The sequence below is a fragment of the Epibacterium sp. ABZ3_068 genome (genome assembly GCF_056159265.1).
This window is the reverse complement of record NZ_JBSWUV010000001.1, coordinates 2,051,015-2,166,094: the sequence shown is the minus strand read 5'-3', so window position 1 is coordinate 2,166,094 and position 115,080 is coordinate 2,051,015. Positions and strand designations below refer to the sequence as shown.

Below are 115,080 nucleotides of genomic sequence, written 5' to 3'. Positions count from 1 at the left end.
AAAACAGGGCAAGTGCTGAGTTCCCTGCGCCACCCTGACCAAGATGTGATGGATGATGCCTATTTCTTTGGTGTGATCGGTCGTCTTTGGGCCTGCGGCGTAGAGGCCGATTGGGCGCAGATCTGGGGCGACGCCAAGCGTCACCGGCTCCCGCTGCCGACTTATGCGTTCCAACGCAGTCGCTATTTCATTGAGCCGGGGCAAACCACACAAGTGGACGAGCTGCCCCATCCAAACCGCCAGGACGATATACGCGACTGGGGATACCGCCCCGTCTGGCGTCCCAAACTGGCGGATTGCGTGTGGGATGTTGAGCTGGATCTGGCGGACGCCAGACAAAATTGGCTGATCTTTGAAGACGACGCAGGCTTTGCGGCACCGGCGATTGCAGCGTTGCGCGCTGCGGGCCACTTTGTTGCAACGGTTAAGCCTGGCGATACCTACGCCCGTATGGCCAAAGACCACTTCATCCTCGCCCCGGAAGAAGGGCGTTTTGGCTATGAAGCCCTTCTGGCGGAGCTCGTTGAGGAAGGCCTTATGCCGCAAAAAGTGGCTCATTTCTGGCTTGTAACCAAAGCCGAGACCTACCGCCCGGGCTCTTCCTTTTTTGACCGAAACCTCGAAATGGGGTTCCACTCTCTCACCGCGCTGGCCCAGGCTCTTGGGAATGCAGAGCCGGAAGGCCCTGTGCATGTCATATCTTTCACAACCGGCGCAGCCCAGCATCGAGACGAGCCTCTGCCCTACCCTGAAAAAGCGATGATTGCAGGTCCAATGGGGGTCATGCCGCGCGAATTGCCCGGCGTGACATGTACAACGGTAGATATCGAACTGCCCAAGGTTCCCGGAACGTTTGAACAACTCTTGGGTAAAGAAAGCCCAGATCTGACACACCGCCTGTTGGAAGAACTCATTGCAGAGCCCACAGCGGATGTCGCGCTCTGGCGGGGCGACAAGCGGTTCGCACTGAACTGGCGCGCTTTGCCGCTGGATGCGGCAGACACCCCACCGATCCGCAAGGGCGGCACATATGTGATTACCGGTGGCTTTGGCGGGATCGGCCTTACCATTGCGGCCCACCTGATGCAGCACTATGACGCCAATATTGCGTTGGTCGCACGCAAGGGCCTTCCACCGCGCGAAAACTGGGAGAGCTACCTCGCCAGCCACAGCCCGGCCAATACCGTGGTCCGCCGCATTCGGGCGGTTCAGGCTTTGGAGGACCTCGGCCATGGCAGCATCCTTCCACTGGGCGGCGATGTGTCGAACAGTGGCGATATGCGCCGCATCAAAGAACACGTTGAACATGAGTTCGGCCCGGTCACGGGGCTATTCCACGGCGCAGGCCACATAAATGACGGGCCTATTCTTGCCAAAAGTGAAGACCAGATCGCCAAAGTATTTGACCCAAAGGTTGCTGGCCTTCGGGTGTTGGAACACGTCTACGCAGATGCGGCACTTGATCTTATTGTGCTGTTTTCCTCCTCATCGACAGCGACCCGCCCTGCCGGGCAGGTCGATTACATCGCTGCCAATGAATATTTGAATGCATGGGCCAAACAACAGAACGCCAAAAGCAAAGGACCGCAGGTTCTTGCCCTGAATTGGGGTGTCTGGAGCGATGTCGGCATGGCGTCTGATGCAATGGCGGCACGCCTTGGTGGCACTGGTCCAAGCGAGCGCGAGCCCAGTCCCTTGGCTTTGTTTGACAGCCAAGGCTTCGATGGGTTTGGGCAGCGTTATTTTGCTGCACAGATATCATCGGATCATTGGCTGGTTGATGAACATCGCACCAAGGCTGGTACTGCGCTTGTGCCTGGAACCGGCTATATCGAGTTTATGGCCGAGGCTCTGCGTGGCGCGGGTTATGATGGCGCATTTACCCTGGAAGACCTTTATTTTCTGCGCCCCTTTGTTGTTGCCGATGGTACGAGCCGCGAATTGGTCTTGCGCCTCATTGCTGACGACAGCGGATATGAGGTTCAGATTCTGGGCGCTGCCGAGGCCGGATTTGCACTGGTCGCAGAAGGGCGTATTCGCCTGGGAACACAACCAGCACCCGATCTGAACCTGTCCGCAATCAAGTCTCGGGTCTCGGAAAAACTGGAACCGGTGGCGGGCCGTTTACGCTCACCGCAAGAAGCACATCTTACATTCGGCCCGCGATGGCATGTGCTGTCTGAAGCCGCAACCGGAGAACAGGAAGGATTAGCGGCACTGACTTGCGCCGCATCCGCCGCCAATGATGGTTGCATCCTGCACCCTGGGCTGATGGATCTGGCAACGGGATGGGCAATGTCCCTTGCTCCAAGCTACAGGGACGATGCGCTGTGGGTTCCCGTCAGTTATGACAGTATCCGTGTGTATTCCGACCTGCCCCCGGACGTTATCAGCCATGTGCAGCTGAACCGTGCCGATGATGACGGGTTTGCCACTTTTGACATTACACTGACTGACCCCAAAGGGCGGGTCCTTGTGGATGTAAAAGGCTTCCAGATGAAACGTCTCGCGAGCGGATTTGACACAACGGCGCGTGCCACCTCCGACTTTACGGCTGAGGAATTGGGACTGGCAAAGCCCCAAACGGCAACGCCGCTGTCTGGGGAAGAGCGGCGCCTGCAGCATAATATTGCAAATGGTATCCGTGCGAAGGACGGCGGAGAAGCTCTGGAACGAGCAATTGCCGCCGGAACGGCCCAGGTTGTTGTTTCTTCGCTCCCGCTCCCGGATCTGATTGCCCAGGCCGCCCACCGAAGTGATATGCAAGGCGAGCAGCAGGTTTTTGAACGCCCGCAACTGGACACCGACTATGTCGCGCCACGCAATTCCGTGGAACAGACACTGGCGGACATGTTCGCTTCGCTCCTTGGTGTCTCGCAGGTTGGCATAGAGGACAGTTTCTTTGACCTCGGCGGACATTCCTTGATTGCCGTGCGTCTTTTTGCCCAGGTCAAGCGCACCTTTGGCGTGGAGTTTCCAATTTCAATTCTGTTTGAAGCGCCAAGCGTCCTGACGCTTGCAGAGCAGATCATCGCACGCTCTGGTGGAAATGTGACCCATGCTGACGGGGGGGAGAACACTGCTAGAGAACCCGCTGTCTCGCACAAGCATCTGGTGCAGCTCCATTCCGGCGACGGAACAGGTCGGCGGCCATTCTTCTTGGTTGCAGGTATGTTTGGAAATGTTCTGAACCTTCGCCACCTGGCGCTGATGGTTGGGCAGGACCGTCCGGTTTATGGCCTGCAAGCCAAAGGTCTGATTGGCTCGGATGAGCCGCACAGGCGTCTGGAAGATGCCGCCCGCGCCTACATCGAAGAAATCCGCACGATCCAGCCTGATGGCCCCTATTTGCTGGGTGGTTTCTCGGGCGGTGGTTTGACCGCCTATCAGATGGCGCAGCAATTGAAATCTGAAGGGGTCGACACGGCCGCTTTGGTCCTTCTTGATACGCCGCTACCCATGCGCCCGGAATTGTCTCGTCAGGATAAGGCCCTGATCAAAATTCAGGAGTTGAAATCAAAAGGCTTTGGCTACCTGCTGGAATGGGCCAAGTCCCGCATCGCCTGGGAATTTGAGAAACGTAGGGCGAACCCAGCCGAAAGCGGGCATGCTCCGGAATTCAACAACCGCAAGATCGAACTGGCCTTTCGCGAGGCAATCAGCGTCTATGAACTTCAACCCTGGAAGGGAAACATGACCCTATTCCGGCCACCGCTTGATCGCCATTGGCAGGTCAGCAACGGGAAATGGGTCTCTGCCGCGCGTGAGTATGTATTTGCAGACAACGATTGGACGCGCTGGGCTGCGAATGTGGATGTGATCGAGGTCCCTGGCGATCATGACAGTATGGTTCTGGTTCCCAATGTTTCGGTTCTTGCAGGCAATGTAAAAACGGTATTGGACAAGGCAGATCTGAAAGCGCGCGCCTCAGCCACCAAACACAAGGAGGCGGCCGAGTGAACCAGCCTCAAGCCAAGGACAAGCAATCGGTTCTGGTCATCTTACTCAACTATAAAACGCCTGAGATGACGATCAAATCTCTCCGCGCTGCGATGGCAGCAATGGAGGATCTGTCAGGCGAAATTGTGGTGATTGACAATGACTCTGGTGACGGCTCGCTTGATAAAATCCACGCGGCCGCAGAGCACGCGGGCTGGCTGGCCACCGGGCGGCTTCGGTTAATCCAGTCGCCGGTCAATCACGGATTTGGGGCAGGTATGAACATAGGCATAAACGCAGGCCTGTCCGACGGCAGCCGCCCAGCGTTTTATTATCTTCTGAACTCGGACGCCTTTTGCAATTCGGATACAATCGAAGCCCTGCGCGCCTTTATGTCGGACACACCAAAAGCCGGGATCGCGGGGTCCTATGTGCATGGCCTCGAAGGAGACCCACATTGCACCGCCTTCCGGTTTCCAACAGTTGCAAGCGAATTTGAAGGTGCCGCGCATACCGGGTTAATCACTCGGCTCCTGCCCAATGTAAGCGTGCCGATGGAGTTGCCAACCACGTCCACACGGGTGGACTGGACAGCCGGGGCCAGCTTCATGATCCGCTCTGACGTGATCCAGGACGTGGGTGGGTTTGATGAAACCTTCTTCCTCTATTTCGAGGAAACGGAATTGTGCCATCGGGCAGCACGCGCCGGATGGGAGACCTATTACGTGCCAGACAGCCGGATTGCGCATGTGGGATCGGTGTCGACAGGAATGAAGTCGTGGACCCGAACGCCCAGCTATTGGTTTAATTCGCGTTGGCATTACTTTGTGAAGCTCCATGGGCGGGGATACGCTTTTACTGCAACACTTGCCCTTCTGGCTGGAAATGCGATTTACGGGTTGCGTCGTATTTTCCAGACCAAACCACAGATGAACCCCGATAGATTTTGCCGCGACCTCTTGGCCCATATGTGCCAGCAGCTCCGTCCAAAACATGAATTTGAAACGCGCCCCCTATCGTCTGAGCCGAAGGAGCCGAAATGACACATTTTTCCGCCGTTTTGATTGGTAATGAATCGCTTTTGATTGGCTGTGCGGACCAGGTTCTGGCGCGTGGTCACAAAATCCGCGCGGTGGTGTCGGAGCAAGCGGACATTGCCGTTTGGGCAGCTGGCAAGGACATACCTGTGCTCGCCCACCCGGCTGAGATTACCGAAGGGTTTGATTGGCTTTTGTCCATCGCAAACCTGCGGATGATCCCCGAAACAGTACTGAGCCGCGCAGCCTGCGGAGCGGTCAACTTCCACGATGGCCCCTTGCCCGCCTATGCCGGTTTGAACACGCCCAATTGGGCCTTGATCAACGGTGAGCCCCAGCATGGTATTACCTGGCATGTCATCGAAGGCGGAGTTGACGAAGGGGATATTCTGGCTCAGCGTATGTTTGAAGTCGCCTCAGATGAAACGGCATTCAGCCTGAACTCCAAATGCTATGCCGCTGCGATGGATAGCTTTCCGGACGTGCTTGCGCAATTGGAAGCCGGTGAACTGAAACGGCAACCACAAGACCTGAGTCTACGCCGGTATTTTGCCAAGGCGGATCGGCCTTTTGCAGGGGGAACACTTGATTTTAACAAGCCTGCTGCAGATCTGGCGCGCCTTGTACGCGCCTTGGACTTTGGAGAATATTGGAACCCTCTCTGTGCGCCCAAGCTAATCTTTGACGGCCAAGTTCTTATTGTCGGCGAAGCGAAAACGGCAGAGGCCACAGGCGCGCCGGGCACCGTTGTTCAACTAGAAAGAAGCTCACTCACAATCGCCTGTAAAGACGGAGCGATCCGCCTGTCTTCCGTAACCCGACCGGACGGCAGCAGTTTGGACCTGAGCAAGCTCGTCACAGAAGGCGCAACGCTGGCTGTGCCTGACGGTCCTGCGCTTTCTGAAATAGATGCAGCGCTCAAGGCCGCCCAGAACGGTGAACATTATTGGCGCAAAGCCCTTGCCAAGATGCAGCCACTTCCAGTCCCTTTGGCAAAAGAAACCGGTTCAGAGGGGTGGATTACCGAAGCGATCACTGTCCCGACCGGGCTAACACCGGCGGAAATTGCAACTGCAACCTCCGCTTGGGCGCTACTGAGTGCGGGCGAGGAATTTGGTGACATCGCTTTGCGGGTGTCGAGAATGACCGATGTTCCTGGATGCGTCACAGATTGGGGACCACTGCAAACACGGCGCGACGAAGCATTCTCAGACGCGGTTTCCCGCATCGAAAACGAGATCGAAAAAGCGCAGCGGTTCGGCGGCTTCCCTTGTGATCTGATCGCCCGTGCACCTGACGTTTCCCCGCAGGGTGTACCGCCCGTTGCGGTTTCACTGGGCGTAGAAGGTCCTGTTTCAGGCGCGCTTTTAACCCTAACCGTCATGGAGGGATCCGCCACCTTACATTGCGACGCTCACACATTGGACCCCAGCTCAATCGCCCTGCTAAAATCACGGCTTGAGCTCGTTTTGAATAATGTGGCAGCGCATGGAGCCAAGGCAATCAAGACCTTGCCCATCCTGCCAGAAGCAGAGCGCAAACTGGTTTTGGAAGACTGGAACCAAACTGCCTGCGATTATGCGCCGGATCTGACCATTCATGCCGCGTTTGAGGCGCAAGTCTCAAAAACACCAGATGCAATTGCCTTGGTTTTTGAAGGGCAGAGGCTGACATATGGCCAACTGAACGCACGTGCCAATGCCGTGGCCCAGCGCCTTCAGGATATGGGCGTCAAGCCGGGCGCTCATGTGGGGCTATTTATCCGCCGCTCGATGGATCTGGTGGTCGCAGCCTACGGTGTGCTTAAAGCAGGTGGAGCCTATGTGCCTTTGGACCCGGCCTACCCCGCCGACCGCATTGCCCATTACGTCAAGGACAGTGCGGCCAGCGTCATTATCACCCAGACGGCTTTGGCCGACAGCCTGCCGCAATCCGGCGCGTCTGTTTTGGACATCGCCTCGCTCTCAGACGCGGAGCTGGACACCAACATTAATGGCGGCGCGACTGGCGAAAATCTCGCCTATCTGATCTACACCTCTGGTTCTACCGGCCTGCCCAAAGGGGTGATGGTCAAACACGTAAATGTCTCTAACTTTTTTACCGGAATGGATCAGCGCATCCCATTCCAGGAAGGCGACAGCTGGCTGGCGGTCACTTCTCTCTCTTTTGACATTTCGGTGCTGGAACTTTTCTGGACCTTGTCGCGCGGTCTCAAACTGGTTCTGTCCAGCGATGAAAGCCGTCTGGAACTGTCCAACGGTCCTATCGCGATGAGCGACCGCAAAATGGAGTTCAACCTGTTCTATTGGGGAAATGATGACGGTGCGGGCCCCAAGAAATATGAACTTTTGCTGGAAGGTGCAAAGTTTGCCGACAAGCACGGCTTTAATGCGGTCTGGACGCCAGAGCGCCACTTCCATGCCTTTGGCGGCCCCTACCCCAATCCATCTGTGACCGGCGCAGCCGTTGCGGCCGTGACCCAAAACATTGGCGTGCGGGCGGGCTCCTGCGTCGCACCGCTGCATCACCCCGCGCGTATCGCCGAGGAATGGGCCGTTATCGACAATCTGACCAACGGGCGCGCGGGCATTGGGTTTGCTTCAGGCTGGCAACCAGATGATTTCATTCTGCGGCCGGAGAATACCCCCCCGGAAAACAAAGCTGCCATGTTTGAAAGCATCGAAACCGTTCGCAAGCTCTGGCGCGGTGAGGAGGTCGCATTTCCACGTAAAGACGGCGGTGAACACAGCGTTCTGTCGCAACCTCGACCGGTGTCAAAGGAGTTGCCCGTGTGGGTCACCACCGCAGGCAATCCTGAAACCTGGCGCGAGGCAGGTAAGGTTGGCGCAAACGTTCTCACCCACCTTTTGGGGCAAAGCATTGATGAAGTCGCGGGCAAGATCCGCATCTATCATGAGGCCCTGCGCGAGGCGGGCCATGATCCGGCAAATTTTGCAGTCACTTTGATGTTGCATACCTACCTGGCCGAAACCCGCGAACAAGCCCGCAAGATCGCGCGCGAACCAATGAAGGACTACCTGCGTTCAGCCGCTGGCCTGATCAAGCAGTACGCCTGGGCCTTTCCGGCGTTCAAACGCCCCGAAGGTGTGAAAAATCCGTTTGAAATGGACCTCGGCAGTCTCTCCGGCGAAGAGCTGGAAGCCATTTTGGATTTTGCCTTTGAACGCTACTTCGAAGAGTCTGGTCTCTTTGGAACCATCTCCGATGCGGTTCAACGTGTTGAGGAGCTGAAACGCATTGGCGTGGATGAGGTTGCCTGCCTGATTGATTATGGCATTGCGCCTGACGTGGTGCTTGACGGACTGATCCCCTTGGCCGAAGTCCTTCGTCTGTCCAATGCACCGCAGGAACTGGCCGCAGATGACTTCTCACTCGCTGCGCAGATGATCCGGCACAATGTAAGCCACATGCAATGTACCCCCTCTATGGCACGCATGATCACCATGAATGACGAAGCGCGCATGGCAACGGGCCGTTTGCAACATCTTTTGGTCGGAGGCGAAGCATTGCCAGGCGATCTGGTGGCCTCTTTGCGGGAAAACACACATGCCAGAATCCACAATATGTATGGCCCGACCGAGACCACGATTTGGTCCACGGTCCAGACGCTGGACGATGTTCCATCCGGTGTCGCGGACATAGGGACACCTATCGCAAATACCACTATTCTGGTTGTGGATGACGGCGGACGCCCGCAACCAGTTGGCGCCCCCGGGGAGCTGTTGATTGGCGGCGCAGGTGTCACGCCTGGCTATTGGCAACGCACTGAAATGACAGCTGATCGTTTTGTCGAAGTGCCTGACTTGCCCGGTACTTTCTACCGCACTGGCGATCTGGTGCGCTGGCGTGCAGATGGGCGTATCGACTTTCTTGGTCGCACAGACCATCAAGTCAAGATCCGCGGTCAACGGATCGAACTGGGGGAGATTGAGGCCGCTTTGGCTGCCTTCCCGGGCGTAACGGCCGCCGTTGTCATGCCTCGCAAAATTGGTGAAGGCGAGCGTTTGGTTGGCTATGTCACCGCGTCTCAGCCGATTTCTGAAAGTGCCGCCAAACTGGCTTTGTCCGAGAAACTGGCCGAGGTAATGGTTCCGGCGCATATCGTAACGCTAGATGCATTCCCACTCACCCCGAATAAGAAAATTGACCGCAAAGCCCTGCCGGATCCCAAGCCTGAACGCATGGCACAAGCCTCAGCGATTGCCCCTTCTGAAGGGGCACAGGCACAAATTGCAGCTATCTGGTCCCGTATCCTTGGCGTTTCGGATGTGAGCGCGCAAGATAACTTCTTTGCCCTGGGCGGACATTCATTGTTGGCGGTTCAGGCCCACCGGGAAATCCGCGAAGGTCTCAGCGTGACCAAACTTTCGATCACGGACATCTTCCGTTTTCCAACTTTGTCAGGTCTTGCGGATCATATCGACGGGCTCAACGGCGGGCCGCAACCTGCCGCTCCCCAGATGGATGAGGAAGCGGAAGCAGCACGGGCGGATCGAATGTCCAAACGCCGCGCAATGCGCGCAAACAGAAAGACCCGCGCGTGATTCAAGCAGTGCTCTCGGATCTGACGACTGCGCGGCTGAAGCTCGTTCAGCCACTCTTTGGCGCGGGCGTATGTGCCTGCGTCAGGGACCCGCAAACTCCGCAACCGGAACCGCTGCCGAGCGAAGCGGCGGGCGTATCTGCCCGTGCCGTTGAAAAGCGACAACGGGAGTTTGCGGCTGGACGCGCAGCAGCACGCGCAGCCATGATCGAACTTGGATTTCCAGCACAAGCCATTCCGGTGGGTGCAACCCGCGCTCCGGTTTGGCCCTCCGGATTGGTCGGCACCATCACCCATACCAAAAGCTGCGCCATGGCGGCGGTCGCACGGGCTGATCACTATGCGGGGCTTGGCATAGACGTCGAAGAAGACACCCCACTCAAACCTGATCTTTGGGACGCGATCTGCTCCTCTGATGAACAGGCTTGGATGCGGTCGCAAGGCGATCCAGGCCAGATGGGCAAACTGATCTTCTCTGCCAAAGAAGCCGCATATAAATGCCAATATGCGCTGAGCGGAAAATATTACGGGTTTGAAGGGATGGAGCTGGAAATCGACACCCACACGGAACGCTTTCTGGCGCGTTTTACCGCGGATCAGCACCCGTTTTCAGTTGGCTATGAAATCGCCGGACGTTTTGCGATCGGGGCTGGCATCATTATCACAACCGCTGAACTGCCTCGGCCAAATGCGGACCAATTAACGCAGGAGATGTGATGACCAGACGACGTGCCATTCTCGGTTTTCTTGCATTGATGCCGATGGGGTCATTTCTTCCCCCTGTACATGCAGCACCGTTCCCGGTGCCGCCGCTTCACGCGCCTGACGCGCCTATGTCCGTTTATCACCTGGGGCACTCCCTTGTCGGACCTGTCATGCCACATATGCTCGCGCAGCTCGCACCTGCGGGGCACAGCTGGAACAGCCAATTGGGGTCTGGCACTTCGCTCAAGGAACATTGGGAACCCAAACTTGCCATTCGCGATTTTGAGATCACCAACCACGCACCAATCTATCGCGATGCCCATGAAGCCATAGGTTCAGGCGACTATGATGCAGTGGTTCTGACAGAGATGGTCGAATTGCGGGACGCAATCAAATATTTCGGATCCGCAAAATATATACGTCGTTGGGCAAATCTTGCACGCACTGCCCCCACGCCGCCGCGAACATACCTTTATGAAACCTGGCACAATCTGGACGATCCAGACGGTTGGCTAGACCGCCTGGACGCGGATCTGGACAGTTTGTGGCTTGGGCGTGTCCTTGGTTCTGACAGCCGGAGAAACCCCGACAATCCCGTTTACCTGATCCCAGCTGGACAGGTTATGGCAGCGGTTGCACGCGCAATTGAAAAGGGAGAGATCGACGGTGTTGCCTCGCACGGCGCTCTCTTTTCCGATATGATTCACGTGAACGACTTGGGGGCTTATGTCGTGGCGCTAACCCATTTTGCCGTACTTTATCACAAAAGCCCCGTGGGCCTTCCGCATAAGCTCAGCTTGCCGGATGGAACCTCGGCCAAGGCGTTCTCAGAACCAGCTGCGCGGTCCATCCAAGAGATCGTCTGGGACGTGGTCAAAGCACATCCAAGAACAGGCCTCTCCGTTTCCGAGGTCAGCCAATGATTTTTTCGGATGTTCTGGCGTCACTTGTCTTTGTTGGCCACTCGCTCTTTGGGCATGACAATCCGCAGATGCTGGACCAGCTTCTCGACACGGCCCAACCTGCCCAAGTCGAAGCCCAAATCATCAACGGCGCTCCACTTAGTTATAATTGGCAGCATGCAGCCAATGCCGAGGGGATAAATGCGCGCGACCGGCTGGCACAAGGTGTGGACGCAGTCATTGTGACCGAAGCAATTCCGTTGGCAAACCATTTGAAGTGGAGCAATACCCGCGAAGCTGTCACCCAGTTTTATGAGATTGCCCGTGGCGCCAATCCGGATGTTGAATTCTACCTTCAGGAAACATGGCACAGTCTGGACAGTGGAACGGGCGTTGCGATCTCCTTTGATGACGGAATGAGTATCCCTTGGCGTGAACGCCTTGCACAGGATCTGGCGCACTGGCACGCCGTTGCTGACGATGTGAGCGCCGCAACCGGTGGCACCGTTCATGTGCTGGAAGCAGGACAAGCGATGGCGCGCCTTGATGATGCGATCATTGCCGGAACCGTCCCCGGATTGACAAGCATTCGCGATGTTTTCTCAGATGACATCCACCCGAACGACATTGGTTTCTACTATCTGAGCCTGTTCCAATACGCCGCTCTGACCGGCAAATCACCCAAAGGTTTGCCATACCAGCTGAGCGATCACTGGGGACAAGATTATCAGGCACCTCCCCCTGCGCTCGCCGAGCGCTTGCAGGAAATAGCCGAACGGGCAGCGCGAAATGATGAACTCCGCACGGCCCTGCCACCCGAACCGCAGCCTTTGCCTTTGGACCCGGGACCGATACGCCTCAATCAGGACCGAAATGCGACACAAGCTGCCGCGCAAAGAAAGGTCCAACAACCCATCGCGATAAACCTGACTGCAATTGCTGACTGGTCTCCACAAGCGCCGTTCCTGGATCATTTCAAAACAGCGCGTGCTTGGATCGGCCACCTACCCAGACGCTGGGGGGGCTTCTCTGCCGACGAGCTCCGCGACAAAGGTTACCTGGACCCGGACGGCTGGCCCATCGCCCTCCCAAAGGAGCTGGGCTCGATCGGCACCGTTATCTTGGCGGATCTGCCTGAGACCGCACGCAGTCTCGCCGGGCGATATCGCTTGCGCTTTGAAGGCGACGGTATTGTCGAAGTGTCCGGACGTGCCGAAAATGTGCGCTATGCCCCAGGTGAAGTCTGGTTTGACTACACCCCTGGCCCCGGGATTGTCGAAATTCGAATTCAGCGGACAGACCGACAGGGAACCGGTGACTACGTGCGCAATATCACGGTTGTGAAACAGGAACATCTGGATGAGTTTGACGCAGGGCGCTTGTTCAATCCGCGATGGCTGGATGTGCTGGAAGGTTTTGAAGTCCTGCGCTTTATGGATTGGATGCAGACCAATGACTCGGAGCAAACCGGCTGGGAAGACCGCCCGCTGGTCGACGATTACAGCTGGGCACTGAAAGGCGTCCCTGCCGAAGTTATGATCCGCCTGGCAAATGAGCTTGGCATCGCGCCGTGGTTTTCCATGCCTCACAAAGCAGACGATGTTTACATGCGCAATTTCGCGCGGCTGGCGCATCAACTTCTGGACGAGGATCTGCGGCTTTACGTGGAATACTCCAACGAAGTCTGGAACTGGCAATTTGCCCAAGCCCAATGGGCCGAGGTCGAAGGTCGCAAACGCTGGGGCGGCGAAAATCTTTGGATGCAATATTACGGGACACGGGCTGCGGAAATGGCCCTGTTGTGGGGTGAGGTTTTCTCGGGCGATGCAACGGATCGTCTGGTGCGCGTGATCGCCACCCAAACCGGCTGGCTGGGTCTGGAAGAACAACTGCTGGAAGCACCCTTGTGGCGCAGTGAGGATCCTCGCCACGGAAGACCGGCCGATTATTTCGACGCTTATGCTGTTACTGGATATTTCGGGGGCGTTCTTGGGCGCGATGACTATGTGGATGTGGTGCGGGCATGGATCGCCGACAGTCGTGCACGCGCAGATGAGGCCGGACGCCAAAAGGGGTTAATTGGCGCGGAGCTGCGCGCCTTTGTACGTGAACACCAATATGACATCGCCACGGCCCAGGCGACCGCCGAGTTGCGCGATGGGCTGATATCAGGCCAGGCAGCTGATACGCTTGCGGACCTGCTAAACCGCATCCTGCCCTATCACGCCGAAGTCGCAGAGACCTATGACCTCGACCTGATCATGTATGAAGGTGGCAGCCATATCGTCGGGGTCGGCCCACATGTGGAGGATGAAACGCTGACCGACTTCTTTGTCCACTACAATTACTCCGAGGATATGGGAGCGCTTTATCAGGAGCTTTTGGCAGGTTGGAAAGAACTGGGGGGCACCCTGTTTAACGCCTACGCAGATGTCTACACGCCCGGACCATGGGGCAGCTGGGGCGCATTGCGAACACTGACGGATGAAAACCCGCGTTGGGCGGTGCTGGAGGCCGCAAAATGACCGGCACTTGTGGTCTCAGTGTGCTGATCCCCGCCCACAACGAGGCCTTAGAAATTGCGCAATGCCTTGACGCGGTTTTTGCCTCGGACCCGTTGCCGGATAATGTCAGCGCCGAAGTTCTTTTGCTGGCCAACGGATGCACGGATAACACGGTCGCGCTGGCGAAGGCCCATCCCGTTCAGCGAAACTGGTCCATGAAGATTGTGGAAATTGCCGCCGGCGGTAAATTGAACGCCCTGAACCAGGGCGACAAGATGGTTCAAGGACACGTGCGGATCTACCTTGACGCTGATGTGCGCGTCTCTCCACCGCTGATCGCAAATCTCTACAACTGTCTGACTATGGATGCGCCGGCCTATGCCTCTGGCCAACCAGACGTGATCGCGGGAAAATCACTCGTCAGCCGCGCCTACGGCCACATTTGGAGACAGCTTCCCTTTGTCACCCACGGGGTGCCGGGCTTTGGCCTTTTTGCCATGAACACGGCTGGGCGCGATCGTTGGGAGGACTGGCCGCAGATTATCGCCGATGACACCTTTGCACGGCTGATGTTTGCACCAACCGAGCGCCATACGGTTGCCGGGTCTTACCAATGGCCTCTGGTTCAGGGGTTTCGAAATTTGGTCCGTGTCAGGCGGCGGCAAAACGAAGGCGTGAACGAGATCGCGCACAAGTACCCGTCGCTACTGGATAATGACGATAAATTTGCGCCTGACCTGATTGAGGTGATGCGCCTCTTTGCGACCGCCCCATTCGGGTTTCTGGTGTATGCGGCCGTAACCCTTGCGGTCAAAACGCCGCTTTTTCAGAGTAAAACGCGCTGGACACGCGGGCGCTAGGGAATAACCGCCCGGAAATGATCCGCAAGTTTGGCGGCCTCTAAATCACTGTCATGGCGCAGCAAAACACGCGTGCGTGCTGCTTTGCCCATTTCGGCCCGCTTGTCCGTCGAGGATTTATCCAGCTGTAATATTGCATCTGCCAGTTTGTCCGCATTCCCCGCCGGCACCAACCACCCAGTCTCGCCGGGCACAACCAGTTCGGGTGTTCCCGCAATATATGTTGCAATCACCGGACGTGCCGCAGCCATGGCTTCCATCACAACCATTGGCAAGCCTTCCGCAAAAGACGGCATGACCAAAGCATGTGACTTGGCCAATTGGTCACGCACGCCGCTTTCGTCCAACCATCCGGTCAGCGTCACGTTATTCTGCAACCCCAGCTTTTTGATCTCCGCCTCCAGGTCGGCACGCATCTCCCCGTCCCCAATAAGGAATAACTGCGCATTTGGCTGCCGCTCGACCACCTGTGCCATTGCCTGAACCAGAACCAACTGGCCCTTCTGCTCCACGAAACGGCCTATGGCAGCCAGCCTTAAATCTCCCCCCGGCATCGGAGCAGGTTCTGCAAACTTGGCAGGTTCGATTCCGCAGTGCACAACTTTGATACGCTCCCAGGCATCAAACGCCGCCCACCTGCTCAACTGGCTGCGTCCGAAGCTGCTGATCGCAACCGTAAAAGCCGATGCATTCACTTTGCGCCCCAAGGACAGGGACTGCGGGGCGTCAAACTCTTCCGGTCCATGTACGGTGAAGCTGAAGCTTGCCCCCCCAAGTGAGCGTGCCAGCATCGCAACGGCTGCCGAGTTCGTGCCAAAATGCGCATGCATATGCTGGACACCTTCGGCAAGGCAGCGCTGTTTAACCCACGCCGCTTCGCCAAGATAGATCAGATGCCTAAGCACACCAGCCGGGGAACGACGCCCCATCGTAATCGCATCTTTCAAAGCTGACAGAAAGCGTTTCGGTGTCACCATTTCGCGGAACAAGGCGCTGGCCAGCGCCCGGCCTCCTGCAGCCAGTACATACTGGGTCCGCTCCGCCTCCGCTATATCTGCGCCATCCGCCAACGGTGCCTCGCTAGGGCGCATTGCCAAGCGCAGGATATCAAATCCTTGCCGCTCCAAAGCGTGTAGTTCCCGCCGGATAAAGGAATGGGATGGCTGCGGATAAGTATTCAGAACATATGCAATTTTCAAATCTACAAGCCTCAGGCGGTGTGTTGTTACCGGCAAGCTACCCCGAGACCGCGAAAGGTGCAAAATTTTGCGCCGCGCTCATCGTGGAATTCATGCAAATATTCGCATTTTCGATTGAAATGTTCCAGAAACCAAGTCAGCAAAGAAACGCAGGTTGGAAGGACGCGCACTGGAATTGACCCCCACTGCATCCCTCCCTAGCTTGTGATGACGTAACGAGGGAAATCTTTTGATGGCAGGAGTAATGGCGCGGCTGCAGGGCTCGGGTTTGATGGCTCGCGCGCTGAGGTCAGCTTCGTGGATGATCATCGGTTATGGCGGCAGCCAAGCCATGCGGTTGGCGTCCAACCTGATCCTCACCCGTATCTTGTTTCCAGAAGCCTTTGGCATGATGGCTTTGGTCACGGTCATCGTAACCGGACTGGTCCTGTTCTCGGATGTCGGTATCGGTCCCTCCATCCTGCAAAGCAAGAAAGGCGATGATCCAGAGTTTCTGGACACGGCTTGGACCATTCAGGTGATCCGAGGGTTTTGCCTTTGGGGGGTCACCTTCCTTCTCGCCTGGCCGGTGTCGCAGTTTTATGAGGTGCCGGAGCTGGTCTATATCCTTCCAATCGCTGGCTCCATGCTCGCCGTGGAGGGCTTCAAGCCGACACGCATTGAAACAGCCCACCGCCATTTGATGGTCGGGCGCGTGACCCAACTGGAACTGGCCAGCCAGTTTCTAAGCCTCGCCATTATGGTCTGCGTCGCCCTTGCAACCAAATCTGTACTTGCATTGGTATTGGGCACAATCATGCAATCGGTGACATACTTGTTGTTTACCAGCTTCTATTTACCGGGACACCGCAACCGCATTTACTGGGAAAAGAGCTCGGCTCATGAGCTGGTCAAATTCGGCAAGTGGATATTTTTCTCCACCGCATTCTGGTTTGTCACGTCGCAGGGCGACCGGGCAATCCTCGGCAAGTTCATCCCACTAGAGACTTTGGGCATCTACAATATCGCCTTTTTTCTGGCGAGTTTCCCTATGGCGCTTGGCTATGCAGTCAATCAACGCCTCATGATCCCTGTGTATCGCGACACACCGTTAAACGACAACGGGCAGGCCCTGCGCAAGCAACGTCTCCTGCGATTTGGTCTTTCGCTGGGGATACTTTCCCTGGTCTGGATCATGGCTCTTGTAGGCCCGTGGATCGTCGAATTTCTTTATGATGACCGATATACAATGGCCGGAGCGATAATTGTCCCACTGGCCCTGGCGCTAGCGCCAGCGATCATTGTGATGACATATGATCAAGCGGCATTGGCCGCGGGTGACAGTAAGACCTTCTTTGCCGTTGGAGCAACGCGCGCAATCTCCCAGACAACATTGTTCTTATTCGGTGTCATCTGGTTTGGTCTGCCCGGCGGAATCGTTGCGATGGGAGCAGCGTTATTGATCAGTTACCCTGTCATTGTTGCTTTGGCGGTAAAACACCGGGTCTGGGATCCGCTCCATGACATCACAATGATGTCCCTATCAATGGTGGTGGGCGCGTTTGCGCTCAACCTTCATTGGGAGGTAATCATGTCGATGATCGACACTCTCAAGCCTTAACTGCGCCTTGCGCCAGCAGCACGAGCCGCCAGTTCTCTTTTGCGCATTTTGCTTCGTTTTTTAATGGAGCGCGCATCTGTTTTAAGCTCAGGAACAGACACGACGGGCATCAAACCTGTTTCTCGCTCCATCTGCGAAGCAGTACGCAAAACAGGTCGCAACAATTCCAAGCCAAATGCCGCGACAAGTGCTGCCATCAAGCTCCCCAGGGCGCCCATTGCGGCTATTTTCTTTCGACCGCCACTTACCGGATAATCAGCCAAGGACGCTGCTTCGATGATTGTAAGGCGTTCAGACTGGCTTGAATTCTCAAGCCGAAACCCAACCTCCGCTTCGCTACGGCGCTCTACGATCGTGCCGAGTTGCGTTTGCAGCTGTTGGATCTGACGCTCGAAAGCTCCCAATTGACGCTCGACCTGTGGCGTGGTTTGCAACCCATCCGCAAGCTCTTCTTTGTGAGCGGTCAGCAGCGCCTCTTGTTCATCCAACGTGGCAAGCTCTTCTTCAATCTCTGCGAGCTTTCGGCGGGCGGTTGCCGGGCGCTCATTTTCACTGATCTGAGCAGCTGATCGACGCAGGGTGATTTTATCCCGCGCTATTTCCAAAAGGCTTTCGTTTAACTGCGAAATCTCACCCCGCCTAAGCTCTACGACGCCTGGAAGCGAAACATCGTTCTCGAAGCGAAATTTTGCAACTTCATCTTCTAACCGAACCAGCTCGGCTCTCAGCGCGCTTTCTTTCTCTACAAAAAACTGCAGCGTCTCGCGGGCTTGTTCAATTCTGGTTTGAACGCTCAAATCGATTATGCGCTCGGCAAACTCATTCGCGACCTTTTGTGCCAACTCGGGTGTGTCCATTGTCGCCACAACGGTCAGGACCGAAATCGTCCCGTCATCCGCAAAACCTTCTCGTGCCGCTGCAACCCCGGTAATAGAGATTGCGTCCCTCATCAGCCCGACAACTTCCGAAGGCTTCAACTGGGGCATTTCCGCATAGAGATCGAACTTATCCACGATCTCAAGCAATTGACTTCGCGCCATCAATCGCTGTTCGATCAATTGAATACGGCGCGCAGAGGAGCCATCCACTGTGGATTTGGCAAGATCATCCGCAATCGTTGGCTGTGCAACTTGGATCACTACCGAAGATTCATAGGTGTGCTCTTTTTGAAGCGCCCCCCATATGGATGCAAGGACACCCAAAATTGTCAACGTCACGATCAGGTGCACGCGACGACGAAGCATGTCGAGAAAATCTCGCAGCGAATAGATCGGACCCATAATGTACTCTAAACCGTTTTAATAATACCAACTGCATCACATCTGCAGCGTTTAAGCTCGTTTGCACCATAGCAAGCAGGCAAATCTATGACAAAAAAACCAATTCATCCAAAAAACTACGACCTCGTCCGAGCACGGTTCAACACAACTCCCAACAGCTGCGTGTGACCTGCCAGAATTTTTTCACAAGCAGCCAGGTCCTTGGCAGTTGTCTTCGTACCATCTGCAATCAAAAGAACACCATCCACCTGAGGTAGAAAAGCTGTGAGGTCATCATATTCCAAAACCGGCGGTAGATCAAACAAGGCGACATCCGCGCGGCTCTCTTCCATGATCCCATCGATGGCTTTGCTAGCGGTCGGATTATGAAGCACTTCAGAGCCGGACAGTTGTCCGGTGGCCCCATTTAGACCGACGACCAAACCATCTGCGACACACAACAGATGCTCATGTGCTGGCAGGCGCCCCGAAAGAAAGCCAGCCATGTCGCCTTCTGCCTCCAACGCCAAAGCATCGGCAACTCCGGGCTTGCGAAAATTCATGTCCATGACGATGGTGCGCGAATTCGGGACACGCGCCAAACCCTGCGCCAGATTCACTGTCATCCAGGTTGCTCCGCATCCGTTGGTTGGAGCAGCAATAGCAACGCGCCGCCACCCTTGCGCCCTGAGCGTATGCAACAAACGCGTGCGTAAAAGATCAATTGCCTTGGCGCTCTCCGTATCCCGAAAACGATCCACCAGCGGCAGTGCCCGGCTAACAGCCTGGTCGGTATCGACAGAGATCGCCTTTAATTGATCCCAAAGCGGTATATGCGGTCCAGGAAGCTTGGCCTCGGGCGCGACAACAAACTCAGGCTCCTGTTCCCCCGGGAGCATTGGCGGTCCAATCGAACCGGACGGCTCTGGGGGCTTCGAATCTGCCTCTGTACGCACAGCACGCCGATGAAAACTCTTTATGTCGTTAGACTTAGACACAGTAACCGCCTCCTGACCCTAGCCAGCATCAAGGTATTCTTGTTTAGCTTCAGGAGCTGGATTGCTCAAATCACGTAGATCTTTCATGATGAAAATGACATGCTCTCGGAGCCATAAAAAACAAACACAGGACTGTGTTCTACGCAACAGCAACATCTCGTCAATACCCAGTCCCCCGAAGCACGACGCCAACCGTGCGCTTTATGATGCGCGCGTCTTCAGTGAAGCACATGCCACACGCATATTCGCGATCAAAGACCTGGCGCAAGGTGAAACTGCTCTCGTTGCGTGCACAGACCTGCCACTTCCCGCTTATCCCGGGGCGAACCGCAAAATACGCCTCCGGATCACCGTATAATTCCAACTGATCGGGCATCATCGGGCGCGGTCCAACCAAGCTCATGTCCCCCTTGATAACATTCCAAACCTGGGGCAGTTCATCCAAAGAGGTCACGCGAAGAAACTTTCCGATGGGTGTGATACGTGGGTCATTCTTCAGCTTCTGTGTCGCATTCCATTCGGCTCTTAGCTTTGAATCAGACCGGAGATGAATTTCCAACATAGCATCCGCGTTTCGCACCATTGTGCGCAGTTTGAGGATGGCAAACACCTTGCCGTTTTTTCCCAACCTTTGTTGGGTATAGAAAGGAAGACCGCTCTCAATCCAAAGCGCTAGCGCGCAAAGCAGAACGATGGGCAGAAAGATGGGCGCGCTGAGAATGACAATGCAGACGTCCAAGAAGCGTTTGCCAAAACGCGCATAAATAGAATTCAGCCGCGCCGTCTGATTGCCAGATTCGATCGGCTGGCTGGCCACCGCCTCAGCGACAAAGCCGTCCCCCTTATTGCGCGATAATATTTCATTCATGACACCCCCAATGCCCCCACACCAAAAAAATCTTCAACACCGAACGCCACATAGACAGGGAACAGCTCCCTGTGCGCACCTTAAAACGTGCACTTGACCAAAGTACCTTGCTCCCCTCGTCAAACCCGTTGGTTTTTGATCCGCAAGCGCGAATATTGCTTCGCATAGATGCTTACATTAATTTCTTAGACAGTTTTTCATAAATACGGATTGGGAGTAACATAGTGTAAATCTTAGTTAAGATCACCCCCTACGATGGCAACAATTAACCTTTTGCATGAGGATTATCCGCAAAGGTATATATCTTCCATCAAAATAGGCACTTTACAAATAAACCCACGTCATTTGGAGAATCATAAAGTACGGCTGCTCACCCGGACTTAATCGTTTGTCGATAACGAGCGGGCGTGAAACTTGTCCAGCGTTTGAACGCTTCACTAAAACTTCCCACACTGGCATATCCCAAAGCGGCGGAAATCTCTTCTAGTCCGAGGGTCGTATCACACAAATACCGATGTGCCATATCTTTGCGAACATCATCCAGAATCTCTGAAAATCTCTGATTGCGCGCTCGAAGCTCCCGAGAAAGCGTCCTTGTGCTCATTTCAAGCTCTCGTGCGATGTCGCTCTGCGTCAGCTTTCCCTGTGACAAATTCAAGTGCAATGCTTTTCGCAATCGAAATTCGAGGGATTGCCCTTCGCGGCAGTCCGTTTCGCCCTGAATGCGAGTGAATTCACCCATTAACGCGTGCAAGTGTGGATCAGCGGTGCGCATGTTTCGCTGAAGGTCAGAGCTGGAGAATTGAATTTCATTTCGCCCAGCGTCAACCGTCACCCGGCACCCCCAATATCGGTCACGCGGACCTCCAGATGCGTGCGCAGGTAAATTCATCCGAACCGATTGTGCGCTCAGTGGGAGTGCGCCGGAGCGTGGTTCGACATAAATTCGCGCTGCTTTTAGCAGCATTGTCGCCAAAAATTCCAGATACTGACCGTGCGGAAACGCCGCTGCGCCATGAACGTCCCAAGTCAATTTTCCATCATGGGAAAAACTCAAATCCATTCCATCCGAGTAACAGAAGACCGCGCGACAGAAGGCGGAAAAGAAATCTGCGAGTGTTGGGGCGCTCAATGCAGAATAGGCAACCGCCCCCATCAAACGGAACTCCCGCCGCAAGCCCATAGTAAACCCAAAGTCGGCTTCCCCTGTAAGCCGTGCGAAACGTTCAAAAACCTCTGCGCTCTCCCGAAAGCACAATTGAGGATCACCCGTCTCAAGCAGGGTTTTGGAGGACAGGCGACTGATCGCAGTGCCGGAAATGAAGATGTCTCGCAACGCCATTCGCCGTATAACTTCCTGCACCAAAAGCGCTGGCCGACGCAGAGGTGCATTATTGCTTATTTCGCTATTTACGCCATGTAACATTTACAAAACTCACCAAAATATAACACCGAACCTGCAGCCAGACTTTGCAGCCGCAGTTCCAAAATCCGCTGGATCCTTCGAATTCGATCGCAACATTTGTGATGTTATTTTTTTGGAGAAACGTTATGCCCGCGCGGACGCGTAGAAAGAACGGGCATTGGTACAGCGCTGTACCCAATAGGTTTGCCCAAGCTCCGAAAACCTTTGGACGCGCACCCTCTCATCCACAGCCAAAGGATAGAGGTTTACCCCCAAAGGCATTATCTGTATGTGACGGGCTGGATTAAAAAAGGATGGCCCCCATGCCCCTGCAGGTTAATTCAGACCAGTGGATCGCCGCGAGCCTCGCATCTGAGACCTTGTGCCTTTGGAAAATGCACGATCAGAAAGCGGTTGATCTTCATACAGTGCAATGTGCCCGCGATATTGCCGCCGACGAGATTGGTGAGATCTTATCCCAGACAGGCTGGGATGCTGCTCCGATCTATGCATGTGGACTTCAAACTTCTGTTACAGCCAATGTTCCGACATCCGCAGTGGAGCTGCCCATCAAAACTGCGCCCGGCCGATTTGCGCCAGTACATGGGCTTGCAAATGTCATACAAGCAGACCCTTTTGGGCAACTGGGGCAGCCGGCTTGCATGGTGGCAGGTTTCCTTTCGTTAAATCCAAATTGGAACGGTGTGATCTGTATCGTTCTAGCGGACCGAAGCTATTGGGTTTTGGTAAGCGCAGATGAGATTGTGAGTTTCGCGTCAACACTTACGCCGCAAATGGGTAAATCTCTTGGGTTTGAAAGCTGTAATGATATGGCCTCGCTACAGGACGCTGTCAAAGACAGCCTGTCTCGGCCCGAGGCATTGGCGGTGCGGTTAAGCAGCACGCTTTTTGACGCGGAAATTACACAGCCCCCCCGAAATGACGCTGCGGCCTTGGGCTGGGGATATTTAATTGGTGCCGAACTCGCGGCGACACGCCCGTATTGGTTGGGGCAAAACCTTGCATTGCTCGCTCCGTTTGACAAACGCGCCCTTTATGCAGCGGCCTTCGAAAGCCAATACTTGCCATTTATCGCGGCAGATACAGACGACATGACCCTCGCGGGGTTACGCAAAACAAGACAACGCCACATCAAAATCGGGGCGGAATCAGCCTGACGCACCAATTGCTGCAATAACATTTTCGGCCTGTTCAAAATTGGAAGCAAGCATCCGGGTGAGCTTTGAGCGTTGGGAAAAATACGCGCCCACATGGCACAATTGTTTCGCAAAGGCCGGATCGACTCCGGGCTGCTCTTTGCGCGCGTCACTGTTTGAACAATGCCACCCGTTTTCCTGAGCATCGCGAATGATGAGTTTAAAACGCTGGACACAGTGCAACGCTGTATAGACTGCAAGATACTCCAGATATTCTTCAAATGGGACATCCATCGTATGATCAAACGTGTCCTCAACAACTTTGATCATATCATCCGGCGCAATTGGCCAGCATTCGTCCCCAATCAGCCATGCCAGATCTTCGGCACCGTGACGCGCTCCCGAAAGCTCAAACCCATTCCAACGCAGGAACCCATCGTCGCAGATAATTGCATAGCTCGGGCGGCAATGCCATTTGACGAACTGCCAATTGGACACGGTCATCAAATCCGCAACGGCTTGATAATCGAAACTTTCAGGAATTCCGTGGGAAAACAACTGAAGTGAATCTACGGACCCAACCAGGTTCTCCATCCACTCCTGCGTTGTACCTATTTTGGGAACCATCCCGCCTAGGCCTGTTTGCCTGGCTGCCGACTGGTATCGAAAGATAGAAGCGCACGCTTCTGCGGCGAGATCCAGCTGGTCGTCATGATCGTGTTCCAGCACTTCATCGCTCAGCTGTGTGCCACCCAAATCGGACTGGAACAAAATACCGTCAGTCATACCGAGGTAGGTTGGAATGTCGTCGCAAATCGGCGAAAGCTGTTCCAAGATCAGCCCTTCAAGATGCGTCCGGCGAAAGTTTCGACGCTGCGTAGCGATGACGGTTTCACCTGCGAAATGGATACGCAACGACGAGAAAGCGGAGTCTTTCAATGCTTCCATACTGGTCACATCTCGCCCAAAGTGACTGGCGGCCGTGCCCATAATCACCCTTTCACGATCGTTCAACGCTTCAACCATCGTCACCTCACAAGACCAATCAACCTTGGGAACCGCCCCAGCGCATAAGGACTGTTATAACTCGCAAATCTGAAGGTATTGCTCTAATTTCGAGCGCCACACTCGCTTTGCGATACTAAAATAGGTAAAATTGAATGTGGTGCGGAGCTACGTCAGTGCGGCGGTTCGGAACAAACGCACCTTTAGACCGCCATGCGCAACAGGGGCACCTGTTGGCAAGAAAGGTAACTTGGTTGACTTGGCGAGGCTCGTGTCGCTGGTCACGATCCCGACACGCCAGCCCTTGAACCGCTCCTTTAGAACCTCTCCCATGGTTCCGTGCAACGCATAAAGCAGCTTTTTATTGCCGATACGTGCCCCGTAAGGTGGGTTGATCATAACCAACCCTTTGGGCCCCTCTGGGGGATACAGATCGCTGATCGCCTGCGGCTGAAAAGTACACAGCTCAGCGACGCTTGCACGTTCTGCGTTTTGCAGGGCCATTTCCACAGCGCCCGCATTCCGGTCAGAGCCGTAAAAGCGGAAAGCCGTTGCGACCGCTGGCCCTGTCTGCTTGACCATCTGCCAGGCTTCAGAATCAAAGGTTGCCAATTGTTCGAATGCAAAGCTGCGGCTGCGCCCAGGCGCCAGACCGGCGGCGATTTCCGCAGCTTCAAGCACAAATGTTCCAGATCCGCACATTGGGTCAACAACGGGTTCCTCCCCGTTGAAACCACATTCGCGCAGAAACATCGCAGCCATCGTTTCTCGCATCGGCGCCTTGCCGACGGCCGCTTTGTGCCCGCGTTTGTGCAGCGGCTCACCAGACGTATCCACGCTTAATACACATGTATTATCGTCGATCCGAAGTTTTACCGTGATCAGAGCGTCTTCTGCGATCTCAACGCCCAACTCCTCGGCCAAAGCGCGTTCAATCCGTTCGGTCGCTGCACCTGCGTGATAGATTTTTGATTTTTTGTTTGTTGTCGTTTCGACCTTCACCGGTACATCGGGGCGCAGAACATCGGCCCAAGGAAACTTGCGCGCCCGTTTATCCAGTTGCGCCAAATGGAACGCGCGAAATTCTCCGATACGGGCCAGGACACGAGTTGCCCCGCGTAGCAGATAATTGGCCCGCCACACATCAGGCCACGCCCCTTGGGTCATCACCCCGCCCGGAATGATCTTGGAGACTTTAAACCCAAGCCCGCGCGCCTCGGCGGCAAGCGGGTGTTCAAGCCCTGGGGGCACCATCAGAAAAATTTCGAAGTCAGTTGCTTGATCCATACGCCTTTGATTACCCGCAAACTCTTGTGCCTGCGATGGCAAAATGGAGGCCGCAAAAAAAGAAACGGGCCACAAAGGGCCCGCTTCAGAGTGTTCTGCCTTGAGAAGGGATTAAACCGCCTTGGTCAAGGCATCGACCAGATCTGTCTTTTCCCAGCTGAAGCCGCCATCCGCATCAGGAGTTCGACCAAAGTGACCATAAGCAGCCGTGCGCTGATAGATCGGTTTATTCAGGCCCAGATGGGTGCGAATGCCGCGCGGCGTCAGATCAATGACTTTTGGGATTGCGGCTTCGATGGCAGCGGCCTCGACATTGCCGGTGTCGTGCAGGTCTGCATAGATCGACAACGGAGCGGCCACGCCGATGGCATAAGACAGCTGAATGGTGCAGCGCTCAGCCATGCCGGCAGCAACCACATTTTTCGCCAGATAGCGCGCAACATAGGCTGCCGAACGGTCAACCTTGGTCGGGTCTTTACCAGAGAAGGCCCCGCCACCATGAGGCGCCGCGCCGCCATATGTATCCACGATGATCTTGCGGCCGGTCAGACCTGCGTCGCCGTCTGGTCCGCCAATCACAAATTTGCCTGTTGGGTTAACGTGCCAGATGGTTTCATCCGTCAACCAACCTTCAGGCAGAACCTCGTGGAAATAGGGCTCAACAATAGCACGGATGTCGTTGGAGGTCAGTGTTTCATCCAGGTGCTGAGTGGACAGAACCAGCGAACTGATGCCAACAGGCTTCCCGTCACGGTAGTTCACCGACAGCTGAGATTTTGCATCCGGCCCCAGCGCTGGCTCGGTGCCGTTTTTGCGAACTTCGGCAAGGCGGCGCAGTATCGCGTGGGAATATTGGATCGGAGCGGGCATCAGCGCCTCGGTCTCATTGGTGGCAAAGCCAAACATGATCCCTTGGTCGCCGGCGCCCTCATCCTTGTCAGCGGCGGCATCAACACCCTGCGCAATATGAGCAGACTGCTCGTGCAACAGATTGGTGATTTCCACGGTCTCATGGTGGAATTTGTCCTGCTCGTATCCGATGTCTTTGATACAAGCGCGGGCGATCTCATCGATCTTGCCCATATAATCGTGCAGCTTATCCTGATCGGACAGGCCGACTTCGCCCCCGATGACCACGCGATTGGTGGTGGCAAAGGTCTCTGCCGCAACGCGGGCTTCCGGCTCTTCTGCCAGAAATGCGTCCAACACAGCATCGGAAATCCGGTCACAGACTTTGTCCGGGTGACCCTCGGATACCGATTCCGAAGTAAAGGTGTAGTTCAATCGTGCCATTGGGAGGTGCTCCATTGTGAATTGCCCGTCACGCCAGGAAGCCGTTGTGACGAGAGTGTTCTCACCGCATAGGCGGAGTGTGCTTCAAGGTCAACATCTTACGGATCAGAGCTTAACCACTTCTTTGCGCCAGGTCGGTTCTCGGCGAAAAAGCGCGGAAATCACCGTCAAAAAGAGAGCAAGCAAGGCCCAGGGCAGATCTCCCGTTCGCGCATACAGCGTCGCGGGCAATGGTGCAGGCAAAACCGCATCCACATAACCCGCCTGCCCCAATGGTATCATCGCGCCTGGAATGATCTGGCCAAAGGGGTCGATCATAGCTGACACCCCCGTATTCGCCACACGCACCATGGGCAAACCCTGCTCTGCGGCCCGCATTTGCGCCTGAACAAGATGTTGTTGCGGACCCGAATAGGTTCCAAACCACGCATCATTGGTAATCAAGGCAAGAAAATCCGGGCGATCCGCGACTGTTGGCACCTCATGAGGGAAAACCCCCTCGTAGCAGATCAATGGAAGGAAGCGCCCGACCGGAGAGGTCAAAACAGTCTGTTCTGCACCCGCAGTGTAGCCAGACCCCGCCCGAACAGCGAGCCCCGAGATGCCAAAGCGGGCCACAAGATCCGGGAACGGCATATATTCACCAAATGGCACCAGATGAACCTTATCGTAGGTCGCAGTTGGAATGCCCTCGCGGTTCAGCATGGCAGCTGAATTGAAGTACTGCCCACCCTCTTCGCGTTGGATACCCAACAATATTGGCACACCATTTGCGGATTCGGAGATGGTCTGAAGCGTGTCCTCAGCATAGTTCAGCAACTGCGGCACAGCGGTTTCGGGCCAGACAATCATATCAGGTTTGGGCTCAAGCGCTGAATAGCTGACCTGACGGCGCACAAAATCCCAGCGCTTGTCCGGATCCCATTTTTCATCCTGTGGTGCATTTGGTTGAACCAGTCGCACAATGTGTTCTGTTTGAAGAACGCTGTCTTCAGTAGGCAAAGGCGGGAGCACCGTCGCCCCAGCGGCAACGGCCAAAACTGCGGGGAGCGCGGCCCAATACTGTCGCTGGCCCAACAATGCCAACGGCACAAAAACACTGAGACTGATCATCGCAACCCCATGAGGGCCAACCCAGGGCAACAAACGAAACGTGATATCGCCGACACCAAGCTGGGCAAGTGCCGCCCACGGAAACCCGGTCAACGCATAAGCTCGCACGAATTCGGCCAGGGACCAGAGGCCAATGAGTGCCAGAATGCGCCAGTGCCCCCTGGCCAGCCTCGGTGCGATGGCAAAAGCCGCGCCCCAAAACAGTGCAAGGCCAGCCGCCAATAGAACCAAAGCAAAAGGAGCCATCCACCCGTATGTGGCGGCATCCACCTGAAACGGTTCGACAATCCAGGACAGCCCCGTTGCAAAATAGCCAAGGCCGAAGAACCAGCCAAGCCAGCCCGTTCGCTGGCTCGCGGTTTCACGCAAAAACAGCAGCGCAATTGCGATCAACGCCAAGGGTCCGGCAAACAGCCAATTCTGCGGTGCAAGCCCCTGGGCCATGAATGCACCACAGGCACAAGCAAGGGCAAATGGGCCGAAGCGCCTTAACACGCGGGCTTACTCCGCAGCGGCCTGCGGCAGGCGCACGCGCAGACGTTTGATCCGGCGAGGGTCGGCATCCATGACCTCAAACTCCATGCCTTCGGGGTGGCGGATCACTTCGCCACGCGCAGGGACGCGGCCGGACAGCACAAAGACCAGCCCGCCCAAAGTGTCGATCTCTTCCTCGTCCACATCCTCATGTGCGGTCAGTGATCGCCCCAACTCCGTCTCAAATTCGGGCAACGGTGTGCGGGCCTGTGCCACATAACAACCGGGCTTTTCGAGAAACCATGTCTGCAGCTCATTGGCGTCATGTTCGTCTTCGATTTCTCCGACCACCTGTTCAATCAGATCTTCGATTGTAACCAGCCCATCCACACCGCCATATTCATCAATGACCAAGGCCATGTGGCGACGTTCGGCCTGCATCTTGGTCAGAAGCACCCCGATTGGCATCGAAGGCGGAACAAACAATAACGGGCGCAACATCTGGCTCAGGTCAAAATCACCCGACTCGCCATTAAATCCATGGGTGAGCGCAAAATCCTTGAGGTGAGCCATACCAATTGGCGTATCCAGCGTACCTTCATAGACAGGGATTCGCGTAAAACCACTGTCACGAAAGACCTGAACCAATTCGTCTTTAGAAATTCCAACAGGAACCGACACGATCTCGGCTGTGGGCGTCGCGACATCTTCGACACGCAAACGTCGAAGGTTCATCATGCCGTGGGGTTGGGGCACAACGGGCGCGTAACCGTTTACCTCAGCTGATACGGGCTTGTCACTGGACAGGTTTCCAAAAAATCGGCTTAAAAATCCGGCCTTTGCGCTTTGCTCTGGCCTCATCCCGTCATCGGTTTCGTTCTGCAGCGCGCGTTGCGCTGCGTTAGAACTGCCTTCTATGTCGCCCATCTATCCTATCCGTTCAGGCCCCACCATGGGGTCGTCGTTAACATCATATGGGTTGGGGATACCCAGTTTGCCAAGTATCTCAACCTCAATAGTTTCCATCAAAGTGGCATCTTCGTCACGGATGTGATCATAGCCCAAAAGATGCAAAATTCCGTGAATGACCAGATGTCGCACATGATCAGCCATAGGCTTGCCTGCTTCTGCGGCCTCACGTGCACAAGTTTCAAAGGCAATCGCAATGTCACCAAGAGCAATCTCACCGGTAAAATCCGGTTCTGGCAACGCAGGCACCCCGCCTGGTTCATCAGCTGCCAAGTCTTCGGATGGCCAGCTCAGAACATTTGTGGGTGTCGGCTTGTCGCGAAACTCCTGATTGAGCTCTGCGATGCGATCATCCGCACAAGCTAGGATTACCAACTCGCATTCATCAAAATCCAACGCCATATGCGACAATGTTGCCTTGACCGCCTCAGTTGCAAGCGCCTCCAGCTCAAGCGCATGCCAGCGGTCGTCTTCGAATTCGATATCCAACATAATCAGCCTCTTGACGCGCGCAGTGACGGCGCAGGGTTATCCCTGCGCTTCGTCGGCCTCATAGGCTTCAATGATCGCGGCCACAAGCGGATGGCGCACAACATCTCGCGACGTGAAATAGCTAAAGCTGACTTTGGGTATCGACGTCAGAAGACGTTCCGCGTCCGCAAGCCCGGATTTCACCCCACGGGGCAAGTCGACCTGGCTACGGTCGCCAGTAATGACCATGCGAGAGCCTTCACCTAGGCGGGTCAGGAACATTTTCATCTGCATAGTCGTCGCGTTCTGCGCTTCATCCAAAACCACAAAAGCATTGGACAGCGTCCGCCCTCTCATAAAGGCCAGCGGCGCAATCTCGATCCGTTTTTCCTCGATCAACTTGGCAAGCTGTTTACCAGGAAGGAAATCATTCAGAGCATCATAAAGGGGCTGCATATAGGGATCGACCTTATCCTTCATGTCGCCAGGCAAATAACCGAGCTTTTCGCCTGCTTCGACAGCAGGACGGCTGAGGATAATCCGGTCCACATGGCCGGTGATAAACATCGACACACCTACGGCAACCGCCAGATATGTCTTACCTGTTCCGGCAGGGCCGATACCAAATGCAAGCTCATGCTCAAACAAGGACTGAACATAGGCTTTTTGAGCGTCAGTACGCGGTTCCACCAGCTTTTTGCGGGTCTTTATCTCGACCTTTCCACCGCGGAACATTTCCAGCTGGTCGCCAGTTTCAGGTTCTTCATCCGGCCTGGTGTCCATCCGCAACTCGCGATCCACATCGGCAACTTCGACGCTACGCCCGGTTTCAAGCCGGTCATAAAGCGCGGTCAACACGGCAGCCGCCTGCTCACGCATGGCTGGATCACCCATGACCGAAAGCTGGTTGCCTCGTCGGATGATTTGCACACCTAATTTTTGTTCGATTTCAGCCAGGTGTCGATCGTATTCACCACAAAGGTCGATCAACAAACGATTGTCAGGGAATTCCAGCAGCACTTCATGAATTGCGGTCTGGTCTTCTGCAGGGTTCGGGGCACCAAAGGCCAAGCGGCTCTCCTGTTTCCGGCGTTACAAGTTAAGTTTGCATCCGTCGCCCGCCGCGCGCAAGCACCCATCAGAAGATTTCATGGAATTGAAACAAATAGGCCGCCCTAAAAGGCGGCCAAATAAGCACTTTTTTGCTTGTAGATCAGAGGCTGTCCGCGATTGGAGACCCTTTCTTGAAAGGTCCGGTTGCCACATTGCGCGGCAACTCACTGTTGCAGACGGGCTTTCCGTCAGGCGTGCGGCGCAAATCCGCATACCCTTCGACACCATCGTCGATAATCCAGTGTTCACAGCCATTTGGATCAACCCAGATCCCTGCAGTCAGCTGAGATAGATCCTTGTTATCAGTACCACGGTCGATACCTTTGTTTGGCCCAACAACACCATGCCCCGAGGAACAGGCGGCGGTGACACCTGCAACTGCGACAAGGGCGATTACTTTGGTAACTTTCATACTCTCTCTCCCTTAGCGCAGGCAGTAAATTTCGACGCGACGGTTTTCCGCCATGTTTGCAGCACTTGTGTTCGGCTTGCGCGGGTCACGTTCACCGTAGGCACGAATATCAAACAGGCGTGCACCAACAGAACGGGCGACCTGCGCAACCGCATTTGCACGGCGTTGAGACAGGGCGATGTTATACTCGTCTGACGCACGGCTATCGGTATGCCCAGCCACAACAAAACCACGGAAACCACTCTTTTTGGAATTGAAGAAGTCTTCCAGACGCTTGCGGCCCGCAGCATTGATGTAATGCTTGTCTGTGGCAAAGAACTGATCAGTGGGCATCATGCCACAGAGTTCGCCTCGACGACAGACCGGCTTGCCATCCGGTGTAACATGCGGCGTCATAAACCCTTCGGCACCGTCATCCATCACCCAATGCTCACACCCGTCGGGATCCACCCAGATGGTAGGAATATAACGTTCGCCGATAATCGTCCGTGTCTGCGCCGCCGCAGCTGACACCCCAAGAGCCAGAGCGAGCGTTCCCGCTGCAACCACAGCACCCAATGTTTTTGCTTTTTCAATCCACACGACCCGAAATCCTTCGCTCCGTTACCCTCACCTGAATCACAGTGCTCAAAGCCCCAGACCCACTTACGCGCCACCATAGCTGCTTTCGTTGCGTCAAGCGTGGCACAATTCAAGTATTTTCAATGAAGTTAAATCAGAATTGAGAACACTAAAACATTTTTACCCAAATTGTTGCGACCACCGATGCAATTGGGACTCACTTTGAGGGTAAAATAACAAAAACCGCCGCGATTGCGGCGGTTTCGATACGAGACATCCAAAGCAGGATCAGTCAATCAACTCGCCAGCCAGAGAGTTGGCACCTGATGAGACAATCCTTACACGTGCAAGGTCGCCGATTTCACGATTGCAATCGGCAACGTGTACGGCATGCAGATAGTCTGACTTGCCAACCATTTGCCCCGGCAGGCGTCCCACTTTTTCAAACAGCACACCAACTTCGCGACCAACCATACTGTCCTGTACTTCCCGCTGCTGCCTGTTCAGCAGAGCTTGCAGGCGTTGCAGACGGTCATCTGCCTCCGCCGGATCAACTTGTGGCCGCTCTGCGGCCGGCGTTCCAGGACGTGTCGAGTACTTAAAGGAATAGGCTGTGCCGTATTTCACTTGTTCAATCAGATCGAGGGTCGCCTGGAAATCCTCTTCTGTTTCCTCCGGGAAACCTACGATAAAGTCGCCAGAAATCAGAATGTCAGGCCTTGCGGCACGGATTCGCTCGATCAGCTTGATATAGCTTTCGGCCGTATGACTGCGGTTCATCCGTTTCAAGATCTTGTCCGACCCCGCCTGAACCGGCAGGTGCAAATAGGGCATCAGTTTTTTGCAGGAGCCATGCGCCTCGATCAGATCATCCTGCATGTCGTTCGGGTGGCTGGTGGTAAAACGGATGCGCTCAAGACCGTCAACTTTGTCGAGCTCCCAGATCAGCTGCGCCAGCGTCCAATCGGCGCCGTTAGGACCCTCTCCGTGATAAGCGTTGACGTTCTGGCCCAAAAGGGTGATCTCACGCACCCCACGTTCAACCAGATCGCGCGCTTCGGTCAGAATACGGTCCACCGGGCGTGAGACTTCAGCGCCACGGGTATAAGGCACAACGCAGAAGGCGCAGAATTTATCGCACCCTTCCTGAACGGTCAGAAAGGCCGTTGGGCCGCGCTTTGCCTTGGGCCGGCTTTTCAGTTTTTCGAACTTGTCTTCCTCGGGCATATCGGTGTCGAGCACCTTCTGCCCTTTTCCGGCCTTTGCTTCCATCTCTGGCAAGCGGTGATAGCTTTGGGGTCCAACCACCAGATCCACCAACGGCTGACGCCGCATGATTTCCTCACCCTCGGCTTGGGCGACGCAGCCAGCCACGCCAATTTTCAGATCCGGCTTCTCCGCCTTCAGCCCCTTAAAGCGCCCCAATTCCGAATAGACTTTCTCGGCCGCTTTTTCCCGGATGTGGCACGTATTCAGCAAGATCATATCCGCATCTTCCGGGCTCTTCGTCTCGACATAGCCCTGACCGCCCAGCGCTTCAGCCATGCGTTCACTGTCGTAGACATTCATCTGACAGCCATAGGTCTTGATAAACAGCTTCTTTGGGTCGCTCATCGCGGTCTGCCTTCCAAACGGGGTGAGATCAGCGGCGGCACATAGCGCGAAACCGTGCCGCTTGCAATGGAGGCGCAATTACCTGATTTTGTCCCAAAAGACCAGAATGGCTTTATGGACCGGGCACAATGACAGGCACCATGTATCTCTCGTTTGACGATTTTCTTTCACAGGCACCCCAATTGGGCAAAGGACCGATCGCACTGATCTTTGTCGAGGACAATGTAGAGATCCCAACCACCTTGCGACACCACTTGGATTGCGGCTTCAAACATGTGGTTGCTTTAATCCCCGATGCTTTTGACATCCCGCATGATGTGGCGAGCAAGGTCCACCGCGTGCCGTTTGATTGCAGCCCTGCGGAAGCCGTGAGAAACGCGATCAACGCCGTCATCTCAAAGGTGCCCGCAACGTGTTGGCTCTATTACTGCTACAATGCCGAGTTTCTGTTTTACCCGTTCTGCGAAACCCGAGGTATTGGAGAAATGCTGGCATTTCACGCTGAAGAACGCCGCGATGCCATGCTGACTTACGTCATCGACCTATATGCGGGCGATTTGCTGGCCTCTCCCACTGCGGTTTCTTTGGAGCATGCGCATCTGGACAAGTCTGGCTATTACGCACAGTCCCGCAACGACCCCCAAACGGGACAGCCGCGCGAAAGGCAACTTGATTTCTTTGGAGGTGTCCGTTGGCGCTTCGAAGAGCATATCCCCGAAGCAAGCCGCAAAATTGACCGCATCGCCCTGTTTAAAGCAAAGGCAGGGCTGGAGATAAAAGACGATCACACGTTCAATGACCAAGAATACAATACCTTTGCCTGCCCTTGGCATCACAATCTGACAGCGGCCATCTGTTCGTTCCGCACAGCCAAAGCGTTAAAACGCAACCCGGGTTCAAGTTTTGCGATTGACAGTTTTCGCTGGCATAACTCAACGCCCTTTGAATGGCATTCCCGCCAGCTGTTGGACTTGGGGCTTATGGAACCGGGGCAGTGGTTTTGACAGAGCACCTGACCGAAGCCCTTTTGTTGCTGGTTCTTATTTTGAGCGTTCCGTCGATTTGGTGGGGCGTTCCAATCTGGAAACACATCAAAGCGCGAAGGGCAGGACTGCCAATCCCCTTTTGGCTGCCCATTTTCTATCAAGTATCTGCAGTAGTTACCTTATTTGGATTCTTTGTCGGCGGTTTTTCCGGAATATCAATAGTATTCTTTCCACCCATACTGCCCATCTTTGCTGTCACAACTGTAATAAGCGAACCGAAACTGAGCTACATTCTGGCTCTACTGGGCGCTTTTGGGGCCTGTAGTACGGCGGCTGTATTGATGGCTCTCCACAATACAGCTTTGACCTTCCACCCAAAGGCGGCCTCTTGGATGGCTGCACTAGCAGCCCTTTTGGGCATTCTGCTGGCGTTTACCTTCACGGATTTAAGGCTGTCCCATGGCATGCGCCAAAGTGCAGAACGACAGCACCTTGAGATAACGCATCACAGCTCATTGTTCCATTCCCTGCGCCATGTTGGCCAACCATTCCGTCCAAACCATGCCTCGGCAAAGGACGACTGCTGGGTTTACTACTGGAGCTATGCGGAGCGAAAATTCTATCGATATATTAAGATTTCAAACGCGCCGGAATGTTCCGGACAGCGAATCAAACCTTCCGCAAGCGGATCACAACGTCCACTGATGCAATCTCAAACCCTTCGGGGGCTTTGGGAAGTTGCTTGATCACCAATTCGTCGGAGGGTGCATCAGACAGGGTTGCGACATCTTCCAGATAGAAATGCGGGTGATCGTGGGTATTCGTATCGAAATAGCTTTTGGAACCATCCACCGTGATTTCCTGTAAAACACCTGCCTTACAGAACGCACGCAAAGTGTTATAAACAGTCGCCAAAGAGACGGCCGCACCACGAGTTTTGGCCGATTCAAACAGGCTTTCAGCCGTTACGTGACGATGCTTGCCGTCTCCGACAAGCAGTTCAGCTAAGGCAACACGCTGCCGGGTTGGACGCAAACCTGCTGTCACCAGCCAGTCGGTCGCCTTTTCCACGCTATTGGGCGTCATGTCGGTTCTTGGCTCCTATTGCTGATCGTATATATAAGGGCACCCTCTCCCAAAGTTCAAATGAAATTCACTCGCAACTGCGTCTAATTCACGCTCGGATCGCTGCCTCTGCCCTTGCAGGACTGGTTCTGCCGATGTTACAGGAGGCCAGATATGTGTGATGTACCAGGCAGGAGACGCGCCAGCATGGCCGAATACCCCAACAGCTTCGACAAGGAAGATCTGCTGAAATGTGCCCGTGGCGAACTTTTCGGCCCCGGCAATGCGCAGCTTCCTGCACCGCCGATGTTGATGATGGACCGCATCACTGACATCAGCGGCGACGGCGGGGCCCATGGCAAAGGTCACGTGATCGCGGAATTCGACATCACTCCAGACCTGTGGTTCTTTGACTGCCATTTCCCCGGCAACCCGATCATGCCGGGATGTCTTGGGCTGGACGGTCTGTGGCAGCTGACAGGCTTCAACCTCGGCTGGCGTGGCTGGCAAGGTCGCGGCTATGCGCTGGGTGTCGGCGAAGTCAAACTGACCGGCATGGTCCGCCCGGACCGCAAGATGCTGACCTTTAAAATCGATTTCACCAAAGCCATCCAAACCCGCCGCCTGACCATGGGCGTGGCCGACGGTATCGTCGAAGCTGATGGCGAAGTGATCTATCAAGTCAAAGACATGAAAGTGGCACTCAGCGAGAGCTGAGACCATCTAGCTGACTTAGGATTTAAGGAAATAGCCTCCGGTCGTTCGGGGGCTATTTCTTTTGGCCAGTCTAATACCGGGCACACATACAGGCTAAACACGCCACCTCCAGTCCATCCACTTCAAATTGTACCAACTCTGTCTGAAAACTTGAAAATCAGCAGCAAGAGGCTAACCCTACTCCCAAAGCGCTTTGGAAGCAGGGATTATCATGAAATATAGGAAGTTAGGTAGATCAAACGTTACAGTAAGCCGACTGACATTGGGTACAATGACTTTTGGACCGCGCACGACTGAAGCGGAGGCGCATCGCATCTTAGACCAAGCCGTGGACATGGGGATCAACTTAATTGATACATCCAACGACTACGGCAACCCCGCCTGGGGGCAGACAGAAGAAATAATTGGGCGTTGGATCGCGAAATCACCTGCCAACCGTGACAAAATCGTCCTAGCAACTAAAGTATTTCAAGAAAAGCCGGAACCACGTAACTTAAACGAAGAGGCAGGACTATCTGCCTACAAAATTCGTAAACAAGTTGAAGAGTCGTTACGGCGGTTGCAAACCGACCATATTGACCTCTACCAATTGCACCATGTAGACCGCCGCATCTCAGGTGAAGAACTTTGGGGAACACTGTCCCGACTGAAAGACACCGGAAAAATCACCTATACGGGGACCAGCAATTATTGTGGTTGGGCACTAGCCAAACACCAGATGGAAGGCCTCGCTCAGGGTGATTTGGGTTTTGTATCCGAGCAATCCATGTACAGCCTAATTTGCCGTTATCCGGAACTGGATGTTATCCCCGGAGCCGAAGCTTTTGGCATAGGTATTTTGGCATATATGTCTCTGGCGGGAGGACTTCTGGCAGGAGGAGACCGTCAGATTGTCGGCAGCCGGGCACAGGCGGTGATGGAATGGTACGGACTAGACGAAAGCACCTTTGGGCCCCGATTGCATGCCTTTTCGGATTTGTGCCAACAGCTTGGAGTAAGTGGCAACACCCTAGCCATCGCCTGGACTTTGGCGAACCCCGCCGTAACAAGCGCCATTGTCGGGATACGTACACCTGCACAGTTTGACGGGCTGGACGCCGCTGTGAGTTTACAGTTGTCTCAAGAAACACTTGCGGAATTGGATCAAATATTCCCCATCCATAGCGGTAAACCGTTGCGCAATGCGCCCTCGCCTGAGGCATACGCTTGGTGAGGGAACAACTTTCGCTACCGGAAAGAGGCAATTAGCCATATGAGCAAATGAGCTTTACCATGCAGCTCACCTTGCACCTCCCTGTCGCAATGAATAGTAAGGTTTTAGCAGAAAAGGGAGAGCACGTATGCGTCGTGTCGTCGTCACCGGTTTGGGGATCGTATCCTCGATCGGGAACAATGCAGAGGAAGTTCTGGCCTCTTTGAAGGCCGGTAAATCCGGTATCGAAGCCAGCCCTGAAATGGCCGAACATGGTTTCCGCAGCCAGATTGCCGGCACCATCAACCTTGATGTCAAAGAGCTGGTGGACAAACGGACCCTGCGTTTCATGGGGCCTGGCGCGGCTTATGCATATATCGCGATGTCTCAGGCAATTGCGGATGCTGGTCTCGATGAAGATCAGGTTGTGAATGAACGCACCGGTTTGGTCGCGGGTTCCGGTGGGCCTTCGACCTCCGCCATGTTGACCGCTCATCAGACCGTGCTCAAAAGCGGCGCAACCAAACGTATCGGACCGTTTGCAGTTCCCAAATGCATGTCCTCGACGATCTCTGCGAACCTTGCAACGGCGTTCAAGATCAAGGGCATCAACTACTCGATTACATCTGCCTGCTCGACCTCTCTTCACTGCATCGGCAATGCGGCCGAACAGATCATGATGGGCAAACAGGATGTCATGTTTGCAGGCGGCGGCGAAGAACTGGACTGGACCCTGTCTTGCCTCTTTGACGCGATGGGTGCGATGTCGTCCAAAAAGAATGACGACCCGACCAAAGCCTCCCGTGCGTTTGACCAGGACCGGGATGGTTTTGTGATTTCCGGCGGTGGCGGGATGGTCGTTCTGGAAGATCTGGACCACGCCCTTGCGCGCGGTGCAAAGATCTATGCCGAGGTCACCGGTTTTGCCGCAACTTCGGACGGGCACGATATGGTTGCCCCGTCAGGTGAGGGCGGAGAGCGCGCCATGCGCCTTGCACTGCAGACGCTCCCTGAAGGTCGCAAAGTTGATTACATCAACGCCCACGGCACATCCACTCCGGTGGGCGACGTTGGCGAAGTGGAAGCCGTGCGCCGCGTATTTGGCGAAGGGAATGTTCCACCGATCTCCTCGACCAAGTCGATGACCGGTCACGCGCAGGGGGCTGCAGGCGCTCTGGAGGCCATTTTCTGCCTTCTGATGCTGGAACATGATTTCATAACCCCTTCGATCAATGTCGAAACCCTCGCCGAAGGCATTCTGCCGGGCGAAGTTGCGACAGATCTCGTCGAAAACGCTGGCATTGATTCCGTGATGACCAACAGCTTTGGCTTTGGCGGCACCAATGGATCGATGGTCCTCAGCAAATACAAAGGATAACTTCCATGACCGGAGTACTTGAGGGCAAACGCGGCCTCGTCATGGGCGTGGCCAATGACCGTTCGATTGCCTGGGGCATTGCCAAGGCAATGCACGCCGCCGGGGCTGAACTGGCATTCACCTATCAGGGTGAAGCCTTTGGCAACCGCCTAAAACCGCTAGCCGAAAGCGTCGGCAGCGACTTTATGGTGGATGTGGACGTCACCGACGACGCCTCCCTGGACGCGGCTTTTGAACAACTGTCCACGCGCTGGCCATCCATTGACTTTGTCGTGCATGCCATTGCTTATTCTGACAAGTCAGAACTGACTGGACGCTTCCTGGATACCAGCCGCGCGAATTTCAAAAACTCGATGGATATCTCGGCCTACTCCTTCATCGAAGTTGCCCGCCGCGCTTATCCGTTGATGAAGGACAGCGGTGGCACGCTTTTGACGCTGACATACCTTGGCTCGAACCGCGTTGTACCCAATTACAATGTCATGGGCGTGGCCAAAGCGGCGCTGGAATCTGCCACCCGCTATCTGGCAAACGATCTGGGCCCTGAAGGCATCCGGGTGAATGCAATTTCACCAGGTCCGATGAAGACATTGGCCGGTGCGGCCATCGGTGGCGCGCGTAAAACTTTCAAACACACGGATCAGAACGCACCATTGCGGTCGAACGCCACGCTCGATGCGGTAGGTGGCACGGCTGTTTACCTGGCGTCTGACGCGGGCGCTTGCACAACGGGTGAGATTGTGCGTGTTGACGGTGGCTTCCATGTGCTGGGCATGCCCCAACCGGACCACCTCTAAGCAGAAGTCCAAGACACCAATATCACTTGATAAAAGGCAGCTTTCGAGCTGCCTTTTTTTGGTTCTTCTACCCGACACCTTGGTTGCAGCGTGAACCCGCAGCGCGCCTGCGCGCTGCCACGCCCAACCGATGAGGACGCAGACTTCGGCTACGCCGCAATGGGCGGGAGCCCTCCGGAACCGGAGTGAAACGGCCGCCTCAGGATTTGCCCCTTTGCGAGGCACCGGACACTATGCAATTGTTCGGACAGGAGATTGCCCCATGCCCATCACCACTTGCATCTTTGACGCCTACGGAACACTTTTCGACGTAACATCTGCCGCCCGCAGAGCAGCGCAGGAACCGGAATTCCCCCACCTACAAGACCATTGGAAGCAGCTTGCTTCGCACTGGCGACTAAAGCAGCTTCAATACACTTGGTTGCGTGCAATTACCAATGACCACACGGACTTCTGGCAAGTGACGCGGGACAGCCTTGACTGGGCGATCGAGGCCTGCGGCCTGTCTGGCGACAGCAAACTGCAGGAGCGCCTGATGGACCTCTTTTGGGAGCTTCAAGCCTACCCGGAAGTTCCGGCTGTTCTGGACAGGCTCAAACAGCAAGGTTTCAATGTTGCAATCCTATCAAATGGCTCACCCGATATGCTTGATGGAGCAGTCCAATCCGCGGGTATCGCTGCATCGCTTGACGATGTGCTTTCCGTCGAAAGCGTAGGCGTTTTCAAACCCGCCGCTGCTGTATACGATCTTGTTGGACAACGGTTCAATTGCACCAAAGATGAGGTCTTGTTTGTCTCGTCCAATGGCTGGGACGCAGCTGCGGCAACTGGGTATGGTTTTACAACAGCTTGGGCAAACCGCATGAATGAGCCAACTGACAGGCTCCCCTGGCACCCCGACTATACTCTGGAAGACCTGTACCCAATTCCTGACCTTGCGAGCGCGTAATATGACGGGTTTCAAGACCTCTGATGGGTTAACGCTGCATTTCACGGACACAGCAACACAGGACAAATCGGCCCTCTCCCGCCTCCCGCTTGTCTGCCTCCCCGGATTGACCCGTTGCGGCCGCGATTTTCGCTACTTAGCGCCTCACGCCTCCGCATATCGGTTGATTACCCTCGACTCTCGGGGCCGGGGACAATCCGCTTATGACCCGAACTTTATGAACTACAACGTCTTGCAAGAGGCACAGGATGTAGTCGCCCTTTTGGATCACCTGTCCCTCAAGAAAGCAGCCATCCTGGGCACGTCCCGTGGCGGACTGGTGGCCATGATACTTGCGGCTACGGCCAAGGACCGGTTGGCGGCGGTGGTGCTCAACGACGTTGGTCCGGAAATTCCCTCAAAGGGGATTGCGCGGATCATGGACTATCTCGGCCGCAAACCGGCGGCCAAAACCCTGGACCAGGCGGCAGAACAGCTTGCCTCTGCCATGAAGACGGCTTTTCCGGACGTGCCGCAAATGCGCTGGTACGAGGAGGTTGCTACCTTTTACACACAAGGCCCTTCTGGTCTGGAACTGCGGTATGACATCAAGCTGCGCGACGCCCTTCTGAAACAGGCCGAGGCTGGCCCGCCCCCGGATCTTTGGCCGCTTTTTCAAGCGCTTGATGGCCTGCCCCTTGGTGTCCTGCGCGGTGAAAACTCAGACATTCTGAGCCGTGAAACTTTTGAGAAAGTGGGTGCACGCCTCCCTCAGGCGCAGCTGCAAGAGATCCCGAACCGTGGCCATGTACCCTTCCTCGATGAACCCGCCTCCCTGTCCACCATTCACACTGTCTTGGAGCATGCCATATGGCCACAATAGAAAAAATCGAAGCCGCAGCCCTTCGACTGCACGGACATGCAAGGGTCACGCCGCTTCTGTGGTCTCCTGACCTTGATCAGCTTGCAGGCCGACGAGTTCTGGTGAAAGCGGAATGCCTTCAGCACACCGGATCGTTCAAATTCCGTGGCGGCTGGTCCGCAGTATCCGCGCTGAGCTTTCACGCCCGCAAGCGCGGAGTCATCGCCTATTCCAGTGGCAATCATGCACAGGGTGTGGCCGCTGCAGCACGGGCCCACAAAACGCCCGCCGTCATCGTAATGCCTGCAGATGCCCCAAAGCTCAAGATCGACAATACCCGCGCTTTGGGCGCAGAGGTCGTTCTTTATGACAGGGTGGGTGGCGAAAGCCGTGAAGCAGTAGGTGCCGCCATAGCCGAAGAACGCGGGCTACATCTGATCACCCCGTACGAAGATCCGGATGTGATTGCTGGCCAAGGCAGCGTGGGCCTTGAAATCGCACGACAAGCGGCGGACCTGGGGATCACCGAGGCCGAGGTTGCCGTATGTTGCGGAGGGGGCGGCCTGACGTCTGGGGTTGCGCTCGCGTTGGAAAAATACGCCCCAAACATGCGTGTCCGTCCCGTAGAACCAGAGGGTTTTGACGATGTTGCCCGGTCATTGTCCGCTGGAAAAATCCAGTCAAACGCCTCCCTGACCGGTTCGGTCTGTGACGCCATCCTGACACCTGAGCCAGGCCCGACAACATTCTCGATCCTGTCGCGCCTAGTGGGCGCAGGTATTGCGGTCTCGGACGGGGACGCCTTGCGCGCGATGGCAGAGGCCTTCCTTCGGCTGAAAATCGTTATCGAGCCCGGCGGGGCCGTCGCTCTGGCAGCCGGGCTTCTTCATGGGGACGCCTTTGAAAAAGACACGGTCATTGCTGTTGCCACCGGCGGGAATGTGGACCCGGCCACCTTCCATACGGCGCTGCGCGCGTACCCATGCTGACCGCAGCCCGTTTTCCTTCAGATACGGCAGTCAAAACATGTTTTGTATAAGCTTGCATCATGGGCAGAGGCGCGGCACATGGCAGTGCAATATTGCTGGAGACCCACATGCCAATCGCACAGATCGGAGACATAGAGCTTAACTATTCCCTGGAAGGGCCAGAGGACGGCGCGCCTCTTGTTTTTATTCATGCACTGGGCACCAATCAAAGCCTTTGGGATCCTGTGATCGCCCGGCTTCCAGATGGGCTGCGCATTCTCCGGTTTGATCTGCGCGGGCATGGGCTGTCGTCCGCACCGGATGCACCCTATGGGATGGGAAGCCTCGTCAAGGATACCGAAACGCTCCTGGATGCCTTAAACTTGCGCGATGTTGTGATCGTTGGCCTATCAATCGGTGGCATGGTTGCGCAGGGTCTTGCTGTGAAACGCTTGGACCAGATCCGGGCGCTGGTCCTGTCCAATACAGCGGCAAAGATCGGCACCCCTCAGATGTGGAAGCACCGGATCAACCAGATTGAGGAGAAGGGCCTAAAGACCATTGTTGACCCCACGCTGGAGCGTTGGTTGGCCCGCAGCAATCGCAATGGCGCATTGGCAGATCACCTGAAAGAGATGATCCTTGCCACACCGACACAGGGATACACCGGCTGCTGCGCCGCAATTTCCGGCACCGATTTCTACACCCCTACCAGCGCGTTGCGCCTGCCAACTCTGGGCATCTGCGGAACCGAAGATGGTTCGACCCCTGCTGACCTTGTACGAGAGACCGTGAATCTGATACCGGGCAGCCGTTTCGAACTTATCCGCAGATCCGGCCACATGCCCTGCGTGGAACAGCCTGATGCCTTTGCAAACCATCTGGTGGCCTTTTTGCGCCAGATCGGCCATATCGCTGCGTAAAGACATATAACTGGAGGCCTCCCCGATGGCTGCATCCCTTTTCGAAAGCCAGCTGTACAGCGGTCTGTTTGCAACCGGAGACGTGGGGCGGCTCTTTTCGGACAGCGCGGAAATCCGCGCCATGCTTCTGGTTGAAGGCGCATTGGCCAAGGCACAGGGCACTTTGGGGGTGATCCCGCAAGAAGCCGCCGCCGCGATCCAACGCGCAGTCATGGAAGTTGCGATTGACCCCGGTGCGTTACGCGTTGAAACAAGAATCAACGGAGTTCCTGTTCCCGCTCTTGTGGCCGCGCTGCGCGCAGAGATGAATGCACCGGAGCATGCGCAATACGTACACTGGGGCGCCACCTCCCAAGACATCATGGACACGGCCCTGATGTTGCGTATGCGCCAAGCCCTCACTTTGATTGAAGGCAAGCTCCACGACCTTCTGCGCACCTTGGCAACACTTTCCAAAACACATGCGGCCCAGCCCTTGGCCGGCCGCAGTTTCGGCCTTCACGCATGCCCGACCTCTTTTGGCGCGGTTGTCGCCAGCTGGGGCAACCCGCTTCTGAACCTTTTGGATGAATTGCCCAATTTAAGGGAAACGTCTGTTCTGGTTTCTTTGTCCGGCGCGGCTGGAACCGGGTCGGCACTGGGAGAAAAAGCGATTGAAACCCGCTCGGAACTGGCCGCAGGATTGGCTCTCAATGACCCAAAGCGCAGCTGGCATACCGACCGCAGCCCAATTTTGCGATTGGTCGGGTGGATGCACCATGTGACGCTTGCTCTGAGTAAAATCGGGCAAGACTGCCATGGGATGACGCAAACCGGTATCAACACCCTGACGCTTGCAGATGGCGGCGCATCCTCCACATTGCCGCATAAACAAAATCCGGTAGCCGCGGCCAAGCTGATATCCCTCTCCCATTTCAGCACTGGTCTCCACACCAGCCTGCACGCCAGTGCCACCCACCAATATCAACGGGACGCCTCTGCGTGGTTTTCGGAATGGCTCAGCCTGCCGCAAATTGTTCTGACCTCTGCTACAGCGGCTGAAACCGCCGCTGCGCTGAGCAAGGCAATTTCCCCAAACCTTGACCAAATGAATGCCGAACTGGCGGATAACCTCGGCCTGATCCATGCCGAGGCGCTGACCTTTGCATTGTGCAAGTCGCTTTCGCGCCCTGAAGCTCAGGACACCGTAAAAACCCTATGTAAGGACGCGATCGCCCAGAAATCTCCGTTGCACGTCCTGGCGTCTAAAGCGTTTCCGGACCAAGACTTCAGCCACGTGTTTCATGCTGACCTGCAACTCGGCCATGCACCTGCAGAGGCGATCAGCTTTGCGGAAAGGGTTTCTGAACGCCTCGCGGTTTGAAAGCACAGCGCAAGGCAAAGCCGGGCAAAACCATTCCCAAGATGCGCTCAGTCTCTGCGCGGCCTTTACACTTTTGTGAAATATAACTGTCATTAAGCGATGAGTTTCAGTTTGTGGCAGGTTAAAATGATTCCACCGAAATCGACGTATAAGGCATCGCTATTTCGAACAAAATCTCGTGAAAGCCCGGATGTAGACGGGTCGATCCCCAGCTTAACGTAACGTCAATAGGACGCAACCAAAGCTCTGGCATTAGCTCAACTTTTTATGCAATATGTCGACAATCTTTCATGACGAGCAACGAAACCTTTACGATTATGAATATCTCAACTGAAAACACAAAGCCCGCGCCCGAGGATATGTCGGAGAGCGCAGCAGCTGCTGCAGCGTTCCTGAAAGCCTTGGCGCATCAGGGACGGCTAATGATTTTGTGCCATCTGGTAGACGGCGAGCGCTCTGTCGGCGAATTGGAAGACCTGCTTGGCCTTCGGCAAGCAGCAGTTAGTCAAATGCTGGCTCGTCTTCGTGACGAAGGCATGGTTCACACGCGCCGCGCAGGAAAAACTGTTTATTACAGCCTCAAAGATCAGAACGCAGCCCAAATCCTTGAGCTTCTTTATAAAATGTTCTGCGAGAACCAGACGGAAGATGTAAACGCTGTAGAGAACGCATCCTAGTTTGACACGTATCCAGCAACGACTTGTAACAACTTGAATGCCGTTGAGGCATCGTTTTCGACAACTGCCAGGAACTCTTCCTCGCCGATCCGAAGGCATGTCAAATCGGTCTTTGCCACCATCGTCAACGCACGCGGCTCGCGCCGGATAAGTCCCAGTTCTCCCACAAGGCGACCGGGGCCAAACGTTACGATATAGCGGTCTGTTTTATCCGGGTGCGGCAAGTAAAAGTCGGCCTCCCCTTCCAGAATCATATAGGCTCCGTCCGAAGCATCATCATCCTTGCGAAACACAGTCTGCCCCGCCTCAGCTTCAAACCAACGTGCGCCGAAGGCGAGAAGCCGCAATTGTCGGCGATTCAGCCCGGAAAACAGTTCTGTCTGCTCCAGTGCCCGTAGTTTACGCGATAGATCCGCACTGGCCGCACCATCCTCAACCGCAAGTTCTTGGGTTTCGTCGGTCACAAGCCGCCCTTGGCGGAGCTCATAGTAGACATCGAATACGTCGGGATGCGCGAATTCCGCACCCAAGTAAACGAGTGTTGCCTCAGGCAAAAGCCTGCGCAAATTCTTATGAATGGAAATCCGGGTTTCAAGATCATAGCTAGCCATGGCTCCATCCAGGATCAGCAGATCCGGGCGCTTGACCGTTGCCCTCGAGAAGGCCAGAGGTTCGGCAAAACTTGCAGGCAACCCCTGCCCTCCCACCGCGATAGGAAGATCAAAAATCAGTTCAACCACCAGATCACGCAACCCATTTTTGATCAAGAGGCCAGAGACCAGCTTGCGCAATTCCTCCCCTTTTGACCCTGCACCGTCAGAGATTTTGCCAAATATTGCGTTTTCCAGAACGGTAAGACCGGGTGCATATTCTGTCACGGAAATCGGCACGAAGCCTTCGTGCAGCGTTTCCCGCATCTCATGCCCGTTTGCGCGACGAAACTCCAACACCCTTTCTTTCATCTCATCTGTAAACGCCGGACCGATCTTTTCAGCTGAAATCCGAAACGGAACAATCAGCAATTGTGCCAACTCTTTCAGGTCCAGCGCATCTGCGCCGCTTTTACGGGTCTTTTCCGTTAGCGACAGGGCCGTTTCATAAGTGTCAACGCCAATCCCGAGTTTGCGAAACAGCGGATGATCCACTCCGTCGATACCAAAGGTCTGGCGCAACATATCGACCACATCCTGGGTCAGACCAACCAGATCCTGAACCAACCCCAATTGCGACAAACGCTCCAGAAAATCCCTTTGTTGGAGCAACTGCGCATCTGTAAGCGGCACATATGTTGTTGCAAAAAGCAGGTTTTCAGCGACAGGCATTGCCGCGTTGTAGGAGCCAGGTTCAAAAAAATGCACCATATCCTCTAAGCCTGCCTCACGAATCTCCGCTTGAATCTCGGATCTGAGGTGGACGATCTTTCGGGCCAACACGGGGTGCGCATCTGGCATGAAACGTTGCTCCATCCCGCGACGGAACAAAGCCGTTTGCGAGCCGATCCCCTCGACCAACTGCAACCACCACTGGCGCAACTCACCCTCATTGTTTAACCGCGCCAATCCAGGATCGAGCCAAGCAGCATCAAAGGGGTCACCACTGTTGCCCGCTTTGATGGCATCCAGATTGCGGCGTTCGTCGTGCGCGGCACCCTGGGGTCTGGGTCGCATTGGCATTAAAACATTGTCGCCAAAGGACCCCTGAAACAACACAGGCCGAGACGTCGCATGACCCACACGTGCGGCCAGCACGGATTGATGCAATTGCCGCAAATCATGACCTGCAATGGTCACCTGCCCTGATACAGGCAGGATCTCGCGGGTCAAAAGCTGCGCCAGCGCACGGCGGTCTTCCTCTGATGGCGCCGCAATTCCGATCACCTTCCCCTGAGGCAGGGTGGCATTCAGATCTTCAAGAACAAGATTACCATCAGCGTCCCTTACGTTCACCTTTTCCAAAATCACATCGCCGTTCAAACGGTGAACCTGCTCTGGATCGCCTCGCATAAGCTCTGCATCTATCATGCCAGAAGGGGCAAAACGTTCCAGAATAACATCCCAGCGTACGGACATATCCTGGGTCTGGTTGTAGTAGGCCAAGAGCTCTTTCCAGGGCGAAGCCAGATCTTTGTAGGCTGCAAGGGCGGCGACCAGCGCGCCCAGTGAAACCTTGCCCTGCAAGACAAGATACCCACCAACGGCGTAAAAGAAGAATGGCGTCAGTTGCGTAATGAAGTTATTGAGAAACTTCATAAAAAACTTCTTCCGATAGATGTCGAAACGGATATCATAAAGCCGTCCCAACCGCTCGGTAATTATCGCAAGCCGATACCGCCAGCCGCCGTTGATCCGCAGTGTTGACGCACCTGCCGCACTTTCGCCGATCTCAGAGGCCAGCGCCCTGACCTGGTGAATGCGTTTTTTGTTCAACAGGTTGATGCGGCGCTGAAGCATAGGAATCAGCCATCCCTGCAATGGAATAAGCGCAACGGCCGCCAATCCGAACCAGACATTCTGGGAAAACAGGAAGAACAGGATCGTCAGCATTTGACCGGCCTGCAACACCGGTTGACTGATTGCATCTCCCATCAAGCCACCCATCGGCTCGCTTTCCGAGGTGACCATTGACACAAGCTCCCCCTGGCTCACCCGTTCGAAATAGGGTTGAGGGAACCTCAGAATACGTTCGATCAACTGGAACCTGAACCGGCGAAGCATCCGTTCGGCAAGAATGCCCTTCATCGTGTTGATCCGCATCTTCAGCAGACCGTGACACAAGACCGAAAACAGGAAAGCGCCACACAGCAACCACAGGAAATGAAGCTGTTCCAGTTCATACCCCATCACAGCAATGGTGGACGTCTGAGAACCGATCGCGTCGTTGATGATCCGTTTGGGCAGCTCAAGCGTGAGATAGAGCAGCGGGAACAAACAGGAAGTCACCAGAAGCAATATGAACTGGTCGCGCTTTGAGTACTTCCAAATAAACTTAAAAAGAGAACGTTCGATCACCCTGCTCCCGATAATGGCATCGGCCAAGAATATTTAGCCCCGGAATGACGCCACGCCAAGACTGTCATACCCCTGATCGTTTTGTAAGTTCTGTGCATGATCGCAAACAGGAGTGTTTGCCAATGCGATGAAAAACCGTAAGGTTCAAACGAATTCTAGGTCTGAAGAAGGACAAACCATTGTCAGAACACGTCGCATCCCTGCTTGCGTTGCTATTCTTGTTGCAAGTCAAGCACATGTTTGCAGACTTTTTTCTTCAGACCCCGCGCATGCTTTCTGGCCGCAACCTGTATTTTCATATGGGGCGTGCGCAACATGTGAGCGTGCACTTAATTGGCACAGCCGTTGTCCTGGCCTTGATGGGGGCGCCAGTCAAATTCGCAGTGATTATCTGCATTATTGAATGGATCGTGCATTTCCACATCGACTTTGGCAAAGCCTGTTACAATGAAAAGAAGTCCCTAAAGCCGACGCAACCTCTGTTTTGGTGGGCAATGGGCGCGGATCAGGCTCTTCATCAGGCGACTTACCTTGCAATAGGTTGGGCTTGGTGTGTTTTTGTGCTGTCTTGACGAATTATTACCCCACGCATTGATAACTTTTTTGTCACGACCTTGGACTTACCCGTCAACCTCAGTTGGCGGCGACAGCGTTTGACATCCGCTGAGCAGCATCTCGGAACCAGTCGCGCTTGAACAACTTGGCGATCCACTACCCGCAGCCACACGCGTGAGATGCTTCGACAACCAAACCGGTCTTTGAACGCAGTTGCGCAGACTCTTCCGTTGGTTTTTCCCCTCGATACTCTATCGTTACTGCGTAGATTCAATAATACGACAGTTACACAAAAACCTGCCGAGGAATGCAGCAACGCTACGGCAAAAGATTTGACCTGAAGTGTGGTTACGCGCGATGTTGGAATTTGGAAAGACACTTAGGACGACCATGCACCTGCCAAACCCCTTTCATTTCCCGCAACCTCTGAATTGGTGTACTGGAACCACCGTTTTATGACCTCCCTCTTGTCGGTGAATAATCTGAGCATTTCGTTCTCCGGTAATGCGCCGGTGGTGGAGGACGTGAGCTTTGACGTGGAGGCGGGCCAAACGCTTGCTTTGGTCGGGGAAAGTGGTTCGGGCAAAACGCTAACCTGCCGCTCGGCTTTGGGAATCCTGCCCCGCATGGCCAAGGTTACTTCTGGTCAGATCAACCTCAAACTCGACGATGGCACTGTGAACCTGTTGCACCTCGACCAGCGGTCGTTGCGCGATATCCGTGGCAATCAGGTGTCGATGATTTTTCAAGAACCCATGCGGTCCCTTTCACCGTTGCATCGGATCGGCAATCAAGTGGTCGAAGTGCTGCACCTTCATGGCGGCCCCATGGGGCAGGCGGCGCGGCAAAAAGTCCTGGATGTCTTTGCGCAAGTTGGCTTTCCAGATCCTGAACGCACCTATCGGTCGTACCCTTTTGAGCTTTCGGGCGGTATGCTGCAACGCGCGATGATCGCAATGGCGATGGTTGCTCGCCCTAAGCTGATGATCGCGGATGAACCGACAACGGCATTGGACGTTACCACACAGGCTCAGGTGCTGGGGCTGATGAAGGATCTGCAACAGCAAACCGGCATGGCCATGATCCTTGTAACCCATGACCTGGGCGTTGTGGCAAATATGGCTGAAAAAGTTGTGGTCATGCACAAGGGCCGGGTGATGGAAGCGGGGGAGGCAAAACCCATTCTGGCCGCGCCTGCGCACCCCTACACCAAGGCGCTGATCAACGCAGCACCCTGTATTCCCGATGCACCGGTTCCGGTGCAGCCAATCTCGGGTCACGATCTGATTCTGGAAATGAAATCAGTCGCGAAAACGTATAAACTGCGTGCAGGACGCGGCTGGTCTGCGCCCTTGATGGTTCACGCCTGTCGTGGTGTGGATTTGGCTCTACCCCGCGGCAAGACACTTGCAATTGTGGGCGAAAGCGGATCAGGCAAGACCACGGCTGCGCGCATAGCCTTGGGGGCCGAACTGCCTGACCCCGGTGGCCAAGTTCTGTTTCGCGGCGCTCCAGACGCGGACGCTGTGCCGGTCCATGACATGGATGCCAGCACCCGAATGAGGTTTCAGCGCGAAGCACAGATGGTGTTCCAAGACCCCTATTCCTCGCTGAGCCCGCGCATGCGTATCCAAGATGCGCTGACAGAGCCGCTGGAAATCCACAGGATCGGAACCCGTTCAGACCAGCGCGCCCAGGCAGCAGAGCTTTTGCGACTTGTTGGCCTCAGCCCGGACATGCTGTTGCGGTATCCACATGCGTTTTCCGGCGGGCAACGGCAAAGGCTTTCCATCGCGCGGGCGCTGATGCTGGATCCCAAACTGCTGGTCTGTGACGAACCGACCTCTGCTTTGGATGTCTCGGTTCAAGAGCAGATCCTCCTGCTGTTGGAAGAAATCCGAAACCGCAAGAACCTGTCTTACCTTTTTATCAGTCATGATCTTGCCGTGGTCGCCCGTATCGCGGATGAAGTTGCCGTAATGCGGCGTGGATTGGTGGTTGAACAGGCACCTCCGGACACGTTGTTTTATAATCCTCAACATCCTTACACAAAAGCACTGATCGCCGCTCAACCCGAACCCGCGGTGAACCGCCCCATCGACCTGAAACTCGTGGCACAGGGCGCTGGCACGCCGGACTGCTGGCCGGATGCTTTCCGCTTTGAAGGTAACGATGCGCCGCCCCTCAACCAGGTCGAACCGGGGCATAAGGTGAGGTGCCATGTTTAATCTATTGCGTTCACTTGCCCTTGTCGCACTGGGCGTTTCCTGCGCTCCTCAGGTGGCACAGTCTCAAACGGGGCAACTGCCGCTTTTGCAAGAAAGCTCCTTCTGGCAATCCGAAGTGAACATGAAACACCTGCCCCCGATCGAGGAACGCCTGCCGGACATACCGCTGGTTGTTGACTTGGAGGCAAAGGGCCGCAGTTTTGGCATACAAGGCGGCACTCTCAACACAATGGTCAGCCGATCAAAAGACATCCGACAGATGGTTGTCTATGGCTATGCCCGCCTAGTCGGATATGACCAACACTATAACCTGGCGCCCGATCTGCTTTTGGCCTGTGAAAACGAAGGCAACCGCAAGTACACGCTGCGCCTGCGTCCCGGCCACAAATGGTCCGACGGAACACCTTTTACGGCCGAAGACTTTCGCTATTGGTGGGAAGACGTCGCGAACAATCCGCTCCTCAGCCCGGCAGGTCCGCCCGACTTCCTGCGCGTGGATGGCGAACTGCCAAATGTCAGTTTCCCGGACGAGACCACAGTGATCTATGAGTGGTCCACACCAAATCCAAATTTCATGCAGAGCTTGGCACAGGCGCGCCCTCCCTTTATCTATCGCCCTGCACACTATCTGAAGAAGTTCCACGCAGATTTCACCTCTGCCGAGGAATTGCAGGAAGAGGTCGACTATGCCCGTGTAAAATCCTGGGCGGCCCTGCATAACAAACTCGATAATATGTACAAGTTCGACAACCACGAATTGCCAACCTTGCAGCCGTGGATGAACGCCACGTCGGGTAAAAAGATCCGCCACCAGTTTGTCCGCAATCCCTTTTATCATCGCGTCGACAGCCACGGGGTGCAACTGCCATATATCGACACGGTCGAAATGGAGATTGTGTCAGGTGGGCTGATTGCCGCAAAGTCGAACGCCGGAGAAGCCGACCTTCAGGCCCGGGGTCTCGGATTTCGCGACATTCCCATCCTGCGCAAAGGGGAAAATGAGGGTGGAAACTACCGCGCTGTTCTGTGGCAAAGCGGAGCCGCATCCCAGATCGCCATTTATCCGAATCTGAACGTAAATGATCCGGTCTGGCGCAAGACCCTGCGCGATGTGCGTGTTCGCCGTGCACTTTCTCTGGCCATTAACCGGCGCGCTATAAACAAGGCGCTCTATTTTAAGCTCGGACACCCTGGTGCCATGGCCGTGCTGGAACAAAGCCCGTTTTACGAAGACAAGATGCGCAGCGCCTGGTCTACCTTTGATCCGGATCTTGCCAATCAACTGCTGGACGAGGCTGGGTTCACGGAAAAAGACGCCTATGGCATTCGTTACCTGCCTGACGGGCGCAAGATGGAATTGGTGGTAGAGACCGCAGGCGAACGCCAAGAGGTGGAGAACGCTCTTCAGATCATCACAGACGATTGGAACGACATCGGTATCAAACTGATCCTGCGCCCTCTGGATCGGGACATCCTGCGAAACCGCGTATTTTCCGGCACCACTATGGCCTCGGTCTGGTATGGCTGGGACAACGGGTTACCCGGACCATATACCTCTCCATCTTTCCTTGCGCCAACAGATCAGACTTTCCTGGCCTGGCCCAAATGGGGGCAGTATTATCAGACCAGCGGGCAAGTCGGCGAAGCGCCGGATGATCCCGCAGCCGAAGAACTCATGCATCTGATGCACGCATGGAACAACGCCACAGACAATGAAACCCGGAGCCGGATCTGGCACGACATGCTGATGATTCACGCGGAACAAGTCTATGGCATCGGGTTGGTGGCCGGCGCGCCACAGCCAGTTGTTATCAATCGCAAGCTACGTAATGTCCCGGAAAAAGGCATCTGGGCCTGGGATCCCGGCGCGCATTTTGGCATCCACCGGATGGATGAATTTTATTTTGAAGGTGGCAAGGGCTGATGCAGATCCTGCGCTATGCATTTTACCGATTAGGCACCATGCTGCTGACCCTTTGGGTGGTGTCAGTACTGATTTTTATCATCATCAACCTGCCCCCGGGCGACTATTTGTCCAACCAGATTGCGGAGCTTCAGGCTTCCGGCCAATCAGCAGGCGTGGCCAAGGCCGAATTTCTCCGACAGGAATACGCACTCGACCGGCCACTTTGGCAGCAATATCTGATCTGGATCGGCTTCATCCCGGGGCCACATGGGTTTTCAGGCCTGATCCAGGGCAACTTTGGCTGGTCTTTCGAATTTGACGCCCCCGTCGCCGAGATCGTGGGCGACAGCCTTTGGATGACCGTCATGGTAAACTTGGCTGCGGTGCTGTTTGTTTACCTTGTGGCGCTCCCTTTGGGCGTTCTCGCCGCGGCACGTGCACGCTCGTGGGTGGACTATACATCAGCCTTTGTCGGCTATCTCGGCCTCGCAACTCCCAATTTCCTGCTTGCGCTGATCCTGTTTTACTATGGTCACAAGCATCTGAATCTGCCGATTGGCGGGCTGATGGATCCGGCTTACGAAAACGCACCGATGTCTTGGGACAAGGTAAAATCGATCCTTTTACACCTGATCGTACCAACCTTTGTCATCGGCACATCGGGGGCCTCTGCCATGATGCAGCGCCTGCGCGCAAATATGCTGGATGAGCTGGGCAAACCCTATGTTGAAACAGCAATTGCCAAAGGTATGCCACCGCGCCGGATGTTGATGAAGTATCCACTGCGTGTTGCATTTAACCCCTTTGTGGCGGATATCGGGAACCTGCTGCCCTCAATGGTTTCAGGATCGGTTCTTGTTTCGGTCGTCCTTGGCCTGCAAACAATTGGACCCGATCTTCTGCAGGCGCTCAAATCACAGGACATGTTCCTTTCAGCCTTTGTGTTGATGTTTGTCGCCCTGCTGACCTTGATCGGCACGATGATATCGGACGTGCTCTTGATGCTTCTTGATCCGCGCATTCGATATGAGGGACGCAAATCATGACCCAGTCCCCCGACAATCGTTATGTAAGCGATGCGCCATTTGATCCGAACCCGGCCTTGCAAGAGATTGAGCGTAAGGATCTGGATGCTCCGAACTGGCTTCTGATCTGGCGCAAGTTCCGCACGCATCGTCTGGGACTGGTGTCCGGCGCGTTTCTGCTGTTTTGCTACCTTTTGTTGCCATTTATCGGGTTTGTCGCGCCCTACGGCCCAAACGAGCGCCACGCTGAACATCTTTATTCGCCACCACAAAGCATTCACTTCTTTCACCAGGGCGAGTTTTTAGGCCCCTTCATCTATCCGATGACTTCCGAGGCCAATCTGGAAACTTTCCAATGGGAGTTTATTCCTGATTTGGAAACGCCCCGAAAACTGCGGTTCTTTTGCGAAGGCAAATCCTACAAGATCGCAGGCTTGATCCGGTCGGACACGCATCTGTTCTGCCCGCCTGAGACACTGGATGAAGAGGTTGTACCCTTCTTCCTCTGGGGATCGGACCGACTGGGCCGCGATGTTTTCAGCCGCATCCTTTATGGCGCACAGCTCTCACTGACCGTCGGCCTGATCGGGATCACCGTTTCTTTTGTGCTGGGCATATTTTTTGGCTCTATTGCCGGCTATTTCGGTGGAACAATCGACTGGGTCATCAACCGGATGATCGAAGTCCTGCGCTCCCTACCAGAACTGCCCCTCTGGCTCGCGCTATCGGCGGCGGTACCCTCCAACTGGTCCCCCATCGCCGTGTTTTTTGTGATTTCGATCATTCTCGGCCTTTTGGATTGGCCGGGACTGGCACGATCTGTCCGCGCCAAGTTCCTTTCTTTACGCGAAGAAGAATACGTCCGCGCCGCCGAGATGATGGGCGCAAGCTCTGGCCGGGTGATCCGCAAACACCTGCTGCCAAATTTCCTCAGCCATCTGATCGCTTCTGCCACGTTGTCGATCCCTGCAATGATCCTCGGTGAAACAGCCCTCTCCTATCTGGGTCTCGGTCTGCGTGCTCCGGCCGTAAGCTGGGGGGTGATGCTGAACGATGCCCAGAACCTCGCCAGTATCGAGATCTACCCCTGGACCGCCATCCCCATGTTGCCGATCGTTGTGGTTGTGCTTGCGTTTAACTTCCTTGGCGATGGGCTGCGCGACAGCCTGGACCCCTATCAACAATGACATTACTGGATGCCCTTCCCACACCAGACCGCTTTAGCAGCACTGGCACCGGGACTGCGCCAAGCGCCTTTGCCGTTACCGATCTGGTAACCCGCTCTATCGCGGCGGTCGGCTTGGAACTGGCGCAGTATATGATGGCAACAAACCTCACGGCACATCTGCCAGAGGTCACGGTTGATCAACGCCTTGCCACGCTCTGGAGCAAATACAGTTTTCGTCCAGACGGCCGGGAGATGGCGGATCTTTGGGATGAACTGGCAGGCATTTATCAAACGCGCGACGGCTGGATTCGCCTGCACACAAACTTGCCTCACCATCGCAAGGCCGCCATTGATGCACTTGAATGTGCCGAAGATCGGGACAGTATCTCCCAAAGGCTGCGCTGCATTCGCGGTGCCGAAGTCGAAGACGCGATCCACGCAGAAGGTGGAGTTGCCGCGGCCCTGCGCAGCCAAGCAGAATGGGCCCTACACCCCCAAGGCCGCGCCGTAGCACAAGATCCCTTGGTCGATTGGCAGGCACCACGTCGTATTTCTCATCGCCCCGCTCCGAACGCAACAATCGAGCGGCCTCTCAAAGGGCTGCGTGTGCTGGATCTAACCCGCGTCCTTGCAGGTCCCATTGCCACGCGAACCCTGGCAGGCCTTGGCGCAGAAGTGCTGCGCATCGACCCGCCTGACTGGGATGAACCCGGTGTGATCCCCGACATCTCAATTGGCAAATCAATGGCAACGCTGGATCTCAAAACATCCGAGGGTCACGAGAGGCTCGCCGCCCTGTTGGCCACCGCAGACGTATTTGTCCACGGCTATCGCCCCGGTGCGCTGGCTGCCCTTGGATTTGACCGCGCTTCTATCGATGCGCTTGCGCCAAATTGCGTCGAAGTCACGTTGAATGCCTATGGCTGGACCGGCCCATGGGCCCGCAGACGCGGGTTCGACAGCCTCGTGCAAATGAGCAGCGGCATTGCCCATACAGGCATGGCGTGGGCTGGCACCACCCGCCCCCTACCCTTGCCTTTTCAGGCGCTGGATCACGCGACGGGCTATTTAATGGCCGCCGCCGTCCTTTCCGGCTTGACTTCAGCCGCCGGCGGCGCGGCAGTCGGCACGGCCCATCTCTCCTTGGCGCGCACTGCGGAAGCTTTGAACCAACTGGAGCCATACGCCAGCGGCCCAGACATAAGCGCTTGGGACGAGGCGGATTTTGCACCACCGAAGGAACACAGCAGCTGGGGAGCCGGACACCGCCTCAAATCTCCGCTTCACGTTGGTAAAACAACTCTCCTCTGGGAGAACCCCGCTCAGGCCTGCGGCAGCCACCCTGCCGAATGGAGCGTTTCTCAACTCAACTGATCATACTGTTCCTGACGTGGGCCACCATCCGCCGCTGTGTTCCGTCAGGGACACAGCGGCCCGGCCCAACGGGATGCGACCCGCCTCTGGCGGGTCAAAGAGGGGCGGGAGCAGCCAGATTGTCTTGTCAACGGCTGCGTCTTAATCCCCCTCGCCAGGATTGGAATCCATAAGATCGTGGTCAATTGCCGCTTGCACAGCGCCCACTGCGGCTTTCTTTTTTTGTTCAGGTGTCATCTCTTCAACCTGATCGTCCGCAAGGCGCACGGTCACCTCACGATGCGCAAACCGAATACCTTCCTGTGCAAACAGATCGCGAATTTCCTGGAACACTCGTTTACGGATCGTCCATTGATCCCCCGGTTTGGTCATGAATTTGACCCGGATGATCATCGCAGAATCCTGCATTTCAATCACACCTTGGGATTTCAATGGCTGAATGAAGTTATCGCCAATCACCGGGTCTTCCATCAGTCGCAGGCCCAGTTTCTTGATCAACTTGCGGACCTTCTCCACATCCGTGTCATAGGTCACCCGCAGCGGCAGCTTCATCATAACCCAATCGCGCGAGTAGTTGGACAGAACCTTGATCTCTCCAAAGGGGATTGTGTGCAATGCACCCAAGTGGTGGCGCAACTGGAATGACCGGACCGAGATCTTTTCAACAGTGCCTTTGACATCGCCAATATCGATATATTCGCCTTTTCGAAACGCATCATCCAAAAGAAAAAACGCCCCCGAAAAGATGTCCCGCACCAAGGTCTGTGAACCAAAGCCAACTGCCAGGCCCACAACACCGGCACCCGCAAACAGGGGGCTGACGTTAATGCCAATTTCCATCAACAGGATCAGAATGATTGACACAACCACCACAGCCAGAATAGCGCCGCGGAACAACGGCAACAGCGTGGCCAGACGACTGGCCCCTCCAGCACCACCTTCGTCCCCCAATTCGCCCTCTGGCATATCGCTGGTTTCCTGATCGATCTTGCTGTCGATCCAAATCCGAAACATGTGGTACACAATGTATCCGATGAACAGGATCGCAATAATATCCAACCCTTTTTCAGCCCAAGGCCGGGTCATCCATTCTGCATTGGGTGTCCAAATAAAGATCAGAGCAATCACACCAACCACAAAGGCCAGAACCCCCGCAACACGACGAGCCAGATCTTCGTAGGTGGCAACCGGGTGCCGCCGCAGCGCGATCTCTTCCATATCATCGTCATCCGCTACGTCGCCCTCGGCGTCGCCAGCAACTTCTGCAGCCGAAGACTGCTGCATCCTGCTCTGGAAATAGCGTTCAATCACAAAGTTGATGGCACCATAAACCACCAGGATGGAGGTCAGAACAATGTATGTGCCCGCCATCAGCGGAATAGACACATCCCGTTCCAGAACAAGGTCTGCAGTCAGTTTCAGCCAGCCAAAGACCATATAGGCCATGACCAGAGGTCCCCACGCGAGAGACAGCATACGCACCAGCCAGGAACAGTCTTCCTTGCGTTTGCCTGCGCGAATGGCACAGGAAATCGCGCGTCCATTCACCACAACCATCAACAGGTTGCCAGCAGTTCCCGCCAAAGCAAGGGCACCATAAACAAGGGCATAAACGTTATAATTCAGGCCGAAATCACCAATCCAAGTGGCAAACAGGACCGTGCAGATATCATAAGTCGCAAGCGCTGAGGCCCAATAATATAGCCGCGTCGCATCCCGGTCGTTCAGGATTGGAATGCGATACTGTGGCAAGAACGGCGACAGCACCATGCGCCACAAATCCGAAGCCGTCCGCGACAGGAAGAACGCCGCAAAAATCGCGATAATTGTGAATTGGATTGACGTATCATTTGCCCGACCAAAGAAGATCAGCGCCGTGATCGCGACAAACAACATTGCAAAAATCGTGGCGCCAACACCAGTCAGAAAGCGCATGACCAAAAACGGCATTTTCTCCGCATACCCCTGCGGAGCGTCTTTTATGCGGGCGACAACAAATTTCTTGGCAATCCGTTTGCCGTAGATCTCGACAGAGAGCCAACGGCCGATCAACAGCAGCACCAGCGCCGCGCCGAGCACCTCTATATATCTCATGATCCGCCCGTCGGGGCTTGTCTGACGGAGGATATATTTAAATTCAAAAACCGAATACGGCAGCGCTTCCAGGCGACTGTTTAATGCAACCCTAAAGGCATCCACTCTGGACTGGGCCTGCATCAGGCGCGATGGTCCCTCCATCGGGTGGTCAGTTGCGACATCATCGCCACCAGAGGGCATTGAGGTGACCGGATTTCCACGTGGGTCAATGACAATGACACCCAACCCGCTTTCGACAGCCTGCTCAATCGCTTGGCGCAATGTAGCGTCATTCTCGGGCGCGGCCTCTTGCGCATGCAGCGCCACGGAGAACGCAAGACTGATCACAACACCGAGAACTGCGCGCAAAATGCCTGACATTTCGCCACCTTTTATATAAATCAAACCTAACTCAGAAGAGTATCGACCAATTGGCTGCAAGGCCAAAGGGTAAATTTGTTATGATTGGGTGACGCCTAAGCTTGATTGCAACTTAGCAACTCTCACGGTATAGCTGGCGAGCGGGAATAGCGCTTTTATAGCATTTTCAAGACGACTACTCCCATAAGAAATAAGAGCGCCTGAAATTTGGGCCACACGTCACCTACCCGCCAAAGCTGGTAGAAAAGAACAAGCGCCAGGTGCCACAAAAGGCAACCTCGCCAGAACCGGGGCACAAGATGGCCAAAGACAAGGGTCACGAATTCGGGCGACTGAAACCGGGCGGCATCTGTCGTTTCCTTGGAGATCGTGGGATCGCATCAGTTGCGTTAAGGATGCTACCATGACGACCAGCTCAATCAGGTCAGCAGAGATTTCAGCAAGCCGTGTCCGCGGTCCACGCGTTGTTTTATACAGTCATGACACGTTTGGATTGGGACACTTGCGCCGCTCGCGGGCACTCGCCGAGGCGATCACATCCGCAGATGCTTCAGCATCTGCGCTCATCCTGACGGGATCTCCGGTTGCAGGCCGTTTTGCGTTCCCGACGCGCGTGGACCATGTGCGTCTGCCCGGTGTCATCAAACGATCCGATGGCTCTTATGCGTCGCGCACCCTTGGCATGGGCATCGAAGAAACCACTGAACTTCGTGCCAATCTGATCCTGTCTACCGTAGAGACCTATGCCCCTGACATTCTGATTGTGGACAAGGAACCCAGCGGTTTTCGTGGAGAGCTTCTGCCCACACTTGAACGGCTCAAGCGTGACGGCTCTGCCAAAATGGTCCTTGGTCTGCGCGATGTCCTCGATGAACCTGCCATCCTTGCCGCCGAATGGCAGCGCAAAGACGCTCTGCGCGCGATGGAGACTTACTACGACGAAATCTGGGTCTATGGCTCCCGGTCTGTTTACGATCCAACCCAAGGGTTGACCCTCAAACCGGAAACGCACAACCGCATGCACTGGACAGGGTATCTGCGCCGTGACCTGGGTGAGGTCGGCCCACCACCACGGCAACCCTATGTGCTGATCACCCCCGGCGGCGGCGGCGATGGAGCGACAATGGTGGATCTGGTGCTCTCGGCCTATGAGCAGGATCAGACCCTTGGACCGCGCGCCATTCTGGTTTATGGCCCCTTCCTGTCCGGCGAAACACGGGTGGAATTTGAAACTCGTGTCTCCCGTCTGGATGGTCGGGTGACCGCCGTTGGCTTTGAAAGCCAGATCGAGACGCTCTTTGCCGGCGCGCAGGGCGTGGTTGCCATGGGCGGCTATAATACGTTCTGCGAGCTATTGTCCTTTGACAAACCCGCCGTGATCGTGCCGCGCACCAAACCCCGTTTGGAACAGTGGATCCGGGCCAGCCGCGCAGAAGAGCTGGGGCTGGTAACTATGCTGGACGAAAACCGCGACGGGCTTACACCTGCCTCCATGATCCGCGCCATCCGCGCACTTGAACATCAAAAACCGCCTTCAGCCGCAGTCAAACACGCCGAGCTGCTGGATGGGCTGGACTATGTGACTGCACGTGTCGAACGCCTTCTGGCTGAACGTGCCCCAAAGGCCGCTGAATGAAAAATACACCCCCTCTCGCCGTGCTCGTCAAAGGCTGGCCACGCCTGTCCGAGACATTCATTGCCCAGGAACTTGTTGCACTCGAAGAAGACGGCATAACCTTCGAAATCTGGTCCCTGCGCCACCCCACCGACATCAAACGTCATCCGCTGCATGACCGGTTGAAGGCACAGGTGCATTACCTGCCGGAATACCTATATCAAGAACCGGAACGGGTCTGGGCCGCACGCGAGGCCGCGCAACAAATGCCGGGCTATGCGAAGGCCTATGAAATCTACCGAGCGGATCTGCGCCGCGACATCACACCGAACCGTGTCCGCAGGTTCGGGCAGGCCTGCGTTCTGGCGGCAGAGATGTCAGATGACGTTCTTGCGATGTATGCGCATTTTCTGCACACGCCGTCCTCGGTCGCTCGCTACGCGGCGATCATGCGCGGCATGCCCTGGAGCTTTGCAGCCCACGCCAAGGACATCTGGACCTCCCCCGATTGGGAAATTTCCGAAAAACTCTCGGACAAAACATATGGCGCAGCCTTTGGTGCGACCTGCACCGGTTTTGGCGCAAAACACTTGCAAGAGATGTCGGATGGCACTCCAGTCGATCTGATCTATCACGGTCTCGACCTACGCCGGTTTCCTGAACCACCGGAACGCAGCTGGCGAACGGCGGATGCCCCGCTCAAACTCATGTCTGTTGGACGCCTGGTCGAGAAAAAGGGCTTTGACAACCTGATTGCCGCGCTTGCTTTGCTGCCGGGTGATCTGGACTGGCATTTCACCCATATCGGCGGTGGCAACTTGGGCGCAAAACTTCAGGAACAAGCGGCCGAGGCAGGCATTTCTGACCGCATCACCTGGCGCGGGGCCTGCGACCAGCCTGAAGTCATTGGCGAAATGCGCAGTAGCGATCTGTTTGTCCTTCCAAGCCGGGTGGCCAAAGACGGTGATCGGGATGGTTTGCCCAATGTGCTGATGGAGGCCGCCTCACAGCGCCTTCCGATCCTGTCCACGCCAGTCTCTGCCATCCCCGAGTTCATCGACGACGGCACCCACGGTCGGCTAAGTGACGATCACCCCAAAGATCTGGCTGCTGCAATTGTGGACATCGCTCGCGCACCAGAACGAGCTGCGGAAATGGCAGAAGCCGCGCTGGGTCGCCTGCGCCAGGAATTTGGCATGATGCCCGGAATTCGTCAGCTTAAAGCCCGCCTAGCCGCTCTGTTGCAGGACCAGTAGCCATGCCCCCGGCGCCCCGCATCGCCTTTTATGCGCCTATGAAGTCACCGCATCATCCGGTTCCCTCCGGAGATCGAGAATTGGCGCGTAACCTGATGCGGATGATGGAGACAGCTGGCTGCGAAGTCCAACTGGTCAGCAACTGGCGATGCCGCGACAAAACGGGCGATCACGAAGTCCAGAACCAGCTTTTTCAGGAAGCCGAGCAGGAAATCGCAAGGCTCTCCGCTGACCTGCCCCCCTTTGACCTTTGGGTGACCTATCACAATTATTACAAGGCGCCGGACCTCATTGGACCTGCCCTCGCCCGGATGTGCGGTCGTCCCTATGTGCAAATTGAAAGCACACGCGCCAACAAACGCCTGGGCGGGGCCTGGGACCGGTTTGCCCGTGCCGCCCACGCGGCGGCGGACCAGGCCGATCTCATCCTGTCAATGACCCAACGGGACCAGAAAACCCTGATCCGGGATCGGTTCGGGGATCAATCTCTGTCTGTGTTGCCCCCCTTCTTACCAACAACCCAATTACCCCCGGCCTCGAAACTGACGGGACCAATGCTCGCGGTTGGAATGATGCGAGCGGGCGACAAGCTGTCATCTTATCAACTGATCGCGGACAGTTTGAAAAATCTGCGGGGAGACTGGCAACTGAACATTGCAGGTGACGGGCCCGCGCGAAAGGACGTGGTCGCTCTTATGGCCCCTTTTGAAGACCGCGTGCACTTCCTCGGCCAACTCAGCCGCGACGCTTTGGCCCAAGAATACCAGACCGGATGCCTCTTGTTCTGGCCGGGCGTAAACGAGGCGTTTGGCATGGTTTACCTTGAGGCGCAAAGCTATGGGCTGCCGGTCGTTGCGCAAGACCGCCCTGGCGTGCAGGAGGTTCTATCGCCAGAAAACCGCGCCCGTGCACCGGACCCGATCGGGGGCTCGCAGGCTCTGGCACTGGCATTGTCTGACCTTCTCAGTGATCCGGATTTGCGTGAGCGCCACCAAAAGGACGCACGCGGCTACATACAATCTCATCACCTGCTGAACGCCGCCGCGCACAATTTTATGAAGGCGATAACCCCGCTTCTGGAGAGACGCCCATGATCCGTCTTGCAATGCTTCGGCACGGGCACACACCCTGGAACCGGATGGGACGTATTCAGGGACGCAGCGACATCGCGCTGGACATTGCCGCGCAGGCTGAGCTTGCCGCACAAAGCTTGCCTTCAGACTGGATCGCGGCAGATCTGGTCTCCAGCCCTTTGGAACGTGCCTGGCATACGGCAGAACTGGTCTCAGGCCGCCCGGCAGAACGTGTCCCCAACCTGATCGAGATGAACTGGGGCAAATGGGAAGGTCTGCACGGGCGTGACCTGAAAGCAGATCCGACCAGTGGTTTCAAAGACATCGAACAGTGGGGCTGGGACTACTGCCCGCCAGACGGAGAAAGCCCCAACGAAGTCTGGCAGCGCCTCGCGCCCTGGCTCTTTGCCCTTAGCCGCGACACAATTGCTGTATGCCACATTGGTATCATGCGGGTGATCCTGGCACGCGCTTACGGATGGGACTTCGATGGCCCTGCTCCGTTCGCGGTCAAACGCAACCGGCTTTTTGTGGTTGAAATCGACGGCACAACCCTTACCCCGGTCCCAGACCCTATTCGCCTGATCGCAAAGGACACAGCATGAAGGTTCAGATCATTGTCACCCATCTCCTTGGAGCTGGCCATCTGGCGCGGGCGCTTACCCTTGGTCGCGCCTATACAGATGCAGGAGATGAGGTTCAGGTGGTTTCAGGCGGTTTTCCCGTCCCACAGCTTTCCACTGATGGTGTCGAATTGGTGCAGCTTCCACCGCTGAAATCGGATGGTGTAAATTTCAAGCGCCTGTTGGGTGAAACCGGCAACCTTGCGGATGAGGCTTATTTTGAGCGCCGCAAAGCAACGCTGCGCGATGCCTTCCACGCGTTTCAACCCGATGTTCTGATTACTGAACTCTACCCGTTTGGCCGCCGCACCCTGCGTGTGGAATTCCGCAACCTGATTGAAACCGCAAGTGCAGCCCACAAGAAACCGCTGGTCCTGTCGTCCATCCGCGACATACTCGCCCCCCCGACCAAGCCGGAACGGGTCGAGGAGTGCCACGCCATTCTGGAAGATCTCTATGATGGCGTCCTCGTCCACGCGGATCCGGAAACCACACAACTGGACCTCAGCTGGCCCGTAACAGACGCCCTTGCCGCCAAGCTGCATTACACTGGATATGTGGCCCCAGCGGCTCCTACCCCGCAACCGGATGGGATCGGCAAAGGCGAAATCCTTGTCAGCTCGGGCGGCGGATCAGTCGGGGACGAGATCTTTGAAGCCGCAATGGAGGCTGCGCGTATGACGCCCGACCTCACATGGCGGCTCCTGGTTGGAGGCTCAGATGCGGCAGAGCGGATCGCAGCGTTCCAGGCCAAAAGCTCTCCCGCAATCATCGAAGCGGCACGGCCCGATTTTCGCCAGATGATGTGCCATGCCAGAGCGTCTATCTCCATGTGTGGCTACAACACCGCTCTGGACGTTCTGCAATCCGGCGTAGCTGCCATTTTTGTCCCCTTTGACGCTGGCACCGAGGTGGAACAGGCCATCCGGGCCGAAGCCCTGGGCAAACTCGGCGGGGTCAAGACCCTGCGCCGCGCGACACTGACCGCCCAGCAATTGCTGGACTCGCTGGAAGACCTGCGAAACACCCCCAGCAGATCCATGGATCTCAGGGGATTTGATGGCGCAGCACAGACTGCAGCCCTGACACGCCGCCTGCTTGCAGAAAAACGCGGCAGATCATGACAGGCTCACCGGATTGGACACCGCTGGACACTGAGCTTCGCCACTGGTGCCAGGACAAGCTCACGCTACCGCTGTGGTGGCGAGATGATGACGCAATTGCGCCGAGCAAAGCCCTGGACCGTCTTTCTGCGTTGGCGGGTCATTTTGACATGCCCGTCCATCTTGCCATCATTCCCGCCCAGGCCAGCCACGCGTTAGGCACCGGGCTGCCGGATCATTTTATCCCTGTTGTTCACGGCTGGGCTCATGTGTCTCACGCCCTCGCCGGGCAAAAGAAATCTGAATTCCCGACGTCACGGGACCTTTCCAAACGGTGCAGCGATGCCGCAGAAGGCCTCGCCCGAATGCGCGAACTATTCGGCCAACGCCTGTTGCCAATGTTTGTGCCGCCGTGGAACAGGATCGGAGCAGACCTGGTCCCGAATTTGTCGCAACATGGATATACTTCGATCTCGACCTTCAGACCGCGGTCACGTCCAGATGCCGCGGACGGTCTCGCCCAGATCAACACACATCTGGACCCGATCAACTGGCGTGGAGACCGGTCTGTTCTGGACCCGGACACCCTGATCAAACAGGTCACCGACAATCTGGTGGCACGCCGCACGCACAAATCAGACATGTCCGAGCCCTTTGGCATCCTGACCCACCATCTGGTTCACGACACCGCAATTTGGTCTTTTACCGAGGCACTGATCAGCCGCCTCCTGGAAGGCCCAGCAACACCTTGGCGCTTTTCTGCGTCAGACCTGCCGACAGAGGCAGGTTCACATCACACGTAAAGGGGAAGACATGAGCCGGCTCGACAGTGTAATTCGAAGATTAACGGCCCAACGCGCAGGGCTGAACTGGGCTGCCGAGCAGCTCAAGGACATGCCAGGCGACGCGCTGGAGCTTGGCCTTGGAAACGGGCGCACCTATGACCACCTGCGCAGTCTGATGCCCGACCGTCGGATCTGGGTGATTGACCGCAACCTGCAATGCCATCCGGACTGCGTACCGCCAGAGGCCGACTTTCTGCAAGGCGATGCAGATGCGATGCTGGACAAACTGATCACATCCGGCGCACAGGTTTCGCTTGCCCATTATGACCTTGGCACCGGCGTGGTTGAGCACAATCGCGCCTTGGCACAAATGCTCGCACCACTTTTGGCGAAGGTCATGCGCCCCGGTGGGTTGATCCTTTCAGACCAAGAGCTCCCTGGCTTTGAACAACTGCCTGAACCCTGCGACATTCCCAAAGGGCGCTATATGTTCTACCGCGCCCCAGCTGCTTGACAGCGCAGTTTCTGCAAAGGCATTTCGCGCCTGCGGCACGACCCGCGCCGCGCCTTTAGCGCGGCGCTTGGCCCAACACCCGACCTCGCTCCAGCCCAAAGGCTGGGGCGAGGATCAGGGGGCGGGAGCGGCCTGTTTGATACTCCGCTTGGTGTCATGCGACCCGATACCCACGAGACCAGACACCGCGCAACGCGGGCGTTCCGCCACGCATGCGAAAGCGGATCAGGTCGGCGCGTTTGCCAATTCCAATACGCCCACGATCACTAAGTCGCACCGCATCTGCCGGTGCAGAGGTCACGGTGGACAGACCGCGCGCCAGACTACCCCAGATATCCCCCAACATGACTGCCGACATCAGCAAAGCAGCCGGCACATAGTCGGACGATACGATATCCAACAACTCCAGACCTGCCAGCTCCTTGGCCGCAACATTGCCCGAATGCGAGCCACCGCGAATGAGGTTCGGTGCCCCCATCATCACTTTGATTTCATGGGCATGGCAGGCGCGTGCGGCCTCAACCGTTGTTGGAAACTCTGCAAGGCGAATGCCATATCCAGCCGAGACTCCCACCTGTTCCTCGGTGGTGTCATCATGGCTGGCCAATACCGCGCCAAAGCGTTTTGCGGCCTTCACGGTCTCCGCTTCGTGTTTCTCACCATATAGCTCGCGCATTTCCTTCAGCTCTGCGATATGGCGCTGAAAACCTGCGTCGTCAAAGCCGTGCTTGCCCTTCACATAGGCTTCTAGTTTCGTGACATCCCGAAACTGTCGCTGCCCCGGCGTGTGGTCCATCAGCGACACCAGTCCCACCCGGTCTTCAGCCCCAAATTCATCCAGTTCTTCCACCAATGTTTCCGAACACACCTCGGCACGCAGATGAAGAAAATGGCTGATCTTGAGCGCATCGGCCTCACGCAGCTCCCAGAGTTCACTGGCCAGACCACGGGCATATTTGGCGTAGTTCGCCTCTTCCCGACGCACGGATCCCACCCGCAGTGCATCAAAAACTGTGGTAATCCCGGTCCCCGCCAGTTCCGCGTCATGGCCAATAATCGCCGCCGCATGGGGCCAGTCGACCTTGGGGCGCGGCTGGATGTGACGTTCCAGGTTGTCGGTATGCAGCTCCACCAGACCGGGGCTGACAATATCCCCTTCACAATCGATCGCACCAACAGGCACGCTGGTGCCTTCGGCAATGTCTGTGATGGTCTCACCCACACATTTTACGGACCCATGGATGGTTTCATCAGCCAAAACAACCGTGGCATTGGCAAGGATCAATTCTTCTGTCATCTCGGTTTCACATCTTTCGGGCTATGGGAACGGCCACGTATTAGGAGGCCATTGTGACATTCACGCGATACGCGATTTACTACGCGCCCCCCGCCGATGCGGCGTGGAGCACATTCGGAGCCAGTTGGCTGGGCTGGGACATGGAAAAAGGGGCCGAGGTCGCGCATCCCGATTTCCCTGAACTTGACGTGGCCGCGGTCACCGCCACGCCGCGCAAATACGGCTTGCACGCAACGATGAAGCCGCCGATGCGCCTGGCTGACGGGCAAACGGTTGAGGCGCTGCATGTGGCCTGTCAGGCCCTGGCCGCGCGTCAAAAACCGGTGCTGCTGGACGGTCTGGAAATTGCACGACTTGGCCGGTTTCTGGCGCTGCGCGCAGTTGGCGACCAAACCGCGCTCAATGCATTGGCCGCCGCGTGCGTGACCGAACTTGACCCGTTTCGGGCACCGCTCTCTGACGCCGACCTGGAGAAACGCCGCGCCAATGGGCTGAGCCCGGAGCAAGACGCCCATCTGGAGCAATGGGGTTACCCTTATGTGCTGGACCAGTTCCGCTTTCACATCACCCTGTCCGGCAAGCTCCCCAAGCAGGAGTTGCCAGCGGTCGAAGCAGCCCTGGGCGAGGCGCTGGCCCCACTGTTGCCCCGCCCGTTTGAGATCCGCGACCTTGCCCTGATGGGAGAGGCTGAGGATGGCCGGTTCCACCTGATCCACCGCTACGCCCTTTCCGGCTGATCGGGATAAATCACCGCGAGCGCAGCCTGAACGGCGGCGCTCAGCTCCCCGCTGTTGTCGATCTGGTACACATGGTGCAGCCCCTCTGGCAGCGGTTTGGACGCCTGCGCCAGACGTTTGATCTGTTCTTCTGCGCTCTCACGGCCCCGCCCCGCCAGGCGCGCGGCCAAAACCTCGGGGCTTGCGGTCACGTTCAGAACCACAAAGTTTCCAAAGACATCTTGTGCATCGACCAGCATGGCGCGGGAGAAGTTCACCAAAACCCCCCGCCCTGCGGCGCGCTGTGCAACCACGGCAGCTGCTGGCACACCATACAAAAGCCCATGCGCCGACCAATGGAGCGCAAACTCCCCCGCAGCCTCACGCTGGGCAAACTCGGCCTCAGTCACCGGTGTGTAATCCTCACCACCGGCTTCGGGTGCACGGGTGATGACACGTTTCAACAAAGACAGGCGCGGCTCAGCCGCGACCAGTGCCTCCATAAGGCTGTCTTTGCCCACACCCGAGGGGCCGACAATCGCAATCACCGGCCCCAAAGAGATATCATCCGTCATGCGGCCACCTGTGGCGAGAACCCGGTGACATCGATAAAGCGATCACAGACCTCTTCGCGCGCCGCTTCATCGTGGAAAATACCGACAATGGCCGCCCCACGCGCCTTGGCGGCATTGATCAGCCCCAGAACCGTGGCGCGATTTTTGGCGTCCAGACTTGCGGTCGGCTCGTCCAACAACATCGCCGGATACTCATAGGCGAAGCCGCGCGCGATATTGACGCGCTGCTGCTCGCCACCTGAAAAAGTTGTCGGGCTAAGCGACCAAAGGCGTTCAGGTATATTAAGCTGCGCCAGAAGGCTTGCGGCCTTTTCGCGCGCCGTGTCTTGGTCGACACCTACGGCCCGCAAAGGTTCGGCCACCACATCCAGTGTCGGCACCCGTGGGACGACGCGCAGGAACTGGCTGACATATCCCAAGGTTTCGCGCCTGAGCGCCAAGATCTCGCGCGGTTCGGCCTGAGCCACATCCACATCGCCGATCAGGATCTGACCGCTGGCAGCAAGATAGTTGCCATAGATCAGCCGCATCAGGGTGGATTTCCCGGCCCCAGATGCACCGACAAGCCCCACACATTCTCCCGGTGCCACCTTCAGACTGGCGCCCTCCATCACCGGAATCACCGCGCTGCCTTGGTTATGCAGTGTGAAGCTTTTGCTCACGTTGTTCAGTTCAATCATTGCAGGCACCCTCATACTTGCAGAACGCTGGAGACCAGCAGCTGGGTATAGGCATGTTGCGGATCATCAAGCACCTGATCGGTCAGACCGGTTTCCACCACATGACCGTCCTTCATCACCATCAGACGATCGGCCAACAGGCGCACCACCGCCAGATCATGGGTCACGATAATGGCGCTCAATCCCATTTCACGCACCAATCCGCGCAACAGATCCAACAGACGCGCCTGAACCGAGACATCCAAGCCTCCGGTCGGCTCATCCATGAACACCAGACGTGGGCCAGTGACCAGATTACGCGCAATCTGCAGACGTTGCTGCATGCCGCCAGAAAACGCCGTGGGGCGGTCATCCACCCGGTCTTCCTTGATCTCCACCCGGCCCAGCCAGTCAATCGCACGGTCGCGGATGTTGCCATAGTGGCGATCGCCAACCGCCATCAGACGCTCACCGATATTGCCACCGGCCGAAACCGACATGCGTAGACCATCGCGCGCATGCTGGTGCACAAAGGCCCAGTCGGTGCGGCTCAGCATGCGGCGCTCCGGCTCGGACATCGTCACCGTATCCACCGGCCCATCGGCCAGCGTGTCAAACACCACCTGCCCCTGATCAGGCTCCAGATGCCCCGCCAGACAGTTCAACAGCGTGGACTTGCCCGAGCCGCTTTCGCCCACGATTCCCATCACTTCACCGGGATAAAGGTCAAAGCTCACATCCGTACAGCCGACAAAACTGCCATAGGTTTTGCGGATATCCCGCACCTCTAACAAAGGCGTCATGCGCTTGCCTCCAATTCGTTTTCAGTGCCCAGGCGGCCTACATGCCCTGCGGCGCGGCGAGAGCGGCAGTAATCTGTGTCTGAACACACAAACATCCGGTTGCCCTGATCATCCAGGATCACCTCGTCGAGATAGCTGTCTTCGGCACCGCAGAGATCACAGGCATGTTCTGCTTTGCTGGCCTCAAACGGGTAGTCCTCAAAATCAAGGCTCACGATTTTGGTATAGGGTGGCACCGCATAGATCCGCTGCTCGCGCCCCGCGCCAAACAACTGAATCGCAGGCATTTCCAACTTGGGATTGTCAAACTTCGGGATCGGGCTTGGGTCCATTACATAGCGCCCTTCAACCTTTACCGGATAAGCATAGGCAGTTGAGATCGCACCGTGCTGGCTGATGTCCTCATAAAGCTTCACATGCATGAGGCCGTACTCTTCCAGCGCATGCATCTTGCGTGTCTCCGTCTCACGCGGCTCAAGAAAACGCAGTGGCTCCGGGATCGGCACCTGATAAACTAGGATCTGATCCTCGCGCAGCTTCGCCTCGGGGATGCGGTGCCGGGTCTGGATCACATCCGCCTTTTCCGTTTCCTCGGTGGTGGCCACACCAGCGGTGCGTTCAAAGAACTTGCGGATCGAGACCGCATTGGTCGTGTCATCCGCACCCTGGTCGATCACTTTGAACGTATCGTCCGGCGTCAGCGTCGCGGCTGAGACCTGAACGCCACCGGTGCCCCAGCCATAGGGCATCGGCATCTCGCGGCTGGCAAAAGGCACCTGGTAACCAGGGATCGCCAGCCCCTTCAGGATCGCACGACGGATCATCCGCTTGGTCTGCTCGTCGAGATATGCAAAGTTGTAGTCAGACATTTTTACTCTCCCAACCCCTTTTCACGCGCAAAACCATAAAGCCAACGGTCCAGTTTCTGAGGTGTCCAACCGTTTTCTGCCGTTGCTTGATCTACGATCTGGCAATAAGTCACCCAGTCCAAAGCACTCAATCGGTTGCGTTTTTTACCATCGACCAAACCGAAGTACGCAAGCGCACTCCAAGCTCGTCGATCGATCACTGCCCAGCGGCTGGGCCATACCCAAGACAAAACAGCAGACGCCATCGGGACACGCACACCATGCAGAGAGGTCAAAAGCCCGATACGGACTTGTTCGTCTGAAATTTTTGAGACATCGAATGCCAACCGAGTGATTTCACGCACACAGCAATCCGAATTCTGCGACACTAACCGAGCACGGCGTCGGCTTTTAATCATCGCAATTTTCGATAACTCATCTATGCCGATGCAATCCCGGTTTTGTAGGTGTGGGATCAAAGCAGACGGTGAAGCAGGATCATCAATATACTTATCCACCCAGCTTTCTTGGTTCGGAACCCAGGATAAATCGATGTTGGTCATTCCGCCGCCTCCTGCGCCTGCTCAGACGCGGCCAGATTGGCCTCTGCCTCGGCACGCAGTTTGCGGACCAATTCCAGCTCGGCCTGAAAGTCGACGTAATGGGGAAGTTTGATATGCTCCAGAAAACCCGTAGCCTGAATATTGTCGCTGTGACTCAGCACGAATTCCTCGTCCTGCGCGACGGCACCCAGATTGTCTTCGCCCAGTTCTTCCCAGCGCAGCGCGCGGTCCACCAATGCCATGGAAATAGCCTTGCGCTCTGACTGGCCAAAGATCAGCCCATAGCCACGGGTAAACTGCGGCGGCTCGGTCTTGGAGCCTTTGAACTGGTTCACGGTCTCACATTCGGTCAGCTCAACCTCACCAATTTCAATGGCAAACCCCAGCTCTGGGATCTCCATTTCCACTGCAACCTTACCGATGCGCAATTCGCCAACGAATGCGTGATTGCGCGCATAGCCACGCTGGGTGGAATAGGCGAGACCAAGGGTAAACCCCTCGTCCCCCCGCGCCAGCGATTGCAGACGCAGCGCCCGCCCTGCAGGAAATGAAATCGGCTCTCGTGTCAAATCGCCCGGAACCTCATCCGACTGAGGTTCGTCCTGTATGATGTCCTCCCCCTTCAGGAAGGTTGTGATATGTGGCGTTGGCTCTTCCCGCGGCGCGGCAGTGGGGGCCTCGGGCACCTCACCATCAGCGGCCAGTTTGAAGTCCAGAAGGCGGTGGGTGTAGTCAAAGGTCGGCCCCAGAACCTGCCCGCCCGGCGCGTCCTTGAACGTCGCGGAAATCCGGCGATCACAGGCCATCTCAGCCGTTGCGACCGCCACGGAATAACCAAAGCGCGGCAAGGTAGTGCGGTAGGCGCGCATCAGGAAAATCGCCTCAATCAGGTCACCACGGGATTGCTTGATCGCCAGCGCTGCGAGATCTGGATCATACAAGGACCCTTCAGCCATCACCCGGTTCACCGCCAGCGACAGTTGCTCGCGGATCTGGGAAATGCCCAGTTCTGCAACCGACGTATCCCCCCGGCGTTCTTCGGCCAGCCAGGCATGAGCGTTATCAATGGCGCGTTCGCCGCCTTTTACTGCAACGTACATGGCCTACATCTCCTCGCTGATATGGCTTGAGCGCGGCAGCGCTTTCACTTGGCTGCCTGCGGTAAAAAAGAGATCCAGCCCCAAGGGAAACAGAACCGAATTGCGCTGCAAAAGCGTCACATCCGGCAAGCCGATGGCAATCTGATCCTTGATACCCGGACCGCTCAGGGATGCATTGGGGGGGGCGAACTCCGGCTGATCCACAATCAGCGTGGCTGACCGATCCGGATACTCCGATGTGCCGATTTTATATTGATCAAGCGGTAACAACGCAGCCCAACCCCCAAGCGCGAAGTCCGCGTCCTTGGCCGGAACGATGGGGGCGCCGGTATGAAAGGTAACCCAGGCGCGCAGGGCCTCGCTGTCCACATCAGGCGCCAGGAACACATTTGTTTCCGGGTCGCACAGCGTCAGCACCAGTGTGCCTGCAGCGATTGAGATCCCAGCAGGCGGGGTTGCGCCTGTGATGTCAAAGCTCTGACCGGGACGCGCCATGGCGTTCATCGCCGCCCGAAACGCATGGGCCGCATCTGTGGCGGGTGTCGTAAAGCCCCCCGCAAAATGAGTGTGCTCCGCCTGCATCAATCCTCTCCCCTCACCAAAGTGAAAAATTCGACCTTGGTTGCTGCAGCCTTTGCTGCGCGGCTTTTACGCGCCTCGAATTGCTCCTCACGCAGCGGAGTCAGAACAGCCACCTCGAGAGCGGCGGCATCGGGCCCTTGCATCAAAGCATCTACCTTGGCTGCGATTTCCGCATGGGTCTTGTCGCGCCCCTGCACATAGCCATGGCCAATGGCGCCGGTCTCAAGCGACACCGCACAGCGTGTCACGGTCATCTCGCCAAGGTTAAAAGGTGCACCTGTACCGCCCATTCGGCCGCGCACCATCACGCCGCCTATCTCGGGAGGACGCAGCCAAGTGAAAGCCGGATCCTGGTCAAAGCCGCCCCACAACTCTGCCAGCCGTTCTGGCGCAGCCTTGGCCAAGAGGCTCATCCAGGCTTTGCGGGTTTCTGTCGCCGCATCTTTCATCATCTCATTTTACCCCTTGGCAAGCTTGTCTACTTGTCATATACAACTATACAAATAATAGCCGAGTCGGTTCTCCGGGCCAATCGGCAATTTGTGAAACTTTCAAGACGGTCGGGCAAAACCGGCTGCGGAGTCAGACCCATGGCGGGAACCCCGATCTGGAAATCCATCGCCCTTTCCCTGACAGAAGAGATCGCCCAGGGCCAATATGAAACCGGGCAGAAGCTACCTCCTGAATCACAGCTCTCGGCCCGATTTGGCGTGAACCGACACACGGTGCGGCGCGCCTTGGCCGAAATGGCTGAGAAAGGCCTGGTTCACGCCCGCCGTGGGGCCGGTGTGTTTGTGGCCTCTGCGCCTACGGATTACCCGTTGGGTAAGCGCGTGCGCTTCCGGCAAAGCCTGCGTGCGGCGGGACGCACGCCTGGTGGCAAACTTCTTGCGATCACGACACGAGGCGCAAACTCCAAAGAAGCAGAGGCGCTGGAGCTTTCTCCAGGCGATCCGGTTCATGTGACGGATTCACTTTCACTGTCGGATGGCCAGCCCGTCTCCGTGGCCCAAAGCTGCTTTCCTGCCGCACGCTTTGCCAGTTTCCCAGAGATCCACCGTGAGACGCAATCCGTGACGGAGAGCTTTAAGCAGCTGGGCATAGCCGACTATACCCGCGCCTGGACCCGACTGACCGCGGTGGCCGCCAACCCAACCCAAGCGCTACATCTGATGCTAAAGGAAGGCGACCCTCTTTTGCGATCTGTCAGTGTTAATACAGATCTTGTGGGGTATCCGATTGAGTTCGGAACCACCTATTTTGCAGGTCAGCGGATTACTCTGACCCTGTCCGCAAATGAGTTCTAAGGCACTCCAGCCGCCCAAAAAGAACAGTTGTTCTCCCGCCCAGTTTTGACGTTCTTAAAACAACGTCAAAACCCGTTGTGCCAAGCGCCCCGCTGACGCGGGGCGTGCGCGTGCCGCGAGCGGGCCCAGCAGCCCGGCCAAAGGCCGGGCTGCTGGGCCCAAGGCGATCTGGGCGGCCCGAAAGGGCAGCCAATCGGCGCGGGAGCAACCGCTTTGCAGGACATTGGGTCAGCTGTATTTGGCCAGGAACGCTTCAATCGATAGCGTCCGAAAGTCCGGCAGCGCCTGGCGCAGCACCTCGTGGCTCCAGTCCCACCATGCCAGCGCCTCCAGCGCATCTGCAGTTGCCTTCGGAAACCTGCGACGGATCAGCCTGGCCGTATTGCCGCCCACGATTGTATACGGCTCCACGTCCTTGGTCACGACCGCACCCGAGGCAACAATGGCCCCATTGCCCACCGTTACTTCCGGCTTGATCATCGCGCCGTGACCAATCCAAGTATCGTGCCCAATGATCGCCAAACGCCCGGCCCGTTTTTCAAACCAGCCCGCGTCATCTTGTTCCTCGTCCCAGTAGGTCGCCGACCGATAGAGGAAATGGTGGAGCGAGGCCCTGTCGAGCGGGTGATCCGTTGCCCCAACGCGCACGCAGCTGGCGATGTTTGAGAACTTCCCAACCCGCACATTCGCCAAATCGCACAGCCGATCACAATAACTATAATCGCCCATCTCCACATTGGCCAAGCGTGTCCCAACACCAATTTCAACGTAGCGACCGAAACGGGAATTCACTACGTCACACTCTGCTTTGACAAGCGGCTTATCGGGGGAGAGTTTCGCCATCATGCCCTCCATTCTTTCGGGCCATCCTAAAACCAGACAATAAACACGGAAGTGCCTGATTTCTTTTCAAACGCCCCTCCATGAAGCTTACAGGACAAGAGGCGCAAGGTTACCCCTGCGCCCCTGCCCAAATATCAAAATATCCTGTCTACTTCCCTTGGATCAACCGCTTGCGCAACCAACCAGAGAACCAATCCATCAGGACCACCATCAGGATGATCAGCACGATATAATAGGCCACCTCTTCCCAGTCTTTCTGGGTGATGATCGCCTGCGTCAGCAACAGGCCGATGCCGCCCCCGGTTATCGCGCCAATGATGGTCGCACTGCGGGTGTTGGATTCTAGGAAATACAGAAGCTGGCTCAAGAGCACCGGCGTCACCTGAGGCACCACACCAAAGCGGTATCGCTGAATAGGTTTGGCACCTGTGGACTGGATCCCTTCGATCTGCTTCTGGTCGACATTTTCCAGCGCCTCCGAGAAGATTTTTCCGAAAGTCCCTGTATCCGTTACCAGGATCGCAAGGGCCCCGGTCAGTGGACCCGGGCCAAAGGCGCGGGCCAGAACAACGGTCCAGATCAGGCTATCCACACCACGCACAAAGTCGAACAGACGGCGGGTGGCGAAACGCAGGGATTTGATTGGCATAAAGTTCCGCGTCGCAAGGAATGCCAGCGGCAGCGCTATTATCCCCGCCCCCATGGTGCCCAGGAAGGCCATCAGCAATGTCTCTGCAATCGCCCAAGCCACATCGCCATGCCGCCACATCTTGTTGTTCCAGATGTCACTCAGGATTGCGCCTGCCTCGCCACTGAAAGCCTTGCCCAAGACCTGCCCCACGGACAAACCATGGTAAGGGCTGTCGAGGGTAAAGAAGAACAATTCCCACCCAGCAAAATAGCGGAAGACTTCAGAGCGGTTGCGGGTCACCGTCAACCGGCCCGCTTCGGTTTTGATTGTCATGCGGTTGCGCGAGAGGTTGATGAATTCCGGCACTTCTTCAGATGGCAACTCGGCCTGAATGCCCTTGCTGCGAGATGGCGTGGCCCGCACGGTGCCATAGCCTGGGATGTCATATTCGATCGTCTCTGGGCCGAAACGCACTTCATGACCGTCGTCCAGATCAATCACTGTGGTTTCACCCAGAGTAACCCATTCCGGCGACTGCCCTTCGGCATAGGCACCCTTACGCTCCCCTTCGATGGCCACGCTCACGGCGCCATCGCGATTGTCACGAGTCACATGGGTCTTGTAGCTGTAACTGTCGCTCACCAGTGTCTTCGCGTTTTCCATGTTGGCTTTGGCCCAAAGGCCCGGCACATCAAAGGCAAAGAACACATAGACAAGGTACAAAAGCACCAGAAGCGGCAGACCAAAATTCATCATCCGCTTGCGCAGAAAAAGGCCGCCCATGTCGGTTTTGATCTGGCCAACATCCAGCGTAGTATCAAAGGAGGTCATGCTTTCGCTCCATGGGTCAGGCGGTTGCGCAGATAAGAAGACAGCTGATCGACCACAACAATCGACAGGAACAGGATCAGGAAGATCGCCGCAGCTTCATCATAACGGCCCTTGCCCCATGACATCGCGTTCTTCAGCTCATAACCAATGCCGCCTGCCCCCACAAAACCCAGGATCGCCGAGGCGCGGATATTGATTTCAAACCGCAACAGCGCGTAGGAGACATAGTTCGGCCCAACCTGCGGAAAGACGCCCAGGATCATCCGCTGCGCCCAGCTTGCGCCAACGGAAGACAACCCCTCAACCGGCTTCAGAGAGGCGTTTTCATTCACTTCCGAAAACAGCTTACCCAAGGCGCCAGCCGTGTGGATAGCAATCGCCAGCATAGCAGGCACCGGACCGCCGCCAATCACAAAGATCAGCACCAGCGCAATGACAATTTCGGGGATTGCGCGGGACATGTCCGAAATGCGGCGAAACACTGGCATCAGCTTCGGCCACGGGGCCATCCCACGGGTTGCCATCAATGACAGTAAAATTCCAAAGACCGCGCCAAACAAAGTGGCCGCGGCCGCGATATTCAACGTCTCGATCAGGGCCGGAAAGAACTGCACCACCAGTTTGGGCAGTTCAGCCACTTTCTCACTGGCTTCGCTCAGAACCTCGGCGGGATAGTCAAAAACATGGGTTATTCCGTCCCAGAAAGAGCCGGCATTGCGGTTATCTGCTGTGCGGAAACCCGCAACCATCATTGCCACAAAAAGCGCCAGAAGAATACCGCCGTAAAGTCGCTTGCGCTGTGTGAGCGCCACATAATCCTCGCGGATCTGCGACACGCCTAGGCCCGAAGGAGCCCCCGAATAGACCGGTGTCTCTGCCATGAAATTCGTCCTGATATTGACGCAAAATCGGCCACGGGTTTTGCCGTGTGCCGACAAGAAAATTGCGGGGCCCGGCTGATGCCGGAACCCCGCAGAAGCGCAGTGCTTAAATTACTTGGATTTCAGCTTGCGTGCTTCGATGATCGACAGGTAGGCGTCGTGCGTGATCGGGTCGAAGCCCAGGGATTCACCGGCAGAGATCGCATAGGTGCAGTCCTGATCTTTTTCGTACATGCCATCAACCAGTGCGGTCATGGTGGCTTTTACGTCTGCTGGCAGAGCTTTGCGCAGAACAATCGGGCCTTCCGGGATCGGAGCCGAACGCCAGATTTCAACCAGATCGTTCATGTCGATCAGGCCTGCGTCAACCGCTTTACGCAGCGCGCCAGAGTTAAAGCCGTCTTCCCATTCACCCTGACCGTCGGCCCAGGTTACACCGCCATCGATGTCGCCGTTGTTTACCGCAACGATGGTCTGCTCGTGACCACCGGTGAATTTCACTTCGCCGAAGTACTCACCGGATTCCATGGTGATACCTTCTTTGTAGGTCGGGATCTCAATCGACGGGATCAGGTAGCCGGATGTGGAGTTCGGATCACCAAAACCAAAGACTTTGCCTTCCATCGCGTCGATGCTGTCGATGCCGCTGTCTTTGCGTGCAAAACCGATGGAGTGGTAGCCATAGGAACCGTCAAGGTTGATTTTCACCAGGACAGGCTCGACCGCTTCCGGATCGTCCAGATAGGTTTTTGCGTAGCCGGATGCGCCCAGCCATGCCATGTCGATGGTTCCGCCCAGCAGACCCTGGATCACACCGTTATAATCCGCAGGAGCAAACAGCTTGGTTTCGACACCCAGCGCTTCTTCGGTGTAGGCACGCAGACACTCATAAGAGTTCAAACGGTCCTGTGCGTTTTCGCCGCCCAGAATGCCGATGCGGAACTGGTCAATGCCTTCAGCAAAAACAGGGGTGGTCAGTGCGGTGGTGGCCAGAACGGCCGCGATTACTTTTTTCATCTCGAAAAGCTCTCCAAGTTGGTTATCCCGGAGTGCTTTCACGCCGGGAGGATGAAAACACGGGGGTGTTACTGGGCTGGAACCGCCGCGCTCATTGCGTGTGCGGTCTTTTCCAGCGTCTCAATCTCGGTGGATGTCGCCGCTTCCGAAAACTCCTCGCCAGCGCCATAGATTTCGCGGGCAACGCCGGTTGTCAGCTGTTCAGGAAGGCCGTCAAACACGATGCGCCCATCGCGCATGCCGATCACCCGATCACAATACCGGCGTGCGGTGTCCAGAGTGTGCAGGTTCGCAATCACTGTGCGGCCGTCTTCTTCGTGAATACGACGCAGTGCCTGCATGACGGTCTGCGCGTTCATCGGGTCAAGCGAGGCAATCGGTTCGTCTGCCAGAATAATCTTGGGGTCCTGCATGAGCGCACGTGCAATCGCTACCCGCTGCTGCTGGCCGCCGGACAAGGCCTCCGCGCGCTTGGGTGCGTGTTCCGCAATGCCCAAACGGTCCAGAATGTCGATGGCACGGTGGATGTCTTCCATCGGGTAAAGGTTGAACATAGTCGCCAACGTCGACCGGCGGTTCAATGTTCCGTGCAACACATTGGACACAACATCCATACGCGGCACGAGATTGAACTGCTGAAAGATCATCGCACATTCGGACTGCCATGCGCGTTTGGCCGATCCTTTCAACGTGGTGATTTCACGACCTTCAAAGGTGATGGACCCTTCAGTCGCATCTCCCAAACGGTTGATCATCCGCAGCAGGGTCGATTTACCAGCGCCAGAACGTCCGATAATGCCCAACATACATGGCTTGGCAATATCCAGCGTTGCGCTGTCCACGGCGAGTTTGCCCCCGAACCGTTTGGTAAGTTTTTCAATACGCAGCACCGGTGACCCCCATCTAACTTGCCGGAGGTCTTAATCATCGCGCCCAAAACATTTGTGACAGCTTGGTAAATGTTTTATGATCGTAAAACACACGTGTGCACATGATGCGCGCATGCTCTACCCGCAAGATCCCTCATAGTAGCACCGACAACGAAGTGATCGCTGTCACCTCCTGTTCTGCACCACCACCAAAAGCAAAAGAGCCGCTTCTGAAAAAGCGACCCCTTACAAATTCCCCGGCACGGATTTCTTAGGGATCAGGTCCAAACACCTTCTGCTGCCGCTCGGATGTTCTTGATATTCTCCCCATAGACCTCGGGATTATCAACGGATCCGCCGCGGAAAACGGCCGAGCCCGCGACCAGAACATCCGCTCCTGCTTCCGCAACCAGCGGCGCTGTTTTGGGATCCACGCCACCGTCGATCTCAATATGTATGGGACGGTCCCCGATCATGGAGCGCAGCTTGCGAATCTTGGCGGTCATATCAATGAACTTCTGACCGCCAAAGCCCGGGTTCACAGTCATGACACAAATCAGATCGGTCAGATCCAGCAAATGCTCTACAGCCTCGGCCGGAGTGCCGGGGTTCAACGCCACACCAGCTTTCATCCCAGCGGCCCGGATCGCCTGGAGGGTGCGGTGAATATGCGGCCCTGCCTCCACATGCGCGGTTAGCACATCAGCCCCAGCATCGGCATAGGCGTCGATATAGGGATCAACTGGTGCAATCATCAAATGCACATCCATCACCGTCTTTACATGCGGGCGAAAGGATTTCACCGCCGCGGGGCCAAAAGTCAGGTTCGGCACAAAATGACCGTCCATCACATCCACATGCACCCAATCCGCGCCTTGCGCTTCGATCGCCTGGATCTCTTTGCCAAAATTGGCAAAATCCGCGGAAAGGATGGATGGGGCAATCTTGATTTTTCGGTCAAAAGACATGGGGCACGGTCCTGTCATATGCTGGTTTGGCGCTTCTATAACGACTGCGCCCCTGCTGGCACAAGGCAAAGCCAATGAAACTTACCTATTATATACGCCAATGATCGCCGCTCTCTTTCAGTGTGCCGCTGCGGCTTCTATTGCGCAGATCGCCCGCTTACGTCATGATCGCCTGACACAACAAAAATGGATATCGGATGCGCAAATTCCTTGTTGTTTTGGACGATAGCCGCGAGTGCTTGAACGCTATGCGGTTTGCGGCAATGCGTGCGGCTCATACCGGAGGCGGTGTGACCATCCTGTCGATCATCCCACCAGATGAGTTTAACCACTGGATCGGTGTCGGCGAAGTCATCCGTGAAGAGGCCCGCGAACGGATTGTGGCCCATTATGAGGTCTTCGCCAAATGGATGCGTGACCGCCAGAACGTGGATCCAGAGCTGGTGATACGCGAGGGTGAGGCCGTGCCTGAAATCCTGGCTCAAATTACCGAAGATCCAGAGATTGGCGTCTTGGTACTTGGCGCCGGCAATGAGCGTTCAGGCCCCGGCCCGCTGGTCAATCAGCTTTCGAAATCATCCGGCAGCCTGCCAGTCCCCGTGACCATCGTTCCTGGCGATCTTTCAAAGGAAAAACTGGAAGAGATTACGTGACAGCCGGCCCGGCCCCCAAAGGCCGGGCTAAACCTGTGCGCAGCTCCGCTTAGGACAAGTTGGTGAGAAGGGAGCAACCGCCGAAATACACCCTATTTCCGGGCCCGGTGGGCTTTCACTTTGGCGCGGTTGCCGCAGACCGCCATACTGCACCAGCGACGGCGGTTGTTTCGCGTCGCGTCGTGGAACCAGTAGGTGCAGGTTGGCCCGTCGCATTCGCGCATCCGCTCGGGCATATTCAGGCAAAAGAGTTCCGCAATCTCGACCACCACGCGCACGATCAAATCTTCCGCCGTATCCAGCTGCGGCTGAAACCGCATGCTACGGCTACCATCCTCGGTCGTTGTAATTGCGTAATGTCCACGCCCTCCACGTAACACCTGATTGATCCGCTCCAGAAACGCGGGCGATGCCACGGGTATATTCGCCTGCATCTCCTCACGAAGATCCCGCAGCTCTGCCGCTGCTCGGTCCAGATCCTGCTCCCCGAGATCACGCGCCAGACGGGTGGCCTCCTCCTCAGAGATAAGTGCAACCGCCTCCATCCAGGACAGAAGCTCGGTTCCATTCACGATCCAGTCCAACTCCTCTCCATAGGGCGCACCAACCGTATTTACGATCTCAAGCCCCTTGTGGTCGGCAACAAGATAGGGAGCGGGCAAATCAGACGACATTTTTTCACCTTACGTTCAAGGAGTTCACAACTCCGTGTGCTTCACTGCAACCACCATAACAGAGTTTGACAAGTTACGCGAGTCGCGAGTAACCGTTAAAACGTCATATAGATAGTTACGGAGATACTCCATGACCAAACTGCTGCATATTGTTGCCTCCCCGCGTGGCGCAGAATCGAAATCCAACGCTCTGGCGTCGGCTTTTGTCGAATCTCAAAAAGAAAAGAACCCAGGCTTGGAAGTTGATGTCCTGGACCTGTTCGCCGAAGAGCTGCCCGCATTTGACGGAGACCCAGCTGCGGCCAAGATGACCTTCTTTGGCGTTGGTGAAATGGACCCGGCAAAAGAAAAAGCCTGGGATCAGGTGGCCTCTATCACCCAGCGCTTCATGTCCGCAGACCATATCGTGATCGGCGCTCCTATGTGGAACGGCGGCATCTCCTACCGGCTGAAGCACTACATCGACATCATCACCCAGCCCGGAATGCTGTTTGGTTTTGATCCTGAAAAAGGCTATTTTGGCCTGCTGGAAAACAAAAAGGCGACGCTGGTTGTGTCCTCCGGCGTCTGGGCGCCCGGTGCGGATGCGAAATACGGCACCGATTTCCATTCCAATTACCTGCAATGGTGGCTGGAGACCATCGGTATCAAAGACGTCAACACCGTCCGCTATCAACCCTCTCTGCTGACCGCAGACCCGCAGGCCGGTTACGACGCCGCCCTGGCCGAGCTGAAAGCGCTCTAAGCCCAGCTCTGCCCGCAGCGGAATTTGAAACTGTGAAACGGCCATGCCTGCCCCGCGTGGCCGTTTTTGCTGTTTAGAACGATTCCAAAACTTGACTTATTGCTGCATCAAGCGCATATCCGATAGGGCATTCCAACGGAGGCTCCCGCATGTTCATTCAGACCGAATCCACGCCCAACCCGGCGACGCTGAAATTCCTTCCAGGCCAAACGGTTCTGGACGCGGGAACAGCCGATTTCCCAACCGCAGAGGCCGGCGAGAAATCTCCCCTCGCCGCCCGCATCTTTGCGGTGTCTGGTGTCGAAGCTGTGTTCTTTGGCAATGATTTTGTCACTGTGACCAAAGCCGACAACGTGGAATGGGACCACATTAAACCGGCAATTCTGGGTGCGGTGATGGAACATTACCAATCCGGCCAGCCAGTTATGGGCTCGGACGTTGAACACTCCTCTGGCCACGCAGAACATACGGGTGAAGACGCAGACGTTGTAAACCAGATCAAAGAACTGCTGGACAGCCGCGTACGTCCGGCCGTGGCACAGGACGGTGGCGATATCACATTCCACGGCTTTGACCGCGGTGTGGTCTATTTGCACATGCAAGGGGCCTGCGCGGGCTGCCCGTCTTCGACCCTGACACTGAAGATGGGGATCGAGAACCTCTTGCGCCATTATATTCCCGAAGTGGTTGAGGTACGCCCCGTTGCTGTCTGAGACCGCCGCGGCCGTTCCGAAGGTTCTGGCATTTGACACCTCGGCCGCGCATTGCGCGGCCGCAGTTCTGTGTGGTGACCAGATTGTTGCAGAGCGCCTGGAGCCCATGGCACGCGGCCAGGCGGAAAGACTGATGGTGCTTTTGGAAGAAGTTCTGGAAGAGGCCGGATTGGCCTATCAGGATCTGACGGCAATTGGCGTTGGCGTTGGCCCCGGCAATTTCACCGGAATCCGCATTTCAATCTCTGCCGCACGCGGCCTGGCGCTGGGACTTGATATCCCGGCTGTGGGCATTGATGGGTTTGACGCCCGTCAAAGCGACGGCATTCTGCCAGCCATACCGGCCCCACGCGACCATGTTTATGTGACACCACCGGGGGAAGCGCCGCGTCTAATGCCCCTGCAAGACGCAAAGGACATCGCCCGCGGCGCCGGGCTGACGTTGGAATGTGCCGCAAGCCCAAACGGAATCGCTGGCCGCATTGCCAAGATCGCGTCTGATCGCGCAGAGAGGACAACTCCTCCGCCTGCGCCGCTTTACCTGAAACCGGCAGACGCGGCGCCCTCCAAGGACAAGCCACCGGCGCTGCTGGATGACTGACAGCCTGTCTCCCGCACAGATGGCCGCCACGCATCAGGCGGCATTTGACGAGACCCGCGCATGGTCCAAGGCCGAGTTCGAAGGGCTTTTGAACAGCAACTTTGTCTTTCCCTGCGGCGACCCACGCTGCTTTGCCCTGATACGGGTGGTGGCCGATGAAGCTGAGTTATTGACGATTGCCACCCACCCCGACCATCAACGCCGGGGTCTTGCTCGCCGGTTGATGGACTTCTGGCAGGCAGAAGCTGCAAGACGCGGTGCATCACAAGGGTTTCTGGAGGTGGCCGCTGACAATACGGCAGCCCAAGCGCTGTATCTATCCTGCGGTTATGAAATCATTGCGACCCGCACAGGGTATTACAACCGTTCAGACGGCACCAAAGTGGATGCAAATGTTCTCCAGCGCTTATTTTCCGCGCAAAGTTGACCCAAGGTCCTGAAGAGAAAACTGCCACCCGCCGACCAGTTGGTCAAAAAACCATTGACCCCGCCGCAGAGCTGCGCCCTTATTTCCTATGTCATAAAATCAAAATGCGCTGATCTGGATGCTATAGACCGATCAGAAGCAACAAATCCGGGAGTAACACCATGAGCCTGATGAAATCCTTTCTGGGCGCAGCAGCGACTTTGGCCATCACCGCTGGTCTGGCATCTGCCGAACCTGCCCTGATCTTTGATCTTGGTGGCAAGTTTGACAAATCGTTTAACGAAGCCGCTCATAACGGAGCGCAGCGTTGGGCAGAAGAGACCGGCGGCAAGTACCGTGAGATCGAACTGCAATCCGAAGCACAGCGTGAACAGGCCCTGCGTCGTTTTGCCGAAGCCGGCGCAAACCCCGTCATCACAATGGGCTTTGCGATGGCCGACCCACTGGCAACTGTTGCGCCGGATTACCCGGACACAAAATTTGTTGCCATTGACGTCAGCTGGCTGAGCGCCCCGAACATTCGCCAGATCGCCTTTGCCGAGCAGGAAGGCTCTTTCCTTGTAGGCATGATGGCAGCCAAAGCGTCAAAATCCGGAACTGTTGGCTTTATCGGCGGTATGGATATCCCGCTGATCCGCAAATTCGCCTGTGGCTACGCTCAGGGCGTCAAAGCCGCCAATCCGGACGCTACGGTTATCGCCAATATGACCGGCACAACTCCAGCTGCCTGGAATGACCCGGTGAAAGGCTCCGAACTGACAAAAGCGCAGATTTCCCAAGGCGCTGACGTCGTATTTGCCGCTGCTGGCGGTACCGGTGTTGGCGTTCTGCAAACTGCCGCAGACGAAGGCATCCTGTCGATCGGCGTGGACAGCAACCAGAACCACCTTCATCCGGGGAAGGTTCTGACCTCCATGCTGAAACGCGTTGATGTGGCGGTATATGACGCGATGAAAGCGGGCGAAGATCTGGAAACCGGCGTCTTTACCCTTGGTCTGGCCTCAGGCGGCGTAGGTTATGCGCTGGATGAAAACAACCAAAGCCTCGTGTCTGACGATATGAAAGCGCTGGTGGATGGTGCATCGGCCAAGATCGCATCGGGAGAGATGCCGGTGCATGATTATACCACCGACGAAAGCTGCCCCGCACTCAGCTTCTGATCCTGACCAAGACGGGGGGTCCCCGGTCCCGTTTTCCCGGAGGGCGACATATTCGCCCTCCGGGGTTGTCGTTATTTCACGATATGGCAACGGAACATTCCCCATCCGGCCGTTTGCGCCCCTGCGACCCCGGCTTGCCTCAAGCCCAAGACAAACAATAGGAGCCCCGATGACTGCACCGGCAATCGAGCTCAAAGGCATCTCTAAATCCTTTGGCCCCGTTCAGGCCAACAAGGACATCTCAATCCAGGTCCAGCCCGGCACAATCCACGGCATAATCGGCGAAAACGGCGCGGGAAAATCCACGCTGATGAGCATCCTTTATGGGTTTTACAAAGCCGACAAAGGAGAGGTCTGGATTAACGGCAAACACACTGAGATCCCCGACAGCCAGGCTGCAATTGCGGCGGGTATCGGCATGGTGTTCCAGCACTTCAAACTGGTGGAAAACTTTACCGTTCTGGAAAACATTATCCTTGGTGCCGAAGACGGCGACCTTTTGCGCCCCTCGCTGGCCAAGGCCCGAAAATCACTGCAAAATCTGGCCACAGAGTATGAGTTGAACGTCGACCCCGACGCGCGCATCGACGAAATCGGCGTCGGAATGCAACAACGGGTCGAAATCCTCAAGGCGCTCTATCGCCATGCCGACATCCTCATCTTGGACGAGCCCACAGGCGTTTTGACCCCGGCTGAGGCTGACCAGCTGTTCCGTATTCTTGACCGGCTGCGCAGCGAAGGCAAAACCATCATCCTGATCACCCACAAGCTGCGGGAGATCATGGAATATACCGACACCGTTTCCGTGATGCGACGGGGGAAGATGACCGCAACGGTTAAGACATCCGAGACCAGCCCCGAGCATCTGGCGGAACTGATGGTCGGCCGCAAGGTTTTGTTGCAGGTCGACAAACGGCCCGCCCAACCCGGCGCACCAATTCTGGAAATCGAGAACCTTCGCGTCTTTGATGACGCGGGCGTGGAGCGGGTCAAGGGGATCAATCTCTCCGTGCGCGCGGGCGAAATTCTCGGGATTGCTGGGGTGGCCGGAAATGGCCAGTCCGAGCTGCTGGAGGTGTTAGGCGGCATGCGAGCAGGACAGGGCGTGATCAAACTCCACGGTCAGCCTCTGCCACTGACGGGCCACGGGGCAGATGGGCGCGCACGGCGCGCCGCCCGAATTGGCCATGTACCCGAAGACCGCCAGCGCGAAGGTCTGATCATGGACTTTCACGCCTGGGAGAACGTGGCCTTTGGTTACCACCGCGCTCCGGAATTCCAAAAGGGCCTCCTGATGGACAACGCCGCCTTGCGCGCAGATACCGAAGCCAAGATGGAAAAATTCGACGTCCGCCCCCCAGACCCCTGGCTTGCCGCCAAAAGTTTCTCTGGTGGGAACCAGCAGAAAATTGTCGTCGCCCGCGAGATTGAGCGCAACCCGGACTTGCTTCTGGTCGGCCAGCCCACCCGCGGCGTGGACATCGGCGCGATCGAGTTCATCCACCAACAGATCGTCGCCCTGCGCGATCAGGGCAAAGCGGTGTTGCTGGTTTCGGTCGAACTCGAAGAAATCCTGTCGCTGGCAGATCGGGTTGCCGTAATGTTTGACGGTCATATTATGGGCGAACGCCCAGCAGCGGACACGAATGAAAGAGAGCTGGGCCTCCTGATGGCAGGCATGACAGCGGAGACTGCTTAATGGAAAAGATGCCAAAATGGGCGGATGTCGTCCTGATCCCTCTGATCAGCCTGTTGCTTGCTGCTGCGCTGTCTGCGCTGGTGATCCTCGCTATTGGTGAAAGCCCGGCCGAGGCCATCAACCTGATGATCGAGGGCGCGCTCGGCTCGACTTATGGCTGGGGGTACACGCTCTATTACGCCACCAACTTCCTGTTTACCGGGCTTGCAGTCTCGGTCGCGTATCATGCGGGGCTGTTTAACATCGGCGGCGAGGGTCAGGCTATGCTGGGCGGGCTTGGTGTTGCCTATGTCTGTCTCTTTATCCCCTGGCCCCATTGGACCATTGCGCTGCTGTTTGCCACCGTTGCCGCCGGTGTCTTTGGTGCGGCCTGGGCTGCGATCCCGGCCTATCTGCAGGCCAAACGCGGCAGCCATGTGGTCATCACCACCATTATGTTCAATTTCATCGCAGCCTCGCTTTTGAACTATATGCTGGTCAACGTATTGAAGCCTTCAGGCCAGATGGACCCCGCAACCGCGCGTTTTTCTGAAACCGTGCACCTTCCGTCCCTGCACGAGATCCTGTTGCCGTTGGGCATTAACTTCTCCAAATCCGCGCCCGCCAATGTCAGCCTGTTGGTGGCTCTCGCTGCCTGTGTTCTGGTCTGGCTGCTGATCTGGCGCACCTGGCTTGGCTATGAGCTCCGATCGTATGGTAAGTCCGAGACCGGCGCGCGCTATGCCGGCATGTCCCCGTTCAAGATCACCATGATTGCAATGCTGATCTCTGGCGGGCTGTGTGGCATGATGGCGATCAACAACGTCATGGGCGAGGCAGAGCGTCTGGTCCTGAACGCCACAGAAGGTGCAGGTTTCATTGGGATCGCCGTGGCGCTGATGGGGCGCAATCACCCGTTTGGCGTTTTTCTCGCGGCAATCCTGTTTGGATTTCTCTATCAGGGGGGCGCGGAACTGGCGCTTTGGACTTCAATCCCGCGTGAGCTTATCGTTGTTATTCAGGCCCTGGTGATCCTGTTTACCGGCGCGCTCGACAATATGGTCCGGATGCCGCTGGAAAAACTCTTTGTCGCTCTCCGGAAGGAGCAAGCCTGATGGAATTTCTGACACTCATTCAGATCCTCGACAGCTCTGTCCGCCTCGCCACCCCGCTATTGCTGGCCTGCCTGGCCGGCCTGTTTTCGGAACGCGCAGGCATCTTTGACATCGGCCTTGAGGGCAAGATGCTGATAGCAGCCTTCTTATCCGCAGCGATTGCAGCGACAACTGGCAACGCCTGGATCGGGCTGCTTGCGGGCATCTCAGCATCCCTCGTTCTGGCTGCCCTTCATGGCGTCGCCTCCATTACCTTCCGGGGCAACCAGCTGATCTCTGGCGTGGCGATCAACTTCCTTGCGGCAGGGCTAACGGTTTTGATTGCACAGGACTGGTTCCAGCAAGGCGGCCGCACCCCGTCCCTTCTGAGCGGCGGCCGCTTTGACCCTATCGAACTGCCCTTTGCCATCGGCCCGACCGAAGCCGAGGCAGCAGGCCGCCCGTTATCACAGCTTCTCGCCGAAGCAGGACCACTTCAACAAGCCTATTCCGAACTGATTTCGGGCCATTCAATTCTGGTCTACCTGTCGTTCCTTGCCGTGCCGCTTACCGCGTGGTTGCTGTTTGGCACCCGTTTCGGCCTGCGCCTGCGCGCTGTCGGGGAAAACCCAGCAGCCGTGGATACGGCCGGCGTCTCGGTTGTCGGCCTACGTTTTGCCGCTGTGGGCATCTGTGGCGTTCTATGTGGCATTGCCGGCGCATATCTTTCAACTGCGCTTCAGGCCGGCTTTGTCAAAGACATGTCTGCTGGACGTGGCTTCATCGCCCTTGCCGCCCTAATCTTTGCCAAATGGCGCCCCTGGCACGCATTGGGGGCCTGTCTGCTGTTCGGCCTGTTCCAAGCGCTCGAACTGCGCCCAGACGTATTGGAGGCGATTTTCCAAATCAAGATTCAGGCACAGTTTCTGGGCGCCCTGCCCTATATCATGACCGTGGTGATCCTTGCAGGGTTTGTCGGCAAAGCAATCCCGCCCAAGGCCGGCGGGATCCCATATGTAAAAGAGCGCTAGTCGTCCGCAACAAAAAGAGAGGGTAATGCCCTCTCTCTCCCAAAACAAAAGCCCGTGCTGCACAACAGCAAATTATGTTGATTTTGTCCTTCACAGAGGTCTAACAAAGGACATGAATATCTACCTCCCCATCGCGGAAATCTCGGTCAACGCTTTCACGTTGCTCGGTCTCGGCGGGCTTGTTGGAGTCCTTTCGGGAATGTTCGGTGTTGGCGGCGGTTTTCTTCTGACGCCTCTGCTGTTTTTTATCGGTGTCCCCCCCCCAGTGGCGGTTGCAACCGGTGCCAATCAGATTGTTGCTTCGTCAGTTTCTGGGGTGCTCGCACATCTGCGCAGGCGCACCGTGGATTTCAAAATGGGGATCATCCTACAGCTCGGAGGCCTGATGGGGGCGGCCTGCGGTATTGCGATCTTCAATTATCTGAAGTCCCTTGGTCAGGTCGATCTGTTTGTAACGCTTTGTTATGTGGTTTTCCTCGGCATTGTCGGCGGGCTGATGTTCATTGAAAGCGTCAATGCCTTGCGAAAATCCCGCCGCGGCGCTCCGCCCCAGCGTAAACAGCGCGGCTGGGTCCATTCTATGCCGTTCAAGACCCGTTTCCGCACATCGCAGCTCTATATCTCGGTGATCCCTCCAATCATGGTCGGATTTCTGGTCGGCATCCTGACTGCGGTCATGGGGGTCGGCGGCGGGTTTATTATGGTGCCCGCAATGATCTATGTGCTTGGGATCCCGACCAAGGTGGTCATTGGCACCTCGCTGTTTCAGATCATTACCGTGACCGGGGCTACAACGCTGATGCACGCGGTCACCAATCAGACCGTGGACATCGTTCTTGCCGTGCTTTTGCTGATCGGTGGCGTCATCGGTGCGCAATTTGGAACCCGGCTGGGTGCCTACCTCAAGGCCGAACAGCTGCGCATTCTTTTGGCACTCATAGTGCTTGCGGTCTGCGGCAAACTGGGGCTCGATCTCCTGCTGGAACCGTCTGAACTCTACTCCATCACCAATGTGCGCGAGGGTTAAGATGCGGCTCCTGCTCACTCTCATCAGCTGTCTGACCCTTGGTTTCGGAGCCGCCCATGCACAAAGTAAACCCAAGGAAGAGGTTGTGCTTGGCCTCAGCCAGAACCAGGTAGAAATTACCACGGACTTCGACGGATCAGAGATTTTGATCTTTGGCGCAGTCAAACGTGAACACGCTATTCCAGAAGGCGATCCCCTGCATGTGTTGGTCACCCTTTCCGGTCCCTCCGTCCCGGCGGTGGTAAGACGCAAAGGAAAACGGCTCGGGATCTGGACCAATGTGGATTCCGTCACCGTTGACCGCGCGCCTATTTTCTATGCGGTGGCCACCAGCGCGCCCTTCGAGGAAATCCTCAGACAATCCAATGATCGTCGCTACCGCGTGTCCATCGAACGGGCCATCTTGTCGATTGGGGCCAAAGTGGCCCATGAAGAGGCCGAAGATTACATTGAGGCTCTGGTGCGCATCCGCGAGACACAGGCCAAATATATGCTGCTCGAAGGGGCGGTCCAGGTGGATCAACAGACCCTTTTTCGCACCGACATCAAAATGCCGCCGGATCTGACAGAAGGCAAATATACCGCGCGCATTCTTCTGACACGCGGCGGAAAGGTCATCGCCGACCATGATAGCACGATCGAGGTGCAAAAAGTGGGCCTGGAGCGCTTCCTCTTCAACCTGTCGCGCGAACGGCCGCTGGCCTATGGCATCCTGGCGCTGGTGATTGCAATGGTTGCGGGTTGGGGAGCCTCAGCGCTCTTCACCCTTCTGCGCAACCGCTGATCGGTCAGCAGCCGGTCCTTTCAGGCGAAACCGCCTCTGGGCTGCGCCCCGCAGGCCAGAGGCCACGCCCAACAGCCCAAGCGCGCAGGCTTTGCCTGCACCGCGGGTTGGCGGGAGCCCTTGCTTGGCCGGATGTCACCCCCGTCCGACATAGGGCATTTTGGTTGCCATAACCGTCATGAACTGCACATTGGCCTCCAGCGGCAGCTCCGCCATATGCAGTACCGATTTCGCCGCATCCTCCACCGCGAAACTCTCCATCACTGGCGCATGCGGATCGGCCTCGGCCGCGCGGGCAATAAGATCTTCCACCATAGGCGTGCGCGCATTGCCGATATCAATCTGCCCGCACGCAATATTGAATGCCCGTCCATCCAGAGACAGGGATTTCGTAAGACCGGTGATGGCCGCTTTGGTGGTGGCATAAGGCGTCGACTGAGGGCGCGGGACATGGGCTGCGATAGAACCGTTGTTGATAATCCGCCCCCCTTTGGGATCCTGTCTACGCATCTGAGAAAACGCGGCCCTGGCTGCCAAGAACATGCCCGAGAGGTTTACATTGAGAGAACCATACCAATCATCCAGATCAATCTCATCAATCAGGCCGGACGCGGTGAAAATTCCTGCGTTGTTAAACAGCACGTCCAGCCGCCCGGTCTGGTCGATAAAACGGGCAAATGCCGCCTTCACTTCAGCTGACTGGGTCACATCCGCCGCCAGCACGATGGCACGGCGATGCCCCCTGGCGATTGCCTGCAACCGTTCTTCCCGCCGAGCCAACAGGCCGACCGTCCAGCCGGAGCGAAGAAACAACTCTGCCGTGGCCTGCCCTATCCCGGAGCTCGCCCCGGTGATCACAATCGTCCGGCTCATATTGCTTCTTCCTCCCCTTGTGCCTCCAGCTGCAACGCCACAGGCGCCACTTTCAGATCGTCAACCCTCAGCGTCTCGCTTGGCTTGGCGAGACGGTTACGCACCACCCAGATCAATCTTTCCTGTGCCCTCGTGATCGCCACATAGGCGAGCCGCTTCCACAACGGCTGACCAGCTTCAACCCGCCCCATCCGCGCTGCAGCATAAATGTCCGGTGCAAAGACCTGTGCCGTATCCCATTGGCTGCCCTGCGCCTTGTGGATCGTCACCGCCGCCCCATGCAGAAAAGTGGCCCCCATCCGCGCGGCAAAAGGAATAAAGGGCTCTTCTTCATCAGGTTTCTCAATCTTCACAATGGATGCCGCCGAAACCTGCGGATCTTCAGCCCCCATCACATGCAGCCGCGAAAACCCTGGCTTGCGTCCAGGCCCGAGATAGATCACCTGAGCGCCCTTGATCAGCCCGCGCGCTTCAAGGTCCAGACGTTTCTTGCGGTGCTTCATCGGCAGTTCGATCCCGTCACAGATCAGTGGCTCACCTGGCAGCAGCTCATCCTCGGGAGCGCCATAGACGGCGCGAAAAGCATTGATCAGACGGATCCGTGTGTTGTTGCGCCAGACCAACACAGGTGAGCGCGCCATCAGGTCGACCTCGACCCGCTGCCCCCAAACAACGCGTTCATCCCGACGTGCGGTGTCCTCAATCATCCGCTCGAATTCCTCGAACCCCAACTGTGGATCCGCCAGCGCATGGGCCAGATCCAGAATCGGGTTGTCCGCCTGCTGGCGGTGGATCCGGTTCAGGATCAGGCGGCGTTCCTCGGGCAGCCCTTCGAACACCATAGATCCGGACTGGTTGACAGGCGCCAGCTGCGCCGGATCTCCAAACAAGACCAGATTGGGAAAGATCTCCTTGAGGTCATCAAACTGGCGATCATCCAGCATCGAGGCCTCATCGACAAAACCGATATCCAACGGCTCCTCACGCCGTTTCCATCCGGTAATAAAGTCCGATCCCCGCAGCCCAGCAACAGCCAAAGCCCCGGGGATGGACTTGTTCTTCTCATAAAACGCCTGTGCGCGGGCCAGCGCCTCTTCGGTCAGCCCCTCGATCTCGGGCTGCTCGTCATGGCCGGCCAGCCACTCGGCGATCTTTTCATACTCGGGGTCGTAAACCGGCGTATACAGGATGCGGTGAATGGTGGTGGCAGGAACGCCCCGCAGACGCAGAACACTCGCCGCCTTGTTTGTGGGGGCCAGAATAGCCAGCGTACGACGATCGCTTTTCTTGCGACTTTCATAATCGCCCGAGACGACCTCAACCCCGGAATTTTCCAAGGCTTTATAAAGCTCTGCCAGCAAAAGAGTCTTGCCGGATCCAGCTTTGCCAATGACCGCATGTACCCCAGTTTCCCCCATCTGAGATTGCAAAAGACCATCGTCCAGGTCCACTCCGGCCTGGCGCAAAGCTTCGGTCACACTGTCAAAGGCCGTGGCCTGATCGTCGGAAAACTGTATGGGTGTCGTTGTCATGGCGCGACCCTACAGGTATGGTGCGGGCCGCACCAGACGCCAAGAAACAGTCACCGACTGAAAGTGTTGTTTTATTCAGCCGCGAACTGGGCCGGATTCACTGGAACCTGAGGTGTGACAGGCCCGAAGGAATGATCGAACCACATCTGCGAGGTCTCCATGGAAATTTCGGCACGCTCGGACACACGGGCATAGACCTCGGGCGTATACTCCCACAGCCCCAAGCAGATCTGTTCGCGCCCTTCGCCACGCCGCCCGATCACCTCAGGGCTGAAACCCAGCGTACGGTAGATCCGCACCATACGACGGTCAAAGACTCCGGCGAAATGCCCAATTCCGAAATTGCGCATCACCTCGATCCCTGCCAGCATTAATGCGCCTGCCACATTCCCCTTAACTTCACGCGACAGACAGAACCGAGTGCTTTCCCAGATCAGAGGGCTGACCAGCGGCACCCCTCCTGTGAGATCGAGAAAGAAGTCATTAACCATAACCGGGCCAGTGGTGGGCAAAAACCGCATGGAGCCCCCATGGCTGCCGTCCGGCTGCTCCCAGATGACATAAAGTGGATCCAGCTGATCGTATTGATCATGCTCTTCCCCATTGACGTCGACATTGACCTCCCACCCCAAACGCGTGTGGAACTGATCCGCACGATCCACGTGCATCGAACGTGCCAGTTTCGGAAAAAGATGAAGGTCATGACGGTAGATGTAACGAAGCATTGTTTGTCCCCTATTGCTTGAAACGGGAACAGTAGGCACCACCAGCGGCTGCGGCCAAAGACCTAAAATTAAAAGAAAGTCAGCTTCTCATCATATAACGATCAAACCGATGCTTGTGGCGCGTGCAATCGCGTGAGTTGTGTTCGCAGCACCCAACTTATATCGCGCACTTTCGATATATACCCGTAAAGTATGCTCAGATATGGATAAAGCCCGCGCAACTTGCGCCCGACTTTGCCCCTGGGCCAGCAATGTCAGCGCATCCACTTCGCGTGGCGACAGACTGATGTCCAAAAGATCCAATCGGCCGGGTTCAAATTCAAGTGCTTTGCGGTTGAAAAAATGTGCCAACAAAAGCAGCTGGCGGTTGTGGCTTGCAATAAATCGATCCCAGGTAGAATCATTGGCGTTACCGCTGACCGTAAAGACTGCAAACTGGCCGCCCGGGCCGCGGATCGGTATAGAATAACCCTGGTTCCCGACGCCGTGCACCAGCGCATCCTGCAAAAACGCGCGAACCTTGCGCGGTCTCCAATCCAGACGTCGCCAGTCCACCGGGTGAAAACTCTGGTAACATCCCGCCACAACAGGATCCACGCGAACGTATTCTTGATCCTGATATCGGTCCACCCAATTCTCGGGGTAAGTTCCAAAATGGTAATGATCGCCCAGACTGTCCACCCAGTGATACACCGCATGATCGACGTCCAGATATTGCGTCAGGCTTTCGACGATTTGTTGTAGTCCAGACAGGGTCGTCGTGGCGGCCAACGCGTCGAGAATTTGGTCCAAATCGTCCCGTTTCTCCATATTTTATTGAAGCGTTATCGCTAAACCGCGCCGTTCCAACCGGCTCTGCGCGTCTTCGCCTGCACCTTTTTCTTAGTCCCTGACATCACTAACGTTTTGCGTATTAACCTTTTTCGGTCAAAGGAAACATTTCTAAGTCCTTAAATTTGTTCTTATTCTCTATCAAAAAGTTCACATTATGAACAATATTTTTCTACGATCGGACAACACATTCAACTAATGCAAATATTCAAAAAGTGGAAAACACGCAAAAAGGGCCCCGCCGTTCCCCGGGATCGGGAAATGGCAGAGCCCTGACAGTCTTTGATCGATCTCGGGTTTACTTACCCGCGTCCAGTACGTCCTCGAGGGTACGCAACCCGGTCTTAGGGGACTGAACCAAAACCGACATGTTGCCCGGTTTGTGCTCGTTGCGCAGCATTTTCATATGTGCATCCGGCAACTCGGCCCAGGGGAAGACTTCGGACATGCAGGGATCCAGGCGGCGCTCCACCATGAGCTGGTTCGCGGCCGAGGCTTGCTTCAGATGGGCAAAGTGCGAGCCCTGCAGGCGCTTCTGGTGCATCCACATATAGCGCACGTCAAAAGTACAGTTGAACCCGGATGTCCCGGCACAGATCACAACCATGCCGCCTTTCTTACAGACCAGAGAGGAGACCGGAAAGGTCTTCTCGCCCGGATGTTCGAACACCATATCAACGTTCACACCCTTGCCGGTGATTTCCCAGATCGCCTTGCCGAACTTGCGTGCCTCTTTCAGCCAATCGTTGTATTCCGGCGTGTTCACCGTCGGCAGCTGGCCCCAGCAGTTAAAGTCGTTGCGGTTGATCACACCTTTGGCGCCCAGACCCATGACAAAGTCACGCTTGCTCTCGTCCGAGATCACGCCAATCGCATTGGCGCCCGCAGTATTGATCAACTGGATCGCATAGGACCCCAGACCTCCGGATGCGCCCCAAACCAGAACGTTCTGTCCAGGTTTCAGATCATGTGGTTCGTGGCCAAACAGCATCCGATAAGCGGTTGCCAAAGTCAGAGTATAACAGGCGCTCTCTTCCCAGGTCAGGTGCTTGGGTCGCGGCATCAACTGCTGGGCCTGAACCCGTGTGAACTGCGAGAAGGATCCATCCGGCGTTTCATAGCCCCAGATGCGCTGGCTGTCCGAGAACATCGGATCCCCGCCGTTACAATGCTCGTCGTCACCGTCATCCTGATTGCAGTGGATCACAACCTCGTCACCCACTTTCCAGCGCTTAACCTTGTCGCCGACGGCCCAAACGATACCAGCCGCGTCAGATCCCGCGATGTGATAGGGCTGCTTATGCACGTCGAACATGGAGATCGGCACACCGAGACCCGCCCAGACACCATTGTAGTTCACGCCAGCGGCCATCACCAGAACCAGCACTTCGTGGCTGTCGATCGCAGGGACCTCGACTACCTCTTGCAGCATCGCCTTGTTCGGCTCGCCCTGACGCTCGCGACGGATCGCCCAAGCGTACATTTGTTTCGGCACATATCCCATCGGAGGGATTTCGCCCATCTCATAGAGGTCTTTCTCTGGCGCATCATATTCCAGAGTCTGGTTTTCGTTATCCAAAGCCATCTTGGCCTCCTTCCCTCAAACAGTATTGCCGCATTGCAGAATCGCGGCCTTCCCTCATAGGGATAGAAATGGCAAAGTAATATTGCAACACCTTTGATGCTCATTTTGTAATTTTATGACTTTGTAAACGCGGAAATCCTTTGCACACGCAGCATTTCCATGCGCCCCCCAAGACTATGGTCGTATGCTAGTGGCACGCCCTTTCCTAGCAACTGTATTTCTCAAATGGCGTGATGAGACCATTTCTGGCCTGATTTGAGAAGCGCATTCACGATTGTGACGAGCTTTCTGGCGACGGCTGTGATGACGACTTTGTGCGGTTTTCCGGCTGCGCGAAGGCGGTCTGCGAAGACCTTCAGGATTGGATTGTGATGGCTTGCGACGAGAGCGGCCTGGAACATCACATGCCGCAGCAATCGTCGTCCTCCGCCAATGGCACGCTTTCCACGCATGCCTCCACTGTCGTTTGCGATTGGCGCAAGCCCGGTGAGCGCGGCGGCTTGTTCCCCGGTGATCTGGCCGAGTTCAGGCATTTCCGCGATTAACAACGTGCTGGCAACCGGACCGATGCCGGGTACGGAACGCAGGATGTCGGCGGCATTGTCGAGGCTTTGATAATTGGCGATGGTCTGTTCGATCTGAGCTTCGAGCCCGGCAGTCTGACGATCCAGCATGGTCTTGAGTTCACCATCCATGGCCTCAAAAAAGTCCGCCGATCCTAACTTTCTGTGCGCCTTAATCTGAGCCAGAAGCCGTTTTCGTGTTTCAACGGGTTGCCCGCGCTTGGATGTCAACGCTCTGAGAAGACGTATCTTTTCATGTGGGAGGGCGCGCCCAGCATCAGGGCGAAACGCCATGAAACGCGCGATCAATTCCGCGTCGATCCGATCCGTCTTGGCCCGCGTGCCGCGACTGGCCGCGAAGGCTTTGATTTGCGCTGGCGGCAATTGTCGCGTTGTGATTGCTGCCGCATCGAGGGCAGACCACAAGCGCCATTCTTGACCACCGGTCGCCTCAAAGCACACAAGCGCTTTGTGTGAAGCCGCCAATTCGACAATCTGCGCGTGGCCGTCTTCAGTGTTGGGCAGGCGCTGTCGTTGCCCACCTGGCAGACAATGAATGTCCAGCCAATCGCGGCTGACATCTATGCCAACGATTGCAGCCTGTGTTACCGTATCCATGTTCTCGTCCTTCTGCTTAGCAGTCCTGACCGGCTACTTTCAACTGTTCGAGATGATGAAGAGAGACGGTGCTGGCTCGCTAGCAAACGTGGTCAGGCCACAAGGCTCAGACGCCATACATCGCCCCATCACCGATCTTCGCCAAGCCCGGTGATGGGGTAACAATAACTGATCAGAGATACAGAAGGGTCAGGACTCATAGCCAATAGATGACGAGTGCGGCGAGTGCGATGGCGGATAGGAATACCTTCGGGCACCTGTCGTATCGGGTTGCCACGCGTCGCCAATCTTTGAGCCGACCAAACATGATCTCGATCCGGTTGCGTCGTTTGTATCGACGTTTGTCGTACTTCACCGCTTTCTTCCGCTGTTTCCGGCCTGGGATGCAGGCGCGTATCCCTGTGTCTTTTAATGCTTCTCTGAACCAATCAGCATCATAGCCGCGATCGCCAAGCAGCCATTCGACCCGTGGCAAACTGCCCACCAAAGCGCGTGCACCGATGTAATCGCTGACTTGTCCTGCGGTCACGAACAGGTTCAACGGGCGTCCTTGACTGTCACAGATGGCATGCAGTTTCGTGTTCATGCCGCCCGGCGGAAATCAATGGGTCCTGACCCTAACTTTGCACAAAGACACAAAGAAACACCTCCTGGTTTCCAGCCGAGCCATTTGCCGAGATGGTTTTGACGTCACGAAACTGAGCCGTCACTTTTATGAGTTTGCACGCCGCTTTTCCCAAATTGGATTTACGTCTCAGCGCGCGTCAAATTCATGCAATTATTTTAATGTATCTTTTCAGCTTTACACACCGCTTCTTCCGCAACGTCAGGAAACAACTCTTTCAGCGTTTCTCATTATTGAGCTCGCCTTTTTTTTGACACATTTCATATATCTACGCGCTCTCACTTACCTATCATTTGCGAATTGGTAATCAGGCATACTTTCATCCGACACACGATGAACTTTCCGCCCCTCGCACTTTCGAAGTTGCCTCCCCCCTGAAAAACCGCCTGCCTAACAGCAATAGCGTTTGCGTGATCGGGCGATGATCCACGACCAAAGATGGACCGGCGTGCCGCAATGCAGCGAATTGACAAAGGTGTTTAATTGCTATCTACATCAATACAACGAAACAAAATTACCCACGGATATCCACGAGGTTCGCCATGTCGCAGACGCAGAACGAGACCAAGCCTGACCGCCCCTGGCTGATCCGCACTTATGCCGGACACTCCACAGCCACCAAGTCAAACGCGCTGTACCGCTCTAACCTGGCCAAAGGGCAAACGGGCCTCTCGGTGGCCTTCGACCTGCCCACTCAGACGGGTTATGACAGTGACCATATTCTGTCGCGCGGCGAAGTGGGCAAAGTGGGTGTGCCTGTCTGTCACCTGGGCGATATGCGGACCCTGTTTGACCAGATCCCGCTGGAACAGATGAACACCTCCATGACTATCAACGCGACCGCACCCTGGCTGTTGTCGCTTTATGTAGCGGTGGCCGAAGAACAAGGCGCTGACATTTCGAAACTGCAAGGCACTGTCCAGAACGACCTGATCAAGGAATACCTGAGCCGCGGCACCTATATCTGCCCGCCCAAACCCAGCTTGAAAATGATCGGTGACGTTGCTGAATACTGCTATCGTCATATTCCTAAATGGAACCCGATGAACGTCTGCTCCTATCACTTGCAGGAAGCCGGAGCGACGCCGGAACAAGAGCTTGCCTTTGCACTCGCCACCGCGCAGGCGGTCCTGGATGAGTTGAAACCCCGTGTTGCTGCCGAAGATTTCCCGGCGCTTGTGGGCCGCATCTCTTTCTTTGTAAACGCAGGCATCCGCTTCGTGACCGAGATGTGCAAAATGCGCGCTTTTGTCGACCTGTGGGACGAGATCTGCCAGCAACGCTATGGGGTTGAAAACCCGAAATTCCGACGGTTCCGGTATGGCGTACAGGTGAACTCTCTGGGTCTGACCGAGCAGCAACCGGAGAACAACGTATACCGAATTCTTATTGAAATGCTTGCAGTTACGCTGTCCAAGAAGGCGCGCGCGCGCGCAGTACAGTTGCCTGCCTGGAACGAAGCCCTGGGCCTGCCACGCCCTTGGGATCAGCAATGGTCCATGCGCATGCAGCAGATCATGGCCTATGAAACTGACCTTCTTGAATATGGCGACCTTTTTGACGGCAACCCGGTGGTGGATGCCAAGGTTGAGGCGCTGAAAGAAGGCGCGCGGGCCGAATTGGCAAACCTAGGCTCGATGGGGGGAGCAATTGAATCCATCGAATATATGAAATCCCGCCTGGTGGAATCAAACGCCGACCGCCTGAACCGCATTGAACGCGGCGAAACTATTGTGGTTGGTGTCAACAAATGGACCGAAGGTGAGCCTTCGCCACTACAAACCGAAGACGGTGGCATTATGGTTGTCGATCCTGCCGTTGAGGAAGAGCAGATCACCCGCCTCAACGCTTGGCGTGCAGAACGCGACGAAGCCGCTGTGACCAAAGCGCTGAAAGACCTGCGCGAAGCGGCGCAAAACGGCAATAATATTATGGAGCCCTCGATTGCAGCCGCCAAAGCGGGCGTCACCACCGGCGAATGGGCCGAAGAAATGCGCCGCGTTCACGGCATCTATCGCGGCCCGACTGGCGTGTCGGCAAGCGTTTCCAATAAAACCGAAAACCTTGAGGACTTGCGCGATCTGGTGAACGCAGCCAGCGACAAACTGGGCCGCCGCCTGAAATTTGTTATCGGCAAGCCCGGCCTTGATGGCCATTCAAATGGTGCGGAACAAATCGCATACCGGGCACGTGACTGTGGCATGGATATTACCTATGACGGTATTCGCCTGACCCCGGCGGAATTGGTCCAATCCGCACAGGATGACAAAGCCCATGTATTAGGTCTGTCGATTCTGTCCGGCAGCCATCTGCCCTTGGTGGAAGAAACACTAAAACGCCTGCGCGAAGCCGGGATGGAAAACCTCCCGGTGATTGTCGGCGGCATTATTCCCGATGAAGACGCGGCGAAACTGAAGGAAATGGGGGTTTCCCGAGTTTTCACTCCAAAGGATTTTGAGCTCAATACAATGATGAGCGACATTACCAGCCTCGCTATTTCTGGGGAGTTGGAGACTTAATTCATCAAAAAAAAGCAAAAAATCGCCAAATTAGTAGCTGTAATCATGTTCCGTTTTATTTCATAAAGCGGAGCACGCCATATATTAAGGCGGAACTAATTTGGAGAAGACCAATGACAATCGATCTTTCGACCATGTCCAGAATGGAACTCGTTGAATTACGGGCCAATCTGGACGAGGCGATCAAACACGCGGAAGAGCGTGAGCGGAGCGAAGCCCTGCGCGCTGCCGAAGAAGCAGCAGCTAAATTCGGTTTCTCGCTTGAAGAGATCGCAGCGACGGCGCGTACCAGCGCTAAAAAAGGAAAAGCCGCAGCCAAGTATCGTAACCCCCAAAATCCAGACGAAACCTGGAGCGGGCGTGGACGGAAACCCCATTGGGTCCATGCTGCATTGACGGCTGGCGTTGATATCTCGGAATTGGAAATCTAATCCCGTTTGCCGAGGTGACTCAATGACCATTCATATCGGAGCCGCCCCAGGCGACATTGCCGAAACGGTATTGATGCCCGGTGACCCTTACCGCGCAAAATGGGCGGCAGAAACGTTTCTGGACGACGCGCAACTGGTAAACGAAGTGCGCGGGATGCTGGGTTATACCGGCACGTGGAATGGCCACCCGGTGACGATCCAGGGCAGCGGCATGGGAATGCCCTCTCTTTCGATCTACGCCAACGAGTTATTGCGCAATTTTGGGGCCAAAACCCTGATCCGCATAGGGTCCTGCGGAGGCATGCAGCCACAGGTCAATATTCGCGATGTCATTATTGCGATGAGCGCTACCACCGTGGGCTCCCCCTCTGACAGCATCTTTCGCGAGGTGAACTTTGCCCCCTGTGCCGATTGGTCCCTGCTTCAGGCAGCAGTTCAGGCTGCGCAGGGTCTGGATGTCGGCGTCCACGTGGGCGGGATCTATTCGTCTGATACCTTCTATGACGAGCGCCCCGACCTGAACGAACAGATGGTGCGCCACGGCGTATTAGGTGTCGAAATGGAAGCGGCTGAACTCTACACACTCGCGGCCCGCCACAAGGCTCGCGCTTTGGCTGTACTGACCGTGTCTGACCACCTGCAGACCGGCGACGCACTGCCAGCAGACCAGCGCGAACGCAGCTTTGGCGACATGGTCGATATTGCGCTCAAGGCGGCTTTTGCCTGAAGACATACCCCCAAGGCGGGCACCACTCGCACCGCCTTGGGATCAACCGTCAGGTTCCTGGCTTATCGCCCGTGACTACGGTCATATTCGTTTCTGGCCGGAGCAGCCCACCCTTCCAGCGCTGCATCTGCCGGTTTGAACACCTCTACCAGCATTGGATAGCAGGCTGCCGTATCGCTTGTGTGTTCCGAAGAGCAATCGCCCCCAGGACACGCGCTCAGCGCGCCCACCAGGTCAATCTCGGCAAAAAATTCCAGGTAATCGCCCGGCCGCACTGGACTCGCCTTCATGAAATACTGGCCGGTATCGCGGGTAAAGCCCGTGCACATGAACACGTTCAACACGTCGTGCACATGCGGTTCCGCTTCCTCCAGCGGGATGCCCAGATGATCCGCCAAGGCCCGTGTCAGGTTGGAATGGCAGCAGTGATGGTACTGAACGTCCGACAATAGCTTGCCGGTATAGGGATCACAGCGCGTGCCGATCACGTCGTGGACCGAGCCGCCAAATTCATCAATCCCATACCAGCCCAGCGTATCGGCAGTGATTGTTGCCATCGGACGCAAATGCGGAAAGCTGCTCCACATGCGCTCCCCAGTGGTCAGATGCGTGCCATGCAGCGCGCGGGTCTTTCCGGAATAAAACCGCTCTGACAGATCATTGGCATTCCACAGGTTCAGATCCCCCACCTGCGGGCCCTCTATGCTGGTGATGCGAAAAAAACACCCTTCCGGCACCGTGAAACAAACCGCATCCCGTGGTTCAACGCGTACCTCATCAACCTTTTTGGCGGACTGACGCGCCGCATGATACAGTTCCATCGGAACTTTGGGCAGCGTCTCATTGGGATAGCAGATTACAGGCGCTACAGCCCGGCGCGCGGCGGCATCATCCGGTTGTGAAGTCACTGTGTCATTGGTCATAATTCATTCCCTGTTTTCCCCAAGAAAGACCGGGAAAATTGAGGAATGCAAGCCTCCTGAAGCAATAGCCTAGGAAGCACCGCGCCGGTTGGCACACCAATTGGGCGCGCCAGCCTCGGTCGTTTCCGCCCCGCAATAGGCACAGCGCCAGCCGCCTACAACGGCAGATTTACGCCAGCGGCAGTTGCGGGTCAGCGTGGTGGTCTTGCGCTTCCAAAACAGATAGCCAAACACACCCAGAAACAAAAGAAGGAGAAGAACGGGCATTCTGCCCACTTACACCAGGGAAATGCCCCATATCAATGGCGGGGCCTTATCCCAAACGAATATGTAAAACCGAACGCGCGAAATTAGGCCGCTTCGGAGTAATACTCAACGTAGCCGTCTTTTTGTGCGGCTTCTTCTTTGGTCGGCAGCGCTTCCGGCATGTAATATCCCCAAGCTTCCGCCAAGATGTCCAGCGCAGCTTGCGCGTCTTTTTTCTCAACAAATTGAACAGCTTCAGACATTTCATCTTCCCTTTCAAAGGACTCAAGCTCCCATGGGGTTCAATAAAAGCCTTTTACGCTTCTGTTACATCAGACGATTTTGCAGTCTCGCTATGCGCTCGCTGCAACGCAGCACCAATGGAGTGCATCCCATGGCGCGAGAAACAGGCCTGCCGACGCCTCGCACAAGCAGACCTGAGACGGCGCGTTGTCAGATGTTAGAATTTGCCGTTTTCATGGGCAAATTCATCTGGAATGGCTGAAACCACGTCCCAATGTTCAACAATCTTACCCGCGTCCACCCGGAACAAATCAAAAAACGCGGTGGGCTGGTCACCGAACATGCCCTCGGCGGCTGTAAAGACAAAATTGCCCTCGGCCACTACCAGATGCACCTGATTATACTTCACCTGAAGCCCCTGCTCGGCAAAGGCGGCGAAGGCTGCCCCCAGCCCCTCCAGCCCATCGGCCACATGAGGGTTATGCTGATGGTAGGTCTCGGTTGAGATGTAATCCGTAATCGTCTCTGGCGCGTTACCCAAAAGTACCGCGTCCACAAAGCCTTCGACCAGCGCCTTGTTTTCAGCGGTCTTCTCCAGATCGACGATCTCTGTGGGGCCATCAACCATGGTCCGGCCCGAAGCGGTTTCCGACGCGGGGACATAGGGCTGCACATTGTCCCAATGTTCTGCCACTTTGCCGTCCTCAACCCGGAACACGTCAAAGGCTACCAGCTTATCAGCGCCAAAGGCCTGCGCGTTTTCATAAGTGGCGTGCAGCACCACCAGATTGCCTTCGGCCAGCACCCGATGCGGCACGGCCTTCAACCCCATCTCCTTCAGCGCGGGCACAAAGCCCAAAATTGCCTCTGCGCCGGTGGGAACGCCTGGATTGTGCTGGATGTAATCAGGTGCCAGCAGGTCCCGTGCAGCATCCACATCATAATTTCCAAACAGCGCTGTCACCGCCGCCAATACGATTTCCTTCACAGCCATTTCACTCTCCTGTCCTGTGTCTGGTCACGTGATGGCCCATGTGGTATCAAATTCGCACCAAGCGTCAATTACGCACCTTTAGGAGACCAGGTATGGCAAAGGATACTGCCCCCGCAACAAAAACCGGCGACTGCCCGGTGCGCAACGTGTTGAACCGGGCGCTTGGCAAGTGGCATATGCTGATCCTGTATGAGCTGTCGCACGGTCCCTTGCGCTTCAATGCGCTGCGCCGCGCCATTGGCGATGTGACCCAGCGCGTGCTGACCGAAAACCTGCGCAATCTGGAAAGAGACGGCTACCTTACCCGCGATGTGAATCCCGGCCCGCCAGTTGCGGTGATCTATGCGCTCACACCATTGGGGCAAGAGCTTGCAGATCTACAAAAGGGTCTGATGAGCTGGGCCGTGACCCGCTTGCCGGATGTAGAAGACGCCCGCGCCACCTACGATGCCCGCTGCTAATCCCATTGCCACGCTCTGGACCTGTAGAATGCCTGTCACGTAGAAAGAATGGATCCAGTGGCAGGGCACAATCCGGCCCTGCGACCTCTCCGCACCACTTCCGGCGGCTGCTTTCTTTGCGATTGCGGGCCACAAAGACACCGCAAGCTGTGTGAAAACTTCAGAATGGGTTACCCTTTTGCAGCCGGCTGTTCGGCGGCGTCCTTCTCGACACTGGGCCAAAGGGGTGCCCGCTTGCGGGGCGCCTTGGACCCTTCGGGCCCAAACCAATCCTCGTTTCGTGTTGCGAACATTGTGAGCGCCAGCGCCAGAAATGCCAGTGTGGCTCCGGCCATCAACGCATAGTCGGCCGAGCGCAGGATCAAATAGAGCACAGCATAGACAACCACCAAAACCGCTCCCAGAACCAGCGTCCGCCGTCCCAGCTTGAGCCCCATCCAGCCGTAGGCCGTCAACAAAACCACAACCGCCCCGGCCGACAACACATAAGCCAAAGCAAAGCCGATCAACTCGGCATAGGCCACCATCAGCAACACAAACAGCGACTGAGCCAAACCAACCAACAGATATTGCACCGGGTGCACCGGCTTGTCCCGGCCCTTCTCAACCAAAAGGATCGTCAGAAAAGTCAGCGCAATAAACAGGATGCCATAGCGCGCCGCGCGATAGGCCTTTTGATAAAAATCATTGGGCCGCAGATAGGTGACCCCAAAGGAAAAATCATTGCGCGCGAAGAGATCCGGATTGTCCCGTGCCGCCTGCGGCAAGGCGCGCGCCAGATGTGGGATGCGCCACTGGGCCGTAAATCCGGCTTCGCTGACCTCCCGCTCATCCGGCAGAAACGCTCCGTCAAAAGAGGGATGCTGCCAATCGCTGGAAAAGCTGACAGAACTATTGCGCCCCACCGGGGCAACTCTCAGATACTGGGCACCGTTGAATTCAAGATCCAGCGTCAACCTGCCAAGCGCACGAGGATCACCGACCATCGCCTTAATACCGTTGCCCCGTTCAGAGGGTTCAAGCGTGAACACCTGATCCGCGCTTTTTAGCACCGCCGCCCCGCGCAGAGCCCGATTGGACGAAACATAGAATTGCACAACAGCTTTGTCCCACAAGAGAACCTCGTTCCCCTCCAGCTCCGCCGTTGCAGCCTCCGAATTGAAATCAAAAGAGAAATTTGACTTCGCCTGATAGACAGGCACTTCGAATATGCCGCGTTTACGGATCTGGGCATTTGTGCTCAGATCAGCCTGATAATCTTCGGGATACAGAAAAACAGGTGCAGCGCGTTCGGTCACCTCCTCGGCGAACCGCTCCGTAACTTCTTCGCCGTGTTCATCCAGAATAACCGTTCCCCGTGCATCCACCCTGGGGCGACTGCTGAACTTCGTGACGGTGCGTTCCACGGGAATCACCAGCTGCGGACCGGACAAGACCTGCGCCCCGCCCCATTCCCGCCCGACCGTTTCAATGGTCGTCGCAGAAAAGGATTTTCGTCCCTCTACAATCTCTGCCGCAAAAAACAGAGGCACAAACATAAGCAGCACCAACAAACCCACAATCAGAAACCGGCGCCCCATCGACCGCAACATAGCATCACCCTACTTTCACTGAATTCTGAAATTATAACGCTATTTCAAAACTTTGCGCATGGCGGAAAACCCCCACTTGATACGCAAAACCCCCGCCCAGATGTCTGGGCGAGGGTCTTGAAAATCAGTTCGGCAGGCCTAGATCAGAGCGCGCGGTCGACCATCATCTTCTTGATATTGGCAATCGCCTTGGCTGGGTTCAGACCCTTAGGGCAAGTCTTTGCGCAGTTCATGATGGTGTGGCAACGGTACAGTTTGAACGGATCTTCCAACTCATCCAAACGCTCACCGGTTGCCTCGTCACGGCTGTCGATGATCCAACGATAAGCATGTAGCAACGCGGCCGGCCCAAGGTAGCGATCACCGTTCCACCAGTAGCTCGGGCATGAGGTCGAGCAGCTGGCGCACATCACGCACTCATAAAGACCATCAAGCTTTTTGCGGTCCTCAATAGACTGCTTCCACTCTTTTGCCGGGCGGTTGGTCTTGGTCTCAAGCCATGGCATGATCGAAGCGTGCTGCGCATAGAAATGCGTCAGATCCGGGATCAGGTCTTTTACCACCGGCATATGCGGCAACGGATAGATCTTCACATCGCCCTTCACCTCATCCAGACCATAAATACAGGCCAGCGTGTTGATGCCGTCGATGTTCATTGCACAGGAACCACAGATCCCTTCGCGGCAGGAGCGGCGGAAGGTCAGTGTTGGGTCGATCTCATTCTTGATCTTGATCAGCGCGTCCAGAACCATCGGACCACATTTATCCATGTCCAGGAAATATGTGTCCACGCTTGGGTTTTTGCCATCATCCGGGTTCCAGCGGTAGATCTGGAACTTTCGGACGTTCTTGGCACCCGTTGGCTTGGGCCAGGTTTTACCCGTGGTGATCCGGGAATTCTTGGGGAGTGCAAATTCGACCATCTGGACGTCTCCTACATCTTTGGCTGACAGTGTGAGCTGTCGCTATCTATTTTTATGGGCACGCGTTTTAACGAAACCAGCGCTTTGACACCTGTTTTTCAAACAACGTGTTCCCCTCACCTTTGAACGTTTCCTGATACCCCTCAGCTTTGATCCGACCAACCAAGTCGCACTGCCATTGTTTAGCATGCGCAGTTTCAATCAAAATCGCGTCGGGCAGATTTTTCCCCTGTACCGCATCAAACAAGGGCATCAGGGCTGTATCTTCGAATCCCTCAATATCGATTTTAAGAACCGATACATCATAGTCGCCGACAGCGTCTAAATACGGCGCAATAGGGCGGGTTTGAACCGGGATCTCATCCTTGTAACCAGCCTTGTCACTGACTTTAAGAGTGGATTCCCCAAAGTTTTCTTCGTGCAAACGCAGGTTAAGCACGCCCTCTTTATCAGCGAGTGCGCAGCCTTGAACCTGTACCCGGTCAAGCACCGCGTTGCGGCGAAGGTTTTCGTAAAGCCGCGCCGCCATAATCGGGTTTGGCTCAAATGATGTTATCACAGATCCCTGCCCCGCGCATTTTGCCAGAACAACTGAATACAAACCGCAGTTGGCACCAATATCCAGCACAAGCGCTTTCTTGCGAGAAACAATGTGCTTTAAACGTTCTAAAGACTTGGCCTCAGGCGGGCGGCCGTTCACCCACAAGAACTGTTCCGTGAAATTGTCGCTGGGATTTACCATCAATTCCACGTCATCAAAGGCAACAACCGAACGAGGTAAAATCGGCTTCAGGTGCTGCCGGATCTTTGGTCCGGCAGCTTTAAATGCCCTTCTCAGATGCTCAGATTCGAACTCTGACAGCCCCACTTAGAAAGTCCTTGCCTTGGGCGCGATTTTGGCCAGCGAGATGCCGCCTTCGTCCTCGGTTGTCAGCGGGTCCAGAACCACCGGGCGGAAGCTCAGATCGACCTTATTGCCTTCCACACGGGTAACCGAGTGGATGCGCCAGTTCTCATCGTCACGTGTCGCGTAATCCTCGTGGGCGTGGGCACCGCGGGATTCTTTACGCGCTTCTGCGCCAACAATTGTAGCCAATGCGTTTGGCATCAGGTTGTCGAGTTCCAGCGTCTCCATCAGGTCAGAGTTCCAGACCAGCGAGCGGTCAGTAACCTTCAGGTCGTCCATCTTGGACGCGATCGCGGTCATCTTCTCGACACCCTCTTTCAGGGTTTTGTCGGTGCGGAACACGGCGGCGTCAGACTGCATGGTCTTCTGCACTTCCAGGCGCAGCTCTGCCGTTGCCATGGAACCATTTGCATTGCGCAGCGCGTCGAAACGATCAAACGCCTTGTCGATTGAAGCCTTGTTCAAAACCGGGTTCGGCGCGTCCTTATCGACCACCTGACCGGCACGGATCGAAGCCGCGCGACCAAAGACCACCAGGTCGATCAAAGAGTTGGAGCCGAGGCGGTTGGCCCCATGCACCGAGGCACAGCCCGCTTCGCCCGCAGCCATCAGACCCGGAACAACGGCATTTGGATCGTCATTGGTTGGGTTCAGAACCTCACCCCAATAGTTGGTGGGGATACCGCCCATGTTATAGTGCACGGTCGGCAGAACCGGGATCGGCTCTTTGGTGACGTCAACACCGGCAAAGATCTTGGCGCTTTCCGAAATCCCTGGCAGGCGTTCCGCCAGCGCTTCGGCCGGCAGGTGGCTGAGGTTCAGGTGAATGTGATCGCCATGTTCGCCAACACCACGACCTTCGCGGATCTCCATGGTCATGGAGCGGGAAACGTAGTCACGCGGTGCAAGGTCTTTGTAGTTCGGTGCGTAACGTTCCATGAAACGTTCGCCTTCGGAGTTGGTAAGGTAGCCCCCCTCACCCCGTGCACCTTCGGTGATCAGACAGCCAGAACCATAAATGCCGGTCGGGTGGAACTGGACAAATTCCATGTCCTGCAGCGCCAGGCCTGCGCGGGCCACCATGCCGCCACCGTCACCAGTGCAGGTATGCGCAGAGGTCGCCGAGAAATAGGCGCGGCCATAACCACCGGTTGCCAGCACCACCATCTTGGCGTTGAAGACATGCATTGTGCCATCGTCGAGCTTCCAGCAGACGACACCCTGACACTGCCCATCCTCGGACATGATCAGGTCAATTGCAAAATACTCGATGTAGAATTCCGCGTTGTTCTTCAGCGACTGACCATACAGCGTATGCAGGATAGCGTGACCGGTCCGGTCCGCCGCCGCACAGGTCCGCTGCACCGGCGGGCCTTCACCAAACTCGGTGGTGTGGCCGCCAAAGGGGCGCTGGTAAATTTTACCTTCTTCGGTACGCGAGAACGGAACGCCGTAATGCTCTAACTCGTAAACCGCCTTGGGCGCTTCACGGGCCAGGTATTCCATTGCGTCTGTATCGCCCAGCCAGTCGGAGCCTTTGACGGTGTCATACATATGCCACTGCCAGTTATCGGGGCCCATGTTGGACAAGGACGCCGCGATACCACCCTGCGCCGCAACGGTGTGCGAGCGGGTCGGGAACACTTTGGTCACACATGCCGTCCGCAGACCCTGCTCGGCCATCCCCAGAGTCGCGCGCAGACCTGCACCACCCGCACCTACGACAACAACGTCGTATTCGTGGGTTTCATATTCATATGCTGCTGTCATGTTTTCAATCCTTCGTGGGCGGCCTTAAAGGGCGAGCTTAATCAAGGCCAAAAGGCCAGCAGCCATGACCGTGTAAGCAAATGCAGTCGCCGCAATGGAGGTCATACGCTCTGCCACGCCGTGCATATAATCCTCGATCGCCTCATTTACTTCATGCAGCGTGTGCATGACGATTACGATCATGCTGAGAGCTGTGATGATGGCGATCACCGGGTTGGAGAAATAAGCCTGCACTTCTTCGTAAGTGCCGCCAATGCCAGCACCGACTGTGAATATGAAACACGTCACTGCGGGCACCAAAAGGGTCGAAGTCACCAAGGCTTTCCAATGGGTCTTGGTCCCTTCACGACCGGCACCGAGGCCCTGAGCGCGTTTACGGTCTGTCAAATATCGCATGGCTCGCTCCTCAGACCACAATCATGGTGAATACGGTCAGGACGGTGGCACCAACAAACATGCCCAGTCCCATCTTTTCAGAAACCTCGACCTCAAGGCAGTAGCCGAAGTCCCAGATCACGTGACGCAGGCGGCCCAGCATGTGATACCAAAGTGCCCAAGTCGCGCCCAGCAACAAGAGGTCACCGATAAAGCTGCGCAGGAACCCGTCGATCCCGGAAAATGCGTCTTCAGAGGTTGCAGCAGCAAGAAGCCACCAAACCGCAAACAACGACAAAACAAAAATTGCAATGCCAGTCACCCGTACGAAAATCGAAGATGCGGAAGTCATCTGCGGGCGGTAGATCGACAAATGCGGTGAAAGCGGGCGGTTGCCCCGATTCACATCGGCCATGTTGGCTCCTTTCCGGTTAGCTGACGTCGTTTTAGCGGATTTTTGCGTCCTGTCACGCTAAGGGGGAGTAAATTTTGCACTGCAGCACCCCTGTTGGCGCTAAAAAGTATACATTGTGATCACACGAACATGTTAAGTGATCACAAATTTTCTCTGATCATTTTAGTCGGGTAGGAATCAGCCAAATGCGACCGATGTGGCAGGCAGAACCGCAGGAAAACGGATCAATTCAGCCAAATGTCGCAGGCCCAATCCTAAGCGCCGCTCAAAACCCACGCAAGACTGGTCCTGCGCGGGTGGTTGAAACCGCCCTGACCAAGCGGTGCCAAAGCGGAAAGCAGTTCAGTTGCACAAAAGAACCCCTGCGTGATCACATAATTATACCTACGCGGAAGTTCTGGAGTTTCGGCGCTCAATCAAGGATTTGGCTTCCGTCAGACCGGCATCAACGCCCAGTAGTCCAGATCCAAAAGCACCTCGGGCTTGTATTTGCCCTCTTCGCCTTTCAGAGCAAAAACGTCACCACCGGAAGTCGCGACCAGACGCAACCGGATAGCGCCGACACCAGGCGCGGATGTCTCCGCCTTGTCCAGCACTTCGGACCAGGCTCGGATGGTTGTTCCTGACAGGCACGGGTTGGCGTGGGCGCCGCCGTTCAGACCGACGATCATCTGCGCATTGGCCAACCCGTTGAACGACAGGGCCCGCGCCATGGAAATTACGTGACCGCCATAGATCAAGCGGGTGCCATCAGGGCGGGCGGTGGTGTCAAAATGGACCTTTGCCGTATTTTGCCACAGGCGGGTGGCCAGCATATGTTCAGCCTCTTCCACGGTAACGCCGTCCACGTGGTCGATAGTTTCGCCGACCTCGTAATCCCCCCAGCGATGTGCTTCCCCCGCCAGATCAAAATCATAATTGGTGAAATCCAGGCCCGCAGGGATCATCAGATCACCGGGCGCAATCACCTTGCTGAGTTCCGGGATCACGGGGTCCGGAGCCGGGGCGTTCAGGTCGCGTTTACGCACCATAACCCAGCGGACATATTCCATCACCACATCATCATTCTGATTCAGACCGCGCGTGCGCACATAAACCACACCGGTCTTGCCGTTTGAGTTCTGTTTAACGCCGATAACCTCGGAATCCGAACGCAACGTGTCGCCCTCATAAACCGGCTTCAGCCAGCGCCCTTCCGCATAGCCCAAATTGGCCACCGCGTTGAGCGACACATCCGGCACGGTCTTGCCAAACACGATATGAAACGCCGCCAGATCATCCAGCGGCGCTTTGGGCAGACCAACCGTGCGCGCGAATTCATCCGAAGAATAAAGCGCGTGACGCGCCGGGTAGAGCGCGTGATACAGCGCCCGCTCGCCACCGGATACGGTGCGCGGGACGGCGTGTTTGATCACATCGCCCACTTTGTAATCCTCGAAAAAACGGCCCGGATTGGTCTTTGCCATTAGTGCTCTCCCAGTTTTGTGTCAGGGGTGTAGGTTCCTTCCACCTCTTTCACCACGGCCTGACCACAGCGCATGACACCTTTGGCGGCATCAAAAGCATAGGTCGGTTCGCCGTGCAGCACCCAGCCCTTGTTCAGGGCGGCGGTCACTTTGTGACAAAAGGCGGATGTGTCATCTTCGCTTAGAAAACGATATAGTTTCATTGTCTTACCCTCCATTCGAGCCAATCAGCCCCCAAAGGGAGACGGGCCAACAAGCCCGTGGACATAGCCAATAGCGCCCAGCAGGACAATTGAGGCGACAAAAAACATCCCGTCCTTGGCCATTGTACCCTTGGGCCCAGGTGTCCAGTTGGGTTCGGCGCGGTTGATCACCTTGATCTCAACTACGGCCCAGACCAGCATTGACCCAAAGAGCAGGAACGAGGCCGCGTCCCAGTTCACCAAAAGGTGCGCAACGGCCCAGAGACCGAACCCCATCAGCATCGGGTGGCGCATTCCGTTCAGCAGCGCGCCCTTCTTCGGGGCCGGGCTCATCATAAAGAGGGCAACCAGTACCAGAAGGTTGTTGATCCCTTTGAGCGCCGCATTGGGGGCAGCCAGGTCGTAGACCTCGGCCGATCTATAGCCCAGCACCATCAACACGATGCTGGCGACCAGAGCCAGGGCAACCAGCCCTTTGCCCTTGTCGCCCAATTGGTCACGCGCGGCTGGGGCCAGCCGTTTGAACAGATGAGCCGCCCACCAGAGCAGGATGCCTAAGACAAGAAGTGCCATGTCAGTCTCCGCAGATATGTAAATCTGCTGAACACTTAGGCCTCGAGCGCGGCGATTGCATCAGCTTTGCCAAGAATTTCACGCGCTGTGGCCACATGGAGGTTTTCGACGATTTTACCATCCACAACAGCGACACCCTGCCCGGCGGCTTCGGCTTCCTCAAAAGCTGCGATCTGACGGCGGGCGAGGTCGATTTCTTCGTCGGACGGGGCAAAGGCGGCATTGGCCACATCAACCTGCGCCGGATGGATCAGTGTCTTGCCGTCCATCCCCATATCGCGACCTTGGGTGCATTCATCGGCCAGGCCTTCGGCATCTTTGAACGCGTTATAGACACCATCGACGATGATCTTGCCCTCAGCCTTGGCCGCCAAGAGGCACAGGGACAAACCGCCCATCAGGGGCAGACGATCGGGGCGGAAACGGGTTTGCAACTCTTTCGCCAGATCATTGGTGCCCATGACCAAACCTTCTAGCTTTGGATGTGCGGCAATCGCGGCTGCATTCAGCATGCCGCGCGGGGTTTCCATCATCGCCCACAGGGGGATATCACCGGTGATCTCTGCCAGCGCATCCAGATCGGCAGGGCTGTCGACCTTGGGCAAGAGAATCGCATCACAGCCCATTTTGGCTGCCGCTTCCGCATCTGAACGGCCCCATTTTGTATCAAGCCCGTTGATACGAACGATTTTGACCCGCGCACCAAACCCGCCGGCCCCGAGCGCTTCTGCCAAGGTCTGACGAGCGTTGTCCTTTTCCTCCAGTGAAACCGCATCTTCGAGATCAAAGATTATCGCATCCATCGGCAGGCTGCGCGCCTTGTCCAACGCCCGGGGCCTGGAGCCCGGAATGTACAAAACAGAGCGATATGGGCGGTTGCGCGCGGTCATGGATCTCTCCCATCAAGTCATAAAGTTGCCAATCAGCTACCTTTTTCGAAATATGATTTCAACACAAAATTCTCTGCAGTGCAGAAAAACTGTGCAAAGCCTGATCATATCATGTGTCTTTTTTGTCGTTGCGACAGCAGCGCGCGCGGCGTTAACCTGTTTTCAGGGACTTCCTGAGAAAGTTTTCAGTACGGAACCGAAAACATTGCATCGACCACGTGCAGGCGGATCCGTTGGCAGGAAAACCTGCCTATTCGTCAAACCGGCTTGTTCGCAGGGCGTTACGGGGGCGTGGAAAGCACCTCTGCCGACAGCCGTTCCGGAAAGGGTAAAACCCATGAAGAAGACGACTATGGCTGTAATCGCCGCGCTGGTCGCAACTGTTTCGACAGCGCCAATGGCTTCGGCCCAGAGTTCCAACCGCAACTGCGCGCCGCGTGAAGTTGTTGTGCAGCGTCTGGCCGAAAAATACGGCGAAAGCCGTAAAAGTATCGGCATCGGCCAACAAGGCACCGTGATGGAAACCTTTGCGTCCGAAGACACAGGCACCTGGACCATTACCGTAACCATGCCAACCGGCGTGACTTGCCTAGTGGCTTCGGGACAATCCTATGAGACCTTGGCTGAAGTTGTGCCTGATCCAGAAAAAGACGCGTGAAACCGTCCAGCCCGGGCCTGTACCTGCGGGCTCATCCATGCCAGTCACCGCGCGAACGGTTTGATCCTGTGTGCAGATTTCGTGCGGGACCGGTCGGCTGGCCCGATGTCACAGGCGCCAAAATGCGAATGCCGCGAATGCGGAGCCGCCGCTTTTGCGCAGGTGGATTTCCCTATGTGCCATATCGAACCTGATTATTGAGTTCACGTCCGAGACAACATCAGACCGGGTTAGGGCTTATGATGAATCTGAGTCTGAGCTTTAAAATGGATCCGAATGCAATTCGGTTGGCAGATATGGGCGAAAAAGGCGTGATCACAGGTAATAGAATCGCCTGTGCAAGTGCAGCACCATAAGCGACCGCTAGCGCGAACAGCTTGAAAATTGTGCAGATCTTTGCGCAATTTCTCGCGCTTCAGCACAAAAATCTTCGGCAGCCCCTCACCCTCCGATAGCGCAGAAAATACTTTATTTGCAGAT

105 protein-coding genes, 1 pseudogene and 1 riboswitch (1 of these 107 running past the window's edge) are annotated in these 115,080 nt (G+C 56.1%); of the genes and pseudogenes, 51 read left to right on the top strand and 55 right to left on the bottom strand.

Annotated features, from left to right (window positions below):
* The 7 genes in view from ACXAEW_RS10430 to ACXAEW_RS10400 are tightly spaced (each overlapping or abutting the next) and all read left to right on the top strand, a layout consistent with a single transcriptional unit that may run on beyond the window.
* Positions 1-3,960: the 3' portion of a type I polyketide synthase gene (locus tag ACXAEW_RS10430; protein ID WP_474941259.1), read on the top strand. It extends 2,481 nt beyond the left edge of the window; only the last 3,960 of its 6,441 coding nucleotides appear in the window; its start codon lies beyond the left edge, outside the window; its stop codon occupies positions 3,958-3,960.
* Entirely contained in the window at positions 3,957-4,982 is a 1,026-nt protein-coding gene (locus tag ACXAEW_RS10425) for a glycosyltransferase family 2 protein (protein WP_474941258.1), read from the top strand. Before ACXAEW_RS10430 ends, ACXAEW_RS10425 begins: the two co-directional genes overlap by 4 nt.
* Entirely contained in the window at positions 4,979-9,541 is a 4,563-nt protein-coding gene (locus ACXAEW_RS10420; protein WP_474941257.1) for a MupA/Atu3671 family FMN-dependent luciferase-like monooxygenase, read from the top strand. Before ACXAEW_RS10425 ends, ACXAEW_RS10420 begins: the two co-directional genes overlap by 4 nt.
* Positions 9,538-10,257, top strand: a complete 720-nt coding sequence (locus ACXAEW_RS10415; protein WP_474941256.1) for a 4'-phosphopantetheinyl transferase family protein — start codon at positions 9,538-9,540, stop codon at positions 10,255-10,257. The genes ACXAEW_RS10420 and ACXAEW_RS10415 overlap by 4 nt, the downstream gene beginning before the upstream one ends.
* On the top strand, positions 10,257-11,168 hold the full coding sequence (locus ACXAEW_RS10410; RefSeq protein WP_474941255.1) for a hypothetical protein: 912 nt from the start codon (positions 10,257-10,259) through the stop codon (positions 11,166-11,168). Before ACXAEW_RS10415 ends, ACXAEW_RS10410 begins: the two co-directional genes overlap by 1 nt.
* Positions 11,165-13,672 (top strand): hypothetical protein, encoded by a 2,508-nt coding sequence (locus ACXAEW_RS10405; protein ID WP_474941254.1) that lies wholly within the window; start codon positions 11,165-11,167, stop codon positions 13,670-13,672. The genes ACXAEW_RS10410 and ACXAEW_RS10405 overlap by 4 nt, the downstream gene beginning before the upstream one ends.
* On the top strand, positions 13,669-14,511 hold the full coding sequence (locus tag ACXAEW_RS10400; protein ID WP_474941253.1) for a glycosyltransferase family 2 protein: 843 nt from the start codon (positions 13,669-13,671) through the stop codon (positions 14,509-14,511). The genes ACXAEW_RS10405 and ACXAEW_RS10400 overlap by 4 nt, the downstream gene beginning before the upstream one ends.
* Here the strand turns inward: ACXAEW_RS10400 and ACXAEW_RS10395 are convergent.
* Complete coding sequence (locus tag ACXAEW_RS10395) at positions 14,508-15,710, bottom strand: glycosyltransferase family 4 protein (RefSeq protein ID WP_474941252.1); 1,203 nt, start codon at positions 15,708-15,710, stop codon at positions 14,508-14,510. The two genes, ACXAEW_RS10400 and ACXAEW_RS10395, sit on opposite strands and share 4 nt — an antisense overlap.
* Before the next feature lie 232 nt (positions 15,711-15,942).
* Between ACXAEW_RS10395 and ACXAEW_RS10390 the strand changes: the two genes are divergently transcribed.
* Positions 15,943-17,310, top strand: coding sequence for an oligosaccharide flippase family protein (locus tag ACXAEW_RS10390; RefSeq protein WP_474941251.1), 1,368 nt, complete (start codon positions 15,943-15,945; stop codon positions 17,308-17,310).
* Here ACXAEW_RS10390 and ACXAEW_RS10385 read toward each other — a convergent pair.
* From ACXAEW_RS10385 to ACXAEW_RS10370, 4 genes are all read right to left on the bottom strand, one after another.
* The gene (locus tag ACXAEW_RS10385; protein ID WP_474941250.1) at positions 17,307-18,590 is read right to left on the bottom strand and encodes a GumC family protein; all 1,284 of its coding nucleotides are present in this window, start codon (positions 18,588-18,590) and stop codon (positions 17,307-17,309) included. The genes ACXAEW_RS10390 and ACXAEW_RS10385 overlap by 4 nt on opposite strands.
* 116 nt (positions 18,591-18,706) lie before the next feature.
* Positions 18,707-19,468, bottom strand: coding sequence for a P-loop NTPase family protein (locus ACXAEW_RS10380; protein ID WP_474941249.1), 762 nt, complete (start codon positions 19,466-19,468; stop codon positions 18,707-18,709).
* 259 nt (positions 19,469-19,727) lie between these two features.
* Positions 19,728-20,435: a sugar transferase gene (locus ACXAEW_RS10375; RefSeq protein ID WP_474941248.1), complete on the bottom strand. Its 708-nt coding sequence runs from the start codon at positions 20,433-20,435 to the stop codon at positions 19,728-19,730.
* Between the two features lie 370 nt (positions 20,436-20,805).
* Complete coding sequence (locus ACXAEW_RS10370) at positions 20,806-21,861, bottom strand: AraC family transcriptional regulator (RefSeq protein ID WP_474941247.1); 1,056 nt, start codon at positions 21,859-21,861, stop codon at positions 20,806-20,808.
* Between the two features lie 302 nt (positions 21,862-22,163).
* On the opposite strand from ACXAEW_RS10370, the gene ACXAEW_RS10365 reads away from it, so the two are divergent.
* Positions 22,164-23,018: a 2-dehydro-3-deoxygalactonokinase gene (locus ACXAEW_RS10365; RefSeq protein ID WP_474941246.1), complete on the top strand. Its 855-nt coding sequence runs from the start codon at positions 22,164-22,166 to the stop codon at positions 23,016-23,018.
* Here ACXAEW_RS10365 and ACXAEW_RS10360 read toward each other — a convergent pair.
* The 10 genes from ACXAEW_RS10360 to miaB all read right to left on the bottom strand — a co-directional run bounded on the left by ACXAEW_RS10360 (position 23,010) and on the right by miaB (position 33,309).
* Positions 23,010-24,023 (bottom strand): hypothetical protein, encoded by a 1,014-nt coding sequence (locus ACXAEW_RS10360; RefSeq protein WP_474941245.1) that lies wholly within the window; start codon positions 24,021-24,023, stop codon positions 23,010-23,012. The two genes, ACXAEW_RS10365 and ACXAEW_RS10360, sit on opposite strands and share 9 nt — an antisense overlap.
* A 147-nt stretch (positions 24,024-24,170) precedes the next feature.
* Positions 24,171-25,289 carry a THUMP domain-containing class I SAM-dependent RNA methyltransferase gene (locus ACXAEW_RS10355; RefSeq protein WP_474941244.1) on the bottom strand — a complete coding sequence of 373 codons (1,119 nt, stop codon included), beginning with the start codon at positions 25,287-25,289 and terminating at the stop codon, positions 24,171-24,173.
* A 111-nt stretch (positions 25,290-25,400) separates the two neighbouring features.
* Positions 25,401-26,582, bottom strand: a complete 1,182-nt coding sequence (gene metK, locus ACXAEW_RS10350; RefSeq protein ID WP_474941243.1) for a methionine adenosyltransferase — start codon at positions 26,580-26,582, stop codon at positions 25,401-25,403.
* Positions 26,583-26,589: 7 nt separating this feature from the next.
* A riboswitch (SAM-SAH riboswitch) is annotated at positions 26,590-26,638 on the bottom strand.
* A 49-nt stretch (positions 26,639-26,687) separates the two neighbouring features.
* Positions 26,688-28,139, bottom strand: a complete 1,452-nt coding sequence (gene lnt / locus ACXAEW_RS10345; RefSeq protein WP_474941242.1) for an apolipoprotein N-acyltransferase — start codon at positions 28,137-28,139, stop codon at positions 26,688-26,690.
* Positions 28,140-28,196: 57 nt separating this feature from the next.
* Positions 28,197-29,096 (bottom strand): hemolysin family protein, encoded by a 900-nt coding sequence (locus tag ACXAEW_RS10340; protein ID WP_474941241.1) that lies wholly within the window; start codon positions 29,094-29,096, stop codon positions 28,197-28,199.
* Positions 29,097-29,633 (bottom strand): rRNA maturation RNase YbeY, encoded by a 537-nt coding sequence (gene ybeY / locus ACXAEW_RS10335; RefSeq protein WP_474943025.1) that lies wholly within the window; start codon positions 29,631-29,633, stop codon positions 29,097-29,099.
* Positions 29,634-29,666: 33 nt separating this feature from the next.
* Positions 29,667-30,680 (bottom strand): PhoH family protein, encoded by a 1,014-nt coding sequence (locus ACXAEW_RS10330; protein WP_474941240.1) that lies wholly within the window; start codon positions 30,678-30,680, stop codon positions 29,667-29,669.
* A 142-nt stretch (positions 30,681-30,822) separates the two neighbouring features.
* Positions 30,823-31,134 (bottom strand): hypothetical protein, encoded by a 312-nt coding sequence (locus ACXAEW_RS10325; RefSeq protein ID WP_474941239.1) that lies wholly within the window; start codon positions 31,132-31,134, stop codon positions 30,823-30,825.
* Between the two features lie 12 nt (positions 31,135-31,146).
* On the bottom strand, positions 31,147-31,716 hold the full coding sequence (locus tag ACXAEW_RS10320) for an OmpA family protein (protein WP_474941238.1): 570 nt from the start codon (positions 31,714-31,716) through the stop codon (positions 31,147-31,149).
* 267 nt (positions 31,717-31,983) lie between these two features.
* On the bottom strand, positions 31,984-33,309 hold the full coding sequence (gene miaB, locus ACXAEW_RS10315; protein ID WP_474941237.1) for a tRNA (N6-isopentenyl adenosine(37)-C2)-methylthiotransferase MiaB: 1,326 nt from the start codon (positions 33,307-33,309) through the stop codon (positions 31,984-31,986).
* A gap of 128 nt (positions 33,310-33,437) precedes the next feature.
* On the opposite strand from miaB, the gene ACXAEW_RS10310 reads away from it, so the two are divergent.
* Entirely contained in the window at positions 33,438-34,313 is an 876-nt protein-coding gene (locus ACXAEW_RS10310; RefSeq protein WP_474941236.1) for a glycosyltransferase family 2 protein, read from the top strand.
* Positions 34,314-34,964: 651 nt separating this feature from the next.
* Here ACXAEW_RS10310 and irrA read toward each other — a convergent pair.
* On the bottom strand, positions 34,965-35,381 hold the full coding sequence (gene irrA, locus ACXAEW_RS10305) for an iron response transcriptional regulator IrrA (protein WP_474941235.1): 417 nt from the start codon (positions 35,379-35,381) through the stop codon (positions 34,965-34,967).
* 186 nt (positions 35,382-35,567) lie between these two features.
* Here irrA and fabA point away from each other — a divergent pair, with 186 nt between their 5' ends.
* From fabA to ACXAEW_RS10255, 10 genes are all read left to right on the top strand, one after another.
* Positions 35,568-36,077 carry a bifunctional 3-hydroxydecanoyl-ACP dehydratase/trans-2-decenoyl-ACP isomerase gene (fabA, locus tag ACXAEW_RS10300; RefSeq protein ID WP_474941234.1) on the top strand — a complete coding sequence of 170 codons (510 nt, stop codon included), beginning with the start codon at positions 35,568-35,570 and terminating at the stop codon, positions 36,075-36,077.
* 211 nt (positions 36,078-36,288) lie between these two features.
* Positions 36,289-37,290: an aldo/keto reductase gene (locus ACXAEW_RS10295; protein WP_474941233.1), complete on the top strand. Its 1,002-nt coding sequence runs from the start codon at positions 36,289-36,291 to the stop codon at positions 37,288-37,290.
* A 127-nt stretch (positions 37,291-37,417) separates the two neighbouring features.
* Positions 37,418-38,647, top strand: a complete 1,230-nt coding sequence (gene fabB, locus ACXAEW_RS10290; RefSeq protein WP_474941232.1) for a beta-ketoacyl-ACP synthase I — start codon at positions 37,418-37,420, stop codon at positions 38,645-38,647.
* Positions 38,648-38,652: 5 nt separating this feature from the next.
* A complete protein-coding gene (locus tag ACXAEW_RS10285; RefSeq protein ID WP_474941231.1) occupies positions 38,653-39,444 on the top strand; it encodes an enoyl-ACP reductase FabI in 792 nt (263 codons plus the stop codon).
* 262 nt (positions 39,445-39,706) lie between these two features.
* Positions 39,707-40,393 carry a haloacid dehalogenase type II gene (locus ACXAEW_RS10280; RefSeq protein ID WP_474941230.1) on the top strand — a complete coding sequence of 229 codons (687 nt, stop codon included), beginning with the start codon at positions 39,707-39,709 and terminating at the stop codon, positions 40,391-40,393.
* Complete coding sequence (locus ACXAEW_RS10275) at positions 40,311-41,255, top strand: alpha/beta fold hydrolase (RefSeq protein WP_474941229.1); 945 nt, start codon at positions 40,311-40,313, stop codon at positions 41,253-41,255. Before ACXAEW_RS10280 ends, ACXAEW_RS10275 begins: the two co-directional genes overlap by 83 nt.
* Complete coding sequence (locus ACXAEW_RS10270; protein ID WP_474941228.1) at positions 41,243-42,223, top strand: threonine ammonia-lyase; 981 nt, start codon at positions 41,243-41,245, stop codon at positions 42,221-42,223. The genes ACXAEW_RS10275 and ACXAEW_RS10270 overlap by 13 nt, the downstream gene beginning before the upstream one ends.
* 107 nt (positions 42,224-42,330) lie before the next feature.
* The gene (gene pcaD, locus ACXAEW_RS10265) at positions 42,331-43,125 is read left to right on the top strand and encodes a 3-oxoadipate enol-lactonase (RefSeq protein WP_474941227.1); all 795 of its coding nucleotides are present in this window, start codon (positions 42,331-42,333) and stop codon (positions 43,123-43,125) included.
* A gap of 25 nt (positions 43,126-43,150) precedes the next feature.
* Positions 43,151-44,488, top strand: a complete 1,338-nt coding sequence (locus tag ACXAEW_RS10260) for a lyase family protein (RefSeq protein ID WP_474941226.1) — start codon at positions 43,151-43,153, stop codon at positions 44,486-44,488.
* Between the two features lie 290 nt (positions 44,489-44,778).
* Complete coding sequence (locus tag ACXAEW_RS10255; RefSeq protein ID WP_474941225.1) at positions 44,779-45,165, top strand: ArsR/SmtB family transcription factor; 387 nt, start codon at positions 44,779-44,781, stop codon at positions 45,163-45,165.
* Here the strand turns inward: ACXAEW_RS10255 and ACXAEW_RS10250 are convergent.
* Complete coding sequence (locus ACXAEW_RS10250) at positions 45,162-48,146, bottom strand: ABC transporter transmembrane domain-containing protein (protein ID WP_474943024.1); 2,985 nt, start codon at positions 48,144-48,146, stop codon at positions 45,162-45,164. The genes ACXAEW_RS10255 and ACXAEW_RS10250 overlap by 4 nt on opposite strands.
* Before the next feature lie 206 nt (positions 48,147-48,352).
* On the opposite strand from ACXAEW_RS10250, the gene ACXAEW_RS10245 reads away from it, so the two are divergent.
* From ACXAEW_RS10245 to ACXAEW_RS10220, 6 genes are all read left to right on the top strand, one after another.
* A complete protein-coding gene (locus tag ACXAEW_RS10245) occupies positions 48,353-48,745 on the top strand; it encodes a DUF3307 domain-containing protein (protein WP_474941224.1) in 393 nt (130 codons plus the stop codon).
* 438 nt (positions 48,746-49,183) lie between these two features.
* Positions 49,184-50,956 (top strand): ABC transporter ATP-binding protein, encoded by a 1,773-nt coding sequence (locus tag ACXAEW_RS10240; protein ID WP_474941223.1) that lies wholly within the window; start codon positions 49,184-49,186, stop codon positions 50,954-50,956.
* Positions 50,949-52,880: an ABC transporter substrate-binding protein gene (locus ACXAEW_RS10235; RefSeq protein ID WP_474941222.1), complete on the top strand. Its 1,932-nt coding sequence runs from the start codon at positions 50,949-50,951 to the stop codon at positions 52,878-52,880. The genes ACXAEW_RS10240 and ACXAEW_RS10235 overlap by 8 nt, the downstream gene beginning before the upstream one ends.
* Positions 52,880-53,908 (top strand): ABC transporter permease, encoded by a 1,029-nt coding sequence (locus ACXAEW_RS10230; RefSeq protein ID WP_474941221.1) that lies wholly within the window; start codon positions 52,880-52,882, stop codon positions 53,906-53,908. The genes ACXAEW_RS10235 and ACXAEW_RS10230 overlap by 1 nt, the downstream gene beginning before the upstream one ends.
* Positions 53,905-55,074: an ABC transporter permease gene (locus tag ACXAEW_RS10225; RefSeq protein ID WP_474941220.1), complete on the top strand. Its 1,170-nt coding sequence runs from the start codon at positions 53,905-53,907 to the stop codon at positions 55,072-55,074. The genes ACXAEW_RS10230 and ACXAEW_RS10225 overlap by 4 nt, the downstream gene beginning before the upstream one ends.
* Positions 55,071-56,429: a CoA transferase gene (locus ACXAEW_RS10220; RefSeq protein WP_474941219.1), complete on the top strand. Its 1,359-nt coding sequence runs from the start codon at positions 55,071-55,073 to the stop codon at positions 56,427-56,429. The genes ACXAEW_RS10225 and ACXAEW_RS10220 overlap by 4 nt, the downstream gene beginning before the upstream one ends.
* Before the next feature lie 141 nt (positions 56,430-56,570).
* On the opposite strand, the gene ACXAEW_RS10215 is transcribed toward ACXAEW_RS10220, so the two are convergent.
* The gene (locus tag ACXAEW_RS10215) at positions 56,571-58,886 is read right to left on the bottom strand and encodes a mechanosensitive ion channel family protein (protein WP_474941218.1); all 2,316 of its coding nucleotides are present in this window, start codon (positions 58,884-58,886) and stop codon (positions 56,571-56,573) included.
* 403 nt (positions 58,887-59,289) lie between these two features.
* Here ACXAEW_RS10215 and ACXAEW_RS10210 point away from each other — a divergent pair, with 403 nt between their 5' ends.
* The 7 genes from ACXAEW_RS10210 to ACXAEW_RS10180 are packed head-to-tail and all read left to right on the top strand — an operon-like array spanning position 59,290 to position 65,855.
* A complete protein-coding gene (locus ACXAEW_RS10210) occupies positions 59,290-60,522 on the top strand; it encodes a glycosyltransferase family protein (protein ID WP_474941217.1) in 1,233 nt (410 codons plus the stop codon).
* The gene (locus ACXAEW_RS10205; protein ID WP_474941216.1) at positions 60,519-61,757 is read left to right on the top strand and encodes a glycosyltransferase; all 1,239 of its coding nucleotides are present in this window, start codon (positions 60,519-60,521) and stop codon (positions 61,755-61,757) included. The genes ACXAEW_RS10210 and ACXAEW_RS10205 overlap by 4 nt, the downstream gene beginning before the upstream one ends.
* A 2-nt stretch (positions 61,758-61,759) precedes the next feature.
* Complete coding sequence (locus ACXAEW_RS10200; protein WP_474941215.1) at positions 61,760-62,851, top strand: glycosyltransferase family 4 protein; 1,092 nt, start codon at positions 61,760-61,762, stop codon at positions 62,849-62,851.
* Positions 62,848-63,435: a histidine phosphatase family protein gene (locus ACXAEW_RS10195; RefSeq protein WP_474941214.1), complete on the top strand. Its 588-nt coding sequence runs from the start codon at positions 62,848-62,850 to the stop codon at positions 63,433-63,435. The genes ACXAEW_RS10200 and ACXAEW_RS10195 overlap by 4 nt, the downstream gene beginning before the upstream one ends.
* Positions 63,432-64,577, top strand: coding sequence for a glycosyltransferase family protein (locus tag ACXAEW_RS10190; protein ID WP_474941213.1), 1,146 nt, complete (start codon positions 63,432-63,434; stop codon positions 64,575-64,577). Before ACXAEW_RS10195 ends, ACXAEW_RS10190 begins: the two co-directional genes overlap by 4 nt.
* Complete coding sequence (locus tag ACXAEW_RS10185; protein WP_474941212.1) at positions 64,574-65,359, top strand: polysaccharide deacetylase family protein; 786 nt, start codon at positions 64,574-64,576, stop codon at positions 65,357-65,359. Before ACXAEW_RS10190 ends, ACXAEW_RS10185 begins: the two co-directional genes overlap by 4 nt.
* Before the next feature lie 10 nt (positions 65,360-65,369).
* Positions 65,370-65,855 carry a class I SAM-dependent methyltransferase gene (locus ACXAEW_RS10180; protein WP_474941211.1) on the top strand — a complete coding sequence of 162 codons (486 nt, stop codon included), beginning with the start codon at positions 65,370-65,372 and terminating at the stop codon, positions 65,853-65,855.
* 154 nt (positions 65,856-66,009) lie between these two features.
* Here ACXAEW_RS10180 and ACXAEW_RS10175 read toward each other — a convergent pair whose 3' ends face one another.
* Positions 66,010-67,152, bottom strand: a complete 1,143-nt coding sequence (locus ACXAEW_RS10175) for an alpha-D-ribose 1-methylphosphonate 5-triphosphate diphosphatase (RefSeq protein WP_474941210.1) — start codon at positions 67,150-67,152, stop codon at positions 66,010-66,012.
* A gap of 53 nt (positions 67,153-67,205) precedes the next feature.
* On the opposite strand from ACXAEW_RS10175, the gene ACXAEW_RS10170 reads away from it, so the two are divergent.
* On the top strand, positions 67,206-67,889 hold the full coding sequence (locus tag ACXAEW_RS10170; RefSeq protein ID WP_474941209.1) for a DUF1045 domain-containing protein: 684 nt from the start codon (positions 67,206-67,208) through the stop codon (positions 67,887-67,889).
* Here ACXAEW_RS10170 and phnN read toward each other — a convergent pair.
* From phnN to phnG, 8 genes are read right to left on the bottom strand one after another with little or no spacing between them, the layout of a single operon-like run.
* Positions 67,871-68,443, bottom strand: a complete 573-nt coding sequence (gene phnN, locus ACXAEW_RS10165; RefSeq protein ID WP_474941208.1) for a phosphonate metabolism protein/1,5-bisphosphokinase (PRPP-forming) PhnN — start codon at positions 68,441-68,443, stop codon at positions 67,871-67,873. The two genes, ACXAEW_RS10170 and phnN, sit on opposite strands and share 19 nt — an antisense overlap.
* Complete coding sequence (gene phnL, locus ACXAEW_RS10160) at positions 68,440-69,123, bottom strand: phosphonate C-P lyase system protein PhnL (protein WP_474941207.1); 684 nt, start codon at positions 69,121-69,123, stop codon at positions 68,440-68,442. The genes phnN and phnL overlap by 4 nt, the downstream gene beginning before the upstream one ends.
* 11 nt (positions 69,124-69,134) lie before the next feature.
* Positions 69,135-69,905, bottom strand: a complete 771-nt coding sequence (gene phnK / locus ACXAEW_RS10155; RefSeq protein WP_153216168.1) for a phosphonate C-P lyase system protein PhnK — start codon at positions 69,903-69,905, stop codon at positions 69,135-69,137.
* Positions 69,902-70,774, bottom strand: coding sequence for an alpha-D-ribose 1-methylphosphonate 5-phosphate C-P-lyase PhnJ (locus ACXAEW_RS10150; RefSeq protein WP_474941206.1), 873 nt, complete (start codon positions 70,772-70,774; stop codon positions 69,902-69,904). The genes phnK and ACXAEW_RS10150 overlap by 4 nt, the downstream gene beginning before the upstream one ends.
* Positions 70,775-70,776: 2 nt before the next feature.
* Complete coding sequence (locus tag ACXAEW_RS10145; protein WP_474941205.1) at positions 70,777-71,316, bottom strand: hypothetical protein; 540 nt, start codon at positions 71,314-71,316, stop codon at positions 70,777-70,779.
* Complete coding sequence (locus ACXAEW_RS10140; protein ID WP_474941204.1) at positions 71,313-72,416, bottom strand: carbon-phosphorus lyase complex subunit; 1,104 nt, start codon at positions 72,414-72,416, stop codon at positions 71,313-71,315. Before ACXAEW_RS10140 ends, ACXAEW_RS10145 begins: the two co-directional genes overlap by 4 nt.
* A gap of 3 nt (positions 72,417-72,419) precedes the next feature.
* Positions 72,420-72,998 (bottom strand): phosphonate C-P lyase system protein PhnH, encoded by a 579-nt coding sequence (gene phnH / locus ACXAEW_RS10135; protein ID WP_474941203.1) that lies wholly within the window; start codon positions 72,996-72,998, stop codon positions 72,420-72,422.
* A complete protein-coding gene (gene phnG / locus ACXAEW_RS10130) occupies positions 72,998-73,450 on the bottom strand; it encodes a phosphonate C-P lyase system protein PhnG (RefSeq protein ID WP_474941202.1) in 453 nt (150 codons plus the stop codon). The genes phnH and phnG overlap by 1 nt, the downstream gene beginning before the upstream one ends.
* Before the next feature lie 138 nt (positions 73,451-73,588).
* On the opposite strand from phnG, the gene phnF reads away from it, so the two are divergent.
* Positions 73,589-74,305 (top strand): phosphonate metabolism transcriptional regulator PhnF, encoded by a 717-nt coding sequence (gene phnF / locus ACXAEW_RS10125; RefSeq protein WP_474941201.1) that lies wholly within the window; start codon positions 73,589-73,591, stop codon positions 74,303-74,305.
* Between the two features lie 228 nt (positions 74,306-74,533).
* Here phnF and ACXAEW_RS10120 read toward each other — a convergent pair whose 3' ends face one another.
* The 6 genes from ACXAEW_RS10120 to rpe form a co-directional block, all read right to left on the bottom strand.
* Positions 74,534-75,148, bottom strand: a complete 615-nt coding sequence (locus ACXAEW_RS10120) for an LbetaH domain-containing protein (RefSeq protein WP_474941200.1) — start codon at positions 75,146-75,148, stop codon at positions 74,534-74,536.
* A 148-nt stretch (positions 75,149-75,296) separates the two neighbouring features.
* Complete coding sequence (gene phnE, locus ACXAEW_RS10115; RefSeq protein ID WP_474941199.1) at positions 75,297-76,610, bottom strand: phosphonate ABC transporter, permease protein PhnE; 1,314 nt, start codon at positions 76,608-76,610, stop codon at positions 75,297-75,299.
* The gene (gene phnE, locus ACXAEW_RS10110) at positions 76,607-77,491 is read right to left on the bottom strand and encodes a phosphonate ABC transporter, permease protein PhnE (protein ID WP_474941198.1); all 885 of its coding nucleotides are present in this window, start codon (positions 77,489-77,491) and stop codon (positions 76,607-76,609) included. The genes phnE (ACXAEW_RS10115) and phnE (ACXAEW_RS10110) overlap by 4 nt, the downstream gene beginning before the upstream one ends.
* A 111-nt stretch (positions 77,492-77,602) precedes the next feature.
* Positions 77,603-78,508, bottom strand: coding sequence for a phosphonate ABC transporter substrate-binding protein (gene phnD, locus ACXAEW_RS10105; protein ID WP_474941197.1), 906 nt, complete (start codon positions 78,506-78,508; stop codon positions 77,603-77,605).
* A 68-nt stretch (positions 78,509-78,576) separates the two neighbouring features.
* A complete protein-coding gene (phnC, locus tag ACXAEW_RS10100; RefSeq protein WP_474941196.1) occupies positions 78,577-79,398 on the bottom strand; it encodes a phosphonate ABC transporter ATP-binding protein in 822 nt (273 codons plus the stop codon).
* A gap of 257 nt (positions 79,399-79,655) precedes the next feature.
* Positions 79,656-80,345: a ribulose-phosphate 3-epimerase gene (gene rpe / locus ACXAEW_RS10095; protein WP_474941195.1), complete on the bottom strand. Its 690-nt coding sequence runs from the start codon at positions 80,343-80,345 to the stop codon at positions 79,656-79,658.
* Positions 80,346-80,542: 197 nt separating this feature from the next.
* Here rpe and ACXAEW_RS10090 point away from each other — a divergent pair, with 197 nt between their 5' ends.
* Positions 80,543-80,998 carry a universal stress protein gene (locus ACXAEW_RS10090; RefSeq protein ID WP_474941194.1) on the top strand — a complete coding sequence of 152 codons (456 nt, stop codon included), beginning with the start codon at positions 80,543-80,545 and terminating at the stop codon, positions 80,996-80,998.
* A gap of 92 nt (positions 80,999-81,090) precedes the next feature.
* Here ACXAEW_RS10090 and ACXAEW_RS10085 read toward each other — a convergent pair whose 3' ends face one another.
* A complete protein-coding gene (locus tag ACXAEW_RS10085) occupies positions 81,091-81,672 on the bottom strand; it encodes a CGNR zinc finger domain-containing protein (protein WP_474941193.1) in 582 nt (193 codons plus the stop codon).
* A 130-nt stretch (positions 81,673-81,802) separates the two neighbouring features.
* Here ACXAEW_RS10085 and ACXAEW_RS10080 point away from each other — a divergent pair, with 130 nt between their 5' ends.
* The 10 genes from ACXAEW_RS10080 to ACXAEW_RS10035 all read left to right on the top strand — a co-directional run bounded on the left by ACXAEW_RS10080 (position 81,803) and on the right by ACXAEW_RS10035 (position 90,932).
* Positions 81,803-82,417, top strand: coding sequence for an FMN-dependent NADH-azoreductase (locus ACXAEW_RS10080; RefSeq protein WP_474941192.1), 615 nt, complete (start codon positions 81,803-81,805; stop codon positions 82,415-82,417).
* 149 nt (positions 82,418-82,566) lie between these two features.
* A complete protein-coding gene (locus tag ACXAEW_RS10075) occupies positions 82,567-83,130 on the top strand; it encodes a NifU family protein (RefSeq protein WP_474941191.1) in 564 nt (187 codons plus the stop codon).
* Positions 83,123-83,731, top strand: coding sequence for a tRNA (adenosine(37)-N6)-threonylcarbamoyltransferase complex dimerization subunit type 1 TsaB (tsaB, locus tag ACXAEW_RS10070; RefSeq protein ID WP_474943023.1), 609 nt, complete (start codon positions 83,123-83,125; stop codon positions 83,729-83,731). The genes ACXAEW_RS10075 and tsaB overlap by 8 nt, the downstream gene beginning before the upstream one ends.
* Positions 83,724-84,158 carry a GNAT family N-acetyltransferase gene (locus tag ACXAEW_RS10065; protein WP_474941190.1) on the top strand — a complete coding sequence of 145 codons (435 nt, stop codon included), beginning with the start codon at positions 83,724-83,726 and terminating at the stop codon, positions 84,156-84,158. Before tsaB ends, ACXAEW_RS10065 begins: the two co-directional genes overlap by 8 nt.
* A 161-nt stretch (positions 84,159-84,319) precedes the next feature.
* A complete protein-coding gene (locus tag ACXAEW_RS10060) occupies positions 84,320-85,318 on the top strand; it encodes a BMP family lipoprotein (RefSeq protein WP_474941189.1) in 999 nt (332 codons plus the stop codon).
* A 169-nt stretch (positions 85,319-85,487) separates the two neighbouring features.
* A complete protein-coding gene (locus ACXAEW_RS10055; RefSeq protein ID WP_474941188.1) occupies positions 85,488-87,017 on the top strand; it encodes an ABC transporter ATP-binding protein in 1,530 nt (509 codons plus the stop codon).
* A complete protein-coding gene (locus ACXAEW_RS10050; protein ID WP_474941187.1) occupies positions 87,017-88,111 on the top strand; it encodes an ABC transporter permease in 1,095 nt (364 codons plus the stop codon). Before ACXAEW_RS10055 ends, ACXAEW_RS10050 begins: the two co-directional genes overlap by 1 nt.
* Positions 88,111-89,121: an ABC transporter permease gene (locus ACXAEW_RS10045; RefSeq protein WP_474941186.1), complete on the top strand. Its 1,011-nt coding sequence runs from the start codon at positions 88,111-88,113 to the stop codon at positions 89,119-89,121. Before ACXAEW_RS10050 ends, ACXAEW_RS10045 begins: the two co-directional genes overlap by 1 nt.
* Before the next feature lie 112 nt (positions 89,122-89,233).
* Complete coding sequence (locus ACXAEW_RS10040; protein ID WP_474941185.1) at positions 89,234-90,148, top strand: sulfite exporter TauE/SafE family protein; 915 nt, start codon at positions 89,234-89,236, stop codon at positions 90,146-90,148.
* Position 90,149: 1 nt separating this feature from the next.
* Positions 90,150-90,932: a TIGR02186 family protein gene (locus tag ACXAEW_RS10035; protein ID WP_474941184.1), complete on the top strand. Its 783-nt coding sequence runs from the start codon at positions 90,150-90,152 to the stop codon at positions 90,930-90,932.
* Between the two features lie 135 nt (positions 90,933-91,067).
* On the opposite strand, the gene ACXAEW_RS10030 is transcribed toward ACXAEW_RS10035, so the two are convergent.
* The 7 genes and pseudogenes from ACXAEW_RS10030 to ACXAEW_RS10000 form a co-directional block, all read right to left on the bottom strand.
* Positions 91,068-91,805: an SDR family oxidoreductase gene (locus ACXAEW_RS10030; RefSeq protein WP_474941183.1), complete on the bottom strand. Its 738-nt coding sequence runs from the start codon at positions 91,803-91,805 to the stop codon at positions 91,068-91,070.
* Positions 91,802-93,337 (bottom strand): ATP-dependent DNA helicase, encoded by a 1,536-nt coding sequence (locus ACXAEW_RS10025; protein WP_474941182.1) that lies wholly within the window; start codon positions 93,335-93,337, stop codon positions 91,802-91,804. Before ACXAEW_RS10025 ends, ACXAEW_RS10030 begins: the two co-directional genes overlap by 4 nt.
* Before the next feature lie 71 nt (positions 93,338-93,408).
* Positions 93,409-94,062 (bottom strand): acyl-homoserine-lactone synthase, encoded by a 654-nt coding sequence (locus ACXAEW_RS10020; protein ID WP_474941181.1) that lies wholly within the window; start codon positions 94,060-94,062, stop codon positions 93,409-93,411.
* Positions 94,063-94,152: 90 nt separating this feature from the next.
* Positions 94,153-94,872, bottom strand: a complete 720-nt coding sequence (locus tag ACXAEW_RS10015) for a helix-turn-helix transcriptional regulator (protein ID WP_474941180.1) — start codon at positions 94,870-94,872, stop codon at positions 94,153-94,155.
* 319 nt (positions 94,873-95,191) lie between these two features.
* Positions 95,192-96,478 (bottom strand): crotonyl-CoA carboxylase/reductase, encoded by a 1,287-nt coding sequence (gene ccrA, locus ACXAEW_RS10010; RefSeq protein WP_474941179.1) that lies wholly within the window; start codon positions 96,476-96,478, stop codon positions 95,192-95,194.
* 221 nt (positions 96,479-96,699) lie between these two features.
* Complete coding sequence (locus tag ACXAEW_RS10005; RefSeq protein WP_474940513.1) at positions 96,700-97,659, bottom strand: IS110 family RNA-guided transposase; 960 nt, start codon at positions 97,657-97,659, stop codon at positions 96,700-96,702.
* A gap of 196 nt (positions 97,660-97,855) precedes the next feature.
* A pseudogene (locus tag ACXAEW_RS10000) lies at positions 97,856-98,251 on the bottom strand (IS5 family transposase); the annotation flags it as partial.
* A 575-nt stretch (positions 98,252-98,826) separates the two neighbouring features.
* On the opposite strand from ACXAEW_RS10000, the gene ACXAEW_RS09995 reads away from it, so the two are divergent.
* From ACXAEW_RS09995 to deoD, 3 genes are all read left to right on the top strand, one after another.
* Positions 98,827-100,803 (top strand): methylmalonyl-CoA mutase family protein, encoded by a 1,977-nt coding sequence (locus ACXAEW_RS09995; RefSeq protein ID WP_474941178.1) that lies wholly within the window; start codon positions 98,827-98,829, stop codon positions 100,801-100,803.
* Positions 100,804-100,916: 113 nt separating this feature from the next.
* Positions 100,917-101,234 carry an H-NS histone family protein gene (locus ACXAEW_RS09990; protein ID WP_474941177.1) on the top strand — a complete coding sequence of 106 codons (318 nt, stop codon included), beginning with the start codon at positions 100,917-100,919 and terminating at the stop codon, positions 101,232-101,234.
* Between the two features lie 22 nt (positions 101,235-101,256).
* Entirely contained in the window at positions 101,257-101,961 is a 705-nt protein-coding gene (gene deoD, locus ACXAEW_RS09985) for a purine-nucleoside phosphorylase (protein ID WP_474941176.1), read from the top strand.
* A 62-nt stretch (positions 101,962-102,023) separates the two neighbouring features.
* Here the strand turns inward: deoD and ACXAEW_RS09980 are convergent, their stop codons facing one another.
* From ACXAEW_RS09980 to ACXAEW_RS09965, 4 genes are all read right to left on the bottom strand, one after another.
* The gene (locus ACXAEW_RS09980; RefSeq protein ID WP_474941175.1) at positions 102,024-102,884 is read right to left on the bottom strand and encodes an urea carboxylase-associated family protein; all 861 of its coding nucleotides are present in this window, start codon (positions 102,882-102,884) and stop codon (positions 102,024-102,026) included.
* Positions 102,885-102,953: 69 nt separating this feature from the next.
* Entirely contained in the window at positions 102,954-103,151 is a 198-nt protein-coding gene (locus ACXAEW_RS09975) for a hypothetical protein (RefSeq protein ID WP_474941174.1), read from the bottom strand.
* An 83-nt stretch (positions 103,152-103,234) separates the two neighbouring features.
* Positions 103,235-103,393, bottom strand: a complete 159-nt coding sequence (locus tag ACXAEW_RS09970) for a hypothetical protein (RefSeq protein ID WP_474941173.1) — start codon at positions 103,391-103,393, stop codon at positions 103,235-103,237.
* A 197-nt stretch (positions 103,394-103,590) separates the two neighbouring features.
* Complete coding sequence (locus ACXAEW_RS09965) at positions 103,591-104,367, bottom strand: nuclear transport factor 2 family protein (RefSeq protein ID WP_474941172.1); 777 nt, start codon at positions 104,365-104,367, stop codon at positions 103,591-103,593.
* A 92-nt stretch (positions 104,368-104,459) separates the two neighbouring features.
* On the opposite strand from ACXAEW_RS09965, the gene ACXAEW_RS09960 reads away from it, so the two are divergent.
* Positions 104,460-104,828 (top strand): winged helix-turn-helix transcriptional regulator, encoded by a 369-nt coding sequence (locus ACXAEW_RS09960; RefSeq protein WP_474941171.1) that lies wholly within the window; start codon positions 104,460-104,462, stop codon positions 104,826-104,828.
* Between the two features lie 170 nt (positions 104,829-104,998).
* Here ACXAEW_RS09960 and creD read toward each other — a convergent pair whose 3' ends face one another.
* From creD to ACXAEW_RS09910, 10 genes are all read right to left on the bottom strand, one after another.
* Positions 104,999-106,420: a cell envelope integrity protein CreD gene (gene creD / locus ACXAEW_RS09955; protein ID WP_474941170.1), complete on the bottom strand. Its 1,422-nt coding sequence runs from the start codon at positions 106,418-106,420 to the stop codon at positions 104,999-105,001.
* 143 nt (positions 106,421-106,563) lie between these two features.
* Positions 106,564-107,343: a succinate dehydrogenase iron-sulfur subunit gene (locus tag ACXAEW_RS09950; protein WP_474941169.1), complete on the bottom strand. Its 780-nt coding sequence runs from the start codon at positions 107,341-107,343 to the stop codon at positions 106,564-106,566.
* Positions 107,344-107,410: 67 nt separating this feature from the next.
* The gene (locus tag ACXAEW_RS09945; protein WP_474941168.1) at positions 107,411-108,211 is read right to left on the bottom strand and encodes an FkbM family methyltransferase; all 801 of its coding nucleotides are present in this window, start codon (positions 108,209-108,211) and stop codon (positions 107,411-107,413) included.
* A complete protein-coding gene (gene sdhA / locus ACXAEW_RS09940) occupies positions 108,212-110,020 on the bottom strand; it encodes a succinate dehydrogenase flavoprotein subunit (protein WP_474941167.1) in 1,809 nt (602 codons plus the stop codon).
* Positions 110,021-110,044: 24 nt separating this feature from the next.
* Entirely contained in the window at positions 110,045-110,416 is a 372-nt protein-coding gene (gene sdhD / locus ACXAEW_RS09935) for a succinate dehydrogenase, hydrophobic membrane anchor protein (RefSeq protein ID WP_474941166.1), read from the bottom strand.
* A gap of 10 nt (positions 110,417-110,426) precedes the next feature.
* A complete protein-coding gene (gene sdhC / locus ACXAEW_RS09930) occupies positions 110,427-110,810 on the bottom strand; it encodes a succinate dehydrogenase, cytochrome b556 subunit (protein WP_474941165.1) in 384 nt (127 codons plus the stop codon).
* A 434-nt stretch (positions 110,811-111,244) separates the two neighbouring features.
* Complete coding sequence (locus ACXAEW_RS09925; RefSeq protein ID WP_474941164.1) at positions 111,245-112,276, bottom strand: MaoC family dehydratase; 1,032 nt, start codon at positions 112,274-112,276, stop codon at positions 111,245-111,247.
* Positions 112,276-112,479, bottom strand: coding sequence for a DUF1737 domain-containing protein (locus ACXAEW_RS09920; protein WP_474941163.1), 204 nt, complete (start codon positions 112,477-112,479; stop codon positions 112,276-112,278). The genes ACXAEW_RS09925 and ACXAEW_RS09920 overlap by 1 nt, the downstream gene beginning before the upstream one ends.
* A gap of 24 nt (positions 112,480-112,503) precedes the next feature.
* Entirely contained in the window at positions 112,504-113,052 is a 549-nt protein-coding gene (locus tag ACXAEW_RS09915) for an NnrU family protein (protein WP_474941162.1), read from the bottom strand.
* Positions 113,053-113,087: 35 nt separating this feature from the next.
* Positions 113,088-113,942 (bottom strand): HpcH/HpaI aldolase/citrate lyase family protein, encoded by an 855-nt coding sequence (locus tag ACXAEW_RS09910; protein ID WP_474941161.1) that lies wholly within the window; start codon positions 113,940-113,942, stop codon positions 113,088-113,090.
* A gap of 337 nt (positions 113,943-114,279) precedes the next feature.
* Here ACXAEW_RS09910 and ACXAEW_RS09905 point away from each other — a divergent pair, with 337 nt between their 5' ends.
* The gene (locus ACXAEW_RS09905) at positions 114,280-114,600 is read left to right on the top strand and encodes a hypothetical protein (protein WP_474941160.1); all 321 of its coding nucleotides are present in this window, start codon (positions 114,280-114,282) and stop codon (positions 114,598-114,600) included.
* The last annotated feature ends 480 nt before the right edge of the window (positions 114,601-115,080 follow it).

What these genes read in the sequence shown, in the direction of transcription:
- ACXAEW_RS10375 (WP_474941248.1), bottom strand. Translation starts at nt 20,435, where the DNA reads ATGAATGAAATATTATCGCGCAATAAGGGGGACGGCTTTGTCGCTGAG.
- ACXAEW_RS10230 (WP_474941221.1), top strand. Translation starts at nt 52,880, where the DNA reads ATGCAGATCCTGCGCTATGCATTTTACCGATTAGGCACCATGCTGCTG.
- ACXAEW_RS10085 (WP_474941193.1), bottom strand. Translation starts at nt 81,672, where the DNA reads ATGTCGTCTGATTTGCCCGCTCCCTATCTTGTTGCCGACCACAAGGGG.
- miaB (WP_474941237.1), bottom strand. Translation starts at nt 33,309, where the DNA reads ATGAGCGACCCAAAGAAGCTGTTTATCAAGACCTATGGCTGTCAGATG.
- ACXAEW_RS10215 (WP_474941218.1), bottom strand. Translation starts at nt 58,886, where the DNA reads ATGTCAGGCATTTTGCGCGCAGTTCTCGGTGTTGTGATCAGTCTTGCG.
- ACXAEW_RS10220 (WP_474941219.1), top strand. Translation starts at nt 55,071, where the DNA reads ATGACATTACTGGATGCCCTTCCCACACCAGACCGCTTTAGCAGCACT.
- ACXAEW_RS10190 (WP_474941213.1), top strand. Translation starts at nt 63,432, where the DNA reads ATGAAGGTTCAGATCATTGTCACCCATCTCCTTGGAGCTGGCCATCTG.
- ACXAEW_RS09965 (WP_474941172.1), bottom strand. Translation starts at nt 104,367, where the DNA reads ATGGCTGTGAAGGAAATCGTATTGGCGGCGGTGACAGCGCTGTTTGGA.
- ACXAEW_RS10205 (WP_474941216.1), top strand. Translation starts at nt 60,519, where the DNA reads ATGAAAAATACACCCCCTCTCGCCGTGCTCGTCAAAGGCTGGCCACGC.
- ACXAEW_RS10285 (WP_474941231.1), top strand. Translation starts at nt 38,653, where the DNA reads ATGACCGGAGTACTTGAGGGCAAACGCGGCCTCGTCATGGGCGTGGCC.
- ACXAEW_RS10145 (WP_474941205.1), bottom strand. Translation starts at nt 71,316, where the DNA reads ATGACCAACATCGATTTATCCTGGGTTCCGAACCAAGAAAGCTGGGTG.
- ACXAEW_RS10015 (WP_474941180.1), bottom strand. Translation starts at nt 94,872, where the DNA reads ATGGAGAAACGGGACGATTTGGACCAAATTCTCGACGCGTTGGCCGCC.
- ACXAEW_RS09970 (WP_474941173.1), bottom strand. Translation starts at nt 103,393, where the DNA reads ATGTCTGAAGCTGTTCAATTTGTTGAGAAAAAAGACGCGCAAGCTGCG.
- ACXAEW_RS10055 (WP_474941188.1), top strand. Translation starts at nt 85,488, where the DNA reads ATGACTGCACCGGCAATCGAGCTCAAAGGCATCTCTAAATCCTTTGGC.
- ACXAEW_RS10120 (WP_474941200.1), bottom strand. Translation starts at nt 75,148, where the DNA reads ATGGCGAAACTCTCCCCCGATAAGCCGCTTGTCAAAGCAGAGTGTGAC.
- ACXAEW_RS10405 (WP_474941254.1), top strand. Translation starts at nt 11,165, where the DNA reads ATGATTTTTTCGGATGTTCTGGCGTCACTTGTCTTTGTTGGCCACTCG.
- ACXAEW_RS10280 (WP_474941230.1), top strand. Translation starts at nt 39,707, where the DNA reads ATGCCCATCACCACTTGCATCTTTGACGCCTACGGAACACTTTTCGAC.
- lnt (WP_474941242.1), bottom strand. Translation starts at nt 28,139, where the DNA reads ATGGCCCAGGGGCTTGCACCGCAGAATTGGCTGTTTGCCGGACCCTTG.
- deoD (WP_474941176.1), top strand. Translation starts at nt 101,257, where the DNA reads ATGACCATTCATATCGGAGCCGCCCCAGGCGACATTGCCGAAACGGTA.
- ACXAEW_RS10275 (WP_474941229.1), top strand. Translation starts at nt 40,311, where the DNA reads ATGAGCCAACTGACAGGCTCCCCTGGCACCCCGACTATACTCTGGAAG.
- phnH (WP_474941203.1), bottom strand. Translation starts at nt 72,998, where the DNA reads ATGCAGGCGGAGCACACTCATTTTGCGGGGGGCTTTACGACACCCGCC.
- ACXAEW_RS10035 (WP_474941184.1), top strand. Translation starts at nt 90,150, where the DNA reads ATGCGGCTCCTGCTCACTCTCATCAGCTGTCTGACCCTTGGTTTCGGA.
- ACXAEW_RS10200 (WP_474941215.1), top strand. Translation starts at nt 61,760, where the DNA reads ATGCCCCCGGCGCCCCGCATCGCCTTTTATGCGCCTATGAAGTCACCG.
- metK (WP_474941243.1), bottom strand. Translation starts at nt 26,582, where the DNA reads ATGGCACGATTGAACTACACCTTTACTTCGGAATCGGTATCCGAGGGT.
- ACXAEW_RS10310 (WP_474941236.1), top strand. Translation starts at nt 33,438, where the DNA reads ATGACAGGCACCATGTATCTCTCGTTTGACGATTTTCTTTCACAGGCA.
- ACXAEW_RS09925 (WP_474941164.1), bottom strand. Translation starts at nt 112,276, where the DNA reads ATGGCAAAGACCAATCCGGGCCGTTTTTTCGAGGATTACAAAGTGGGC.
- phnE (WP_474941199.1), bottom strand. Translation starts at nt 76,610, where the DNA reads ATGACCTCCTTTGATACTACGCTGGATGTTGGCCAGATCAAAACCGAC.
- ACXAEW_RS09960 (WP_474941171.1), top strand. Translation starts at nt 104,460, where the DNA reads ATGGCAAAGGATACTGCCCCCGCAACAAAAACCGGCGACTGCCCGGTG.
- ACXAEW_RS10225 (WP_474941220.1), top strand. Translation starts at nt 53,905, where the DNA reads ATGACCCAGTCCCCCGACAATCGTTATGTAAGCGATGCGCCATTTGAT.
- ACXAEW_RS10410 (WP_474941255.1), top strand. Translation starts at nt 10,257, where the DNA reads ATGACCAGACGACGTGCCATTCTCGGTTTTCTTGCATTGATGCCGATG.
- ACXAEW_RS10355 (WP_474941244.1), bottom strand. Translation starts at nt 25,289, where the DNA reads ATGGATCAAGCAACTGACTTCGAAATTTTTCTGATGGTGCCCCCAGGG.
- ACXAEW_RS09995 (WP_474941178.1), top strand. Translation starts at nt 98,827, where the DNA reads ATGTCGCAGACGCAGAACGAGACCAAGCCTGACCGCCCCTGGCTGATC.
- ACXAEW_RS10040 (WP_474941185.1), top strand. Translation starts at nt 89,234, where the DNA reads ATGAATATCTACCTCCCCATCGCGGAAATCTCGGTCAACGCTTTCACG.
- ACXAEW_RS09975 (WP_474941174.1), bottom strand. Translation starts at nt 103,151, where the DNA reads ATGCCCGTTCTTCTCCTTCTTTTGTTTCTGGGTGTGTTTGGCTATCTG.
- sdhC (WP_474941165.1), bottom strand. Translation starts at nt 110,810, where the DNA reads ATGGCCGATGTGAATCGGGGCAACCGCCCGCTTTCACCGCATTTGTCG.
- sdhA (WP_474941167.1), bottom strand. Translation starts at nt 110,020, where the DNA reads ATGACAGCAGCATATGAATATGAAACCCACGAATACGACGTTGTTGTC.
- ACXAEW_RS10360 (WP_474941245.1), bottom strand. Translation starts at nt 24,023, where the DNA reads ATGGTTGAAGCGTTGAACGATCGTGAAAGGGTGATTATGGGCACGGCC.
- ACXAEW_RS09950 (WP_474941169.1), bottom strand. Translation starts at nt 107,343, where the DNA reads ATGGTCGAATTTGCACTCCCCAAGAATTCCCGGATCACCACGGGTAAA.
- ACXAEW_RS10255 (WP_474941225.1), top strand. Translation starts at nt 44,779, where the DNA reads ATGACGAGCAACGAAACCTTTACGATTATGAATATCTCAACTGAAAAC.
- ACXAEW_RS10150 (WP_474941206.1), bottom strand. Translation starts at nt 70,774, where the DNA reads ATGTCTGACTACAACTTTGCATATCTCGACGAGCAGACCAAGCGGATG.
- ACXAEW_RS10080 (WP_474941192.1), top strand. Translation starts at nt 81,803, where the DNA reads ATGACCAAACTGCTGCATATTGTTGCCTCCCCGCGTGGCGCAGAATCG.
- ACXAEW_RS10325 (WP_474941239.1), bottom strand. Translation starts at nt 31,134, where the DNA reads ATGAAAGTTACCAAAGTAATCGCCCTTGTCGCAGTTGCAGGTGTCACC.
- ACXAEW_RS10045 (WP_474941186.1), top strand. Translation starts at nt 88,111, where the DNA reads ATGGAATTTCTGACACTCATTCAGATCCTCGACAGCTCTGTCCGCCTC.
- ACXAEW_RS10025 (WP_474941182.1), bottom strand. Translation starts at nt 93,337, where the DNA reads ATGACAACGACACCCATACAGTTTTCCGACGATCAGGCCACGGCCTTT.
- ACXAEW_RS10370 (WP_474941247.1), bottom strand. Translation starts at nt 21,861, where the DNA reads ATGTTACATGGCGTAAATAGCGAAATAAGCAATAATGCACCTCTGCGT.
- ACXAEW_RS10365 (WP_474941246.1), top strand. Translation starts at nt 22,164, where the DNA reads ATGCCCCTGCAGGTTAATTCAGACCAGTGGATCGCCGCGAGCCTCGCA.
- ACXAEW_RS10390 (WP_474941251.1), top strand. Translation starts at nt 15,943, where the DNA reads ATGGCAGGAGTAATGGCGCGGCTGCAGGGCTCGGGTTTGATGGCTCGC.
- ACXAEW_RS10195 (WP_474941214.1), top strand. Translation starts at nt 62,848, where the DNA reads ATGATCCGTCTTGCAATGCTTCGGCACGGGCACACACCCTGGAACCGG.
- fabA (WP_474941234.1), top strand. Translation starts at nt 35,568, where the DNA reads ATGGCCGAATACCCCAACAGCTTCGACAAGGAAGATCTGCTGAAATGT.
- ACXAEW_RS10060 (WP_474941189.1), top strand. Translation starts at nt 84,320, where the DNA reads ATGAGCCTGATGAAATCCTTTCTGGGCGCAGCAGCGACTTTGGCCATC.
- phnE (WP_474941198.1), bottom strand. Translation starts at nt 77,491, where the DNA reads ATGGCAGAGACACCGGTCTATTCGGGGGCTCCTTCGGGCCTAGGCGTG.
- ACXAEW_RS10340 (WP_474941241.1), bottom strand. Translation starts at nt 29,096, where the DNA reads ATGGGCGACATAGAAGGCAGTTCTAACGCAGCGCAACGCGCGCTGCAG.
- rpe (WP_474941195.1), bottom strand. Translation starts at nt 80,345, where the DNA reads ATGTCTTTTGACCGAAAAATCAAGATTGCCCCATCCATCCTTTCCGCG.
- ACXAEW_RS10065 (WP_474941190.1), top strand. Translation starts at nt 83,724, where the DNA reads ATGACTGACAGCCTGTCTCCCGCACAGATGGCCGCCACGCATCAGGCG.
- ACXAEW_RS10270 (WP_474941228.1), top strand. Translation starts at nt 41,243, where the DNA reads ATGGCCACAATAGAAAAAATCGAAGCCGCAGCCCTTCGACTGCACGGA.
- ACXAEW_RS10020 (WP_474941181.1), bottom strand. Translation starts at nt 94,062, where the DNA reads ATGCTTCGTTACATCTACCGTCATGACCTTCATCTTTTTCCGAAACTG.
- ACXAEW_RS10420 (WP_474941257.1), top strand. Translation starts at nt 4,979, where the DNA reads ATGACACATTTTTCCGCCGTTTTGATTGGTAATGAATCGCTTTTGATT.
- pcaD (WP_474941227.1), top strand. Translation starts at nt 42,331, where the DNA reads ATGCCAATCGCACAGATCGGAGACATAGAGCTTAACTATTCCCTGGAA.
- irrA (WP_474941235.1), bottom strand. Translation starts at nt 35,381, where the DNA reads ATGACGCCCAATAGCGTGGAAAAGGCGACCGACTGGCTGGTGACAGCA.
- phnG (WP_474941202.1), bottom strand. Translation starts at nt 73,450, where the DNA reads ATGATGAAAGATGCGGCGACAGAAACCCGCAAAGCCTGGATGAGCCTC.
- ACXAEW_RS09910 (WP_474941161.1), bottom strand. Translation starts at nt 113,942, where the DNA reads ATGACCGCGCGCAACCGCCCATATCGCTCTGTTTTGTACATTCCGGGC.
- ACXAEW_RS10385 (WP_474941250.1), bottom strand. Translation starts at nt 18,590, where the DNA reads ATGGGTCCGATCTATTCGCTGCGAGATTTTCTCGACATGCTTCGTCGT.
- ACXAEW_RS10180 (WP_474941211.1), top strand. Translation starts at nt 65,370, where the DNA reads ATGAGCCGGCTCGACAGTGTAATTCGAAGATTAACGGCCCAACGCGCA.
- ACXAEW_RS10175 (WP_474941210.1), bottom strand. Translation starts at nt 67,152, where the DNA reads ATGACAGAAGAATTGATCCTTGCCAATGCCACGGTTGTTTTGGCTGAT.
- ACXAEW_RS10090 (WP_474941194.1), top strand. Translation starts at nt 80,543, where the DNA reads ATGCGCAAATTCCTTGTTGTTTTGGACGATAGCCGCGAGTGCTTGAAC.
- ACXAEW_RS09980 (WP_474941175.1), bottom strand. Translation starts at nt 102,884, where the DNA reads ATGACCAATGACACAGTGACTTCACAACCGGATGATGCCGCCGCGCGC.
- ACXAEW_RS10210 (WP_474941217.1), top strand. Translation starts at nt 59,290, where the DNA reads ATGACGACCAGCTCAATCAGGTCAGCAGAGATTTCAGCAAGCCGTGTC.
- ACXAEW_RS09920 (WP_474941163.1), bottom strand. Translation starts at nt 112,479, where the DNA reads ATGAAACTATATCGTTTTCTAAGCGAAGATGACACATCCGCCTTTTGT.
- ACXAEW_RS10030 (WP_474941183.1), bottom strand. Translation starts at nt 91,805, where the DNA reads ATGAGCCGGACGATTGTGATCACCGGGGCGAGCTCCGGGATAGGGCAG.
- fabB (WP_474941232.1), top strand. Translation starts at nt 37,418, where the DNA reads ATGCGTCGTGTCGTCGTCACCGGTTTGGGGATCGTATCCTCGATCGGG.
- ACXAEW_RS09905 (WP_474941160.1), top strand. Translation starts at nt 114,280, where the DNA reads ATGAAGAAGACGACTATGGCTGTAATCGCCGCGCTGGTCGCAACTGTT.
- ACXAEW_RS09915 (WP_474941162.1), bottom strand. Translation starts at nt 113,052, where the DNA reads ATGGCACTTCTTGTCTTAGGCATCCTGCTCTGGTGGGCGGCTCATCTG.
- ACXAEW_RS10075 (WP_474941191.1), top strand. Translation starts at nt 82,567, where the DNA reads ATGTTCATTCAGACCGAATCCACGCCCAACCCGGCGACGCTGAAATTC.
- phnD (WP_474941197.1), bottom strand. Translation starts at nt 78,508, where the DNA reads ATGAAAAAAGTAATCGCGGCCGTTCTGGCCACCACCGCACTGACCACC.
- phnK (WP_153216168.1), bottom strand. Translation starts at nt 69,905, where the DNA reads ATGACGCCTTTGTTAGAGGTGCGGGATATCCGCAAAACCTATGGCAGT.
- ACXAEW_RS10380 (WP_474941249.1), bottom strand. Translation starts at nt 19,468, where the DNA reads ATGCTCCCGGGGGAACAGGAGCCTGAGTTTGTTGTCGCGCCCGAGGCC.
- phnL (WP_474941207.1), bottom strand. Translation starts at nt 69,123, where the DNA reads ATGATTGAACTGAACAACGTGAGCAAAAGCTTCACACTGCATAACCAA.
- phnF (WP_474941201.1), top strand. Translation starts at nt 73,589, where the DNA reads ATGGCGGGAACCCCGATCTGGAAATCCATCGCCCTTTCCCTGACAGAA.
- ACXAEW_RS10005 (WP_474940513.1), bottom strand. Translation starts at nt 97,659, where the DNA reads ATGGATACGGTAACACAGGCTGCAATCGTTGGCATAGATGTCAGCCGC.
- ACXAEW_RS10140 (WP_474941204.1), bottom strand. Translation starts at nt 72,416, where the DNA reads ATGTACGTTGCAGTAAAAGGCGGCGAACGCGCCATTGATAACGCTCAT.
- ACXAEW_RS10185 (WP_474941212.1), top strand. Translation starts at nt 64,574, where the DNA reads ATGACAGGCTCACCGGATTGGACACCGCTGGACACTGAGCTTCGCCAC.
- sdhD (WP_474941166.1), bottom strand. Translation starts at nt 110,416, where the DNA reads ATGCGATATTTGACAGACCGTAAACGCGCTCAGGGCCTCGGTGCCGGT.
- ACXAEW_RS10240 (WP_474941223.1), top strand. Translation starts at nt 49,184, where the DNA reads ATGACCTCCCTCTTGTCGGTGAATAATCTGAGCATTTCGTTCTCCGGT.
- ACXAEW_RS10400 (WP_474941253.1), top strand. Translation starts at nt 13,669, where the DNA reads ATGACCGGCACTTGTGGTCTCAGTGTGCTGATCCCCGCCCACAACGAG.
- phnN (WP_474941208.1), bottom strand. Translation starts at nt 68,443, where the DNA reads ATGACGGATGATATCTCTTTGGGGCCGGTGATTGCGATTGTCGGCCCC.
- ACXAEW_RS10050 (WP_474941187.1), top strand. Translation starts at nt 87,017, where the DNA reads ATGGAAAAGATGCCAAAATGGGCGGATGTCGTCCTGATCCCTCTGATC.
- ACXAEW_RS10295 (WP_474941233.1), top strand. Translation starts at nt 36,289, where the DNA reads ATGAAATATAGGAAGTTAGGTAGATCAAACGTTACAGTAAGCCGACTG.
- ACXAEW_RS09990 (WP_474941177.1), top strand. Translation starts at nt 100,917, where the DNA reads ATGACAATCGATCTTTCGACCATGTCCAGAATGGAACTCGTTGAATTA.
- ccrA (WP_474941179.1), bottom strand. Translation starts at nt 96,478, where the DNA reads ATGGCTTTGGATAACGAAAACCAGACTCTGGAATATGATGCGCCAGAG.
- ACXAEW_RS10260 (WP_474941226.1), top strand. Translation starts at nt 43,151, where the DNA reads ATGGCTGCATCCCTTTTCGAAAGCCAGCTGTACAGCGGTCTGTTTGCA.
- creD (WP_474941170.1), bottom strand. Translation starts at nt 106,420, where the DNA reads ATGTTGCGGTCGATGGGGCGCCGGTTTCTGATTGTGGGTTTGTTGGTG.
- ACXAEW_RS10235 (WP_474941222.1), top strand. Translation starts at nt 50,949, where the DNA reads ATGTTTAATCTATTGCGTTCACTTGCCCTTGTCGCACTGGGCGTTTCC.